Annotated in this window: 80 protein-coding genes and 5 pseudogenes; 44 read left to right on the top strand and 41 right to left on the bottom strand. The window is 66.4% G+C overall.

Going from position 1 to position 93,391, the window contains the following annotated elements:
* The first annotated feature begins 69 nt into the window (after positions 1 to 69).
* The 3 genes from ACGLHR_RS03700 to ACGLHR_RS03690 all read left to right on the top strand — a co-directional run bounded on the left by ACGLHR_RS03700 (position 70) and on the right by ACGLHR_RS03690 (position 2,448).
* On the top strand, positions 70 to 693 hold the full coding sequence (locus ACGLHR_RS03700; protein ID WP_400091978.1) for a rhodanese-like domain-containing protein: 624 nt from the start codon (positions 70 to 72) through the stop codon (positions 691 to 693).
* 160 nt (positions 694 to 853) lie between these two features.
* Positions 854 to 1,147, top strand: coding sequence for a helix-turn-helix domain-containing protein (locus ACGLHR_RS03695; RefSeq protein ID WP_400091977.1), 294 nt, complete (start codon positions 854 to 856; stop codon positions 1,145 to 1,147).
* Positions 1,144 to 2,448, top strand: a complete 1,305-nt coding sequence (locus ACGLHR_RS03690) for a type II toxin-antitoxin system HipA family toxin (protein WP_400091975.1) — start codon at positions 1,144 to 1,146, stop codon at positions 2,446 to 2,448. The genes ACGLHR_RS03695 and ACGLHR_RS03690 overlap by 4 nt, the downstream gene beginning before the upstream one ends.
* A 24-nt stretch (positions 2,449 to 2,472) precedes the next feature.
* On the opposite strand, the gene ACGLHR_RS03685 is transcribed toward ACGLHR_RS03690, so the two are convergent.
* Complete coding sequence (locus ACGLHR_RS03685; RefSeq protein ID WP_400091973.1) at positions 2,473 to 3,189, bottom strand: SDR family NAD(P)-dependent oxidoreductase; 717 nt, start codon at positions 3,187 to 3,189, stop codon at positions 2,473 to 2,475.
* Positions 3,190 to 3,415: 226 nt separating this feature from the next.
* On the opposite strand from ACGLHR_RS03685, the gene ACGLHR_RS03680 reads away from it, so the two are divergent.
* Complete coding sequence (locus tag ACGLHR_RS03680) at positions 3,416 to 5,515, top strand: TonB-dependent siderophore receptor (RefSeq protein WP_400091971.1); 2,100 nt, start codon at positions 3,416 to 3,418, stop codon at positions 5,513 to 5,515.
* A 1-nt stretch (position 5,516) separates the two neighbouring features.
* Here ACGLHR_RS03680 and ACGLHR_RS03675 read toward each other — a convergent pair whose 3' ends face one another.
* Positions 5,517 to 6,413, bottom strand: a complete 897-nt coding sequence (locus ACGLHR_RS03675) for a LysR substrate-binding domain-containing protein (RefSeq protein WP_400091970.1) — start codon at positions 6,411 to 6,413, stop codon at positions 5,517 to 5,519.
* A 98-nt stretch (positions 6,414 to 6,511) separates the two neighbouring features.
* Here ACGLHR_RS03675 and ACGLHR_RS03670 point away from each other — a divergent pair, with 98 nt between their 5' ends.
* Both ACGLHR_RS03670 and ACGLHR_RS03665 read left to right on the top strand, forming a co-directional pair.
* On the top strand, positions 6,512 to 7,048 hold the full coding sequence (locus tag ACGLHR_RS03670) for an NAD(P)H-dependent oxidoreductase (RefSeq protein ID WP_400091968.1): 537 nt from the start codon (positions 6,512 to 6,514) through the stop codon (positions 7,046 to 7,048).
* 57 nt (positions 7,049 to 7,105) lie between these two features.
* The gene (locus tag ACGLHR_RS03665; protein ID WP_318234994.1) at positions 7,106 to 7,996 is read left to right on the top strand and encodes a DMT family transporter; all 891 of its coding nucleotides are present in this window, start codon (positions 7,106 to 7,108) and stop codon (positions 7,994 to 7,996) included.
* Here the strand turns inward: ACGLHR_RS03665 and ACGLHR_RS03660 are convergent.
* The gene (locus ACGLHR_RS03660; protein ID WP_400091966.1) at positions 7,993 to 8,628 is read right to left on the bottom strand and encodes a GNAT family N-acetyltransferase; all 636 of its coding nucleotides are present in this window, start codon (positions 8,626 to 8,628) and stop codon (positions 7,993 to 7,995) included. The genes ACGLHR_RS03665 and ACGLHR_RS03660 overlap by 4 nt on opposite strands.
* An 88-nt stretch (positions 8,629 to 8,716) precedes the next feature.
* Between ACGLHR_RS03660 and ACGLHR_RS03655 the strand changes: the two genes are divergently transcribed.
* Together ACGLHR_RS03655 and ACGLHR_RS03650 are read left to right on the top strand one after the other, a co-directional pair.
* Positions 8,717 to 9,220 carry a winged helix-turn-helix transcriptional regulator gene (locus tag ACGLHR_RS03655; protein ID WP_400091965.1) on the top strand — a complete coding sequence of 168 codons (504 nt, stop codon included), beginning with the start codon at positions 8,717 to 8,719 and terminating at the stop codon, positions 9,218 to 9,220.
* Between the two features lie 181 nt (positions 9,221 to 9,401).
* A pseudogene (locus tag ACGLHR_RS03650) lies at positions 9,402 to 10,089 on the top strand (GGDEF domain-containing protein).
* Here the strand turns inward: ACGLHR_RS03650 and ACGLHR_RS03645 are convergent.
* On the bottom strand, positions 10,070 to 11,512 hold the full coding sequence (locus ACGLHR_RS03645) for an RNA-guided endonuclease InsQ/TnpB family protein (RefSeq protein ID WP_400091964.1): 1,443 nt from the start codon (positions 11,510 to 11,512) through the stop codon (positions 10,070 to 10,072). The pseudogene ACGLHR_RS03650 and the gene ACGLHR_RS03645 sit on opposite strands and share 20 nt — an antisense overlap.
* A gap of 410 nt (positions 11,513 to 11,922) precedes the next feature.
* Between ACGLHR_RS03645 and ACGLHR_RS03640 the strand changes: the two genes are divergently transcribed.
* A complete protein-coding gene (locus tag ACGLHR_RS03640) occupies positions 11,923 to 12,210 on the top strand; it encodes a hypothetical protein (RefSeq protein WP_400091963.1) in 288 nt (95 codons plus the stop codon).
* A 66-nt stretch (positions 12,211 to 12,276) separates the two neighbouring features.
* Here ACGLHR_RS03640 and ACGLHR_RS03635 read toward each other — a convergent pair.
* The 6 genes and pseudogenes from ACGLHR_RS03635 to ACGLHR_RS03610 form a co-directional block, all read right to left on the bottom strand.
* A pseudogene (locus ACGLHR_RS03635) lies at positions 12,277 to 12,409 on the bottom strand (DUF1993 family protein); the annotation flags it as partial.
* 13 nt (positions 12,410 to 12,422) lie between these two features.
* Positions 12,423 to 13,283, bottom strand: coding sequence for a class I SAM-dependent methyltransferase (locus ACGLHR_RS03630; protein WP_400091961.1), 861 nt, complete (start codon positions 13,281 to 13,283; stop codon positions 12,423 to 12,425).
* Positions 13,284 to 13,563: 280 nt separating this feature from the next.
* Complete coding sequence (locus tag ACGLHR_RS03625) at positions 13,564 to 13,812, bottom strand: hypothetical protein (protein WP_318234999.1); 249 nt, start codon at positions 13,810 to 13,812, stop codon at positions 13,564 to 13,566.
* Positions 13,813 to 14,011: 199 nt separating this feature from the next.
* Positions 14,012 to 15,268, bottom strand: a complete 1,257-nt coding sequence (locus ACGLHR_RS03620; protein WP_400091960.1) for a serine hydrolase domain-containing protein — start codon at positions 15,266 to 15,268, stop codon at positions 14,012 to 14,014.
* Between the two features lie 376 nt (positions 15,269 to 15,644).
* Positions 15,645 to 15,814 (bottom strand): annotated as a pseudogene (locus tag ACGLHR_RS03615) (ATP-dependent Clp protease proteolytic subunit); the annotation flags it as partial.
* A gap of 261 nt (positions 15,815 to 16,075) precedes the next feature.
* Entirely contained in the window at positions 16,076 to 16,663 is a 588-nt protein-coding gene (locus ACGLHR_RS03610; protein WP_400091982.1) for a YSC84-related protein, read from the bottom strand.
* A 325-nt stretch (positions 16,664 to 16,988) separates the two neighbouring features.
* Between ACGLHR_RS03610 and ACGLHR_RS03605 the strand changes: the two genes are divergently transcribed.
* Positions 16,989 to 17,477, top strand: a complete 489-nt coding sequence (locus ACGLHR_RS03605; protein WP_400091959.1) for a Spy/CpxP family protein refolding chaperone — start codon at positions 16,989 to 16,991, stop codon at positions 17,475 to 17,477.
* Positions 17,478 to 17,572: 95 nt separating this feature from the next.
* Positions 17,573 to 17,776, top strand: coding sequence for a hypothetical protein (locus ACGLHR_RS03600; protein WP_400091958.1), 204 nt, complete (start codon positions 17,573 to 17,575; stop codon positions 17,774 to 17,776).
* Between the two features lie 246 nt (positions 17,777 to 18,022).
* Here the strand turns inward: ACGLHR_RS03600 and ACGLHR_RS03595 are convergent, their stop codons facing one another.
* From ACGLHR_RS03595 to ACGLHR_RS03585, 3 genes are all read right to left on the bottom strand, one after another.
* Positions 18,023 to 18,256 (bottom strand): hypothetical protein, encoded by a 234-nt coding sequence (locus ACGLHR_RS03595; RefSeq protein WP_318235003.1) that lies wholly within the window; start codon positions 18,254 to 18,256, stop codon positions 18,023 to 18,025.
* A 503-nt stretch (positions 18,257 to 18,759) separates the two neighbouring features.
* A complete protein-coding gene (locus ACGLHR_RS03590; protein WP_400091957.1) occupies positions 18,760 to 19,020 on the bottom strand; it encodes a transcriptional regulator in 261 nt (86 codons plus the stop codon).
* Between the two features lie 713 nt (positions 19,021 to 19,733).
* Complete coding sequence (locus ACGLHR_RS03585) at positions 19,734 to 21,176, bottom strand: RNA-guided endonuclease InsQ/TnpB family protein (protein WP_400091956.1); 1,443 nt, start codon at positions 21,174 to 21,176, stop codon at positions 19,734 to 19,736.
* A 146-nt stretch (positions 21,177 to 21,322) separates the two neighbouring features.
* Between ACGLHR_RS03585 and ACGLHR_RS03580 the strand changes: the two genes are divergently transcribed.
* Together ACGLHR_RS03580 and ACGLHR_RS03575 are read left to right on the top strand one after the other, a co-directional pair.
* Positions 21,323 to 22,009 carry a VIT family protein gene (locus tag ACGLHR_RS03580; protein ID WP_400091954.1) on the top strand — a complete coding sequence of 229 codons (687 nt, stop codon included), beginning with the start codon at positions 21,323 to 21,325 and terminating at the stop codon, positions 22,007 to 22,009.
* A 243-nt stretch (positions 22,010 to 22,252) separates the two neighbouring features.
* Complete coding sequence (locus tag ACGLHR_RS03575; protein ID WP_400091952.1) at positions 22,253 to 23,245, top strand: lyase; 993 nt, start codon at positions 22,253 to 22,255, stop codon at positions 23,243 to 23,245.
* Between the two features lie 134 nt (positions 23,246 to 23,379).
* Here the strand turns inward: ACGLHR_RS03575 and ACGLHR_RS03570 are convergent, their stop codons facing one another.
* A complete protein-coding gene (locus tag ACGLHR_RS03570) occupies positions 23,380 to 24,114 on the bottom strand; it encodes a GntR family transcriptional regulator (protein WP_400091951.1) in 735 nt (244 codons plus the stop codon).
* Positions 24,115 to 24,249: 135 nt separating this feature from the next.
* Here ACGLHR_RS03570 and ACGLHR_RS03565 point away from each other — a divergent pair, with 135 nt between their 5' ends.
* The 7 genes from ACGLHR_RS03565 to ACGLHR_RS03535 all read left to right on the top strand — a co-directional run bounded on the left by ACGLHR_RS03565 (position 24,250) and on the right by ACGLHR_RS03535 (position 35,924).
* Positions 24,250 to 25,620: an adenylosuccinate lyase family protein gene (locus ACGLHR_RS03565; protein ID WP_400091949.1), complete on the top strand. Its 1,371-nt coding sequence runs from the start codon at positions 24,250 to 24,252 to the stop codon at positions 25,618 to 25,620.
* Positions 25,621 to 25,644: 24 nt separating this feature from the next.
* Complete coding sequence (locus ACGLHR_RS03560; protein ID WP_400091948.1) at positions 25,645 to 27,051, top strand: cation:dicarboxylate symporter family transporter; 1,407 nt, start codon at positions 25,645 to 25,647, stop codon at positions 27,049 to 27,051.
* 439 nt (positions 27,052 to 27,490) lie between these two features.
* Positions 27,491 to 28,813: an MFS transporter gene (locus ACGLHR_RS03555; RefSeq protein WP_400091981.1), complete on the top strand. Its 1,323-nt coding sequence runs from the start codon at positions 27,491 to 27,493 to the stop codon at positions 28,811 to 28,813.
* A gap of 67 nt (positions 28,814 to 28,880) precedes the next feature.
* Positions 28,881 to 31,430, top strand: coding sequence for a nitrite reductase large subunit NirB (gene nirB / locus ACGLHR_RS03550; RefSeq protein WP_400091947.1), 2,550 nt, complete (start codon positions 28,881 to 28,883; stop codon positions 31,428 to 31,430).
* Positions 31,431 to 31,475: 45 nt separating this feature from the next.
* Positions 31,476 to 31,856 carry a nitrite reductase small subunit NirD gene (nirD, locus tag ACGLHR_RS03545; protein WP_400091945.1) on the top strand — a complete coding sequence of 127 codons (381 nt, stop codon included), beginning with the start codon at positions 31,476 to 31,478 and terminating at the stop codon, positions 31,854 to 31,856.
* Positions 31,853 to 33,082: an NAD(P)/FAD-dependent oxidoreductase gene (locus ACGLHR_RS03540; RefSeq protein ID WP_400091943.1), complete on the top strand. Its 1,230-nt coding sequence runs from the start codon at positions 31,853 to 31,855 to the stop codon at positions 33,080 to 33,082. Before nirD ends, ACGLHR_RS03540 begins: the two co-directional genes overlap by 4 nt.
* A 49-nt stretch (positions 33,083 to 33,131) precedes the next feature.
* Positions 33,132 to 35,924: a molybdopterin-dependent oxidoreductase gene (locus ACGLHR_RS03535; protein WP_400091941.1), complete on the top strand. Its 2,793-nt coding sequence runs from the start codon at positions 33,132 to 33,134 to the stop codon at positions 35,922 to 35,924.
* A gap of 43 nt (positions 35,925 to 35,967) precedes the next feature.
* On the opposite strand, the gene ACGLHR_RS03530 is transcribed toward ACGLHR_RS03535, so the two are convergent.
* The 4 genes and pseudogenes from ACGLHR_RS03530 to ACGLHR_RS03515 form a co-directional block, all read right to left on the bottom strand.
* Complete coding sequence (locus ACGLHR_RS03530; RefSeq protein WP_400091940.1) at positions 35,968 to 36,231, bottom strand: hypothetical protein; 264 nt, start codon at positions 36,229 to 36,231, stop codon at positions 35,968 to 35,970.
* Between the two features lie 227 nt (positions 36,232 to 36,458).
* Positions 36,459 to 37,022 (bottom strand): TetR family transcriptional regulator, encoded by a 564-nt coding sequence (locus tag ACGLHR_RS03525; protein WP_400091937.1) that lies wholly within the window; start codon positions 37,020 to 37,022, stop codon positions 36,459 to 36,461.
* A gap of 30 nt (positions 37,023 to 37,052) precedes the next feature.
* Positions 37,053 to 37,436 (bottom strand): nuclear transport factor 2 family protein, encoded by a 384-nt coding sequence (locus tag ACGLHR_RS03520; protein ID WP_400091935.1) that lies wholly within the window; start codon positions 37,434 to 37,436, stop codon positions 37,053 to 37,055.
* A 69-nt stretch (positions 37,437 to 37,505) separates the two neighbouring features.
* Positions 37,506 to 37,610 (bottom strand): annotated as a pseudogene (locus ACGLHR_RS03515) (SDR family oxidoreductase); the annotation flags it as partial.
* Positions 37,611 to 37,620: 10 nt separating this feature from the next.
* Here ACGLHR_RS03515 and ACGLHR_RS03510 point away from each other — a divergent pair.
* The 3 genes and pseudogenes from ACGLHR_RS03510 (at position 37,621) to ACGLHR_RS03500 (ending at position 40,245) form a co-directional block, all read left to right on the top strand.
* Positions 37,621 to 38,127: an SDR family NAD(P)-dependent oxidoreductase gene (locus ACGLHR_RS03510; RefSeq protein ID WP_400091934.1), complete on the top strand. Its 507-nt coding sequence runs from the start codon at positions 37,621 to 37,623 to the stop codon at positions 38,125 to 38,127.
* Between the two features lie 55 nt (positions 38,128 to 38,182).
* Positions 38,183 to 39,136 (top strand): annotated as a pseudogene (locus ACGLHR_RS03505) (alpha/beta hydrolase).
* Positions 39,133 to 40,245 (top strand): 3,4-dihydroxy-2-butanone-4-phosphate synthase, encoded by a 1,113-nt coding sequence (locus ACGLHR_RS03500; RefSeq protein WP_400091931.1) that lies wholly within the window; start codon positions 39,133 to 39,135, stop codon positions 40,243 to 40,245. Before ACGLHR_RS03505 ends, ACGLHR_RS03500 begins: the two are co-directional and overlap by 4 nt.
* On the opposite strand, the gene ACGLHR_RS03495 is transcribed toward ACGLHR_RS03500, so the two are convergent.
* Positions 40,188 to 41,693, bottom strand: a complete 1,506-nt coding sequence (locus ACGLHR_RS03495) for a PLP-dependent aminotransferase family protein (protein WP_400091929.1) — start codon at positions 41,691 to 41,693, stop codon at positions 40,188 to 40,190. The two genes, ACGLHR_RS03500 and ACGLHR_RS03495, sit on opposite strands and share 58 nt — an antisense overlap.
* 89 nt (positions 41,694 to 41,782) lie before the next feature.
* Here ACGLHR_RS03495 and ACGLHR_RS03490 point away from each other — a divergent pair, with 89 nt between their 5' ends.
* Together ACGLHR_RS03490 and ACGLHR_RS03485 are read left to right on the top strand one after the other, a co-directional pair.
* Positions 41,783 to 42,592: a glutamate racemase gene (locus tag ACGLHR_RS03490; RefSeq protein WP_400091927.1), complete on the top strand. Its 810-nt coding sequence runs from the start codon at positions 41,783 to 41,785 to the stop codon at positions 42,590 to 42,592.
* Positions 42,589 to 43,581: a Bug family tripartite tricarboxylate transporter substrate binding protein gene (locus tag ACGLHR_RS03485; RefSeq protein ID WP_400091925.1), complete on the top strand. Its 993-nt coding sequence runs from the start codon at positions 42,589 to 42,591 to the stop codon at positions 43,579 to 43,581. Before ACGLHR_RS03490 ends, ACGLHR_RS03485 begins: the two co-directional genes overlap by 4 nt.
* Here the strand turns inward: ACGLHR_RS03485 and pcaD are convergent.
* The 4 genes from pcaD to pcaH all read right to left on the bottom strand — a co-directional run bounded on the left by pcaD (position 43,578) and on the right by pcaH (position 47,730).
* Positions 43,578 to 44,780, bottom strand: a complete 1,203-nt coding sequence (gene pcaD / locus ACGLHR_RS03480) for a 3-oxoadipate enol-lactonase (RefSeq protein WP_400091923.1) — start codon at positions 44,778 to 44,780, stop codon at positions 43,578 to 43,580. The two genes, ACGLHR_RS03485 and pcaD, sit on opposite strands and share 4 nt — an antisense overlap.
* Positions 44,781 to 44,933: 153 nt before the next feature.
* The gene (locus ACGLHR_RS03475) at positions 44,934 to 46,310 is read right to left on the bottom strand and encodes a 3-carboxy-cis,cis-muconate cycloisomerase (RefSeq protein WP_400091922.1); all 1,377 of its coding nucleotides are present in this window, start codon (positions 46,308 to 46,310) and stop codon (positions 44,934 to 44,936) included.
* A 112-nt stretch (positions 46,311 to 46,422) separates the two neighbouring features.
* A complete protein-coding gene (gene pcaG / locus ACGLHR_RS03470; RefSeq protein WP_318237025.1) occupies positions 46,423 to 47,001 on the bottom strand; it encodes a protocatechuate 3,4-dioxygenase subunit alpha in 579 nt (192 codons plus the stop codon).
* A 3-nt stretch (positions 47,002 to 47,004) separates the two neighbouring features.
* The gene (pcaH, locus tag ACGLHR_RS03465; RefSeq protein WP_400091921.1) at positions 47,005 to 47,730 is read right to left on the bottom strand and encodes a protocatechuate 3,4-dioxygenase subunit beta; all 726 of its coding nucleotides are present in this window, start codon (positions 47,728 to 47,730) and stop codon (positions 47,005 to 47,007) included.
* 95 nt (positions 47,731 to 47,825) lie between these two features.
* On the opposite strand from pcaH, the gene ACGLHR_RS03460 reads away from it, so the two are divergent.
* Positions 47,826 to 48,788: a LysR substrate-binding domain-containing protein gene (locus ACGLHR_RS03460; protein ID WP_400091920.1), complete on the top strand. Its 963-nt coding sequence runs from the start codon at positions 47,826 to 47,828 to the stop codon at positions 48,786 to 48,788.
* A gap of 103 nt (positions 48,789 to 48,891) precedes the next feature.
* Here the strand turns inward: ACGLHR_RS03460 and mdtD are convergent, their stop codons facing one another.
* From mdtD to ACGLHR_RS03425, 7 genes are all read right to left on the bottom strand, one after another.
* Positions 48,892 to 50,328, bottom strand: coding sequence for a multidrug transporter subunit MdtD (gene mdtD / locus ACGLHR_RS03455; protein ID WP_400091918.1), 1,437 nt, complete (start codon positions 50,326 to 50,328; stop codon positions 48,892 to 48,894).
* A gap of 140 nt (positions 50,329 to 50,468) precedes the next feature.
* Positions 50,469 to 52,583: a TonB-dependent receptor family protein gene (locus tag ACGLHR_RS03450; RefSeq protein WP_400091917.1), complete on the bottom strand. Its 2,115-nt coding sequence runs from the start codon at positions 52,581 to 52,583 to the stop codon at positions 50,469 to 50,471.
* A 72-nt stretch (positions 52,584 to 52,655) separates the two neighbouring features.
* Positions 52,656 to 54,857 (bottom strand): PQQ-dependent dehydrogenase, methanol/ethanol family, encoded by a 2,202-nt coding sequence (locus ACGLHR_RS03445; RefSeq protein ID WP_400091916.1) that lies wholly within the window; start codon positions 54,855 to 54,857, stop codon positions 52,656 to 52,658.
* 209 nt (positions 54,858 to 55,066) lie between these two features.
* Positions 55,067 to 56,557: a phenylacetaldehyde dehydrogenase StyD gene (gene styD, locus ACGLHR_RS03440; RefSeq protein ID WP_400091914.1), complete on the bottom strand. Its 1,491-nt coding sequence runs from the start codon at positions 56,555 to 56,557 to the stop codon at positions 55,067 to 55,069.
* Between the two features lie 616 nt (positions 56,558 to 57,173).
* The gene (locus ACGLHR_RS03435; RefSeq protein ID WP_400091912.1) at positions 57,174 to 58,193 is read right to left on the bottom strand and encodes a helix-turn-helix domain-containing protein; all 1,020 of its coding nucleotides are present in this window, start codon (positions 58,191 to 58,193) and stop codon (positions 57,174 to 57,176) included.
* Between the two features lie 199 nt (positions 58,194 to 58,392).
* Positions 58,393 to 59,448: a class I SAM-dependent methyltransferase gene (locus ACGLHR_RS03430; protein WP_318237786.1), complete on the bottom strand. Its 1,056-nt coding sequence runs from the start codon at positions 59,446 to 59,448 to the stop codon at positions 58,393 to 58,395.
* Between the two features lie 48 nt (positions 59,449 to 59,496).
* Positions 59,497 to 59,802 carry a hypothetical protein gene (locus ACGLHR_RS03425; RefSeq protein WP_318237785.1) on the bottom strand — a complete coding sequence of 102 codons (306 nt, stop codon included), beginning with the start codon at positions 59,800 to 59,802 and terminating at the stop codon, positions 59,497 to 59,499.
* A gap of 171 nt (positions 59,803 to 59,973) precedes the next feature.
* Between ACGLHR_RS03425 and ACGLHR_RS03420 the strand changes: the two genes are divergently transcribed.
* Together ACGLHR_RS03420 and ACGLHR_RS03415 are read left to right on the top strand one after the other, a co-directional pair.
* The gene (locus ACGLHR_RS03420; protein WP_400091910.1) at positions 59,974 to 63,111 is read left to right on the top strand and encodes an ATP-binding protein; all 3,138 of its coding nucleotides are present in this window, start codon (positions 59,974 to 59,976) and stop codon (positions 63,109 to 63,111) included.
* A gap of 59 nt (positions 63,112 to 63,170) precedes the next feature.
* Complete coding sequence (locus ACGLHR_RS03415; RefSeq protein WP_318237783.1) at positions 63,171 to 63,419, top strand: nickel-binding protein; 249 nt, start codon at positions 63,171 to 63,173, stop codon at positions 63,417 to 63,419.
* 25 nt (positions 63,420 to 63,444) lie between these two features.
* Here the strand turns inward: ACGLHR_RS03415 and ACGLHR_RS03410 are convergent, their stop codons facing one another.
* Positions 63,445 to 64,770, bottom strand: a complete 1,326-nt coding sequence (locus ACGLHR_RS03410) for a PLP-dependent aminotransferase family protein (RefSeq protein ID WP_400091908.1) — start codon at positions 64,768 to 64,770, stop codon at positions 63,445 to 63,447.
* Between the two features lie 102 nt (positions 64,771 to 64,872).
* Between ACGLHR_RS03410 and ACGLHR_RS03405 the strand changes: the two genes are divergently transcribed.
* Together ACGLHR_RS03405 and ACGLHR_RS03400 are read left to right on the top strand one after the other, a co-directional pair.
* The gene (locus ACGLHR_RS03405) at positions 64,873 to 65,502 is read left to right on the top strand and encodes a LysE family translocator (protein WP_400091906.1); all 630 of its coding nucleotides are present in this window, start codon (positions 64,873 to 64,875) and stop codon (positions 65,500 to 65,502) included.
* A 63-nt stretch (positions 65,503 to 65,565) separates the two neighbouring features.
* A complete protein-coding gene (locus tag ACGLHR_RS03400) occupies positions 65,566 to 65,913 on the top strand; it encodes an antibiotic biosynthesis monooxygenase family protein (protein WP_400091905.1) in 348 nt (115 codons plus the stop codon).
* Between the two features lie 106 nt (positions 65,914 to 66,019).
* On the opposite strand, the gene ACGLHR_RS03395 is transcribed toward ACGLHR_RS03400, so the two are convergent.
* A complete protein-coding gene (locus ACGLHR_RS03395) occupies positions 66,020 to 67,102 on the bottom strand; it encodes a porin (protein WP_400091902.1) in 1,083 nt (360 codons plus the stop codon).
* Between the two features lie 579 nt (positions 67,103 to 67,681).
* Between ACGLHR_RS03395 and ACGLHR_RS03390 the strand changes: the two genes are divergently transcribed.
* The 4 genes from ACGLHR_RS03390 to ACGLHR_RS03375 all read left to right on the top strand — a co-directional run bounded on the left by ACGLHR_RS03390 (position 67,682) and on the right by ACGLHR_RS03375 (position 70,546).
* Complete coding sequence (locus ACGLHR_RS03390) at positions 67,682 to 68,164, top strand: tripartite tricarboxylate transporter TctB family protein (RefSeq protein WP_400091900.1); 483 nt, start codon at positions 67,682 to 67,684, stop codon at positions 68,162 to 68,164.
* Between the two features lie 5 nt (positions 68,165 to 68,169).
* Positions 68,170 to 69,708 (top strand): tripartite tricarboxylate transporter permease, encoded by a 1,539-nt coding sequence (locus ACGLHR_RS03385; protein WP_400091897.1) that lies wholly within the window; start codon positions 68,170 to 68,172, stop codon positions 69,706 to 69,708.
* 210 nt (positions 69,709 to 69,918) lie between these two features.
* On the top strand, positions 69,919 to 70,152 hold the full coding sequence (locus ACGLHR_RS03380) for an AbrB/MazE/SpoVT family DNA-binding domain-containing protein (RefSeq protein ID WP_400091895.1): 234 nt from the start codon (positions 69,919 to 69,921) through the stop codon (positions 70,150 to 70,152).
* Complete coding sequence (locus ACGLHR_RS03375; RefSeq protein ID WP_400091893.1) at positions 70,139 to 70,546, top strand: PIN domain-containing protein; 408 nt, start codon at positions 70,139 to 70,141, stop codon at positions 70,544 to 70,546. The genes ACGLHR_RS03380 and ACGLHR_RS03375 overlap by 14 nt, the downstream gene beginning before the upstream one ends.
* A gap of 227 nt (positions 70,547 to 70,773) precedes the next feature.
* Here the strand turns inward: ACGLHR_RS03375 and ACGLHR_RS03370 are convergent, their stop codons facing one another.
* Positions 70,774 to 71,493 carry a GntR family transcriptional regulator gene (locus ACGLHR_RS03370; protein WP_400091890.1) on the bottom strand — a complete coding sequence of 240 codons (720 nt, stop codon included), beginning with the start codon at positions 71,491 to 71,493 and terminating at the stop codon, positions 70,774 to 70,776.
* Between the two features lie 149 nt (positions 71,494 to 71,642).
* Here ACGLHR_RS03370 and ACGLHR_RS03365 point away from each other — a divergent pair, with 149 nt between their 5' ends.
* Positions 71,643 to 72,488 carry a fumarylacetoacetate hydrolase family protein gene (locus tag ACGLHR_RS03365; protein ID WP_400091888.1) on the top strand — a complete coding sequence of 282 codons (846 nt, stop codon included), beginning with the start codon at positions 71,643 to 71,645 and terminating at the stop codon, positions 72,486 to 72,488.
* 81 nt (positions 72,489 to 72,569) lie between these two features.
* On the opposite strand, the gene surE is transcribed toward ACGLHR_RS03365, so the two are convergent.
* A complete protein-coding gene (gene surE / locus ACGLHR_RS03360; protein WP_400091886.1) occupies positions 72,570 to 73,340 on the bottom strand; it encodes a 5'/3'-nucleotidase SurE in 771 nt (256 codons plus the stop codon).
* Positions 73,341 to 73,569: 229 nt separating this feature from the next.
* On the opposite strand from surE, the gene ACGLHR_RS03355 reads away from it, so the two are divergent.
* The 5 genes from ACGLHR_RS03355 (at position 73,570) to ACGLHR_RS03335 (ending at position 79,307) form a co-directional block, all read left to right on the top strand.
* Complete coding sequence (locus tag ACGLHR_RS03355) at positions 73,570 to 74,505, top strand: DMT family transporter (RefSeq protein ID WP_400091885.1); 936 nt, start codon at positions 73,570 to 73,572, stop codon at positions 74,503 to 74,505.
* Complete coding sequence (locus ACGLHR_RS03350; RefSeq protein WP_400091883.1) at positions 74,489 to 75,310, top strand: AraC family transcriptional regulator; 822 nt, start codon at positions 74,489 to 74,491, stop codon at positions 75,308 to 75,310. Before ACGLHR_RS03355 ends, ACGLHR_RS03350 begins: the two co-directional genes overlap by 17 nt.
* Positions 75,311 to 75,654: 344 nt before the next feature.
* Complete coding sequence (locus ACGLHR_RS03345) at positions 75,655 to 77,034, top strand: amino acid permease (RefSeq protein WP_400091882.1); 1,380 nt, start codon at positions 75,655 to 75,657, stop codon at positions 77,032 to 77,034.
* Positions 77,035 to 77,156: 122 nt separating this feature from the next.
* Positions 77,157 to 78,125 (top strand): ferritin-like domain-containing protein, encoded by a 969-nt coding sequence (locus tag ACGLHR_RS03340; protein ID WP_400091880.1) that lies wholly within the window; start codon positions 77,157 to 77,159, stop codon positions 78,123 to 78,125.
* A gap of 42 nt (positions 78,126 to 78,167) precedes the next feature.
* Positions 78,168 to 79,307, top strand: coding sequence for a glycosyltransferase (locus ACGLHR_RS03335; RefSeq protein ID WP_400091877.1), 1,140 nt, complete (start codon positions 78,168 to 78,170; stop codon positions 79,305 to 79,307).
* A gap of 23 nt (positions 79,308 to 79,330) precedes the next feature.
* Here ACGLHR_RS03335 and hpnA read toward each other — a convergent pair whose 3' ends face one another.
* Positions 79,331 to 80,332 carry a hopanoid-associated sugar epimerase gene (hpnA, locus tag ACGLHR_RS03330; protein ID WP_400091875.1) on the bottom strand — a complete coding sequence of 334 codons (1,002 nt, stop codon included), beginning with the start codon at positions 80,330 to 80,332 and terminating at the stop codon, positions 79,331 to 79,333.
* A 158-nt stretch (positions 80,333 to 80,490) separates the two neighbouring features.
* Here hpnA and ispH point away from each other — a divergent pair, with 158 nt between their 5' ends.
* Entirely contained in the window at positions 80,491 to 81,492 is a 1,002-nt protein-coding gene (gene ispH, locus ACGLHR_RS03325) for a 4-hydroxy-3-methylbut-2-enyl diphosphate reductase (protein WP_400091874.1), read from the top strand.
* Positions 81,493 to 81,525: 33 nt separating this feature from the next.
* Positions 81,526 to 82,695, top strand: coding sequence for an adenosyl-hopene transferase HpnH (gene hpnH, locus ACGLHR_RS03320; protein WP_400091873.1), 1,170 nt, complete (start codon positions 81,526 to 81,528; stop codon positions 82,693 to 82,695).
* 116 nt (positions 82,696 to 82,811) lie between these two features.
* Here hpnH and ACGLHR_RS03315 read toward each other — a convergent pair whose 3' ends face one another.
* The gene (locus tag ACGLHR_RS03315) at positions 82,812 to 83,459 is read right to left on the bottom strand and encodes a phospholipid-binding protein MlaC (RefSeq protein ID WP_400091871.1); all 648 of its coding nucleotides are present in this window, start codon (positions 83,457 to 83,459) and stop codon (positions 82,812 to 82,814) included.
* A gap of 281 nt (positions 83,460 to 83,740) precedes the next feature.
* Between ACGLHR_RS03315 and ACGLHR_RS03310 the strand changes: the two genes are divergently transcribed.
* Complete coding sequence (locus ACGLHR_RS03310; protein ID WP_400091868.1) at positions 83,741 to 86,410, top strand: MMPL family transporter; 2,670 nt, start codon at positions 83,741 to 83,743, stop codon at positions 86,408 to 86,410.
* A gap of 37 nt (positions 86,411 to 86,447) precedes the next feature.
* Positions 86,448 to 87,299 carry a VacJ family lipoprotein gene (locus ACGLHR_RS03305; RefSeq protein WP_400091866.1) on the top strand — a complete coding sequence of 284 codons (852 nt, stop codon included), beginning with the start codon at positions 86,448 to 86,450 and terminating at the stop codon, positions 87,297 to 87,299.
* 90 nt (positions 87,300 to 87,389) lie between these two features.
* Here the strand turns inward: ACGLHR_RS03305 and ACGLHR_RS03300 are convergent, their stop codons facing one another.
* From ACGLHR_RS03300 to ACGLHR_RS03280, 5 genes are all read right to left on the bottom strand, one after another.
* A complete protein-coding gene (locus ACGLHR_RS03300; RefSeq protein WP_400091864.1) occupies positions 87,390 to 88,064 on the bottom strand; it encodes a phosphorylase in 675 nt (224 codons plus the stop codon).
* 32 nt (positions 88,065 to 88,096) lie between these two features.
* The gene (shc, locus tag ACGLHR_RS03295; RefSeq protein WP_400091862.1) at positions 88,097 to 90,112 is read right to left on the bottom strand and encodes a squalene--hopene cyclase; all 2,016 of its coding nucleotides are present in this window, start codon (positions 90,110 to 90,112) and stop codon (positions 88,097 to 88,099) included.
* 93 nt (positions 90,113 to 90,205) lie between these two features.
* Positions 90,206 to 91,084 (bottom strand): presqualene diphosphate synthase HpnD, encoded by an 879-nt coding sequence (gene hpnD / locus ACGLHR_RS03290; RefSeq protein ID WP_400091861.1) that lies wholly within the window; start codon positions 91,082 to 91,084, stop codon positions 90,206 to 90,208.
* A 227-nt stretch (positions 91,085 to 91,311) separates the two neighbouring features.
* Positions 91,312 to 91,563: a hypothetical protein gene (locus ACGLHR_RS03285; protein ID WP_400091859.1), complete on the bottom strand. Its 252-nt coding sequence runs from the start codon at positions 91,561 to 91,563 to the stop codon at positions 91,312 to 91,314.
* A 146-nt stretch (positions 91,564 to 91,709) separates the two neighbouring features.
* A complete protein-coding gene (locus ACGLHR_RS03280; RefSeq protein WP_400091858.1) occupies positions 91,710 to 93,302 on the bottom strand; it encodes a gamma-glutamyltransferase family protein in 1,593 nt (530 codons plus the stop codon).
* Between the last annotated feature and the right edge of the window lie 89 nt (positions 93,303 to 93,391).

The raw sequence follows: 93,391 nt of genomic DNA, 5'->3' as shown, positions 1-93,391 counted from the left end.
GCCTGCTTCCAGCAATGGAAGAGACCAAACGAGGTACTACGACGACTATGCTGCATTATTTAAGACGTTGTGTTTAGTTGGCTGTACCAGCTGGGCTATGAGAGCGCGGTGCTCGCGCATGGCGTCAACGCCGCCGTCAAGGCGAGCGCGCCGCCGCGCACCCTGCCCGCCCACGCCCTGCCGGTGCTCGACGCCAGTCTGCTGCGCGCGCTGCACGCCGAAGCGCCCGACGCGCTGCGCATCGACCTGCGCGAAAGCGCCGAATACGCGCGCGGCCATGCGCAAGGCGCGGTCTGGTCGATCCGCCCGCGCCTGCCCGCCACGCTCGAGCGCCTCGGCGCCGCCCGCGACCAGCCGGTCATCCTGATTGCCAGCGAGCCGCACATTGCCAGCCTCGCCGGTCAGGATCTGCAGGCCGCTGGCTACCGGCATGTGTACCGGCTGGCGGAGGGCTACCGCACCTGGCAGGCCGCGGGCCTCCCCGAGGCCGCCGAGCCGGTGCGGCTGCCACCCGAGGCGCGCATCGATTACCTGTTCTTTGTGCACGACCGCCACGAGGGCAACAAGGACGCCGCGCGCGCCTACCTGGCCTGGGAAACCGGGCTGATTGCGCAGTGCGCGCCGGATGAGCTCGGCCGCTTCCGCATACTGGAATCCGCAGAGCAAGCGGCCGCCCGTAGCAAGGCGGCCTGATCGGGTCGACGGGCCCCGTGCTCGCTGGCTATCTTCCTTTGCGGCATGTCGCGCGCGATACTATGTCATGACATAATAAGTTGTTATAAATTATGTATTAACATAAGAGCACAAAGCCGTGTGCTATGCTATTTCATATCATTTGATCTGAAACTATGTCATGGCATCATTCTACGATCAGCTCCAGGCACGCCGCGCCGCGCGCAAATCCTCGCTGGGGGAAGTGGCCCGGCTGATCGGCATGGCGCCGTCCAACCTGATCACGGCGCTGAGCGGCCGCAGCGATGTGCGCGCCTCCACACTCGAAGCCGTGGGCGCCGCGCTCGATGCGGAATGGGTGCTGGTGCCACGCGAGCACCTGCTCGCCGTCAAGCGCCTGATCGAGGGCAAGGACAGCGGGCCGGACCGCGAGGCCAAGACCTCGGTGGAAATGTTCCTGGAACAGGCATCATGAGCGCCGGGCTGCGCCCCCGCTACCTGGAAGTGCACCTGCACGGCGTGCTGTGCGGCCACCTCTGCGAGGTCGAGCGCACCTGCCGCTTCGTGCCGGCAGAAGCCTTTCGCGGCGACCCGCTGCGGCCCACGCTCAGCCTGTCGCTGACTTTCCCCGGCAACGACACGCTGACCGCCGCGGTGCTGTCCAACCCCTTCCATCCCGCGCTGTACAACACCAACGCGGCGCTGCCGCCCTACTTCGCCGGACTGCTGCCCGAGAGCGAGTTGCGCAAGCGCCTGGAAGCCACTCGCCACAGCCCAGAAGACCGCGACGATTTCGGCATCCTGGCCGCTGCCGGCGACGACCTGCCGGGCGCGGTGGTGGTGCGTCCCGCGCCCATCGACGCCTTGCCCGAGCACGTGCGCACCGTCGGCGTGACGGGCGGCGCGGACAACCTGGAAATTGCCGTGATCGAAGGCGCCACCGAAGGCGCGGCCTCGGTCTCGGGCGTTCAGAACAAGCTCGCGCTGTCCACCGCGCATGCCGGCAAGCGCTACACCCTGCCCACCCACGGGCACCTCTCCGACCTGATCGCCAAGCTGCCCGCACGCAACGACGACAGCCAGGTCTTCAACGAATACGTCTCGATGCAACTGGCGCAGGCCGCCGGCGTAGCGGTGGCGCCATGCCGGCCCGTGCCGCTTGCCGCCATCGAAGTGGAAGGCCTGGCCGATGCCCTGGGCGCCGACCTGCAGTTCCTCGCCGTGGACCGCTTCGACCGCGAGCCCGGCGGGCGCGTGCATGCCGAGGACGGCTGCCAGTTGCTCACCCGCATGCCCAACCGCAAGTACGCCGGCCACAACGCCTACGTCGCCCTGGTGCAACTGCTGGAGCGCCTCAGCGTGCGCGGCATCGAAGACGTGCGGCAGTTTTTTATCCGCCAAGCCGTCAACACACTGCTGGGCAACAGCGACGCCCACCTGAAGAATTTCTCCTTCCTGTACCGCAACGGCATCGCACCCGAGCTCTCGCCCGCCTACGACATCGTCAGCGTGGCCGCCCTGCCGGGCTTTGCCGGCTTCGGCCAGAACGTGGCCATCGACCGCCAGCAGCGCGAGCAAACCCTGCAGACCTACCGCGAATTCGCGCGCGAGGCCAGGATCGCCGAGCGCATCGCCACCGCTGCCGTGAAAGACGCCGTGGCGATGGCACACGAGCGCTGGCCAGCATTGCTGGAGCAACTGCCGGCGCCAGCGGGCATGCGGGCCATCGTGCTGGAGCGGCTGGCGACGTTGCCGCTGGCGCGGCGCAAGGCATAACTCAACGCCACTCAACTCCCCCACTCAACTCAGCCCATCCAGCACCACGTGCTGCCCATGGATGGCCTGCGCCGCGTCCGAGGCCAGGAAGGCGATGGCGCGCGCCGCCGCCGAGGTCGAGACCCAGCCGGACGGATCGGCGGCCGGCATGGCCTGGCGGTTGGCATGGGTGTCGAGCGTACCCGGCGCGACGCTGTTGACGTTGATGCCAGCCCTGCGCACCTCATGCGACAGGCTCTCCACCAGACGCTGCAACGCGCTCTTTGACGCGCAGTAGGCGCCCATTGCGGCGCCGCCGCTAGCGGCGCCACGCGCGGTCACAGCCACGACCTTGCCGGCGCCCTGCGCGAGCATGGCGGGCACCAGATACTGCGTGACCGCCACCAGCGACCAGGCGTTCAGATCCATCATCCGCATCCAGGACTCGCGGCTGAGCGCATGCACGGGCTCGCCCATCTCGAAGCCGCCGGCCACGTGCACCAGCACATCCACGCCGCCGAAGGCGTCAAGGATGCTGCGCGCCGCCACGGCCATGCTGTCCGTCGAGGTCACGTCCGCTGCCAGCAACAGATGCCAGCCCGCGGCCTCGGGTATCGGCGCATGCGCGCGCAGGACTTCCACGTCCCGGTCGATCAGGGCCAGCCGTGCCCCCTCGTCCGCGAACGCCTGGGTGACGGCGCGGCCCAGCGCGCCACCGGCGCCTGTGATCACGATGCGGCGCGGGGATGCTGACGATTCCATGGTGTTCTCCGGTTCCAGTCTCCTAGTCACCATAGTCTGCCGGGCACGAGCTGGAAAGCAAGGTGGTAGGTCACGTGCTAAGTCACGTAGTAAGTCAGGTGGAAGCCGGCGCTACGCTTTCCGAGTGACCGCGCCCGAGCAGACCCTGTCGAGATTGTTGCAAAACTATCACAAACGATAATCATTATCATTTACAATCCGGCGCTTTCAGCACTCTCGCCGCGCCATGCTCACCCGCCAACTGATTGCCCCGGTCACCCTGGGCTGCCTGCTCTCCCCCGCCTTGGCCCAGACCGCCCCGGACGCCGAGACCACCTTGCCGTCCGTCACGGTCAGCGCCGCCGAAGATCCCCGCGCCGACACCGGCTTTGCCACGCGCCGCGCGGCTGGCGTGACCAAGTCCGGCACGTCCGCGGCAGACAGCGCGCAGTCCATCACCGTGATCACGCGCGACCTGATGGACAGCCAGCAGGCGCAAACCCTTGGCGACGCGCTGGCCAATTCCGCCGGCGTGGTCACCAATGTCTACGGCCGGCGCGGCTGGGACGACTTCATCATCCGCGGCCAGCGCGCCTCCGAATCCGTCTTTGTCGATGGCCTGCTGGTCGAGTCCAACAACCGCGTGGCGCAAGAGCTGTTCGGCGCGGAGCGCGTGGAAGTGCTCAAGGGCCCGGCCTCGGTGCTGTTCGGCAAGGTGCAGCCGGGCGGCATGGTGAATATCGTCAGCAAGCACCCCAAGCCGGAACTGTTTGGCGAGCTTGGGCTCACGGTGGGCAACTACGGCCTGCGCCAGGTCACGGCGGATGTCGGCACGCCGCTGTCGAAGAACGGCAAGGCGGCGCTACGCGTAAACGCCCTGGCAATGAACAGCGATGACGCGACCGACTACGTGTATTACCGCAACCGCTATATCGCGCCGTCGCTGTCTCTGGACCTGGGCGCGCGTACCGACCTGACCCTGCTGGCCAGCCACAACGAGCGGCAATACGTGCGCCAGCAAGGCCTGCCCGTGAATGGCACCCTGAGCGCCAATCGCAACGGCACCCTGCCCAACAGCCGCTTTACCGGCGAGCCGGGCCTGGCGCCGTACGACGGTGAGCAGAACCGGCTGGGCTATGCGCTGACCCACCGCTTCGATTCCGGCTGGACGCTGAACCAGAATTTCCGCTGGCAGACGCTGTCGCTGGCCGGCACGCTGATCGCGGGCGGGACCATGGCCGTCAACAGCCAGTTGCTCAACCGCAGCGGCACGCAGCAGGATTTCTCCGGCACCACCATCGGCGTGGATACCAACCTGCAGCGGCGCTTCGAGATCGCGGGGCAGCAGCATGAGATCACGCTCGGCGTGGACTACAACCGCAGCAACGAGAGCCGCCTGCAGCGCACCTGCCGCGTCGCGGCGCTGAACGTCTACAACCCGGTCTATGGCGCGACCGTGAACTGCCCCAGCGCCTACAGCCTGAGCCAGGAAGACAACGTCAGCACGCTGGGTTTCTACGCACGCGACCAGGTGCGGTTTGCCGAGCGCTGGCTGCTCACCGCCGGCCTGCGCCATGACACGGCACGCACGAGCACCACCGACCGCCTGCTTGCCGCGCGCACGGAAGACACCGCGCGGGCCGTCACCGGCAGTGCCGGCCTGATGTTCGACCTGACCAGCTGGGCACGCCCCTATGTCAGCTACGCGACCTCGTTCCTGCCCAACAGCGGCACCGACGTCAACGGGGGCACCTTCAAGCCCGAGACGGGGCGCCAGGCTGAGGTTGGCATCAAGTTCGACCTGCCCAGCAAGAGCGGCCTGCTGACGCTGTCCGCCTTCGACCTGACGCGGCGTAACGTGCTGAGCTCGGACCCGGTCAATACCGGCTTCAGCATTGCCACGGGCGAACAGCGCACGCGCGGGCTGGAGGCAGAGTTGACGGCGGATCTTGGCGGCGGCTGGAGCCTGGCCGGCGCCTATGCCTATATTGCCAGCGAGGTCACGGAAGACACCGTTGCCGCCAACGTGGGCAAGCCGCTCAACAACGTGCCCCGGCACAGCGTCTCGCTGTGGGGCACCAAGCATTTCCGCGGGCCGCTGGCGGGCTGGTACGCCGGCGCCGGCATGCGCGCGGAGAGCGCCAAGCGCGGCTACACCTTCAACTACACGGTGCCCGGCTACGCGGTGGCAGACCTTGGCGTGGGCTATGTGGCATCGCACTGGAAGGCCGCGCTCAACGTCAAGAACGTGTTCGACAAGGCGTACTACGCTGGCGGCCTGAGCAACAACATCGTGCCGGTGGGCAATCCCCGCACGGTCATGCTGAACGTGGCGCTCAACTACTAAGCTACGCCGCCAGCAGGCCCTCGATCAGGCCCGCCACATGCCGCACGGCCACATCGTCGTCGCGGCGGACATGCCAGGCAAGGTGGAGGGAAAAGCCCTCCACCGCCACCGGCGGCGCGAAGGTCGCCAGGGCCTGCGCCGGATCCTCGGGCAGGCAGCGGCTGGGCAGCATGGCGATCAGGTCGGAATCGGCCAGCAGCGGCGGCACCATCATGAAGCTCGGCACCACCATACCGACGCGCCGCGCCAGGCCCAGCCCGGCCAGTGCATCGTCCAGCGGCCCTTGGATGTCGCCACGGCCGGATACCAGCACATGCGGATAATCCAGCCAACGCGCCAGCGTGAAATCCCTGGAGGCGGGATGCCCCCGCCGCATGGCCACCACATAGTGCTCGCGCAATAGCGGCCGCCGCCGGAAATCCAAGCCCGGCGCCGGGAACACCGATACCGCCAGATCGCTGTCGCCGCGCGCCAGCGCATCGAGCGCGGCGTCGGCGCCTTGCCAGGGCTGGAGCACCAGGTTCAGGCCCGGCGCGCTAGCGGCCAGTTGCCGGTGCAACTGCCGCGCCACCAGCACGGCGGGGTGATCGGCCATCCGCACCCGCACCGTCTGCGACAAGCTCGCCAGGTCCACTTCGGGCGCACCAATCACCGCCGCAACCGAGGCCAGCGCCAGCTTCAGCGGCGCGCGCAGGGCCTGCGCCTTCGGCGTGAGCTGCATGCCGCCAGGCGCGCGCTCCAGCAGGCGATCCTTGAACAGGTGGCGGCACCGCTCCAGCGCACTGGAGGCTGCCGGCTGGGACAGCCCGACGCGCTGCGCGGCCCGCGAAACGTGGGCCTCGTCGAGCAAGGCGTCCAGCACCGTCAGCAGGTTGAGGTCGATCGCACGTAAATTCATGAAATGGATAATAGAACATACAAACTATCCATTGGAGTAATTTAATGTGAAACGGCATTCTTGAGACATCACCACGGCACTACCAACTGGAGCCCATCATGTCCAAGACCCTGATCCTGCTGTTCCATCCCCGGTTCGACCAATCCAAGGCCAATCGCGCCCTGTGCCGTGCGGCCAGTGCGCTGCCCGGCGTGGAGATCGCCAACCTCTACGCCCTCTATCCGGACGGCGCCATCGATGTGGACGCCGAAGTCCGCCGGCTGCTTGGCGCGGACCGCATCGTTTTCCAGTTCCCGCTCCAGTGGTACGCCACGCCCGCCCTGCTCAAGGCCTGGCAGGACGCCGTGCTGACCCGCATGTTCTATATCGCCTATGAGACTGAAGGCCGCGCGCTGGAAGGCAAGCCCATGCTGGTAGCCGCCACCGCGGGCAATGTGCCGCAAGCCTACGGACCGGGCGGCGTCAATCTGTTCCCGCTTGCCGAGTTGCTGCGCCCCTTGCAGGCCACCGCCAACCGATGCGGCCTGCCCTGGTCCGAGCCCTTCCTGCTCTTCGAGGCGGGCAAGCTGGACGACCACGCGCTGGCTGCCGCGGGGGAACGCTACGCTGTGCGCTTGCAGCACATCGCGGCCTAGCCAGCCGGGCCAGGATCGTTCAAGATTCGGGCTCGCAGAATCGCCTGAGAGTCGCAATTGCCGCTGAATCGCCTGAAACAGAGTGCCACCCTGATTGCCGTGCTGGCATTGATCGGTTCGATGGCTTCGCTTTGCATCGGCACCTCGTTTGCCAAGAGCCTGTTTGCCGAGGTTGGCGCCCAGGGCACCACGGCGCTGCGGGTGAGCTTTTCGGCGTTGATCCTGCTGTGCGTGTGGCGGCCCTGGCGGATGCCGCTAAGCCTGGCCAACGCCCGCGTGATCGCGCTTTACGGCGCGGCGCTGGGCGCCACCAACCTGCTGTTCTATATGTCGCTGCGCACCGTCCCGCTCGGGCTGGCGATTGCCATCGAGTTCACCGGGCCGCTGGCGGTAGCCGTGTCGTCGTCACGGCGGGCCATCGACTTCCTCTGGATTGCGTTTGCGGTGGCAGGCTTGCTGTTGCTGTTGCCGCTCGGGGAGAACGTTGCCACGCTCGATCCCGTGGGCATCGGCTACGCGCTGGCGGCAGGCGTGGGCTGGGCGCTGTACATCATCTTCGGGCAGATGGCAGGCAACGCGCACGGCGGGCAAGCTACCTCGCTCGGGCTGACCATGGCATCGCTGGTGGTGCTGCCCTTCGGGCTGGCGCATGCCGGCACGGCCATGTTCAGCCCGTCGCTGCTCGTGGCGGGGCTGGCGGTTGGACTGCTTTCCAGCGCCATTCCCTATTCGCTGGAGATGGTGGCGCTCAAGCGGCTGCCGCGCCGCACCTTCGGCATCCTGCTGAGCATGGAACCCGCCATGGGCGCGCTGGCCGGGCTCGCGTTCCTGCACGAGACGCTGAATACGCAGCAATGGCTGGCGATTGCCAGCATCATCACCGCGTCGGTTGGATGCACGATGACGGCCGGATCGCGCAAGCGCGCAGCCGCCAAGGCCAAGGCCTAGGCAGCCGACAGCCGCGCCGCGACTGGCTGCGCGCGATTGCCGGCCAGCCCGCCCAACACCAGGTTCACCTCATACAGCAGGTTGTCCTCCGGGTTGCGCCGGGTGGAGAAACCGAACTCCCGCATCAGCGCCAGCATGCGGCGGTTCTCGCTCAGCACATCGCCGCGCAGCCGATGCAGCCCGGCGCCCGCCGCCGCGTCGCGCAGGCGCTGGATCAGCCTGCGGCCGATGCCCTTGCCCTGCCAGTCGTCGGCCACCGCCACGGCGAACTCGCCGACCTCACCGTCCTCGCCACGCGTCACCACGTAGTTGCCGTTGGCGACGATCATCGGCAGCCCATCCACTTCCGCCGTGACCACCAGCGCCAGGCCGGCGTCGCTCTCGATAAACAGGTCAATCACCGCGTCGGACACGCGCCCGCCAGTCAGGAAGCGGTAATAGCGGCTCTCGCGCGACAGCGCCTGGACAAACGCCCGCTCCCTTTCGGCATCGGCCGCCCGCACGGCGCGCACGACTACCCGCTCGCCACCGCTCAGTTGCCAGGTCTCGGCGCATTCCGGGCAAGCAGCACGCCAGCCACTGCCGGTCTGGCGGCCTTGGCCGGCTAGGCTGAGGTGATCCGAGGGCTGCATGTCCGACTCCTGACTTCATATTTCGTAGTCAGAAGTATAGGCTATACCCTGACTTTTGCAAATGAAGTTAGCCTGCTATGCTGAATCCATGGATCTGACCACCCAAGAACTCCGCAACTGCTCGATTGCCGCGACTCTCTCGCTGATTGGCGAGAAGTGGACGATCCTGATCCTGCGCGACGTTTTTCACGGCATCCGGCGCTTTGACGAATTCCTGGAGCGGCTGCAGTGCTCCCCCGCCGTGTTGTCGGCTCGGCTCAAGACACTGACCGAGGCCGGCATCCTGCGCAAGGTGAGCTATCGGGAACCGGGCGAGCGGGAACGTTTTGAGTACCGGCCGACGCGCGCTGCCGTGGAGCTGCTGCCCGTCGTCGTCGGCCTGATGCAATGGGGCGACCGCCACCTGGCGGCCAGCGGGAAAGGGCCGGTAGAGCTGCTCACGTGCACTGAGGGCCGCCAGGTGCGCGCCGCGCTGGTGGACGACGCGGATCAGCTCGTCCGGCCCAATGACATCGAGATTTCCCGCGTGAGCCGGTATGTGGAGCCCGCGGCGGATGGAGAATCCCCGAAGACGCCAGCCGCGCAAGTGTAGGCAGGCGCCAGGCGCCGGGAAAGTATCTCGGGCAGCCGCGCGGTCATTCGACCCCATGCGATCAGTTGCCATCCATCCGGCCGGCGGGCTGTCGCCAATCACCGATCACTGAATTCCGGTCCTTCAGGAATCGGTGCGCGCTGCCGTTGATACAACAAGTATCACTCCAGTGACCGCCAGCATAACGAGCCACGACAACCCGGATATCACACTACGGGCCGCGTTCTTGCGGCACAAAGAATCCCTCGCCCCGCCGAACCGCGTGTTCGGCGACGACGACAGCGCGGTCTACCGGACCCTGCTGGAATCGACCAAGGTCATCCCCTGGAAAATCGACTGGGCGACTATGGAATTCGCATATATCGGCCCACAGACCGAAGCGCTGCTGGGCTGAATCCGGCAAACCGCTGTCGCTGATCATGATCGATATCGATTTCTTCAAGTCGTACAACGACTACTACGGCCACCTGCAGGGCGACGAATGTCTGAAGCGGTTCGCCCGCCTGCTGGGCGAAGTGGCCGGCCCCGACAATTTTCTCGGCCGCTTCGGCGGCGAGGAATTCATGCTGGTGTTGGCCGACACCGATGCGCAAAGCGCCGTGAAAATCGCCGAACGGTGCCGCGCTCAGATTGCGGAAGAAGCGATTGCGCACGTGCGCTCGCCGTACAACCAGTGCGTGACGGCCAGCTTCGGTGGCGGCACGATCGTGCCGACCGAACGAGTGGACTCGACCGCGTTCATCAACCTGATCGACGCGCAGTTGTATCACGCCAAGGACAATGGCCGCAACCGCATCGCCGCCGTCGATCGCACCGGTATGCAGGGGGAGTCCATGAATACTCCCACCGCTAAAGCCTTCGGCTTGTAGCGGGGGTTTCCGGGTTCGGCGACTCATGCACCGTGCGGTTGCCCGCCCGGTGTCTTACTCGAGTCTCCCCCGGCGTAGAGGTCCCTTCGGACCTCGGTTCGGAGCATCCCGCCCCTACCTTGTTTCTGAGGCGCATCGTCTTCTTCTTGCCCTTGGCCGAGAGCTCGCCCGACCGGACCAGGGCCACGCCACGATCGCGAATCACCTCGCTCGCATTGTGGTCGGCGTTGGCACGGAAGTCGCAGCGTTGGCAGACAAACACGGCCTGCGACGGCCGGTTGTCCGGGTGGGTGTGGCCGCACTGGCTACACTCCTGCGAACTGTGATGCGGCGGCACGGTGACGACGAGCTTGTTTCGTCGCAGCGCCTTGTATTGTGCGAGCGTGAGCGTCCTGCCCCAGGCGCTCGCCAGAATCTTGCTGTTGAGTCCCGCCTTGGCGCGAGCCTGGTTCTTGAGCCACTTGCCCGACTCGTCCCGCTTGGCCTTTGGCAGTGCGCTCATCGCCTTGACGCGCAGATTTTCGAACACCACCAGCCGCGTTTCCTCGCCTGTTACCAGACGGTAACTGGTCTGATGCGCGAAGTCCTGCCGCACGTTCTTGGCATAGTGTTGGCACCGCGCGGCGCGGTACTTGGCCTTGCGCCATCCCGATGAGCCTTTGGTCCGGCGTGCCATCCGGCGCTGCCAGCGCTGGCGGGCGCGCGCCTGCTTTTCCATCCGTTGCTGCTGGGCGCGGCTCAGGGCGGCTGTCTGCCCGGTGCTAGCGTACACGGGCACCGTTGTGCCACGATCCACGCCTACCGCCGCGGCGCGCAGATCGGCTTCGGACCAGGTCGCCAGCTCCGCTGCGATCTCTTCCTGCGTCACCGCCGGCAGCCCATCGTCGACGCTGAAGCCGACGTACCATCGCCCGGCGTCGACCGTCAGCGTGATGCTAGCCGGCATCGTGTGAGGCCGGTGAGCGGTGTAGGGGATGCCGCCCACCGGGAACTTGCCCTTGCCGACGTGCAGGCGATAGCGTGTCTCGCCGGTCGGCGTGTCGGCAATCGGTTGGAACGAGAACAGCTCGCTCGTGAGCCAGATCGATTGTGGGCCGCTCCTGCACTGAATCGTTGGACGTCCACCCAGCTTCTGGAAGAACCGGCTGTACGCCTGCTTCCAGCGTACCGCGCCATTGCGCAGCACCTGTGATGGGACTTCGGACAGCCAGGGCGTTAGCTCCGCGTTCTTGTAACGCGCGTATTCCTGGTCAATCGGAGGATGTTGCCCCACCAAGGCCAGCGCCTTGCGCTGGAATGCCCGGTAATATCGATCCTCACCAACTTTCGCGTTGTAAACGAAGCGCTGGCAGCCAATCCAGCGCAGCAGAATGGTTTGCTGCGCTGGCGTAGGGTAACAGCGGAATCGGTAGCCGGTTTGCATGCGACAACTTTAACACCAGAAAAGCCGCCCGCAACCATAGCTTGGCGCAAAGGCAGCCTCGCGGCTGCCGCCGACTTGACCCCCTCCTGAGCCTACCGGCCCTAAGGGGAATGCGTCGGCAAAGGATTGTTCAAGTTGCATTCGCGCTGATTTTCGGCTTTCTGGCGGGACTCACGCCGGGCTTCAGTACTGATGTACGTTTGGTGTGGTCAAACGGAAAGCGCGTCGCCGGCAGCCCTGACAAAGCGTGGTTTGGTTTGGCTGGTGGTGCCCAAGGTGACGAGCACATGACGGGCATTAACAATTGATTACAACCGGGGGGATCCAGTCGCTTTATGCTCCCCGAGCCCAAAGGACTGCGGCAGACAATACAGTGGCATGCCGTACTACACGAAAAGCAGGAAAATCGCATGAACAAGATCTTCTCGTTTCCCCTGATGGCAATTGCCATGCTGGCGGCGACCTCGGGAGCCGCCCAGGCGCAGCACGTTGTCGGGGGGATGGGCGAGGAAGTCAGGATCGGCGCTTTCGGTGGCCGTGCGGATAATTACGTGGGCAGCCGCGGCCTGCCCGACAGCCATGGGCTTAATGCGGCAGGCCGGGACAGGGTACGCACGCGAGCCATCGACCGACACGGAGCGCCCGCCACTAATGCGCGCGGCAAGGTGCCTACACTTCCTGGCAGACATTTGCCATAGGCAACGGAGGCGCCATGATGTCCAGCTGATGCCCTTGAGCAGACATTCGCCAATGGCTTTATGGAATCAGCATTTCGGCATCGCTTCGGGGCGGATGTACGTGAACATGTTGCGAGATGTAGACCGCCTTGCCGAGTTCGACACCGCGGTTACGGAGAATGGCGTACGCGGTATTCACGTGAAAGTAGAACTGAGGCAGCGTGCGCGGGCAGCTATGTATTTGCCACCAGCAGTTCCTCCGCATTGTTTGGCGGGCGCAGGTCATCTGTCCTGCCCGCGAAGTAGCGTCGGGCAAGATCGGCCGCCGAGACGTGCCGTGCTTCTCCAAAGCCAGCTTCGCGGGCCAGCGCCAGGATCTCCGGCGGGGTGAAGAAACTGAGGAAAGGGGTCCCGCTTGCCCGCGCCCCCTTCTCCGCCATCTCAAGCCCGGGACGTACCTCGGGGTCCGCCAGCGCCAGCGGGAGCAGGAACGTCATGGCGAGCGTCGATCCCGGGGCGAGGGCCGCAACCTGGCGCAGCGTGGCCGCGTTCGCATCCTTGGTGAGGTACATGCTGACGCCCGTGGAGACCACGATTGCCGGCTTGCTGTCATCGAAGCCCGCAGCCACGAGCCCGTCCCGCCAGGCCCCCCTCGCCTCGAAATCGACCGGCACGAAACGCAGCCAGTCCGGCACGCCGAAGCCGAGCTCGATCAGGCGCTGACGCTTCCATGCCTGAGGACCTGACTGGTCGATCTCGAACACCCTGAGGCGGGACGCCATCTCCGGCCTGCGCTGCGCGAAGCTGTCAAGGCCGGCGCCGAGGATGACATACTGGCTAACCCCGCGGCCGGCCTGTTCCACGACCAGGTCCTCAATGAAGCGAGCACGAGCCACGATCGAGGCGCGGAAGGGACGCGTGAACTGCGGGTCCATATCCCCGCGGCGGCGCCAGTCCTTGTCCGGGGCCAGCAGCTTTAGGCCGATTTCGTCTTCCAGCACATGCGGCGGGGAGTCGGCCTCGACATGCAGAGCGCGCCACAAGGCGACTCGCGCTGCTGTGCTGTCTGGCGCTACATCTCGCTTGTCGTTCATGACTTTGAACCCTCATTGTTCGTCTTGGCCTGAAGCTGACCAAGCGCGATAGCACGATAGCGCGAAGGCTTAAACCGTTCGAAGCGCCTGGCAAGATCGTTGCCCCAAAGGCAGCGGCAGTGGTGCATCAACCAGTACCCCCGCCGAAACAGGCTTGCAGGAGAAAGGGCTTCCGACCGGCTGCCAATGGCTAAATCCATCTTTGTCACGTCTGCGTTAGGCCAGTCCTGCGACCGTTGATCGCAGGGTGGACAACGCTTGCCACGACTTTTTCCGACGCCTATTCGTGCCCTGTCACGAACTTCTTTGTCGCGTGATAGCCATGCCTTGTTTCATCAGCTACGGCATGGCCGGCCGTCTTCGCACCGCGGCCAACCGCGTGCGCGGCATCGCGCACAGCATGCCCGGTCTTCTTCCCTGCCGTCTTGACGTCGTTCTTGAACTCGTGGGCACCCGTAGCCAGGCTCGCATGTGCCAGCGAGCTGAGGGCGGCCAGCATGAACGCAATGATCAAAGTTCTCGTCTTCATCTTTCCAATTTCAGATTCTTGGTGCGCCTGGCAGGCAGTCGGCCAGTGCGTGGCGGCTTTGCTTTTGCCGCTGCACCATCAGAAAACCGATTGCATACCTTGCGCGGGGGCGCATTCTCACAAGCGTGCATTTTAAGCTTGCCCGAGACCGGACATCCGAATTCAGGCTCGACATCGTGTGTAACGGCTCGCCGGGCGCTTAGCGGGCAGCGGCGCCCGGCTCTGTGATCGCGCTGTAGACCAGCGTGCGCAGTTGGCGGCGCACCGGGTAGGCGGACGAGGGCAAGAGCTGGGTCAGGAACAGTCCGATCAGGTCCTCCTGCGGATCGACCCAGAAGAAGGTGCTGGCCGCACCGCCCCAGAAGAAGTCCCCAGCGCTGCCGGGAATCAGCGTGGTCGCCGGCGCCACCGTGGTGGCGAAGCCGAGCCCGAAGCCGACGCCATCGTAGGTGGCCTCACTGAACATCGAGCGCGACATGCGCGGCAGGTCCACCCCGCCCGGCAGATGGTTGGTGGTCATCAGCGCCAGCGTCTTCGGCCCCAGCAGGCGCACCCCGTCAAGCTCGCCGCCTTGTCGCAACATGCGCGCGAAGCGCATGTAGTCAGCAGCGGTGGACACCAGGCCGCCGCCGCCCGAGATGAAGCTGGGCGGCTTCAGGTAGGGGCTGGTGCGAGGATCGTCCTGCAGGACCGGTCCGCCCGTGGATACCACCTTCGAACCGAGCGCTCCCACGGAGTAGCAGGCACAGAAGCGCGACGCCTTCTCTTCCGGCACGTAGAAAGCGGTGTCGACCATGCCAAGCGGATCGAATATCCGTTCCTTCAGGAAGGTCTCGAAAGGGATCCCGCTGACCTTGCCGACGAGGTAGCCCAGCACGTCGGTGGAGACGGAGTAATTCCAGGCCTCGCCCGGCGAGAACTCGAGCGGCAGCTTGGCCAGCTTCTCGATCATATCGTCCAGCGTGCCGTCGGTGGCGAGCTCGCCCAGTTTCAGCTTGCGGTAAGCCGCGTCGACGTTGCTGTTCTGCTGGAAACCATAGGTCAGACCGGAGGTGTGGCGCAGCAGGTCGACCACGAGCATCGGGCGTGCAGCCGGGCGCGTCTGGAAGCTTTCCATGAAGCCCCCGGCGTAGACGCCCAGGTTTTCCCATGCCGGGATGTGCTTGCTGATCGGATCGTCCAGAGCGATCTTGCATTCCTCGACCAGCATCATGACCGCCACCGATGTGACCGGCTTTGTCATCGAGTAGATACGGAAGATCGAATCCTCGGCCAATGGAACCTGCCGCTCTCGGTCGGCCAGGCCCAGCACCGAGTTCAGGGCCAGTTCGCCGCGCCGCCACACCTGGATGAGGGCGCCGGGCAGCTTGCCGGTCGCGATATAGGTTTCGTCGACGAAACGTTCGACCCGCCCGAGCCGCTCCCGGGACATCCCCTGTGTTTCCCTGCCTTGCATATTCCTCCTCCTTGTTATTGCCTTCACGCCCGCGCCGCCGGCGCTGGCCTCGCGCTGTACCGCCCTGGTGCGCGCGGCGATCCCGGCCGCGCCCGCCGTGCCCGCGCCCAAGAGGGCCGTGGGTGGAATACGGGCTCGCCGGCCGAAAATGCCGCCTTGGCTCCGCCCGCACCCCGCCATCATGACATCTGTGGCCCCCGCTCGCCAGGGCGGCGCGATCACCAGCGTCAGGCGCCGCCGTCGCGCACGCTCCAGGCATACAGCCGACATACAACAGTGGCGTCTTGACCGTCCGCTCATCGGTGCGGGTTCAACCGGTGGATGCAACACGCCTCCTGCTCGCGCAAGGTGCCAGGGGGCCGTCACTGCGGTGCGCGGCTTCCAGGAAAAGGAGCTGCGCGCAGGCTAATGCGGATACCGTATCGTTGACCTCAACGTTCAGGAAAACGATTCGCTCGCGCAGAAGCCGCGAAAGATGTCGAAGGACCGTTCTCCCCGGCTGGATTGTTCGACGACCATAGGGACGAGTTGCATCGCTTCGCGCATGGGCGAACTCCTGTCTTCTAGTTTTGCTGTTGTTGGCTCGAGGCGTCAGGCGGCGCGCATGAGGAAGGGGCAGTTGTCGTTCGCGGCCGTCTGCGAGTGGCACTCTAGTCGTGCGTCTACCAGCCCATGGATGATTCTAAGGAGCGGGCCCGCCCTCGCCTTGCGCTCGAGCGGCCATTTTAAAATGGTGTGCCCGGGCCAGATGAATGGAAACCCGGGCACCCCACTTTTTGCTCCGTCGCGCTCTGCAACCCGCCGTGGTTAGATTGTCTTCAACTTCGTGACCTTCGTTCCCTCGAGCGTCACACCGGCCATCAACCCGTTGTTGGTGAGCACGAACGCCACCACCGGTGCGGTAGCGGTGTTGGTGTCGATACTGCCATTTGCCCCCACCTTTAGTACCGCAACGGATGCATCGCCGCCGGCCGACCAGCCTTCGCTATTCCTGAATCGTTCGAGCGCATCCTGGGTCATGAACAGAAAGACAAGGGCCTTGGATTGCGCGCCAATCTGCAGTCCGAAGGAAGCGGTCGTGGTGCTGTAGTACCCCACCGTAGCGCCGCCGACGCGCAGGGAGCCCTCTCCATACTGGCCGCCGAACCAGAATCCGGCTGCGATCACCGAGGGAAATACCAGCACGCCACGGGCCTTTCCGACCAGCTCACGCGAGCCGTTGGCGGTGCTGTACAGGCGTGCGAGGGTCGAATCGACGCCCGCATCGATGGTGTGGCGCTTGTCGGCCTGGTTGCCGCTAGTACTGGATTCTCCGGTCGTCGTGCAACCCGGAAGGGTAGCGCCAATTGCCGCGACCGTTCCGGTCGCTATCAAGATGAATCTTCGCCTTTGCATCGTCAACTCCAGTGTCTCCAGATAGTTTGAGCATATGCAAAGGGCGATGCGAATGCGGTACGAAAGCGTACGGAAATGCAGAAACAGATCCGCTGGATATGGCCGCCACTGAATCGCCGCGCTGCCGGTACGATGACGGGCGCTTGCAGATTTCCATCGCCAGTCAGCACTCGGGATCGCTGCGTAACCGATCCGAAGCCCCCGCTGCGTCAGCCCCTGATCCCTGTCCGGTGCCGGACAGACACGAGCCGGTATTCGGCGTACAAAAAGTATTTGATCGCACCGCCAACGCTGACTAGCTTCCGGCGAAGTAATGTGAATCCCAATGGAGATGAAACTCGCTGTTAATTCGCTCAAGCCGAAGACCGTATTTTTGCTGCGGGCCGCCGCGATTCTTTCCATGATGGCGCTTACCGGTCCTGCCGGAGCCATCGCGGCCACCGATGCGCAGGGGGTCGCACATGTTTTGAGGATTGCGAAGCAAGACCGCATCGAGACACGCATCAGCGATCTTCATACGAAGCTCCAGATCACCGCCTCCCAGGAGCAACTCTGGCAGAAGGTCGCGCAGGTCATGCGCGAAAATGCGAGCAGGATGGAATCGCTACGACAAGCGCGGGAAAATGATGTCAAAGACATGACCGCTGTGCGCGACCTCCAGTCCTATGGGGAGATAGCCGACGCGCATGCCGATGGCATCAGGAAGCTCACGCCCGTCTTCCAGGATCTGTACAACAGCATGTCGGCCGTCCAGAAAAAGAATGCCGACATGATCTTCCGGACCAGGGGGCACCATGCGTCAAAGGTCAACTGAACGCTGAACCAGGGCTATAGCCGCAGGTGCAAGCCGTGCGGTGGGGCTAGGGTTCCCGCTCAAACACAGGAGACTATTGTGAAAACCTCAACAGCTTGGTCAAGTCGGACGCGCTCGACAAGCGCGAGGATCGCCACGGCATTGGGCCTGACGATGACGGCATGTGGGCGACGCCGGCGTTCGGCGAATACAACCACGACCATCCCAGCCAGCAGCAGCGCGGCCAGTATCAGGGCTCTCGGCATCCTTCGATGCCATCAGGAGCATCGCGGCGACTGGCATGGCAATCAACGCTATGACCATCGCGGTGGCAATGGCTATGATAACCAGGGCTACGTCTATGCGCCGCCTCCCGTAGCCTACGTGCCGCAACCATCACCCGGCATCACCCTGGTCTTTCCTCTTCAGTTTCGCTAACCGGATGATGCTGGCAAGCCTTGCCAGCATCATCTTCGGCGTAAGCCTCGGGCAGCGCTCTGATCACCGGCCCGCCTGGTACGGGCCGGGCCCCCTGAAGCACCACCATTTCCCGACGCGACACAATCCTATTCGACGCCCAGAATGAGATCGATTGCCGCCCTGCCCGCCAATTCTGCAACCAGATGCGCCCACCGACGGGAAAACGGCCCGCCGTGTAATTTAATGCGCTCCCCGATTGCTGCGACACCGGGTGGTCGAAACGGGCCACTGATACTAAACCACGCTTCGAACATGTCCTCCGATAGGCTCACCAGGTCCACGTGAATCTCAAACCCGCGATATTCGGTAATGCGCTGCATGCCTATCTCCTGATGCTTGGAAGCCTTTCCCAGCAAATGCCTGTCCTGGCCGGCGCATGCCGTTGACGCTTCAACGTGACAGCGCCCGATCAGGTATCGTCTGCAGCGCAAATTCGCTGACATGGACGCGCCAGCTAGACTGGATACCGCTATGCGCGCGTTCTCTGGAGGAACCCATCATGCCTGCACCCGCGGTCACAACGGATTCCGCATTCTGGCAGCTCCCAGTCACGGCGCACCCAGAACAGGCTGCTACAAGCCCTGACGGAATGAGCAGTGCGTGGCCGCTGCGCGCCTGGCACAGTTCGGCCCAAACCTGATCCATGGCGAGCGGTATCTCGGCGACCAAGCTACGCCGTCCTTCAGCGCACCAGAGAAGTCATCTGCCCGGTATCACCGGCAGCATCCGTGGAACACCACCAAAGGGATCTCAGCCAAGGCAAGCTGTAAGCAACACGGCAGGAGAAGGCGTTGGCCGCTTCCGGGCAATGGCATGCAGGATCTCATTCCGACTTATCGAAGACGGCGGCTTCGAGATCTTTCCTGAAATGCTGCACCCAATCGGTTTCATAGCCGATGGGATATTCCCTTGTCACTTGTGTCGATAGTCTGGTTACAGTGACATAGCCTTGCAGACCGAAGTTCTCGTCGCCTTTTGGGTCAGTCGTATCCGTTTCCAGCAGCTCGAAATCACTTGCTGCCAGACCGTTGCGCTGCAAGGCCGCAAGAAAGTCCTGTTGTTCATCCGGTTCGATCAGTCGCATCGTGGGTCCCTCATCTGTTCAACAGAGCGCTCATGGACTCGCATCGGGACGTGAGGCGGATGACTACCGCCCATCCGCTGAAGTCACGAGCAAGGCACACATGGGGAGAGCGTCGCCATGGGCGTCCCTTGCACGGCGCCACGCTCAGGTAGTCGTGCACCTGTTCAGGCACACCCCGGAATAGAGGCTCCTGGCGAGTTCCACGACTCGGTCACGATGGTGGTGGAAGGCCGCCAGCACAGCGGATGCTCTGAACCTATCCCGGGGCTCAGATCCGATTGCTGCTCCAACGAGAACTATGTCAAATCCGCTATCTGCTTGCTTTGCGGATCACGTTGACCGAGTTGCGCAGTCTTGCGAGCCTCATCGGGCTGTTCGCCCTGCCATTCTCTTCGTGCTTTCGAGAGCTTTGTCGGGGCCAGAGGTACAGGGGCATACTTCATGAGTGCCTTGTCGTTGCTTGTAGCGTGTTGCTATGTCACTTTTTAATATTAGGCCCTCGCGGCTCTCTTCCCAACAAGTCTTGCTCAACCTCTTGGCGGAGGCGCAAGCATGGCGTCTCACTACGGTCTGTCCCGCGGTACACCATGCGTTATGTCGTGCATGACTTCTGCAGCCTGCTCCGGGGTCGAGGGAAGGCCTTGGAAGATGCTTGCGGAATTGGCCGTCGGCACTTGCGACGGTGTTCTGCTAATGAATACTCCCGCCGCTGACTAAAGCCTTCGGCTTGTAGCGGGGGTTTCCGGGTTCGGCGACTCATGCACCGTGCGGTTGCCCGCCCGGTGTCTTACTCGAGTCTCCCCTGGCGTAGAGGTCCCTTCGGACCCCGGTTCGGAGCATCCCGCCCCTACCTTGTTTCTGAGGCGCATCGTCTTCTTCTTGCCCTTGGCCGAGAACTCGCCCGACCGGACCAGTGCCACACCACGATCGCGAATCACCTCGCTCGCATTGTGGTCGGCGTTGGCACGGAAATCGCAGCCTTGGCAGACAAACACGGCCTGCGACGGCCGGTTGTCCGGGTGGGTGTGGCCGCACCGGCTACACTCCTGCGAACTGTGATGCGGCGGCACGGTGACGACGAGCTTGTTTCGTCGCAGCGCCTTGTATTGTGCGAGCGTGAGCGTCCTGCCCCAGGCGCTCACCAGAATCCTGCTGTTGAGTCCCGCCTTGGCGCGAGCCTGGTTCTTGAGCCACTTGCCCGACTCGTCCCGCTTGGCCTTTGGCCGTGCGCTCATCGCCTTGACGCGCAGATTTTCGAACACCACCAACCGCGTTTCCTCGCCTGTTACCAGGCGGTAGCTGGTCTGATGCGCGAAGTCCTGCCGCACGTTCTTGGCATAGTGTTGGCATCGCGCGGCGCGGTACTTGGCCTTGCGCCATCCCGATGAGCCTTTGGTCCGGCGCGCCATCCGGCGCTGCCAGCGCTGGCGGGCGCGCTCCTTCTTTTCCATCCGTTGCTGCTGGACGCGGCTCAGGGCGGCAGTCTGCCCGGTGCTAGCGTACACGGGCACCGCAATGCCACGATCCACGCCTACCGCCGCGGCGCGCAGATCGGCTTCGGACCAGGTCGCCAGCTCCGCTGCGATCTCTTCCTGCGTCACCGCCGGCAGCCCATCGTCCACGCTGAAGGCGACGTACCATCGCCCGGCGTCGATCGTCAGCGTGATGCTAGCCGGCATCGTGTGAGGCCGGTGAGCGGTGTAGGGGATGCCGCCCACCGGGAACTTGCTCTTGCCGACGTGCAGGCGATAGCGTGTCTCGCCGGTCGGCGTGTCGGCAATCGGTTGGAACGAGAACAGCTCGCTCGTGAGCCAGATCGATTGTGGGCCGCTCCTGCGCTGAATCGTCGGGCGTCCACCCAGCTTCTGGAAGAACCGGCTGTATGCCTGCTTCCAGCGTACCGCGCCATTGCGCAGCACCTGTGATGGGACTTCGGACAGCCAGGGCGTTAGCTCCGCGTTCTTGTAACGCGCGTATTCCTGGTCAATCGGAGGATGTTGCCCCGCCAAGGCCAACGTCTTGCGCTGGAATGACCGGTAATATCGATCCTCACCAACTTTCGCGTTGTAGATGAAGCGCTGGCAACCAATCCAGCGCAGCAGAATGGCTTGCTGCGCTGGCGTGGGGTAACAGCGGAATCGGTAGCCGGTTTGCATGCGGCAACTTTAACACCAGAAAAGCCGCCCGCAACCATAGCTTGGCGCAAAGGCAGCCTCGCGGCTGCCGCCGACTTGACCCCCTCCTGAGCCTACCGGCCCTAGGAGGGGGAATGAGTCGGCAAAGGATTGTTCATGGAGGAAACATGGCTACTCACATCCACCGCACGCATCGCGCGGGCTGGCTGCGTGCCGCGGTGCTCGGCGCAAATGACGGCCTGTTGTCTATGTCGAGTCTCATGATCGGCGTCGCTGCTGCGCAAACGCATCCACGCGGCATCCTCGCCGCGGGGGTTGCTGGTCTTGCCGCCGGGATGTTGTCGATGGGTGCGGGAGAATACGTCTCGGTCAGCGCACAGTCGGATATCGAACATGCCGATATTGAGATCGAACAATTGGCGCTTGAAACCGAGTATCCGGAGGAGGTGGCAGAACTGGCGAGAATCTATGTTCGACGCGGTCTCGATCCGGAGCTTGCGCGCCAGGTGGCCGAGAAACTGATGGCCTACGATGCGCTCGCCGCGCATATGCGCGATGACATTGGCATCTCCGACGCCTCATCGCCGCAGCCTATCATCGCTGCACTCACATCCTCCGTTAGCTTCGCGATCGGGGGAGTCGGACCGCTGCTGGCCGCGTTCGTTGCGCCCCCATCCACCCTGATTGCCACCATCGTTGCGGTTTCGCTGGCTTTCCTGATGGTCTTGGGTATTTCGGCCGCTCGCCTGAGTGGTGCCCCGATCATTCCCGGCACGTCGCGAATACTCACGTGGGGCGTGATCGCCATGGCCGGCACGGGCATTGTCGGCGCGTTGTTCGGTGCCCACATCTGAAGGCCACATCGTGACCTGCCAAGGCGCTCGGAGAATTCCGTGGCGTTTGCCCGGCCGAGGTAGTGTCCTCTGCCATCCACGCGGCCTTCCAGGCTGCGCCCTTGATTGACGGCGATAGTGGTGTATCTCAACGTGGACGCTCAAGTTCGCGTTGACCATCCTTTCAGGGTTGGGAGCAGCATCATGGGCGCTTACCGGACGGTGCAAAAACTATAATAAGGCGTCATCAGGAAGGAGGCAGCAATGCGCGCACCTGCTCTCTCGTCTGTACTCGCTGCATGCGTTCTGGCTGGAGCCGCCTCACTGGCTGGCGCCCAGGGCGCCGCATCGGTGCGCATCCAAAGCTATGCAGTGCCGGCCGGCGCGCATCCCCACGACGTGGCGCCCGCCCAGGACGGTTCCGTGTGGTACACGGCCCAGCCGCTTGGCGCGCTCGGGCGGCTAGATCCGGTGACCGGCAAGACCACGCACATCCCGCTCGGTCGCGATGCCGCGCCGCACGGTGTCATCGTCGGGCCAGACGGAGCGGCCTGGGTCACTGACGGCGGCCAGAACGCAATCGTACGTGTCGACCCTGCCACGCGCGCCTTGAAGCGATTCCCCCTCCCACCCGGGCACCCGAATGCCAATTTGAACACCGCCGTGTTCGACGCACAGGGGCACCTTTGGTTTACCGGACAAAATGGCGTCTACGGGGAACTCGATCCCGTAGGCCGCATACGCATGTTCGATGCCCCTAATGGGGCGGGGCCATACGGCATCACCATGACCCCTGGCGGCGATGTCTATTACGCTTCACTGGCTGGCAACTATATCGCCCGCATCGACAAGGCTACGGGCGCCGCGCATGTCATCGTGCCGCCCACGCCGTACGCAGGCCCACGCCGCATCTGGTCGGACTCCAAAGGCACTCTGTGGATCAGCGAATGGACCGCCGGCAAGCTTGGCGCCTACGATCCAGCCACCGAGCGCTGGCGTGAGTGGCGCCTGCCCGGTGACGGCCCTCACGCATATGCCGTGTATGTCGACGAACGCGACAAAGTGTGGCTAAGCGACTGGGGCGCGAATGTCATCTTGCGCTTCGACCCGCAAACTGGTCGCTTTGAAAGCTTTACCCTTTCGCGGCCGCACGCCAACGTGCGGCAAATGCTCGGCCGCCCGGGCGAAGTCTGGACGGCTGAGTCGGGGACTGACCAGTTGGTCGTCTATCGTTTCAAGGCGGGGACGCAGGAGTAGTCTCGCCATTTCGCGAAGACGCCAGCAATCTCATCGCAGTCGGACTCAACGATTCCGACCTCGCGGCGTAGGCCGGTTTGATGCGGGTGACCAGGGGCGCGCGTATCCCATCTCTCAACATCTCTCAGGACAACTTATCCGGTCGAACGCTGCAGCCGCATGGATAGCGAAAAACGTTCGGCCGGATGCACCGTGACCGAAACCTCGAACACGTGGCCGCTTGCATCGAAATAGGATCGCACGATCTTGAGCGCAGCGTTTCCCGGCGTCAGCCCAAGGGTGCGTGAAATTTCGGTGTCGCCAACATTGAAGGCGCGCACATCCTGGCGGATCTCGGCAATGCAGCGGCCGTAGCGTGCCTCGATCAAGGAACTGATCAGGACACCCGGCGACGCGCGCACGATGTCGCCAATCTCCGCATAGGCTGGGTCTATATACACATCGGTCCAGGCGATGGGCGGCGTATTTGCATCACCATCCATGCGCAAGCTCGAGATGCGCAGCCAGCGCGTGCCGCTGGCGCAGCCGAGCTCCTTGGCTTGCGCACCGCTCATCGTCACTTCCTCGATCGCCTTCACCACGCGCAGATGCGCGGCGCCAAATTGCACGAGATCCTCCACGGATGCCAGCGAGGGACGAAAGCCCTTCGTAGGCGCGGCTGCCTCGACTCGGGTTCCCACATTCTTGCGCCTCGACAGCAGGCCGAGTTCCTGTAGTTCGGCGAGAGCGGCTCGCACTGTGTGGCGGCTCGTGCCGTAGTGCGCTACCAGCTCAAGCTCCGTCGGCAGCAAGGAGCCGACCGGGAACTGGCCGGATCGGATGCCTTCCGTCAGATCACGCGCAATGGCCGAGAAGTTGGGCTTCGTCATGGTGAGGGGAGCATGCGTGTTCATGGCGCTAGGGTAAACCCATGGTTGCGAATATGTTCGAACATATTATAGTTCGACATGTCCGGACATATTAGCTTGTGTTCGCGAATCCAGCAATTTACCCCAGAGGCAGATATGTCCACTTTCTCCGTCCCAATGGCTAGCACTGTTGTTGACTCGATCCTGTTTCGCGATGCCTTTGGCACCGCCAAGATGCGCGAGATCTTCTCTGACCGGGCGCTGATCCAGCGCTACATTGACGCCGAGATCGCACTGGCGAAGGCCGAGGCGCGCATCGGCGTGATTCCGGCCGAGGCGGCGGAGGTGATTGCCCGCGAGTCGCGCATCGAGCGCATCGACTTTGACCATATGCGCGAAGAAACGGACATTGTCGGCTACCCGATCCTGCCGCTGGTGCACCAGCTCGTGGGCATGTGCGGCAACGCCGGCCGCTACGTGCACTGGGGCGCGACCACGCAGGACATCATGGACACCGCGGTGGCACTGCAGGTGCGCGACGCGCTCGACAGCATCGACGCCGATATCCGCGAACTGCGCGGCATCCTCGCCGGCCTTGCGACCAAGCATCGCGACACGCCCATGGCCGGTCGCACCCACCTGCAGCAGGCGCTGCCGGTCACTTTTGGCTACAAGGTAGCGATCTGGCTCGCCATGTTCGACCGCCACCAGCAGCGCCTGGCTGAGCTGCGCCCGCGGGTGGCCGTGGTGGAGTTTGCCGGCGCGGCGGGCACACTGGCCTCGCTAGGAGACAAGGGCTTCGACGTGCAGCGGGCGATGGCCGAAGAACTTGGGTTGGGCGTGCCGGCAACCACCTGGCATGTGGCGCGTGACGGCTTTGCCGAGGCGGTGAACCTGCTCGCGCTGATCACCGGCTCCCTCGGCAAGATCGCGCTCGACATCATGATCATGGCTTCGACCGAGTTTGCCGAGGTGTACGAGCCTTTCGTCAAGGGGCGTGGCGCATCCAGCACCATGCCGCAAAAGCGCAACCCGATCTCCAGCGAGCTGATGCTGGCCGCGTCGAAAGCGGTGCGCCAGCACGCCGGTCTGATGGTCGATGCGATGGTGCAAGACTTCGAGCGCGCCACCGGGCCGTGGCATGCCGAGTGGATCGCGATTCCCGAGAGTTTCATCTTCACTGCCGGCGCCCTGCACCAGGCGAAGTTCGCCCTTGGTGGCCTGATCGTCGATACCGACCGCATGAAGCATAACCTCGGCATCACCCGAGGCCTGATCGTAGCCGAGGCAGTGATGATGGGCCTGGCCCCCTACACCGGCCGCCAGCAGGCGCACGACATCGTCTACGACGCCTGCCGCATCGTGAACGAGAGGGGCGGCACACTGGCCGAGGCACTGATGGCGCAGCCAGAAGTCACGCAGCACTTCGATCGTGCCGCAATCGACCGATTGACCGATCCAGCCAACTACCTCGGCCTGGCGCCGCAGATGGTGGACCGCGCGGTCGCGTTGTCGACAGGCGTGTAAAAAAACATCATCGAGGAGACAGAGATGCAAAACCACTCACCCAGCGCAGATGCGCTGATCTCGCCGCCGAGAAAATTGCCCTGGTATCGCAAGCTAGGCATGCAAGTGCTCGTGTCCTTGGTGCTTGGCATCGCGGTGGGCTTCCTCTTTCCGAAGTTCGCCTCGCAGCTCAAGCTGCTGGGAGACATGTTCCTCTCGCTGATCAAGGCTGGCGTGGCGCCGCTGGTGTTCCTCACCATCGTGCACGGCATTGCTTCAGCCGGCGATGTGAAGAGCGCCGGCCGCGTCGGCTGGCGCTCCATCTTCTACTTTGAAGTGCTTTCGACCATTGCCCTGGTGCTGGGTATGCTGGCGGGGAACCTCTTGCAGATCGGCAAGGGCATGACCACGGTGGCCGCCGGCGCCGCCCCGCCGGTGGTGGCCAAGGCCGGGCCGCACGGCTTCCTGGAGTTCATGGCCCACATCGTGCCGGACAACTTTGTCGGGGCGTTTGCCAAGGGCGAACTGCTGCAGGTAGTGGTGCTTGCGGTGATGGTCGGCATCGGCATCCTCGCCATTCCGGAAGGCCGCCGCGAGAAGATCAACGAGGGACTCGACCAAATTTCCGAGGTGCTGTTCTCTTTCATCAACCTGGTGATGAAACTGGCGCCGATCGGCACATTCGGGGCGGTGGCCTATTCGGTAGGCAGCAACGGTACCGCGGTGCTGATCGCACTGGCCCAACTGGTGTTTAGCTTCTACGCGGTGGTGGCGGTCTTCATCGTGGTGGTGCTGGGCTTGGTGGCACGGCTGGCGGGCTTCAGTCTCTGGCGTTTTCTGCGCTACATCAAGGACGAGATCCTCATCGTCCTCGGCACCGCATCGTCGGAGAGTGCCCTGCCTCGCCTGCTGATCAAGCTGGAGCGGTTGGGTTGCGCGAAGCAGACCGTCGGTCTCGTGCTGCCAACCGGCTACGCATTCAATCTCGATGGCACTTCGCTCTTTATGGCAATGGGCGTGATGTTCATCTCGCATGCCTACGGCGTGCCGCTGTCGCTGGATCAGCAGATCGGCATCCTGTTGCTGATGCTGCTGACTTCCAAGGGCGCGGCAACGGTCTCCGGCGGTTCCTTCGTGGTCTTCGCCGCCACCGTGACGTCGACCGGGATGCTTCCGGTCGAAGGACTTGCCGTGATATTCGGTGTCTACCGCTTTCTGTCGATGGCGATCTCCACCTGCAATACGATCGGCAACAGCGTCGCAACCGTGGTCATTGCCAAGTGGTCCGGCACGTTTGACCACGAGGTTGCGCAGCGGCATCTCTATCCCGAGCGCTTTCCCGCTACCGCTAACGCCGATGCAGCGCTCGACGATGGCAATCTCTTGCCCGAGGACTCCAAGGAAGGCAATCCACACACTGCCGGCATCCCATTCTCCAAACATGGGGTGTGATTGGGTGGCAGAGCGCGGAAACTGAAATTGGCTTCTGCGTGTTCAGTCTTGCCTCCGCTATAGCGCAGGTGGAAGTAGCATAAACATCACTTACCCCAGCATCCACGGTCAAAGCATGGACCGCCTCGTGCCGGCTATCCCTTGCACCATAGCGCGCACCGCCCCCGCTCATTGCACTGCACCATGACCGTGCCGCCCCGCCCCACCTCGGCGCATCCCCTCCCGGCCTGACGCCCCTGCGCAGCGCAAAACCCCCTCCATCCATCACAAACAGCCCTGGCACGCCGCTTGCGTAATAAGACGCGAGCGGACCAACGGCGGCCCGCTCACCCCACACAGGGTGGTAACGGTCTTCACCGCTGCCACCAGGACAACGGCGTCCCCTGATCTGGTCTTCACGACCGGATTGCGGGACGCCATTTGTTTTTATGGAGCCATGATGACCGGCAAAGCCACCCGCATCGAACTGCTAAGCCTGCGCACCCCGCAGATGCGCGCCTTCCACCTGACGTGGATGGCTTTCTTCGTGTGCTTCTTCGCATGGTTCGCCTGCGCTCCGTTGATGCCGGTGCTCAAGGGCGAGTTCGGCCTGACTCCCGACCAGATCGCCAATATCAATATCGCCGCGGTGGCCGTGACCATTCTCGTGCGGCTGGCCATCGGCCCGCTGTGCGACCGCTTCGGTCCCCGCCGCGCCTACACCGGCCTGCTCGCGCTGGGTGCGATCCCCGTGCTGGGCGTGGCGATGGCGCAGAGCTACGAGGCGTTCCTGTTCTTCCGCCTGCTGATCGGCGCGGTGGGCGCGAGCTTCGTGATCACGCAGTACCACACCTCGGTGATGTTCGCGCCCAATGTGGTGGGCACCGCCAACGCGGCAGCCGCCGGTTGGGGCAATGCCGGCGGTGGCGCGGCGCAAGCGCTGATGCCGCTGCTGCTGGGTGGCGTGTTGATGCTGGGCGTGAGCCACACCATGGGCTGGCGCCTGGCGCTGCTGGTACCGGGCGTGCTGATGCTGATCATGGCAGTGCTGTACTGGCGCTATACACAGGACTGCCCGCAAGGCGACTTCAAGGATCTGCGCGCACGCGGCATCGCCATCGACAGCGGCAAGAAAGGCGGCTGGGCCAGCTTTGTCGCCGCTGCCACCAACTACCGCGTGTGGATGCTGTTCATTACCTATGGCGCCTGCTTCGGCGTGGAGATCTTTATCCACAACGTGGCCGCTACCTATTACGTGGATCACTTCGGCCTGTCGCTCAGCAGCGCCGGCCTGGCCGCCGCCAGCTTCGGCCTGCTCGCCTTGTTCGCCCGTGCGCTGGGTGGCTGGCTGTCGGACAAGGCTGCGCTGCGCCGCGGCCTGGATGCGCGTTCCATGCTGCTGTTCGTGCTGATCCTGGGCGAAGGCCTGGGCCTGCTGTGGTTTGCCCAGGCGCATAGCGTCGTGGCGGCCGTGGTCGCCATGCTGAGCTTCGGCCTGTTCACCCATATGGCCTGCGGCGCTACCTATGCGCTGGTGCCCTTTATCGATCGCAAGGCGCTCGGCGGCGTGGCCGGCATCATCGGCGCCGGCGGCAATGTGGGCGCCGTGGCGGCGGGCTTCCTGATGAAGGGCCTGGGGGGCAACCTGCAGCAAACGCTGACCGTGCTCGGCGCGGCGGCCATCGTCTCCGCCCTGTGCGCCATCGCCGTGCGTTTCTCGGCCGAGCACAAGGCCAGCGAGCAGGCGCTGTTCGACAACGCGCTGGCCGGCTCCGGCTCCTGAGCCCGCCCGACGCAACGACTCCACACAAGCACACGCACCAGCGGCCCCATAGAACAAGGAAATCATCATGAAACTGATCATCATCGGCCACGGCATGGTCGGCCACAAATTCCTGGAATGCCTGGCCGAGGCTGGCTCGCAAGATATCGAAGTCACGGTGCTGTGCGAGGAGCCGCGTCCCGCCTATGACCGCGTGCACCTGTCCGAATTCTTCGCGGGCAAGTCCGCCGAGGATCTCTCGCTGGTGGAAGCCGGCTTCTTCGAGCGCAGCAATATGCTGCTGCGCCTGAACGCCCGCGCCACCGGCATCGACCGCGCGGCCAGGACGGTGACGGTTTCCACCGGCGAGACGCTGTCCTATGACAAGCTGATCATGGCCACCGGCTCCTACCCCTTCGTGCCGCCGCTGCCGGGCAAGGACCGCAAGGATTGCTTCGTCTACCGCACTATCGAAGACCTGGAAGCCATGCAGGAATGCGGCGCCCGCTCCAAGACCGGCGTGGTGATCGGCGGCGGCCTGCTGGGCCTGGAATGCGCCAAGGCACTGCGCGACATGGGCCTGCAAACCCATGTGGTGGAATTTGCCCCGCGCCTGATGGCGGTGCAGGTGGACGACGGCGGCGGCGCCATGCTGCGCCGGAAGATCGAAGACCTCGGCGTGACCGCGCACACCCGCAAGAACACCGTTGAGATCGTCGACGGCGAAGACGGCACCCATCGCATGAATTTTGCCGATGGCAGCCATCTGGACACCGACATGATCGTGTTCTCCGCCGGCATCCGCCCGCGCGACGAACTGGCCCGCGCCAGCGGCCTGGCCATCGGCGAGCGCGGCGGCATCACGGTGGACAACCAATGCCTGACCTCCGACCCCAACGTGTACGCCATCGGCGAATGCGCGCTGTGGGAAGGCAAGATCTACGGCCTGGTAGCCCCCGGCTATGAAATGGCCCGCGTTGCCGCCAAGCACCTGCTGGGCCACCAGGCCGAGTTCGCCGGCGCCGACATGAGCACCAAGCTCAAGCTGATGGGCGTCGACGTGGCCAGCCTGGGCGACCCGCACGGCAACGCGCCCGGCAGCCGCTCTTTCCAGTTCACCGACGAGCGCAAGCAGGTCTACAAGAAGCTGGTGGTGTCCGAATGCGGCAAGTACCTGCTGGGTGGCGTGCTGGTGGGCGATGCCGAGGAATACGGCACCCTGCTGCAGATGATGCTCAACAAGATCGAGCTGCCCGAGTCGCCGGAATTCCTGATCCTGCCGTCCTCCGACGGCCAGGCCAAGCCGGGGCTGGGCGCCGATGCGCTGCCCGATTCCGCGCAGATCTGCTCGTGCAACAACGTCACCAAGGGCGATATCTGCGCCGCCGTGTGCAATGGCACCACCACCATCGGTGCGATGAAGAGCTGCACCAAGGCCGGCAGCACCTGCGGCGGCTGCGTGCCGCTGGTCACGCAGGTGATGAAGGCCGAGATGAAGAAGCAAGGCCTGGCGGTCAACAACCACCTGTGCGAACACTTTGCCTACTCGCGCCAGGAGCTTTACCACCTGGTGCGCGTGGGTGGCTTCAAGACCTTCGACGCACTGCTGGCGGCGCACGGCAAGGGCCTGGGCTGCGATATCTGCAAGCCGACCGTGGCGAGCATCCTGGCCTCGTGCTGGAACGAGTTCGTGCTCAAGGAAGAGCACGCCAGCCTGCAGGATTCGAACGATTACTTCCTGGGCAATATCCAGAAGGATGGCACCTACTCGGTGGTGCCGCGCATGCCGGGCGGCGAGGTCACCCCCGACGGCCTGATCGCCGTGGGCCAGGTGGCCAAGAAGTACGGCCTGTACACCAAGATCACCGGCGGCGCCCGGGTCGACATGTTTGGCGCCCGCGTGGAAGAGCTGCCGATGATCTGGGAAGAACTGATCGCGGCCGGCTTCGAGTCGGGCCATGCCTACGGCAAGTCGCTGCGCACCGTGAAGTCCTGCGTGGGCTCCACGTGGTGCCGCTACGGCGTGGACGACTCGGTCGGCCTGGCCATCGAGATCGAGAACCGCTACAAGGGCCTGCGCGCGCCGCACAAGATCAAGTTTGGTGTTTCCGGCTGCACCCGCGAGTGCGCCGAGGCACAAGGCAAGGACGTGGGCATCATCGCCACCGAGCGCGGCTGGAACCTGTACGTGTGCGGCAATGGCGGCATGAAACCCCGCCACGCCGAACTGCTGGCCAGCGACCTGGACCGCGAAACGCTGCTGCGCTATGTGGACCGCTTCCTGATGTTCTACGTGCGCACCGCCGACCGCCTGCAACGCACCAGCGTCTGGCGCGACAACATGGAAGGCGGTCTGGACTACCTCAAGGCCGTGGTGCTGGAAGACAGCCTGGGCATCGGCGCGGAACTGGAAGCGCAGATGCAACACGTGGTGGACACCTACGAAGACGAATGGAAGGCCGCCGTGACCAACCCGGAAACCCGCAAGCGCTTCCGCCATTTCGTCAACAGCGACCTGCGCGACGACAACCTGGTCTTCATGGAAGAGCGCGGCCAGATCCGCCCCGCCACGCCGGAGGAACGGAACTTGCGTCGCTCCCGGCTTGAGCAGATCCCCGTGATCGTCAAGGCAGCCTGAACCGTCCGGAACCATCGTCTCGCGCTAACGCCCAAGGAGAACATCATGAGCCACACCCACCATTCCGAAACCTGGACCGCCGTTTGCACCCTGCGCGACATCGTGCCCAATACCGGCGTGTGCGCACTGGTGGACAAGGCGCAGATCGCCGTCTTCCGGGTCGGCGCGGGCCAGAGCGACAACCTTGGCGGCCAGGGCGACCAGGGCGACCGGGTGTTCGCCGTCTCCAACTACGATCCCAATTCCAATGCCGCCGTGCTGTCGCGTGGCCTGGTGGGCAGCCTGGGCGAGCGCATCGTGGTGGCGTCGCCAATCTACAAGCACCATTTCGATCTCCAGACCGGCGAATGCCTGGAAGCGCCCGAGCACTCGATCACGGCGTACCCGGCCCGGGTCTATGACGGCAAGGTCTGGGTGGCCGCATGACCACAAACCCCAAACCCCGCCTGGTGGTGGTCGGCAACGGCATGGCCGGCATGCGCACGGTCGAGGAACTGCTCAAGCTCGCGCCGGACCTCCATGACATCACCGTGTTCGGCGCCGAGCCGCACGGCAACTACAACCGCATCCTGCTCTCGCCGGTGCTGGCGGGCGAGAAGACGGTCGCGGACATCATGCTCAACACCCGCGAGTGGTACGAGCAGAACGGCATCGAACTCCTGGCCGGCGACCCGGTGGTGGCGATCGACCGCCGGCGCCGCCTGGTGCGCTCGCAATCCGGGCGCGAAGTCGGCTATGACCGGCTGCTGCTGGCCACCGGTTCCAAGCCTTTCATCATCCCGGTGCCGGGCCACCAGCTCGACGGCGTGATTGCCTTTCGCGACATCCAGGACGTGGAAACCATGCTGTCGGCGGCCCGCAACCATCGCCACGCGGTAGTGATCGGCGGCGGCCTGCTCGGCCTGGAAGCCGCCAACGGCCTGATGCGCCAGGGCATGGATGTGAGCGTAGTGCACGTTGCCGACAGCCTGATGGAGCGCCAGCTCGACAAGCCTGCCGCCGCGCTGCTCAAGCAGGCGCTGGAACGCAAGGGCCTGCGCTTCCTGCTCAACGCCAATACCAGCGGCATCCTTGGGGAAGACCGCGTCACCGGCGTATGCTTTAAAGACGGTACCCAGATACCCGCCGACCTGGTGGTGATGACCGCCGGCGTGCGTCCCAATATCGAACTGGCCCAGCAAGCCGGGCTGCGCTGCGAGCGCGCCATCGTGGTGGACGACACCTTGCAGACTTACGACCCGCGCGTGTATGCCGTGGGCGAGTGCGTCCAGCACCGCCAGGCCACCTTCGGCCTGGTGGCGCCGATCTGGGAACAGGCGCGCGTGGCCGCCGCGCACCTGGCCGGGGCCGGCCATCGCCGTTATGTGCAGCAAGCCACCGCGACCAAGCTAAAGGTGACCGGCGTGGATTTGTATTCCGCCGGCGACTTTATCGGTGGCGAGGACAGCGAGGACCTGGTGATGCGCGATCCGCGCCGCGGCATGTACAAGCGGCTGGTGCTGCAGGACGGGCGGCTGGTCGGGGCGGTTCTGTACGGCGACGTGCAGGACGGGCCCTGGTACTTCGACCTGATCCAGAGCGGCGCCAAGGTTGGCGCCATGCGCCAGCGGCTGCTGTTTGGCAAGGCACAGTGCGAGGCCATGGCGGCTTGACCGCTCGAACTAACCAGTCCCCGATTGATCGCCAGCTTTGAGCGCTACCGTGAACCTGTCCGATATCCCAGTCATCCTCTCCTCCGGTTCGCGCACCGTGCTGTCCGTCAACGCGTCGTCCGCCGTCACCGATACCACCTGCCCCTATTGCGGCGTGGGTTGTGGCGTGCGCGCCACGCGCCATGCCGACGGCAGCGTGGAGGTGGCCGGCGACGCTAGCCACGGTTCCAACCAGGGCCGCCTGTGCGTGAAAGGCTCCGCGCTGGCGGAAACCGTCGGCCTGGAGGGCCGCCTGCTGCACCCGCAGATGCGCGACGCCGATGGCACCCTGCAGCAAGTTTCGTGGGACCGTGCGCTTGACACCGTTGCCCAAGGCTTCAAGGACATCATCGCCGAGCATGGCCCCGATGCCGTGGCGCTCTACGTGTCCGGCCAGTTGCTGACCGAGGACTACTACGTCGCCAACAAGCTGATGAAAGGCTTTATCGGCAGCGCCAATATCGACACCAATTCGCGCCTGTGCATGTCGTCGGCCGTGGCCGGCCACAAGCGCGCCTTTGGCGAGGACCTGGTGCCAGGCAACTACGAAGACCTGGAACAGGCCGACCTGGTGGTGCTGGTCGGCTCCAACACCGCCTGGTGCCACCCAATCCTGTTCCAGCGCCTGTTGAAGGCCAAGGAAGCCCGGCCGGAGATGAAGCTGGTGGTGATCGACCCGCGCCGCACCGCTACGTGCGAGCTGGCCGACCTGCATCTCCCCGTCAAGCCGGGCACCGACGTGTGGCTGTTCAACGGCTTGCTGCACTACCTGGCGCAGCACGGCGCGGTGGACCAGGCATTCATCGACGCCCACACCAGCGGCCTGGACGCCGCGCTGGCGGCCGCCGGCCCGGACTGCACCGATGTTGCCAAGGTGGCCAAGGCCTGCAAGCTCGATCCCGAAGCGTTGCGTGGCTTCTATGCACTGTTCGCGGCCACGCCGAAGGTTGTGACCGGCTTCTCGCAGGGCGTGAACCAGTCGTCGGCCGGCACCGACAAGGTCAACAGCATCATCAACTGCCACCTGATCACTGGTCGCGTTGGCCGGCCCGGCATGGGGCCCTTCTCGCTGACCGGCCAGCCCAACGCCATGGGCGGGCGCGAGGTAGGCGGCCTGGCCAATATGCTGGCGGCGCATATGGAGCTTGCCGATCCGCTGCACCGCGAGATCGTGCAATCGTTCTGGGGCTCGCCCGCCATCGCGGACAAGCCGGGCCTGAAGGCGGTGGAACTGTTCGAAGCCATCGAGCAAGGCCGCGTCAAGGCCGTGTGGGTAATCGCCACCAACCCGGTGGTGAGCCTGCCCGACGCCGACCAGGCCCGCCGCGCGCTGGCCAAATGCGAGCTGGTGGTCAGCTCCGACATCATGCTGCGCACCGACACCAATGATGCCGCGCATATCCTGCTACCGGCGCTGGGCTGGGGCGAGAAGAGCGGCACGGTCACCAGCTCCGAGCGCCGGATCTCGCGCCAGCGTGCTTTCCTGCCGGCACCCGGCGAGGCCCGTGCCGACTGGAAGATCCTGTGCGACGTCGCGACACGCATGGGCTTTAGTGGATTCGACTTTGCCGGGCCGCATGAAATCTTCGACGAGCATGCGCGACTGAGCGCATACCGGAACGCCGGCAGCAGCGATCGCGCCCACGCGCCTCGCGTGTTCGACCTGGCCGGACTGGCAGGCATGAGCCAGAAGCAATTCGACGCCCTCGCGCCGGTGCAATGGCCTGTGCTGGTCGCGCCCGCAGGGAGCCTCGCCAGCACGGCCGGCGGCACCGCTCGCCTGTTTGCCGACGGCCGCTTCGCCCATCCCGATGGCCGCGCCCGCTTTGTCGCCACGGCGCCGCGCGCCCCGTTCCACGCCACCGACGACGAATTCCCGCTGGTGCTCAACACCGGCCGCGTGCGCGACCAGTGGCACACCATGACTCGCACCGGCAAGTCGCCGAAGCTGGCCGACCATATCGCCGAGCCCTTTGTCGACATGCATCCGCAGGACGCCCTGCTATGCGGCGTGGGCGAAGGCAAGCTGGCGCGCGTGACCACGCGCTGGGGTGCCATGGTGGCACGCGTGCAGCACAGCGGCGGCATCCCGCGCGGCAGCGTGTTCGTGCCGATTCACTGGAACAGCCAGTTCAGCTCGGACGCGCGCGTGGGCGCACTGGTCAACCCAGTGGTGGATCCTGTGTCGGGCGAACCCGAGTTCAAGCACACGCCGGTACGCGTGGAAGAATTCCGCGTGTCCTGGCATGGCTTTGTGCTGAGCCGGCACGACCTCCAGGCCGACGCCCTCACCTACTGGACGCGCATCCAGGGCCGCCAGTTCCAGCGCTACGAGTTCGCGGGCCGCGAGAACGTGACGGACCGCGCCGCGTGGGCGCGCCAGTTGCTGGGCATCGACGATCCCGACGCGGACTGGATCGAATACGAGGACCGCACCGCCGGCATCTACCACGCCGGCCACGTGGTGAACGAACGCCTCGATACCTGCATCTATATCTCCACCCGCCCTGAGCTGCCCTCGCGCGCCTGGCTGTCCACGCTGTTCGCCAAGGAGCGCCTGGAAGACACCGACCGCATGGGCTTGCTGCTGGGCCAGCCGATGGAAAAAGGCGAAGATGCTGGCCCCACGGTGTGCTCCTGCTTCGGCGTGGGCCGCAATACCATCTGCGATGCCGTGCGCAAGCACGACCTCAAGACGCCGGCCGAAGTCACAGCCTGCGTCAAGGCTGGCGGCAACTGCGGGTCTTGCGTGCCGGAGTTGAAGAAACTGCTGGCGGAGATTCGCGTGGCCGAAGTGGCTTGAGGCAGCCGCCAGTGCGCCGGGCAGACCCCGGAGCGCCCTGGCACTACGGCGGCGGGCGATGACCCATCGCCGTCACGGCCGCGATGCCCCGGCTCTGCCGGCAGGCATCGTCGCAATAGGTCAGCGCGGCGTCCACTGCCGCCCGCATATCCGTCGCGGCCGTCGCGGCCGCCGCGGCGGCTGGTGCGCGTTCGCTCGCGCCGTCCTCCCGGGCGGGAGGCGAGGCCGTAATCACGCCGGCGGCGAAGCCCAGCGCCAGTACCGCGCCGGCGGCCAACAGACAAGTGATGCGATATCGAGCCTTCACGACTGTCTCCTCTATGCTCGTATCCCTTCTTTTCCCGCTGCCGTGCTCTTGTAGCGCTGCGCTGGCGCCGGCACGGTCTCATGGACTTAAAGGTAGCCACTGGAGCGAAGAATTTCCTCGTCCAAGCAGACTAGGGGCGATCCCCTACACCTGCGCGCACCGTGAGCCGAGGGACTGGATGTGCGATGGACGAGGGAAATCCGGCGAGACGCTACCGTAACAGCCGGCTATTCCCCATACAGCCGCAGCAGCGGCCCGACGCACCCCGCCAGGTCCACCGGCGCCAGCCGCAGCGAACGGGCGCATAGCAGGCCCCAGAGGTGCGCCGCCAGCAGCGCGGCCTTGTCCCGCTCGCCCAGCAGCGCGCCAAGGCCGTCGCACAGCGCCTTGCCACGGGCACGGATGCGGACCGTCAGCTGGCATAGCTCGCACGCAGGCGTGCAAGCGTGGTGCAGCAAGCCGAGGACGATGCCCGCATAGCGCAGCACGGCCTCGTCCTGCAACATCGTCGCCAGCGCGCGCTCCAGCTCCAGGCGGGCCAGGCCGCGGACGTTACCGGCGATGGGGGCGAGCCGGCCGGCAATATGCGCCTCCGCGCGCGCCATGACGGCGGCCAGCAGGTCGGCGCGGCTACGGAAGTGCCCGTAGATCGCGCCGCGTGTCATGGCTATCGCGCTGGCCACCTGCGCCAGCGTGACGGATTGCACGCCCTGGCGCTCGAACAGTAGTTCCGCGCTGGCAAGGATGCACTCGCGCGTGACGGCCGCATCACGCGGGCAACGCCTTACCATGGCCACGCGGCAGCCAGGCCAGGCCGCACCCTATTGCGGATGCACGTCATCCGGCCCCCAGTAGGCGCGCATGCCGGTAATGCGCCCGTCGGCACCGAAGGTCAGCACGTCGGTCACGTCGATGCGTACCGAGTGCCCCTGCATTTGCGCGTACACCGCGAAGCTCAAGGCCGCGGCATTGCCGTGCGAGCCCCGCGGCGGCGCCACCACTTCCAGACGCGCGCCGAGCGAGGTCGCGTGCCGGTAGAAGGCGAGGATGTTCTCTCGCCCGGCAATCGCCGGGCTGCCAACGGGGTCCTCGACGGTCGCGTTGTCGGCAAACAGCGCCGCCACGCGCTCGGCGTCCGCCGCATTGAAAGCGGCCACGTAGGCGAGCAAGGCGGCCTTCATGTCGGCGCTTTTGTTCGTGGTCATGGTCGTAGCCGTGGCCGTAGTCGCGGTCATGTCGATGGTCATTCCCTTCCTCATTGAAGATGAAGACGCTCAACGCGCCGTATAGCCGCCGTCGATCACCAGTTCCGCACCAGTCATGTAGCGGGCCGCGTCGGATACCAGGTACAGGATCCCCGCGGCGATATCGCGCGGCTCGCTGGATATCGTGATTCACAACGCTGGCGGCGCGCCTTTCGCGCTCGCCGCGGACGCTTCGCCGCGCCTGATGGAATCGATCATCCGCCTGAACCTGGCGGCGCAAGGCAACGGGCATATCGTCAACATCGCTTCCATGGCAGGGCTTTCCGTGGGTCCCTGGCTTACGCCCTATACCGTGTCCAAACAGGGCGTGGTGGCGTTGAGCGAGAGCCTGGCGATGGAGCTGCAGGCGGCGGGGCTGCCGCTCAAGGTGTCGGTGGCGTGCCCCGGCCCCGTGGCCACCGGCATCGCCCTCGACCTGCCGGCAGGCGCGCAAAGCGGCGTCGGCGTCATGAACCAGGCGCTACGCGCGACCATCGCGCAGGGCATGCCGGCGGCAACCATGGCACGGCACATCCTCGACGGCGTCGCCGCCGGAGACTTCTGGATCCTGCCGCATGCCGAAGCCGCCGCCGCCGCGCAAGCGCGCGCGAACGGCATTGCCAGCGGCAAGACGCCCGCATTCGCCTTCTAAAGCGCGCCCGCACCCACTTCCCTGCACTTCCTCCCGCCTGCACAAGGAAAAGCCAATGCCATTCGAATTCGATCCGCAAGTCCGCGCCCTGCTCGCCGCCATGGCGCAGTTCCCGCCACTCGACTTCACCACCATCACACCACAGGCCTACCGGGCAGTGTTGGCCGCGCAGCCACCGTTCGCACCGGGCGATGCGGTCGCGGAAGAACGCGAGCTGAGCGTGGCCGGTGCCGCCGGCCCCTTGCCCGCCCGCCTCTACAGGCCGCATGGCAATGGCCCCTGGCCGCTCACGGTGTTCTTCCATGGCGGTGGCTTCGTCGCCTGCGGGATCGAAACCCACCACAATATCTGCCGCTCGCTGGCGAACCGCGCGGGCACCCTGGTGCTGTCGGTCGGCTACCGGCTGGCGCCGGAGGCACGCTTTCCCGCGGCCGCCGACGATGCCTGCGCGACGCTGCGCTGGAGCGCGGCGCACGCCGCCGAACTGGGGGCGTTGCCGGACAGGCTGGCGGTCGCCGGCGACAGCGCGGGCGGCAACCTGGCCGCGGTCGCGTGCCAGCAATTGCGCGGCAGCGTGGCGCTGCGCCACCAGTTGCCGCTGTATCCCTACCTGGATTGCGCGGACGAATCCGGCAGCTGGCGCAGCTTCGCGCAGGGCTGCTTCCTGACCGAGGACATGCTGCGCTGGTATGCCCGCCACTATCTCCCCGAGCCGCCCGACCCGCGCCACGCCGCCGATGTGCGCGCCAGCCCGCTGCGCCAGCGCGAACTGGCGGGCGTGGCGCCGGCCACCATCATTACGGCCGAATAGGATCCCCTGCGCGATCAGGGCGAGGCCTACGGCGCCGCCATGCAGCGCGCTGGCGTGGCCGCCGCGGTCCATCGTTGGCCTGGGCAGATCCATGGCTTCATGAGCATGCAGGGCTTGCTCGACGCGGCCGACGCCGCGCTCGACCAGGCAGCGGCCGCCTTGCGCGCCGCCTTTGCCGATGAGCGGGAGGCGGCATGAGCCCCGCACCGATCGGCGACGTGCTGCGCGCCATCGCCACCGGCCAGCGGGTCGTGGTCACCGAGGACGACACGGCGGAGTCCAGCGGATGCGTGCTGGTCGCAGCGGACAAGATCAGCGAGGCCGACGTCAACTTCATGGCGGCGCACGCGCGCGGCCTGGTCTGCCTGGCCATCACCGAATCCAGGCGGCGGCAGTTGAGCTTGCCGATGATGGCGGGCACTGGCAGGCAGCGCGAGCCCTTCACCGTGTCGATCGAAGCTGTGGATGGCGTCTCCACCGGCATCTCCGCCGCCGACCGAGCGCTGACGATGCGCGTTGCCAGCGCCGCGCATGCCAGGGCCGGCCACCTGGTCCAGCCCGGCCATGTCTTTCCCATCGTGGCGCAACCCGACGGCGTGCTGCGCCGCGCCGGTTTCGCCGAAGCCTGCTCGGACCTGCCCAGGCTGGCGGGCCGCGAGGCCGCCGGCGCATATACGGTGTTGCTGGACGATGCCGGCGAGTTGCTGCGCGGCGCCGCGCTGCTGGCCTTCGCCCGCGAGCACGGGCTGATGGTCTGCGCGATCAGCGACCTGATCCATCATCGCCTGCTGGTGGAGGGCGCGCTGCGCCGCAGCCAGAGCAGCCGGCTGGCCACGCCCTACGGCGAGTTCGCCGTGCATGCGTACCACGACGAACCCGTCGACGCCGTGCACCTGGCGCTGGTGCTGGGCCGCCCGGAGCCGGGCAAGCCGGTGCTGACGCGCGTGCAGACGGTGGAGACCTTGCGCGATGTGCTCGCCTTCGAGTCAGCGCAAACCCAGGCGGCGCACGCGCCAGGCTGGAACCTGGCGCGCTCGCTGGCGCGCATCGGCGCGGAGGGTTGCGGCATCCTGGTCTTGCTGGCCGAGCGCGAGCCGCCGCAGCGGCTGCTCGACCAGGTCGCGCGCCTGGGCCACGCCGAAGAACAACCCAAGCCGCCATCGTTCGCGCAGCGGGCCCTGGGCGTGGGGGCGCAGATCCTGCGGGACCAGGGTGCGCGCAAGCTGCGGCTGCTGAGCCAGCCGGTGCCCTATCGCAATATCGCGGGCTTCGAACTGGAGGTCACCGAGTTCGTGCCACCGGGCTGAGCGAGTGCTGCTATTTCCTGCGCCAGCCGCATCGCCGCGTCGCGCAGCACATCGTCCTGCGCCGCGGCATAGCCGATCACCAGCGCCGGCGGCAGCACCCGCTCCCGGCAGAACTCGCTGATGCCCTGCAGCGCCAGGTTTGCGCCGGCACAGGCCTGCACCACCTGGCGCTCGCTGACGCCGTCCGGCAGCCACAGCACGAAATGAAACCCGGCATGCTCCCCGCTTACGCGCAGGTGTTCGCCAAGGACCCCGCGCAACACCGCCAGCACCATATCGCGGCGGCGCAGGTAGACGTTCCTGGAGACGCGCAGGTGGCGCGATAGCGCCCCGGAGCGGATGAAGGAGGCGAGCGCGAGTTGCTCCACCAGGCTGTTGGAGCGGCCGGTGGTGGCGCGCAACTGGCGCAAGGCCGGCCGCAACGCATCCGTCATCACCACATAGCCGATCCGCAGCGAGGCATAGAGGCTCTTGTTGAAACTGCCGCAGTGGATCACGCGATCGCCGCCATCCAGTGCCTTGAGCGCGGGCAGCGGCGCGCGGCTGTAGTTGAACTCGCTGTCGTAGTCGTCCTCCAGGATCCAGGCACCGTGCGCCTGCGCCCAGTCGAGCAGGGCCAGCCGCCGGCTCACGGACATCGTCAGGCCCAACGGCGCCTGGTGGGCGGGCGTGACGTACACCAGCGCGGCATCCGCATGCTGGCGAATACCGTCCATCGAGATGCCTTCCTCATCGACCGGCACCGGCGAGATGCGCTGCGAGGACAAGCCGAACAGCGGCACCGCCGAGAGATAGGCGGGATCCTCCAGCAGCACGCGGCCTTGCTCGCGCAGCACCACGCGCGCGGTCAGGTCGATCGCCTGCCGGATGCCGGTGACGATCATCAGCTGGCCGGCATCGCAGCGGATGCCGCGGGTCGCCCGCAGGTAGGCGGCGATTTCCCCACGCAAGGCCAGGTCGCCGCAGGGATCGTCGTCGCCAAGTTGCTGCGCGGACAACGACCGCAGCGCGCGGCTGACATGGCTGCGCCATTCGTCGAGCGGGAACAAGGCGGGATCGGCCAGGCGGGCCACGAAGGGCAGGCCCGCCACGACGCGCGTCGGCGGCGCCACGGCTGTCGGGGGAGCGATGGACTGCGCCGCGGGTTGGCTGATTTCCTGCAGCGAGAAATCTTCAGGCAGCCTGGCGCTCACGCGCGAGCCCGAGCCGACCCGGCTCGATATATACCCCTCCAGCCGCAACTGATCGAACGCCAGCTCCACGATCCCCCGCGACACCGCCCAACGCGCCGCGAGCGAACGGGTGGACGCCAGCCTGGCGCCGCGCTGCAGGCTGCCACCGAGAATGGCCTGGCGGATGTTGCGATACACCCAGGCCTGCTTGGCCTCTCCCGCATTCCTTGGCAGCACCGCCAGGTCCAGCACTTCGGCATCGCGCATCTTTGGCATAAATGGCCCAATTAAAAAATCAGTTTTCGGCACTTTTAATTGTACCAATCTGGCGCGATAGTCCAGGCGAACCCACTCACCGAAATGTCATGGATCCCTTCGCCACGCTGCATCAACCCATTGGTGTCTTCGACGCCGGCATCGGCAGCTATGCCGCCGTACGGCTCCTTCAGGAGCGCTTCCCCAGCCAGGACCTGATCTATCTCGCCGACCGCGCCAGCTTTCCCTACGGCGGCAAAAACAGGCAGGCCTTGCTGGAGGTCACGGCGCAAGCCGTGCAACGCCTGCAGGGGCTGGGCGCGAGCGCCATCCTGATGGCGTCCAATGCGCCTTCGGTCACCGTGCTGGAGGATTTGCGCCGCACCGCCAGCGTGCCGCTATTTGGCGTGGTGCCGCCGGTTGCCGAGGCCCTGGCGCTGTCGAAGTCCCGGCAAATCGGCGTCCTGGGCGTGCGCTCGATGGTGCAGAGTCCCGAGCTTGGCGCGTATATCGCCGCGGCCAGCCGGGGGCGCGGGCAAGCATTTTCGTTCAACGCCTCCGCCCTGGTCGACCTGGTGGAGTCGGGTGCGTTCCTGACCGATCCCGCGCGCACCGCCGCGCAAGTCGACGCCTTCGTGCGTGCAATTCTCGCCACGCAACCAGAGATTGATGTCTTCACGTTGTCGTCCACGCACCTGCCCTGGCTCGATGCCTACTTCCAGCGGCTGTTTCCCGGCAAGGCCTTCGTCGATCCGGTGCGCGCCTCGATCGAAGCGCTCGAGTGCCTGACGACAACCGGCACAGGCCGGGTCGTTTGTGCTGTCACGGAAAACCCAACGCATACCGCATCGGCGTTCCGTTCGATGCTGGCCGCCATGCGCATCGACCTGCAACCCGTCGTCCTTGGAGACCCTCAATGAAATCCTGTTCACCGCTTTACCATCCAATGCGCCGGGCCTTGCTCACCGTCTTGCTGGCCGCGACGAGCCTCGCGGTGCAAGCCGAGGTGTTCCCCGCCAGGCCGATCACGCTGGTGGTGCCCTTTCCCGCAGGCGGCACGACCGACTACGTGGCCAGGGTGGTCGCTGACCGGCTCGGGCAGCGGCTGGGCAAGGCCATCGTCATCGATAACAAGCCAGGCGCCGGCGGCAGCATCGGCATGGGGTTCGTGGCGCGCAGCGCTGCCGACGGCTACACGCTGGGCATGGCCACGGTCAGCACGCACGTGGTCAATCCCGCCTGCAACGCGCACCTTCCCTACGATGCGGACAAGAGCTTGCGGCCGATCACCAACCTGGCGAATACGGCGAACGTGCTGACGGTCAGGCGGGATTTCGCGGCAAGCGATGCGCGGGCGCTGCTCGACATGATCCAGCGCAGCCCGGGCAAATTGTCGTTCGCCAGCACCGGCACCTGCAGCGGCACGCACATCATGGCCGAGCAGTTCCAGGCGGCTACCGGCACCCGTCTCGTCCACGTGCCTTACAAAGGTGCCGGCCCGGCACTCAACGACCTGATGGGCGGCCAGGTCAACATGATGTTCGACAACCTGCCCTCGTCCATGCCATACATCAAGAGCGGCAAGCTGCGCGCGCTGGCGGTTGCGTGGCCCAAGCGCCTGCCCGCGCTGCCGGACGTTCCCACTTTCGCGGAACTTGGGCTGAAGGCCGTGAATGACGGCGCCTGGTACGGCCTGGTGGCACCAGCCGGCACCCCGGATGCCATCGTGCAGCGCATCCAGGCCGAAGCGGCCAAGGTACTGGCCGAGCCCGCGCTGCAGGAGCGTTTGCGCGCGGCAGGCGCGGAGCCCGCCGGCAACACGCCCGAGCGCTTCGCCGCGGACATCCAGGCCGAACGCGGCAGGATCAAGGCCCTGGTGGCGAAGCAGGGCATCGAGCTGGAGAACTAGCCCTTGGCCGCAACTTCCGCATCCACCGCGGCAAACACTTCCTCCGCCATATGGAAGGCCGAGTTGGCTGCCGGCACGCCGCAATAGATCGCGGTCTGCAGCAGCACTTCCTTGACCTCGTCGCGGCTCACGTTGTTGTTGGCCGCGGCGCGCAGGTGCAGCTTGAGTTCGTCGCTGCGGTTGAGCGCCACCATCATGGCGATGGTGATCAGGCTGCGCGAATGGCGCGGCAAGCCTTCGCGCGTCCAGATCTCGCCCCATGCATAGCGCGTGATCAGGTTCTGGAACTCTTCGGTCAGCGGATTGAGCTTGGCCAGCGAGCGATCCACGTGGGCGCTGCCCAGCACCGCGCGGCGCACGGCCAGGCCGGCCTGGTAGCGCTCGCCATCGTTGGCGGGACGGCTGGCGGGCTGTTGCGCATCGCCGCCCAGGAAGTCCAGCAACGCCTCGGTGAAGCGCGCCGGCTGCTCGCGGTTGGACAAGTGGGCCGCCTCCAGCTCCAGATACTTCGCGCCCGGAATGGCGTCGGCCAGCGCGCGCCCTTCCGCCGCCGTGGTGGACGGGTCCGCGCAGCCGGCAATCACCAGCACTGGCACGGGAATCGTCTTGACCGCCTCGCGCAGGTCTGCGTCGCGCACCGCCGCGCAGTTGGCGGCATAGCCGCGCGCGTCCAGGCCGGTCAGCACGTTGCGCAGGTCGTCCAGCTGGTTGCCGGCGGCGCTGACGAAGGCTGGCGTGAACCAGCGCTGCAACGAGCCTTCCACCAGCGGCGCCATGCCGTCGCGCAGCACGCCTTCGATACGCGTGTTCCACGCATCGGGCGTGCCGATCTTGGGCGCGGTGTTGGCCAGCACGATGCGGGTGAAGCGCTGCGGCGCGTTCACGCCCAGCCACATGCCGGTGAGGCCGCCCATCGACAAGCCGCAGAAGGCGGCCTTCTGGATCTGCAAGGCGTCCATCAACGCAATGACATCGCTGCCCAGCTCCGCCACGCTGCTCGGTCCCGGGGGCAATGCGGACTGGCCGTGGCCGCGGGTGTCATAGCGCAGGATGCGCAATGACTTGCCCAGCGCTTCGGCCTGGGGCGCCCACATCGTGTGGTCGGTGCCCAGCGAGTTGGAGAAGATGAGGACGGGCGCGGTGGCCGGGCCTTCCAGCGTGTAGAAGAGGCGGTTGCCGGCGTGGGTGATGAAAGGCAAGGTGGTCTCCAGAGAATTGGGTTCGGTGCGTTAGTTCACAACGCGCGATTGCAGCGTCTGATCGAAGCGTCTAGTCGAAGCAAATGATCGAAGCAACCAATCGCAGCGTCAGTCGACATACAGGTACGTGTCTTCTTCAGTCCTGGAACAATCTCAATGCTGTGCGGCGTCGTGCCGCCATGCCGCCAGTACGGCATCGACAAAGCCCCCGGCCTGCCCGGCATAGTTGGCGGGATCGCAAACCTGGTCCAGCGCCGCCGCATCCATCAGCCCGGCATGCGTGGGATCCTCGGCCAGGGTCGCGCCCAGCGCTTCGCGCAATGTCGTGCCTTCGGCCCCAGCCCGGCGGCAGGCGCCTTCCACCAGGTGATGCGCGGGCAGCCGGCCAATCTTGCCGCCGAGCTCCAGCATGGCGGCTTCCGCCAGGATCAGCCCGTGCGTCAAGCCCAGGTTGGCGCGCATGCGCGCGGCATCCACCTGCAATCCTCCCACCACTTCCAGCATTTGCCGCAATGCCCCTGCTGCCAGCGTGACGATTTGCGGCAAGGTATCCCATTCCGCCTGCCAGCCACCCAGCGCGCGCTCATGCTCCTGCACCATGCCGGCCAGCATGGTCGCCACCAGTGGCGGCACGCGCACGGCGGCGGTGAGCACGGCGGCGCAGCCAACCGGGTTGCGCTTGTGCGGCATGGTGCTGGAGCCGCCGCGCCCGGGGCCGGTGGGCTCCGCTACCTCGGCGACTTCCGTCTGCATCATCAGCGACACGTCGCGGGCGATCTTCCCCAGCGTGCCGGCGAGCATGCCGAGCGTGGTGGCCACCTCGACCATGCGGTCGCGGTAGGCATGCCAGGGCGTGGCGGCGACCTCCAGCGAGAGCTCGCGGCCAAGCGCCGTTGCCACCGCCGGCGCGGCGGCACCCAGGCTGGCCAGCGTGCCGGCGGCGCCGCCGAATTGCAGCGCGGCAGCCTGCGTGCGCGCGGCGCCGAGGCGGCGCAGGTCGCGGAGAAGGGCATCGAGCCAGCCGGCGGCCTTGAGGCCAAAGGTGGTGGGCAGCGCGTGCTGCAGCCAGGTGCGCGCCACCATCGGCGTGTCACGGTGCTGCGTGGCGAGCGCAGCGCAGGCATGGCCAAGCGCCTTGAGATCGGCGTCGACGGCCTGCAGCGCTTCACGCAATTGCAGCACCATGCCGGTGTCGATCGCGTCCTGGCTGGTGGCGCCCCAGTGCACGTAGCGCGCGGCTTGCGCGTCGCGCGCGGCCACGCGGGCGGTGAGCTGCTTGACGAGCGGAATGGCGAGGTTGCCGCCCGCCACGGCGGCGGCGGCCAGCGCGTCAAAGTCGATCTCGTCGGCGCGGCAAGTGGCGGCGATCACCGCGGCGGCGTCCGCGGGGATGACCCCGCAGCTGGCCTCGGCACGCGCCAGCGCAGCTTCAAAATCGAGCATGCGCTGGACCGTTGCCGTATCGGAGAAAGCGGCCAGCGTGGCGGCGCTGCCGAACATCGGGTCGGTCAGTCGGGATGAAGTCGGCATCGATTCAGGTTCGCATCGGCATGGAAAAACCCCAGCGCCGGACCATGGCAGGTCCCGCGCCGGGGCTCGTTGCAGCGCGGGGCGCTGGCAAAGGCAATGACTGCGCCCAGGATCAGATGTCGAAGAAGACGGTCTCGTCCTGGCCTTGCAGCACTACCTGCCATTGCAGCTTGCCTGCGCCTGCCTGCTGCGCCACCAGCGTATGGCGGCGCGCTGCGCTCACCTGCGACAACGCCCAGTCGCGTGCGTTGGCCTGCGCTTCGTCCGGGAAGTATAGGCGCGTGGACAAATGCTTGAGCAGGCCGCGCATGAACAGTGAGACGACGATATGCGGCGCCTGCGGCTGGCCGTCGGGGCCGGGCACGGGACCCGGCTTGACGGTGACAAAGCGGAAGCTGCCGTCGGGCCCGGTCGGCAGCCGGCCAAAGCCGGTGAAACCCGGCACCAGTGCCGTCCCGGCGCCATCGCGCGCGTCCTCGGGGTGGCGGTAGCGGCCGGCCGGGTTGGCCTGCCAGATCTCTACCATGCCATCGGGCACGGGATCGCCCTTGCCGTCGACCACGCGGCCTTCGATCACGATGCGCTCGCCCGTCAGTTCGGGGGCCTCGGCGGTCAGGTCGGCGCGGTCAAGGCCGGACAGGCCGATATGCAGGTAGGGTCCAACGGTCTGGGATGCGGTGGCGTACAACATGGCTTACTCCATCGGCGTGGCATCGCGGCCACGCAGCACGATATCGAAACGGTAGCCGAGCGCGTACTCGGGGGACGTGGTTTCCCAGTCGAAGGCGGCCACCAGGCGATCGCGGGCCTTGACGTCGGGCACGCAATTGAAGATGGGATCGAAGGCGAGCAGCGGGTCGCCCGGGAAATACATCTGCGTCACCAGCCGCGTGGCATAAGCGTTGCCGAACAGCGAGAAATGGATATGCTGCGGCCGCCAGGCGTTGTGGTGATTGCGCCAGGGATAGGCACCGGGCTTGATGGTCTTGAACTGGTAGCGGCCCTGCGCGTCGGTCACCGCGCGGCCTTCGCCGGTGAAATTGGGATCGAGCGGCGCGTCGTGCTGGTCGCGCTTGTGCACGTAGCGGCCGGCGGCATTGGCCTGCCAGACCTCGATCAGCGCGTTCGGCACGGGACGGCCGTTTTCATCGAGCACGCGGCCGCTGACCAGAATGCGTTCGCCGATGGGCTCGCCGGCGTGGCCGGCGGTCAGGTCGCTGTCGCCATTGCGCACGAACTCGGCGCCGAACAGCGGGCCGGTCACCTCGGACAGCGTCTGGTTCAGCGCCACCAGCGGCTCGTTGGGCGAGCGCAGCAGCGTGGAACCGTAGGGGTCAAAGCGGTATTCAGGCTGGGTGTCCCAGTAGTGGCGGCGATATTGCGCCAGCCCTGGCGGCAGCTTGATGGGCGAGTCGGCCATGATACGTGTCTCCGTGGGGTGGAATTTTCATTACTTTATTTGCATATAGAACGCATGTATATTGAGTTTTTCGACTATTTGCATAACTTTTCGATATGCAAGCCACCTTCCAATCCACCTTCCGCAACCGGGTTCGCCTGCGCCACCTCCATTGCTTCGTGGCCGTGGCGCAAACCCAGCACCTGGGCCAGGCCGGAGAGCAGCTTGGCCTTAGCCAGCCCGCTGTTTCCAAGACCCTGACCGAGCTGGAGGAGCTGCTTGGCGCACGTTTGCTCGCCCGCAGCCGGGCAGGCACCGACCTGACCGAGCTGGGCCAGCGTTTTCTGCGCCACGCCTTGCGCGTGCTGGAGGACCTGGACGAAGCCGCGGTTAGCATCGGTAGCTCGGCCACCGCGGGGCGTCGGCATATCCGGCTGGGCGCCCTGCCCAGCGTGGTGCCGGACTTGCTGCAGGAGGCGGTGCTGGCGTTCCGCCGCACGCATCCGGAAGTCGGCCTGGCGGTGCAGACGGGCATGAACCGCACGCTGATCGATTGGCTGAAGGCCGATCTGCTCGATATCGTGATCGGCCGCATGGACAATCCGGCGGTGATGGAGGGGCTGTGGTTTGAAATGCTGAACACCGAGCCGCTGCTGCTGGCGGTGCGCAAGGGACATCCGCTGAGCGCGATGCCGCCGTCCATGGCAGACGTCATGGCCTTCCCGCTGGTGGTGCCGGCGCAGGGCTCGGTGCCGCGCCACAGCGCGGAAAGCCTGCTGGCGCGTCACGGCTTCGTGTTGCCGCACGGCGTACTGGAGACCGCGGACGCGTACCTGGGCCTGCTCATCGCGCAGAAATCCGACGCCGTCTGGCTGGCGCCGCGCTGCGCCATGCGCCAGGCCTTGGAGGACGGGGAGCTGGTGCTGCTGCCCATCTCGGGCCAGGGCAGCGAGGAGCCGGTCGGGCTGCTACGTCAGGGCGGGCGCGACCTCGACGATGCCGCCGAGGCCTTTGTGCAGGATCTGCGCGAGCGCGCCGCCCAGCGCTCGCGCGGGCTGGCGCCCAAGGCGAAGGGGTAAACCCGTGCACGAACCCGCCGAATCGCCGCGGCCCGCTCCCACCCCTTGATTAGCCAAAGCCAGCGCGGCGGTCAGCCCCCCCAGCTGCCGCGCATCGCTCCCCTTACATCTCGGTCGCGTCTTCGATTTTCTTGCCGGCCGGACGCGCCACGTCAGGGGACAGCTGCAGGAAGATCCACGCGGAAGCCGAGGTAATCAGCCCCACGCAGATAAACGTGGCATGGAACGCCGGCAGCGCGCTGGTAGCGCCGTGGCGGCCGAAGGTCCCCTGGAAGGTCGCCAGCAACGCACCGGCCGACGTCACCGCCAGGCTCATCGACAGCATCTGCACCATCGACAGCAGGCTGTTGCCGCCGCTGGCCCCGGCCGTGCCGAGATCCTTCAGCGTGACCGTGTTCATGGCAGTGAACTGGATCGAATTGACCGCCCCGAAGATGGCCAGCTGCACCAGCACCAGCGCGAGCGGCTGGGTGGGCGAGATCAGCGCGAACGACGCCATCGCCAGTCCCACCACGAAGGTATTGGTGACCAGCACCTTGCGATAGCCATGGCGCTCGATCAGCCCGGTGGCAAGCCGCTTGGATGCCATGCCCGCCGCCGTGATCGGCAGCATCATCAGGCCCGCCTGGAACGGCGAATATCCAAGGCTGATTTGCAGTGTCAGCGGGATCAGGAACGGCATGGCGCCATTGCCGATGCGTGCAAACAGGTTGCCTAGCAGGCCCACGCTGAAGGTATGGATGCGAAACAGCCGGAGCGCAAACAGCGGGCGCCGTCGCCGCGTGGCGTGCAGGACATAAGCGGTGAGCGAAGCCATGCTGGCGATCAGCAGCATCAGCACGGTGGCATGCTCGAAGCCAAGTTCCGCCAGGCCATCCAGCGAAAACGAAATCGTCAGCATCGAGATCGCCAGCAACAGATAACCACCAAGATCGAACGGCGCCACGCCGTGCAGGCGCGCATTGGGCATATAGCGCATGGTAGCCAGCCCGCCCAGCAGCCCCACCGGCACATTGATCAGGAAGATCCAGTGCCAGGAAAAGGTCTGGGTCAGCCAGCCCCCCAGCGTCGGCCCGATCAGCGGCCCCACCATGCCGGGAATCGCCACGAAGCTCAGCGCCTGCAGGTACTGGTCCCGCGGAAACGTCCGCAGCACCGCCAGCCGGCCCACCGGCAGCAACATCGCGCCGCCCACGCCCTGCACCACCCGCGAGACCACCAGGAAGGTCAGGCTGTTGGAATATGCGCAGGCCAGCGAGCCGACGACAAACAGCACGATGGCGGTCTGGAAGATGGTGCGGGTACCAAAGCGGTCCGCCAGCCAGCCCGACGCCGGGATGATCACCGCCATGGTCAGCGAGTAGGCAATGATCACCGACTGCATCCGCAGCGGGCTCTCCCCCAGGCTTTTGGCCATTGAAGGCAATGCCGTATTGACGATGGTGGAATCCAGCGTCTGCATGAAGAAGCCGATAGCGACCACCCACAGCATGATCTGGCGAGTGCGGTCGTCGGTGGCAAGCGATGTGGTGTCTTGCATGGGATGTGGGCGTAGAGCGGCGCTGGGGCGGCGCTGGGGCGGCTGTCGGGATAGTGTAGACCAGCGGCCACGGGCCCGGTGCCGGTGCCGAGGCCGATGCCGACGACATCCGATGGCAAGGTAAGCTTGCCGCCCGCCGCTCAGATCTCCGCCCTCAACCCCACAAAAAACCGCCGCCCCGGCGCTGGCTCGAAGTACCGCCCGTTGCTCTCGTTGACGATCACCGACCCGATGTAATGCCGGTCGGCAATATTGTCGATCCGGCCATACGCGTACCAGCGCATGCGCCCCACGCGGAAGTTGTATCCAGCGCGCAGGTTGAAGGTGGTGTATCCCGGCGCATATTGCGTGTTGAGGTCGTCGGCAAAGACGCGCCCTTCCACGCGCATTTCCACGCCCAGCGTGAGGTCCGCCACCGGCTTGTACGTGGCCTCGGCGAACAGGCTGTGGCGGGAGGTGCCGGGCAGGCGCTTGCCGGAGGCTACCGTTGCGCCCTGCGCATTGCGAAAGGCGTCGCCAAAATAGGCATCGAGCCACGTATAGGCCAGGCCGGTGCCATAGCGCTCGCCGGGGCCATAGGTGCCGCGCCAGCCGAGTTCCAGCCCGCGGCGGTGTACGCCGTTGACGTTCTGGTAGACGGAGCGGCCGCTGTCGTTGGACAGTGGCACGATCTCGTTGTGGCTGCCGGCATCGAACAGCGCGGCTTCCAGCCGTTGCCCCTTGCCTTGCCATTTGACGCCGATCTCGCCCTGGCGGCTGGTGGATGGCTGCAGGCCGAGGTTGGTGCCGGTGCCACCGGGGCCGTAGGCGACTTCGGTCAGCGTCGGGGTTTCAAAGCCGCGGCCAAGGTTGGCGTAGACATTGAGCGAGTCCAGCGCTTGCCAGACCACGCCGAGCACGGGGCTGACGTTGTTGTAGGTGGCGGTGCCGCTATTGTCGGGGCTGGCCGCGGTGATGTAATGATCGTCGATGCGCAGCTTGACCTGGCTGGCGCGCACGCCGCCGACGAGCCGCCAGGACGGGTTCCAGGTCCAGTCGAACTGGGCGAAGGCGCCCAGGCTGCCGGCCTTGTCGGTCTCGTCGCGGCGCAGTGCGCCCTGCGTGCCGTTCTGGTTGACGAAGCCGGTGCGCGCGTCGCGCATGCCGTCGGCGTCCACGCCGGCGCTCCATAGCAGCGGCAGGCCGCCCACCATGGTGTTGTGGTGCCACGACATCGCACCGCCGCCGTAGGATCTGTCGATATCCACGATGCCACCCGCCGACGAGGGCGCGATGCCGCTGAAGCCCAGGTACTGGGTCAGCTCGCGGGTGCCCCCATAGAGGCGGAATTCAAGGTTGTCTTTATCGCTTAGCCGTTGCTCGACCAGCACACCGCCCTGGTTCTGCCGGACGCTCTTGCGGGTATTGAACTGCGTGGCCAGCGCCACCGCCTGGCGCGGGTTGGCGTCGGCCTGGGCGCGCGTGAGGCCAAGCGGATCCTGTGCCTGGGGCTGGTCGAACGCGTTGAACAACAACGTGACACGGGTGCCGGTGACCGGCTCCGCGACTACCTTGGCATTGAGCTGGCGGCGCCGGGCCGCGCTGTGGTCGCGGTAGCCGTCGGTCTCGAACGTCCATGCGTCCAGCACGCCGCCGATCTTATCGTTGCCGCCGCCCACCGTCACGCCGGCCATCCATTGGCCGTCGGAGCCGAATCCGGTGGCGGCGCGCGCCATCGGCGCCTTGGGCGGATCGGGCGTGAAAACCTGGACGACGCCGCCCGAAGCGTTGCCATAGAGCTGGGCAAAGGGGCCGCGCAACACCTCGATACGGCTGGCATTGGTGAGATCGGCGGTGGAGGCCTGGCCCTGCCCGTCCGGCATGGTGGCGGGAATGCCGTCCACAAACAGCCGCACGCCGCGCACGCCGAAGGTGGAGCGGCTGCCAAACCCGCGCACGGCAAGCTGCAGGTCTTGCGCGTAGTTCTGGCGCTCGCGCGCGGCAACGCCAGGCACGCCCGCCAGTAGCTCGGAGAGGTTGACCAATGGGCTCGGGGCGCTCAGCGAGTCGACGGGGACGCTGTCGATCGCGGCCGGCGCGTCAAAGCGTTTCTGCTCCGCGCGGCTGACGCTCACCACCACGTCGGGCAGCGTTTCCTCGGCCAAAGCCGCACCGGGCGCGGCGGCAAGCATCGCCGCCGCCAGGCAGCACAGGCGGTGCGAAGCCTCTTCGGAAACCCGCCTCCTTCTTCGCGCACCGCCCTTGTTGCCAGCCATATCCCTGCCCTGAGTTTGTTGATCGCTTCCTTTACTGCTGTACGGGCAGCGTGCCCGGCCGCTACTCGGCGCCTACTTGGCCATTGCCTGGCTCTTGGGCCGGATCGCGTCCGCGGTGCCCTGGATAAACGCCTTGATCTTCTCGACATCGTCCGCGCTCAGCTTGCCGGTGAAGTCTGGCATGCCGCGCGCCATGGCCGGTCCCTTGAAGATGAACTTGTCGAGATTTTGAATATAGGCGTTATCCAGATAGCCGAGGTTGGGAATATTGCCGCCGCGATCCACGCCGGGCACGCCATGGCAGAGCACGCAGTTGCTGACGTAGAGCGCCGTGCCGGCCGCGACGTTGGCCGGATCGTACTTCACGCCCGACAGCAATTCACCCGCGCGGTACTGCACGAACGCGGGCATCGGCGCCTTGCCGCCGACCGCGAAGGTGTAGACCGTGCCCGGCCCCTGCCGCTCGGTGGCGCGCTGGGCCTGCCCATAGACGCCACCCCAGCCGACCGCGACGGACACGTACTGCTTGCCGTCCACCAGATAGCTCACAGGCGCCGCGATCACGCCGGTGCCTGTGGGAGACTCCCACAGCTTGGCGCCGGTGGCGGCGTTGTAAGCGATGAAACGGCCATCGGCCGTGCCCTGGAACACGAGGTTGCCGGCGGTGGTGAGCGTGCCGCCATTCCACGGCGAGACCTGCTCCTGTGTCCACACCGCCTTTTGCTGCACCGGATCCCAGGCGATCAACCGGCCGAAGGGCTTGCCGGTGGGCGCTTCGACATTGAGGAGCTTCGCCGTGTTCCAGCCCACGTTGCCGTGCGGCTGGCCCGGCTGCTTGCCGTTGAACGTCCAGTTCTTGTCGTCCATCAGGTTGAGGGGCACGTGCTGGGCCGGCAGGTAGACCAGGCCGGTCTGCGGATTGAACGACATCGGATGCCAGTTATGCGCGCCATAAGGCCCGGGGATGGCGTCATAGGGCTTGTCGGTGGCGCGCGCCTCGGGCAGCTCGATCGGGCGGCCGTTCTGGTCGTAGCCGCTGGCCCAGTTCACATCGACGAAGTTCTTGGCCGAGATGAACTGGCCGTTGGTGCGGTCGATGACGAAGAAGAAACCGTTCTTGGGCGCATGCAGGATGACCTTGCGCGCCTTGCCGCCGATGTTCAGGTCGGCCAGGATCATCGGCTGGGTGGAGGTGTAGTCCCAGTTGTCGCCGGGGGTCTCCTGGTAGTGCCAGACGTACTTGCCGGTATCGGGATCGAGCGCGACGATGGAGGCCAGGTAGAGGTTGTCGCCGCCGGCCGGGCTGCGTTTGCTGCGCGACCAGGGCGAGCCGTTGCCGGTGCCCACATACATCAGGTTGAGCTCGGGGTCGAAGGCCAGCGTGTCCCACGCGGTGCCGCCGCCACCGGCTTCCCAGTACTTGCCGGCCGGGTCCCAGGTCTTGGCCGCCTTGGCCATCGAATCATCCTCGAACGGCTTGCTGGGGTCGCCGGGCACGGTGAACCAGCGCCATTTCTGCTCGCCGGTGCCGGCATCGTAGGCGGTGATATAGCCGCGCACGCCATACTCCGCCCCGCCGTTGCCGATGATGACCTTGCCCTTGAACACGCGCGGCGCGCCGGTGATGGTGTACGAGTGGCTGCGGTCGATGATGGTGTCCTTCTCCCACAGCTTGCGGCCGGTGCCGGCATCGAGCGCGATCAGGCGGCCATCATAGGAAGCGACAAAGACCTTGCCCTGGTACAGCGCCACGCCGCGATTGACCACATCGCAGCAGCCCTTGAAGCCGATCGACTTGTCGACCTTCGGGTCGAAGGTCCAGATGCGCTTGCCGTTGCGGGTGTCGATGGCATGCACCACGCTCCACGATGCGCTGACGTACATGATCCCGTTGACCACCAGCGGCGTGGCTTCCACCCCGCGCGTGGATTCGAGATCGTAGGACCAGGCCAGCCCGAGGTCCTTCACGTTGTCGGCATTGATCTGCGAGAGCCGGCTGAAGCGGGTTTCCGCGTAGTCCAGGCCGTAGCTGGGCCAGTCGGGTGTCTTGGCGGCGTTGGTTTCAATGAAGGCACCGTCGACGCTACGGGTGACGGTACGGATGTGATCGGCGCTGGCCACCTTGGCCGGCGGCTTGGCCTGCGCAGCCGCCAGCGAGAACGCCGCCAGCCCCGCTACCAGCATTGCCACCTTGCGTGACAGGCCCGCGTGCTTGCCGGTGCGCTGCGCAACGCGCGGCCAGCAGGAGAAAACCCGCTCGGGTTCTTGGCTCATTGTGTCTCCTCTTTTTTTGCTTCTTCTTCGGGGGAAGCCAGGCTGGTTCCATGCCAGCGGCTGGCCAATGGCGCGACGGACATCGCCCGTCGCGCCACCGGATTGCAGCAGGGCCTAAGAATGGCCGCAGGGGTAGGTTTTACACACTCGGGATTACCCGCAGAACGGTTGGCCCGAGATGCCCCCCTCGCCATGCGTGGCGATGCCGCTTAGTAAGCCATGCAGACCGACTTGATCTCGGTATAGGCCTCGATGGCGGAGCGGCCATGCTCGCGCCCGACCCCGGATGCCTTGTATCCACCAAAAGGCATGTTGGGGTCCACGATATTGTGCGTATTGACCCAGACCGTGCCGGCATCCAGGCCATCGACCAGCCGCTGCACCGCGCGCAGGTCGTTGCTCCAGATGCTGGCGCCCAGGCCGTACTCGGACCGGTTGGCCTCGGCCAGCACGGCCTCGGGATCGTCGAACGGCATGGCCACCACCACCGGCCCGAAGACTTCCTCGCGCACCAGCGTCAGGTCCTTGCACGCGGAGTTGGCCACCACGGTGGGCCGCACGAAATACCCGGGGCGGTCCAGCGCATCGCCGCCCGCGACGATCTGCGCGCCTTCGCTGCGCCCGGTGCCGATCAGCCCCATGACCTTGTCGCGGTGGCGCGCCGACACCAGCGGCCCCATCTGGCTGGCGGGATCGAGCCCGGAGCCCAGCACCGTGGCATTGGCCACCTTGCCCAGCCCCTCCACCACCTGGTCATAGTGGCGGCGCGCCACGTACAGGCGCGAGCCGGCCGTGCAGACCTGGCCCTGGTTGAGGAAGATGGCGCCGGCCGCGCCCTGGATGGCATGCGCGGGATCGCAGTCATCCAGCACGATGACCGGGCTCTTGCCTCCGAGCTCCAGCGACACGCGGCGGATATCCTGGCCGCAGCGCGCGCCGATCAGGCGCCCGACTTCGGTGGAACCGGTGAAGGTAATCTTGTTGACGCCGGGATGCGCCACCAGCGCCGCGCCGGGCACGCCGTCGCCCGTCACCACATTCAGCACGCCCGGCGGGAAGCCCGCTTCCAGCGCGAGCTCGGCCAGCCGCAGCGCGGTGAGCGGGGTTTCCTCGGCTGGCTTGAGCACCACGGTGCAGCCGCAGGCCAAGGCCGGGGCGATCTTCCAGACCGCCATCAGCAAGGGGAAATTCCACGGCACGATGGCGCCCACCACGCCCACGGGCGAGCGCCGCGTCATGGCACTATAACGCGTGCCCGGCGGGAACGGCACCGAGACGTCCAGCGTGCTGCCTTCGATCTTGGTGGCCCAGCCGGCCATATAGCGTAGCCACTGCGCGCTGCCGCCCACTTCCAGGCCTTGCGAGAACGCCAGCAGCTTGCCGTTGTTGAGGGTTTCGAGCCGGGCCAGTTCGTCGCCGTGCTGCTCGACCAGGTCGGCCAGCTTGAGCAGCAGGCGCTCGCGCTGGGCCGGCATCATGGCGCGCCACGTACCGCCGGCAAAGGCGCGCCCGGCCGCGGCCACCGCCGCATCGATATCCGCCGCGCCGCCCGCGGGCACGCGCGCAATCTCCTCGCCGGTGGCGGGATCGAACACGGCAAAGGTCTCGCCGGACTCAGCCTGGCGCCACTCGCCGTCGATCAGCATGGCATTGCGGATGGCCTGGTCCAGGCCGCTGCGGGCTTCCTTGGGTGCATTCATCTTCGTCTCCGGTTGGTCTTGGCTGGTACCTTGTAATGGAGATCGAAGTTAGCATCGCGGGCTTGCCGCCGCTTGTCTGGCCGTGCACAAAGCTTGTCGATGCGTGCAAAACGTGGGAAAGGCTGAAGCCAATGGCGCTTGGCGCCACAACGCCACAATGAGCGCCCGCCCTCTCCCCCGGCCCCTCTCCCACAAGTGGGAGAGGGGGAGTCAACCAGCGGAAGCAGAATCGACATCGTCAGACCAACGATTCGGCGTAGCCGTGTGACCCGCCCCCAGGCGGGGAACACCCAAGCGCGATGCGAAGCGAGCCGTCAAGGTGTGCAGAGGCCGTATGGGGCGCCTCGGGATTCGACGAAAAGAGCGGAAAAGAGGGACCCATGTCTGAGTATCGCCTCAAGGCGATGCGAGTTTGGGTCCCGGCCGCTCTTTTCGTGAAATCCCGAGGGGGTGTCGCCCCATCCGGCGCGCCTTTTTTGCCTACTTTTTTGGCAAGACAAAAAAGTAGGTCGCCGCCCCGCAGGGGTGGTGAAACTGCAGTTGATTTTGACGTTAAGCAGTTGAAGCTGATTTTGCAGTTGCAGTTGCAGTCACAGCTACCCCCCCATCCCCCCATCTAATGCCGCAAAGCAATACACCCGCCCCCGGCATTCTGCTGCCGCCACTGCGAAGGACTCATCCCAAACCGCTCATGAAAAACCCGACTGAAATGCGCCGCATCGGCAAACCCCAGCGCAAACGCAATCTCGGTAATGCTGCGCCCGGCATCGCCGCTGCCCGACAACCGCAACGCCGCCTGACGCAACCGGCGCGACAGGATATAGGCATGCGGCGTCTGGCCAGACTCGCGAAACAGGTTATATAAAGTGCGACGCGAGACGTTCAACACCGCCGCGAGGCGTTGTGCCGACAGCTCCGGATCGTGCAGTTGCGCATCGATGAACTCGGCAAGCCGGCGCATGCGCGCTTCGCCAAGATGCCGCGCCACGGCAGCGTCCGCGCCATCGCCAAGGGCCGCCGGCGGCGGCGTGTGGGCGCCTTGCAGCGCCGTCTCCATCAACGAGACCACGGAGTCCTGCAGCACGATCTGGCCCTGATGATCCAGCAGGTGCCCCGCGCAGGTGTCGTGCAGCATGGCGCCCAGCGCCGACAATGCGATGCGCGCCGCGCCCTCCCCGCGCAGCGCCCGGCCGCCCAGGCTGGTCGCCGCCTGCCGCCAGCCGAAGGCACGTTCCTGCGGCACCAGCAGCACCAGCACCCGGCAGCGGTCCGCCATCTCGATGCTATAGGGCTGCGCGGTATCGTAGATCGACCACATGCCTGGCTCCAGCGAGGCCTCGTTGCCGCGCTGCGCCACGCGGCTCTGCCCGCTGAGTTGCCAGAAGATCTTGAAGTACCCCGCGTCGGATGCGGCCACGTGCCGGGCCTCGCGCGCCACCCGGTGCGCGTCGACATCCATGTCCGCCACCGCGCTGGCGCCGAAACGCGCATAGCTGACATGGCAATGAAAGCCCCCGCGCGTCTGGCGCGAATAATCGAGCGGCAGGAAACTGGTATCGATGGCTTCGCGCCATTGGTCGAAGGTCACGGTGGTCAACCGCGCCGGCGTCTGCTGCAGGTGCTGCGCTGCGGGCATCAGGACATCTCCAGTAGCCGGCGGTGTACGGGGAACATGCGGGGACATGCGGAGAACACGCCGGAGGCCTCGAAGGTGGTTGCAAAGCCTAATGGAAAGCCCGCGGGCCGACAATGGGAACAATTACGCAGGCGCGCCGGCCCGCGTGGCGACAAGCGTGCGGATCCGGCATCACTTCTCGCCATGCCCCCAACCCTGGCTAAGGGCGCGCCTCGTAGATCAGGTTGAACGGCGTTTCCGTGGCGCGGCGAAAGCGCCTGAAGCCGCCGCGCGTCACCACGTCCCGGATGCGGTGCTCGCCAGCCTGCGCGCCCAGGCACATCGCGCCCTCCTGCGCGCGGGACGCCGGCGTGCAGATGAAGGTCGAGGCCGAATAGAAGATCCGCCCCACCGGGTTGAGGTTCTGCTCCAGCCGATCCTGCGCGAAGGGCTCTACGATCATCCACGTGCCGTCCGGCTTCAGGCTGTTCCACACGTGGTGCGACGCGCCGACCGGGTCGCCCATGTCGTGCAGGCAGTCGAACATGGCGGCCAGGTCGTAGTCCCCACCCGAAAACGTCTTTGCGCTCGCCACTTCGAAGCGCACCCGGTCTGCGACCCCGGCGCGCTGCGCTGCCTCGGTGGCGTAGCGGATGGACGGCTCGTGATAGTCGAAGCCGTGGAAGGTGGAGTCCGGGAAGGCCTGCGCCATGATGATGGTCGACGCGCCGTGCCCGCAACCAATGTCGGCCACGCTGGCGCCGGCTTCCAGGCGTGCCTGCACGCCGTCCAGCGCGGGGATCCAGTCGTTCACCAGATGGGCCGCGTAGCCGGGCCGGAAGAAGCGCTCGGTGCCATGGAACAGTGCCGCGTCGTGCTCGTGCCATCCCACGCCTTGCCCGGAGCGGAAGGCCTCGACAATTTTCGGGATGGCCTTGAACTGCGCCACGGCGATCTCGAAGGCGCCAGGGATAAATGCCGGGCCGCCTTCCACGGTGAGGGCAAAGGCTTGCTCCTCGCTGAGGTGGAACTGGTCGGTGGCCGGGTCGTATTCCACATAGCCGCTGGCCGCCTGGGCCGACAGCCATTCGCGCACGTAGCGCGCGTCGGTGCCGGTGTCGCTTGCCAGTGCCTCGGCCGACAGCGTTTTGCCGGCGAGCGCCTTATAGAGGCCGAGCTTGTCGCCCACCACGATCGTCGCGGCATGCATCACCGCGCCGAGGTCGTGTACGAAGTTGCCCATGAATGCGTTCAGTTTGCTGTCGTCGATTGCCATGGCGGGCTCCCTGGATGGAAAGAATCTCTTGCTGCATGCGATGCGACATCAGACCACGCGGTAGATTTCCCAGCGGGCGGTGCCGGAGACCACGAACGGTTCCAGCTCCTTGCCCCATTGCGCGTGGGCCGGAATCGCTGCGAGCCGGGCCCAGGCGCTATCCAGTTCGCCGAGATTGTTCACTTCCCAGTCGTGGACCACCGTCGCCTCCAACGCGCCGATCGACCCGGTCAGCAGGCGCCCGGTGACGAGGCCGACTTGCGGGGCAATCTCGCGCGCCCACGCCTGCAGGCGTTCGATGACTTCTTGCTTGTGCCCGAAACGGGCATCGATCTGCCATCTGGCTATCAACATGATGTGGCTCCTTGAACGTTGGATACCGGGATCCGCACCGGAATGCCGCACGGCAAGTAGCGCCTGGCCCCGGCAACACCCGTGTGCTACCTTTTTGAGGGGTCCCGCCGCGGCGTCGCCCCACCAGTTCCACTATCGACTGGCATCGTTGGAATCACGGTTGGAGAAAGCGTGGCAGCCATTGGCCAACTTGGAATCCGCCTGCTGGGTGACCTATGCGTGACCCGTAACGGCGAGCCGCTGCCGCTGCCAGCCTCAAGGCGCACCCGCGCGCTGCTGGGCTACCTGGTGTGCACCCACGCCGCGCAATCGCGGCAAGCGCTCTGCGACCTGCTCTGGGATGGCCCCGACGACCCGCGCGCGGCGTTGCGCTGGAGCCTCACCAAGCTGCGCCCCCTGCTGGACGACGCCATCGCGACACGGCTGGTCGCGGATCGGGAGCGGGTGGTCTTTGCCGCCGAGGGGGCCTGGGTGGACATCGCCCGCATCCAGGCCCTGCTCCCGCCCGGCCTTGAGGGCGCCTCGCTCGGCGCGCTGGAAGAGGCTGCCGGCCTGCTCCAGGGCGAGTTCCTCGCCGGGCTGGACCTGGCCCGCTGCTACCGCTTCTATCACTGGTGCACGGCCGAACGCGAACGGTACGACGCGCTGCGCCGCGCGGTGCTAGCGGCGCTGGTGGTGCGGCTGGAAGCCACGCCTGCGCTGGCGCTGCCCTACGGCCGGGACATGGTCGCCGCGGACCCGCTAGCCGAGTCCGCGCATGCCATGCTGGTCACGTTGCTGGCGGCAGCCGGGCGCTACCCGGACGCCGAGCAGCACTATGCCTACGCGCGAGACATGCTGCGCCGCGAGCTTTCCACCCCGCCCGGCGGCCCGCTGGACACGGCGATCCACCGCGCGCGCCGGGATATGCAGGCCATGGGCGCGGCCATCGAACCGCAGGCGCCTGGCGTCGGGCCGGCCATGGCGCCGCCTGACACCAGCGGCCAGCCCGCACCGCTGAGCCGGCCATTGGTAGGACGCCTTGCCGAGCGCGCCGCCATCGACCGGCTGGTTGGCGGCGGCAACGAGAGCGGCTCGCTGCTGCTCTTGCTCGGCGAGCCCGGCATCGGCAAGACCAGGCTGCTCGACCAGTTCGCCGAGCGGGCCAGCGCATCCGGCTTCCAGGTGCTGCGGGGACGCTGCTACGAAGCCGAGATGGTGCGGCCGTACGGCCTCTGGCTCGACACGCTGCGCGGCATCGCGACCGACGCGGTGCCGGCGGATGCGGCGCCACTGCTCGCGGGCGGCGGCCTGACGGATGCGCACCGCGATGGCAGCCGCGAGCAACTCTTCGGCGCTGCCGCCAACCTGCTGCGTGGCCTTGCCGCAAGCCAGCCACTGGCACTCGCGCTGGACGACCTCCAATGGCTGGATGAAGGCTCCGCCGCCCTGCTCCACTTCCTATGCCGCACGCTGGAGCCAGCCTCGCGGATGCTGTTCGCCGGCGCCGCGCGGGCAGGCGAGATCGACGACAACCCATGGGCCAAGGGCCTGCTGCACTCGCTCGCGCGCGAAGGCCGCCTGCTGCGGCTGCCCCTGGCGCCGCTGGACGTGCCCGAGGTCGCGGCCCTGCTCGGCCCCGCGCTTGCCGCGATGGATCCCCAGGCCGTTGCGCGCGACAGCGGCGGCAACCCGCTGTTCGTGCTTGAGCTGGCAAGCGCCCGCGACCGGGCGAGCGGCGACGCCGGCCCGCACCGCACGCTTGACGCCCTGATCTCGGAGCGCCTGGACGCGCTGGAACCCGGATCGCGCGAGCTGCTGATCCGAGCCTCGGCGATGGGCCGCGAGCTGCGGCCACAGTGGCTGGCCGAAGTCTCGGGCATGCCCCTGGCGCCATTGCTGACGACGCTCGGACAGCTGGAGCGGCGCGGATTGCTCAAGCCGACCGGCGAGGGCCACTTCGACTTCAGCCATGACGTGGTGCGCCAGGCCGCCTGTCGCGCCATCTCCCCGCCCCGGCGCCGCATGCTGCACCGCCTGATCGCGCAGCAACTGCTGGCGGCGTGCACGGACGACCCCAGGCTATATGGCGAACTGGTGCACCACGCAAGCCTCGCCGACGACGCGCCGATGACCGCGCTAGCCTGCCTGTCCGCCGGTGAGCATTGCCTGCGCGTCTACGCCAACGGCGAAGCCGCCACGGTCGCCGAGCGCGGCCTGGCGCAGCTGGAGCGGTTGCCGCACGGCGCCGAGCGCGCGCGGCTGGCCATTGGCTTGCTCAAGCTGCGCGCGGTTGCGGCAACCAGCGCCGGCGCCCGGCAATTGCCCGCGCTGATCGATGCGCTGGAGAATGCGATCAGCGCCGCGCAAGACCTCTCGCTGCACGAGCAAGCCGCCACCGGCCTGCACATGCTGTCGTGGCTGCACCAGCAGGGCAACGACACCGAGGCCGCGCGCCGCGCCATACTGGAAGCCGAGCGCATGACGCGCAAGGCCGATGCCACCACGCGCTGCCAGCAACTCGCCAATACCGCCCGCTGCCTGCTGGAGGTGGAGGCCGACCTGCCCCGGGCGCGCTCCATGATCGCCGAGGCCGACACCCTTGCCGAATCACTCGACCTCAAGGTGATCGAGCTGAAGTGGGGTCATGGCTTGCTGGCCCGTGTCGACGGCGACCTGGCGGCCGGCCACGGGCATGTCGCACGCGCGGTCGCGGTCGCCCGGCAGCGGCAGGATCACTGGCGAGAGTACGAATGCCTGGTCTGGCTGGCAACGATTGCGTTCGAGCTTGAGCGGTTCGATGAAGTCGTCGCGCACAGCGCGGACATCGAGCAGGCTGCGCGGCGCATGGGCGGCATGGGTGGAACAGGTGGAACAAGCGGAGCAGGCGAAACCGGCGCGCCGTTTGCCAACGCCCTGGGCGCGCTGGCCAGGCTCCGGCTCGGGCAGCCCGCCGCGCAAGCCGAACTGGCGGCGGCACAAGCGGCCATGCGCAGCCTGGACGACAAGGCGCACCTCGCCTACGCGCTCAACGCCACCGCGGCGATGGCGCTCGACCAGCGCCACAGTCACGCGGCAAGCGCTTGCGCCAGCGAGGCGCTTGAAGCGGCGCGGGCCGTGCGCCGCCTGACGGAAATGACAGTGGCGGCTTCATGCCTCGTGCAGGCCGCCGCCTGCGCCGGCGATGCGCCCCGCGCGGCCGAGCTGCTAGCGGAGCTGCGCTGGCTGGTAGCCGGGCAGCGATCCAGCGCGCGGGCGGCGGCGGCGCTGGACCGCGCCGAGCTGGCATGCCGCGGGATTCCAACGCTTACGCCAACGCCGGGGCACTAGGCTTGCCTTCATGCACTTCCCCGAGATTGCAGTCCCCACCGCCCCGAAGGAGGCCCGCCATGTCACACATCGTCGTTGAACGCAGCTTTGCCACCCCGCAATCGGATGACGACATGAAGATCGTCGCCGACCGCGAGCGCCCCTGCCTCGCCCTCTACAACGTCACCTGGAAGCGCAGCCTGATCGCGGCCGACCGCAAGCGCATGGTCTGCGAATACGAAGCCCCGGATGCGGAAACGGTACGCAAGATCCAGCACGAGGCGGCGGCAAGCTTCGACCGCGTATGGGTAGGCGACGTCATCGAATGAGTGTGAAGCCAGAGTGCGAAGCCCGCTAGCCGAGCACCGCCCGGCGCACTTTCACCAGCGCGTCCTCCAGCGCTTCATGCGAAATGGAGCCAATCGCCAGGCGCAGCGCATGCGGCACGCTTGGCGTGGCGGCAAACGGCTGGGCCGTCGTGACCAGAACGCCCTCCCGCTCCAGGCCGGCGGCGACGCGGTCCGCGCGCAGTTCCTCCGGCAAGGTCAGCCAGAGATAGTAGGAAGAGCGATGCGCCTCGAAATCGCAACCGCGCAGCACGCGGCGCGCCAGGCTTTGCCGCAGCCGCGCATCCTTGCGCTTTCGATCCTCGAGATCGTCGACCAGCCCGGCCTCGATCCAGTGGCACCCCAGCGCCACGGTCAGCGTTGGTGTATTCCAGGTCGAGACGCGGATCGCGCTCTCCAGCGCGGGCACCAGCGCAAGGGGCGCGGCGACAAAGCCCACGCGCAAGCCCGACGCGACGCTCTTGGACAGCCCCGAGACATAAACCGTGTGCTCGGGCGCGTAGGTAAAGACCGGCTTGGGCGCTGGCTCGGCGAGGAAAGCATAGGCGCCATCCTCGATGACCAGGAAACCGTGCTTCATGGCAAGCTCGGCGAGCCGGGCCCGGCAGGCGTGCGCCATCACCGTGCCGAGTGGATTGTGCATCGTCGGCATGGCGTAGACGGCACGCACCGGACGCCGCTTGCATAGCGCCGCCAGCCGCTCCAGGTCCATGCCTTCTACCGTGTGCGGCACCGCCTCCAGGTCGAGGCGGTGCGCCTGCGCAAGCCGCTTCATGCCGGGATAGGTCAGCGCATCCACGGCCAGGACATCGCCCGGCTTGAGCAGGCCCATTACCGTCACGGCGAGGCCCTGCTGCGCGCCATTGACGATGAGCACCTGCTCGCCGCCCACCCGGATGCCCCGGTTGCGCAGGTGCCTGGCCGCGGTCTGCCGCTCGTGCGCCCGCCCGCCCTGGGGCGCCGAATGCAGCAGCGCGTCGAGGTCCCCCGAGGCCGCAATGGTGCGCAGGCCATCGCGCAGCATGTCGACCTGGCCGGGCAAGGACGGATAGTTGAAGGTGAGATCGACCGCGCCGAAGCGCGCGGGGTGCTGCTCCATGCCAAGGCCGCGCGGCAGCGAGGTGTCGCGCACAAAGGTGCCCCGGCCGGTCTCGCCGACGACGAGCCCGATCGATTCCAGCTCCTTGTAGATGCGCGACGCGGTGGCCAGGGCGATGCCATGCTGCTTCATCAGGGCGCGAACGGTCGGCAATTGCGTGCCTGGCGGCAGCGCCCCTGCGCGGATGCGGCCCGCGATCTCGTCCATGATGGTCTTGTAGCGGGCCGTGATCATGCCTGGGTCTGCGCTCCGTCGTTGTATCTAGAACAATTTTTTGTTTGTATCAGACACAAAGATTACGCTACCAGCCTCGACTACGCAAAGGGGAAGGCAGGCATGATTGAATTCGCAACCCTGTCGGTGTTCGCCGCGGCCGTGATGGTGCTGCTGCTGTCACCCGGGCCAAACATGGCCTTCGTCATGGCGCACGGTGTCACCTACGGCCTCGGCGGCGGCGCGGCGGCCGCGCTCGGCATTGCCGCGGCGGACCTTGTGCTGACCGTGCTGACGGCAACCGGCATCACCGCCGTGATTGCCGCCTGGCCCCCGGCGTTTGACCTGATCCGGTATGCGGGTGCCCTGTACCTGCTGTGGATGGCCGGCAAGGCGCTGCGCCGCCCGCTGCTGCCGCTGGGCGCGGTGACCCAGCAGACCTCGCTGAAATCGGTGTTTTTCCGCTCCACGCTCAATAGCTTGCTGAACCCGAAAGCGTTGCTGTTCTTCATGGTCTTCCTGCCGCAGTTCGTGGACCCGGGCAAGGGCAACGTGGCCCGGCAGTTGATTGTCCTGGGCTGCGTGCTGACGGCGATCAGCACCGTGTTCCACGGCCTGCTGGGCGCGGCCGGCGGATCGGCACGGCGGTTCCTCAGCCGCAACCCGCGTGCCGCAGTCTTCCAGAAATACGGGCTTGCCGTGGTGCTGGTGCTGCTGGCGCTAAGGCTGATTGCAATGCCAAGGGCGTCCTAGCCGGCGCACATGGCGGGCGCTTCCATCCAGATCCATAAAAGACGACACGAAAGACCACACGAGATGTACATCGCAGCCTTTATCTACAAGCCCGGCGAGATCGACGAAAAGTTCCAGCGACTGAGCGCGGTCATCGACGACGTGGCGGCCGGCATTGCCGGCTTCCTGGGGGCCGAATCCTGGCGCTCGCCCGACGGCAAGCTGTCCAACGCCAGCTACTACTGGCGGGATCAGGAAGCCCTGCGGGCCTTCGCTACCCATCCACGCCACCTCGACGCCAAGCGCCAGTACCGCAAATGGTATGACGGCTATCACGTCGTGGTGTCAAAAGTGGAGCGCGTCTATGGCGACGGCACCCTCGCCCACTTCACGCGGTGCGGCGCAGAAGAGAAAAAAGGCCGGTCGATCTGACCGGCCAAGCGATCCTCGCGCAAAAGCAAGGTCGATATGATTGTTGGCGGCAGCCTCCATGCGAAGGATGCCGCCCAGGTGCTACTCGGTTACCGCTTGTTACCGCTTAGAAGCGGTGACGCACGCCGACGGTGGCGCCGGTCTGGTTCGCGCCCGGCAGAGCCGTGCCGCTACCGTTCAGGCCCAGGGTGGAGCCCGACTTGTTCTTCACGTAGCCGATGTTCACGTAGGCATCGGTGCGCTTGGACAGCGAGTAGTCGCCCGACAGCACGTACATCCACGAATCCGCGCCGCTGTTCTTCAGGTCGGTGTAATACGCCGCGCCGGTCAGCTGGAACGCAGGCGTGAACTTGTACTGCGCGCCTGCCCAGTACACATTGCTGCGGGTGACGGTGGCCGTGGCGCTTGCCGTGCCGTCGTCACGCAGCCAGCGGTAGCCCGCAAACACCTTGGCATCGCCGAAGGCATAGGATGCGCCGATGGCCGCGCGCTTGGCGCTGCGATCCTTCAGTGCCACCGACGAGCCCTGGAACTGGTCATACGCGGCGCCGACCGAGAAGCTGCCAACGGCGTAGGCCAGGCCCGCGCCGTAGTTGCGGCCCACCTTGCTTTCGCCCGGCACTTCGCTGCCGTTGGTCACCGTGGCATCGCGCCCGGTGCTGTAGAAGCCGGTAGCCGTCAGGCCGCCGAACTTGCCCGTGTACTTGAAGGCGTTGTCGGCGCGGCCGTTGAACAGCGAGTCGACGCTGTTGAGCGAGTAGCGCGGGCCGACGGCCATCGGATCATAGGCACCGAACAGGTCGTACAGCGCGTTTTGCTGGCGACCCAGCGTAACGGCGCCGAAATCGCCCTGCAGGCCCACGTACGACTGGCGGCCGAACAGGCGGTTGCCCTGGCCAGAGGCACCGGTATCGATATCGAAGCCGCTTTCCAGCACGAAGATACCCTTCAGGCCACCGCCCAGGTCTTCGCTGCCGCGCAGGCCCCAGCGCGAGCCCGACAGGTTGCCGGAGTTCATGCGGGTAACGGTGCCACCCGCGGAGCCAGTGGCCGGCATGTGGTTGATGACTTCGATGCCGACGTCGGCAATGCCGTACAGCGTGACGCTGGACGAGGAGGTTTGGGCGAACGCTGCGCCGGAGGCTGCGGCAGCGGCCGCGGCAGTCATTGCAAGGAGAGCTTTCTTCACTGATTTTCTCTGTCTTATGGGATGGATGAGGCAGTCTTCCGCCGGCCGCGGGCAACCATGCGATAGACGCCATGAACCGCACCCGTGGCGGCAGACCGCATTGTCTGCCCCAAATGTGAAAGCTTGATGTCGGTGTGAATCTACATGTCTGAATGACTGCAATTACGGTCATCCAGGTGCGGCCCGCGGCTGCCGTGGCATCCAGCCGTCCGCAGGATATAGCACAACGTGATGTAAACGGAATCTCGCCGGGAGCGGACCGCGCGTGAGCAGACCACCACCTGGCTGCGCCATGGCGTGGGATTCGATGCCGAAGTTCCCTGCCCCGTTAATTTTCAGCGCTAGGGATTACGCCTATCCACGAGAAAATCTCTTCAACATTGCTACCCCGAAAGCCGTTTGCAAGCCGTCGGAAAGCCGTTTGGAAGATGCCGTTCCTACAGTCTCGACACCCGCTCACGCCCGCGATGAAGTCGCGGCAAGGCAAGGGCGTAAAAACAGGAGACGGAGGAATTACCTCATGTATCAACACACCAACGCGCGCTGCCGTTCGGGCAGCCGGACCAGAGGGGGTCTGCAATGAACACCCCCTCGCGTTTCAAGAAGGACTACTACGGCGGCGGGCTGATGACGCTGATCGGGCTTGCCACGCTGGTGGCCGGGCTGCAATACCACACCGGCACCCTGAGCCACATGGGGCCCGGCTTCTTCCCGGCAGCGGTGGGCGCGCTGCTGGCGATCGTCGGCGTGATCATCGCCATCTCGGCGCGCAAGGAGCCACCGGCGCAAGCCCAGGCATCCGGGCACGGGCATGGCGCCGGCCTGCCGGATCTGCGCGGATGCGCCTGCATCATCCTGGGCGTGCTCGCCTTCCTGCTGCTAGGTGAATACGGCGGCCTGATACCCGCCACCTTCGCCATCGTGTTTATCTCGGCGCTGGGCGACCGGAGCAATACCGTGAAGCAGGCCGCCATCCTGGCGCTGGCGATGTGCGTCATCGCCACGGTCGTGTTCTGGTGGGCGCTGCAATTGCAGCTGCCGCTGTTTGCCTGGGGGGTCTGAACATCATGACCGCGAACGCTCTGCATGATCTCTGGTTCGGCTTTGGCGTTGCCTTCCAGGGCTCCAACCTGATGTGGTCCTTCTTCGGAGTGCTGATGGGCAACCTGATTGGCGTGCTGCCCGGCATGGGCGCGCTGTCGGCCATTTCCATCCTGCTGCCGCTGACCTATGCCATGCACCCGGTGCCTGCCATCCTGATGCTGGCGGGGATCTTCTATGGCTCGCAATATGGCGGCGCCATCGGCGCGATCCTGCTCAACCTGCCCTCTCACCCGCCGCACGCGGTCACCTGCCTGGACGGCTATCCGATGACGCGCGCCGGCAAGGGCGGCACGGCGCTGGGCATCACCATGATCTGCTCATTCTTCGCCGCGTCGGTGGGCATCATCGTGATGATCTTCGCCTCGCCGCTGCTCACCGAGATCTCGTTCAAGTTTGGCCCGACCGAGATCTTCTCGATCATGCTGCTGGGCTTGCTGGCAGGCTCCACCATGTCGCGCGGCTCGCCGTTGAAAGGCGTGGCGATGACGCTGTTCGGCCTGATCTGCGGCTGTGTCGGCACCGACGTGAACAGCGGTACCTTCCGCCTGGCGATGAACATCCCGGAGCTTAGCGACGGGCTGGAACTGGTCGCCATCGCCATGGGCCTGTTCGGCGTGGCGGACTTCCTGCTAAACGTCAACCGGATGAGCGTGATCGCCAGCAAGGCCAAGCTGCGCATCCGCGACATGCGGCCCAGCCTGGCCGAGCTCAAGACAGCCTTCTGGCCGATGGTGCGGGGCACCGCGGTAGGCACGGTGTTCGGTGCCATGCCCGGGACCGGCCCCACCATCACGACCTTCGTCGCCTATGCCCTGGAGCGCAAGATCTCCAAGACGCCGGAGAAGTTCGGCACGGGCATGATCGCGGGCGTCGCCGGGCCGGAAGCCTCCGCGCACTCCAAGACGCAGGTCGACTTCATCCCCACCATGAGCCTCGGCATTCCAGGCGACGCCGTGATGGCGCTGATCCTTGGCGCGCTGATGATCCAGGGCATCGCTCCGGGACCGCAGCTGATCAGCGATCACCCCGATATCTTCTGGGGCCTGATCGCCAGCTTCTGGATTGGCAACCTGCTGCTGATCGTGCTGAACGTCCCGCTGATCGGCATATGGGTCAAGCTGCTGCAGGTGCCCTACCGTTACCTGTTCCCCTCGGCCATGTTCTTTATCGTGGTCGGTGTGTTCAGCACGCAGAACAGCCTGTTCGAGATCTGGGAAGTGCTGGCCTTCGGCGTGATCGGCGCGCTGCTGATGTGGCTTGGGTTCTCGGTGGCGCCGATCCTGCTCGGCTTTGTGCTCGGGCCGATGGTGGAAGAGAACTTCCGCCGCTCCCTGCTGCTGTCGCGCGGCGACATGATGGTGTTCGTGCATCGACCGATCAGCTGCGTCTTCGTCGTGCTGTCCGCCTTGCTGTTGACCGGCGTCACTTACTCCGCGTGGCGCGCCCGCGGCGCCGGCAAGCAGGCCGCGCTTGCCGGCGGCGGGCTTGCCGTCAGCGAGTAGCCATCGCGCAAGCCTGGACCGACGCGGCTAGCCTGGGAAAGGATAGTCCGCGTCGAACGCCGCGAAACGTGCCTGCCCGCGCGGCGCCAGGCACAGGACAAACTGAGCCTGATACGCCTCAATCACCTGCCATTCTTGCTGACTCTGGCGCAATGATATACATTTCACAATGTATATCATTCCCGACTGCCATGGGAGCAGAATCAGATCATGCAAGTCAGTAAATGGGGAAACAGCCTGGCTATCCGCCTGCCCGCCTCCGTGGTGGACGCGCTGGAATTGCACGAAGGCGATGACATCGAAGTCGTGATCGCCGACGAACGGGTATTCCAGGTCCGGAAGAAACTCGGCAGCGCCGACTATCTGGCGAAACTAAGGCGGTTCCGCGGGCGCCTGCCGGCGGATTTCAAGTTTGACCGGGACGATATCAATGACCGTTCGTAAGGCATTCATCGATAGCAATGTATTGTTGTACCTGCTGTCCACCGACGCGGCAAAGGCAGATCGCGCCGAAGCCATCGTCCTGGCCGGGGGCAGGATCGGCGTGCAGGTATTGAACGAAATCACCAACATAGCGCACCGCAAGCTGGCCATGCCATGGCAAGAAGTGAACGAGCTTGTGAGCCTGATCCAGTCAATGTGTCCCGTTGAGCCCCTCACACTGGAAACACATGAAAAAGGCAGGAAGATTGCCGAACGCTACGGGTTCAGCGTCTACGATGCGATGATTGTTGCCGCGGCACTGTTGTCAGGCTGCGAGGTCCTGTACTCCGAGGATATGCAGGACGGGATGGAGATTGAAGAGGGATTGCGGATTTGCAATCCGTTTGTGGCTTGAGTGGGTCACGTAGGAACTCAATCCAAATGGCCGCCGTGCCATGCGACCAACGCTGCGGCGACCAGATCGGGCGGGAGGAACTCCTGCTCCAGGCGCGATCGACCGGCATCAATCTGGCCGCACCGGCCAAAGCGTGCGACTTCCGGCGCGCAGTCCGATAGCGGGGAGCAGCATTGCCGGTGCAGTGTCCGGCGATAGCGGACCTGCGCTGAATCAATCGCCCAAACCTAAACCGCCCCCTTCTCCCCCCCTGCAACCGCCTGAATAAACTCCGCAGTCTGCCAATAGTGCCGCGTCAGCAAAGACACTGCACGCTCCACATCCCCCGCCAGCACCGCCTGCGCCACTGCCGCATGCTCCGCATGCACATCCCGCACGCCATAGGCATTGCGGATCGAGCATTGCCGGTACCGATAAGCCTGGTCCGCTAGTTCTTCGCTGAACTGCCGGAGCCAGCGCGAGCGGCAGTTCGCGATCAGGCTGCGATGGAACTCGCGATGCAGCCGCTCCCATTCCCGGTTGGGCACGTAGGCGTCGTCCTGCGCCGAGCGCGGTGTCCGCGAGAGCCGATGCAGGGCAAGCACGATCTGCTCTTCCCACTGCGTGGAGGGATGCGCCATCGCGTCCTTCAGCGCCATCACATCGATATCGGCACGGGTGCGGGTGAGCGCTTCGAGTTCGTCGAGGTTCAGTGAAGCTGCGGTGAAGCCGCGCTGGTCGTGGCGTTCCACCAGCCCTTCCGCCGCCAGCCGGCTCAGCGCTTCGCGCACCGGCGTGTTGCCGGCGGCGTAGCGCTCGCAGATGGCTTCGATGCGCAGTTTCACGCCGGGCTCGATACCGCCATTCAGGAGGTCATCGCGCAAGCGTTTATAGACCGAACTGGCGACCGTCGCGGCCGGCGTACGTGCCGGATCGCTGGCGGCGGGCTCGGGAAGTGATGTAGGCATGACTCGCATAGGACAAATTCTATCGATTTTTGCGATGACATGATACGGATCATCCTGATGTTAACCATAATCACAGAAATATCGATATTCAATACAATGACGATTAATATCGATATTTTTGGATATCTCAACCTTGGACGGAGTGTGCGATGCGGCTGGCAAGATACGAATTCGATGGGAAAACCTGCCTCGGCGTGGTGGAAGGGACGGAGATCGTCGAGGCTGCGGCGGGGGCTGCGGACTGGAGCGAGTGGTTTGGATTTTCCGACACGGCGCGTAGTCGTCTGACCGAGGCACTCGCGGGCGCGCGGCGCCTGCCGCTGTCCGAGGTGCGGTTGCTGACCCCGCTGGCGAAGCCGGGCAAGATCGTCTGCCTTGGCCTGAATTATTACGATCACGCTGCGGAAGGCGGCAATGCCAAGCCGGAATACCCAGCGTTCTTCTTCCGGGGCGCAACGTCGCTGCTGGCGGCCCAGGCACCGATCCAGCGCCCGCGCTGTTCGGACAAGCTCGACTATGAGGCGGAGCTCGCGGTGATCATTGGCAAGCGGGTGCGGCATGCCAGCCGTGCCGGCGCGCTGGACTGCGTGGCCGGCTACGCATGCTTCAACGATGCGTCTGTGCGCGACTACCAGCGCAAGACCGCGCAATGGACGATCGGCAAGAACTTCGATGCTACCGGGGCGTTCGGGCCCTGGATCGTCACACCGGATGCTCTGCCGGCAGGCGCCGCGGGCTTGCGCATCCAGTCCCGCCTGAACGGGCAGGTCATGCAGGACTCCAACACGAAGCACATGATCTGGGACGTGGCGGAAACCATCGCCCTGCTGACCGAATGCCTGACCCTGGAGCCGGGCGACGTGATCGCCATGGGCACGCCGGCCGGCGTGGGCTATCCGCGTACGCCGCCGGTGTTCATGAAGCCGGGTGACACGATCGAAATCGATATCGAAGGCGTTGGCGTGCTGTCCAACCCTGTGGTGGACGAACCCTGAAGCGCGCGCCGCGACCAGCCAGGATCTGGCCGTCGGAGTAGCACCTTGCGTTCGAAACCCTCCTGCGCGCTGATCGTCACTTCAAAGCCGCCCCGCCAGCTCCGCGGCCGCCTCCTCGTCGGTGCGCTCGAAGCGCAGCGGCGTCACCGAAATAGCGCCCCGGCCGACCACCACCGCCTCGCTGTCGTCGGTGTCCGGCTGCGGGCCGCGCGAGAACTGCAGCCAGTGATATGCGATGCCGCGCGGGTCGACATGCGCCCTGACGGCCAGATCCTTGACGAGGCCCACGCCCTGCCGGGTGACGGTGAGCAGGCCGGCGGACTCGGGCTCCACATCGGGGAAATTGACGTTCAGGCAAGCCTGCTGGTTCCAGCCGGCAGCAAGCAGGCGGCGGATCACGCCGGGGGCCAGCGCGCGCGCCGTCTCCCAGCGCACCGCGTTGCGATCGGTGAAGGCCTGGCTCAGCGCGATCGCCGGGATGCCTAGCAACACGCCGGTCATGGCGGCGCCGACGGTGCCTGAGAACACGGTTTCAAGGCCAAGGTTGGCGCCGCGGTTGATGCCCGACAGGACCAGGCTGGGCGGGGCGTCGGCCATCAGGTGCCGGGCGGCCATGACGACGCAGTCGCCCGGGGTGCCGCTTACGCCGAAGCGGCGCTCGCCTTGCTGGCTGACGCGCAGCGGCGCGTGCAGGCTCAGGGAGTGCGAGGTGCCGCTCTGGTCATGCTCGGGCGCGACCACCCAGACCTCGCGCGCCAGCGTTGCCGCCACGGCTTCAAGCACGGCCAGGCCAGGGGCGTCGATGCCGTCATCGTTGGTGAGGAGTACGCGTTCCAAAAGGGGTTCGGACATGGATATTGGGAGGCTCTAGGTTGACGAATTCCGGGCTGCCTTGCGCGGCACGCGGCGTGGCAGCCAAGGCTAGCGCCAAACTATAAACCGAAGCCGTGACGATCCGCCCACGCACCAGCCACGCGCCGGCCGCGCATTGCCGGATTTGCCAAGACGGCACGGCATCGGGCGACTAAGCTGCAGCCCATTGTTGCCGCCCTCGCTCGCGCCGCCGGCGCGCTGAAACACCATGCCGTCATCCCGCCTCACCGTCCCCGCCACGGCCGCCTGGCTGTCCAGCCTGGCCTTTGTCCTGATCTGGTCCACCGGATTTATCGTGGGCCGGGCCATCGTGCCGGTGGCCCAGCCCAGCCTGTTCCTGCTGGCCCGCTTCTGCCTGGCGGCCGTGTTGTTCGCGGCCGTGGCCGTTGTCGGCGGAGCGCGCTGGCCGGCGCTGCGCGAAGTGCCACGGCACTTGCTGGCGGGCGCGCTCTTGCACGGAAGCTACCTGGGAGGCGGTTACTGGGCGATTGCACATGGCCTGGCGCCGTCGGCCATGGCCTTGCTCGGTGCCTTGCAACCGGTGCTGACCGCGCTGCTGGCGATCCCGCTGCTGGGAGAGTTCCCTTCCCGGCAGGGCTGGGGCGGGCTTGCGCTGGGCTCCCTGGGCGTAGTATTGGTGGTGGCACCCGCCACCCTGGCCAGCGCGCCCAGCCCCGTTTCGCCATGGGTGGTGCTGGTGGCGATCATTTCCATCCTCTCCATCACCATGGGCACGATCCTGCAGAAAACCTCGATTGCCGCTGCCGACCTGCGCACCAGCATGGCCTGGCAGAACGTGGGCGGCGCCCTGGTAGCCGGCGCGCTGGCATGGATGCTGGGCGAGTCGCACTGGCAGCCGGGCGTGGCGCTATGGGCGGCGCTGGCCTGGGCCACGCTGGTGCTGTCGGGCCTGGGCACCTATCTGCTGGTGCGCATCGTCCGGCGCGGGCAGGCTGCTACCGCCGCGTCGCTGATGTTCCTGGCGCCGCCGCTGGCGGCGCTGCAGGCCTGGCTGTTGTTTGGCGACAAGCTCGGGGCCCTTCAGCTGCTGGGCCTGCTCGTTGCCGGCGTTGGGGTCTGGCTGTGCCAGACCGGCCAGGGTGCCGGAGTCCCTCGAAGAACCAGCCATGCCACTGCGCGATGACGATTCCGTTGCGGTAGCGCAGGCGAGCCGGCCGGCTCCGCTGGTGGAGACCCGCGTCTACCAGCCGGAGCGGGAGTGGCATCGCCATGACTATCATCAGGTCCTGTTCGGCCTGGATGGTGCCTGCGAGCTGGAAATCGGCGGCCACCTGCACCGGCTCGATCCCTGCTGCGGGCTGATCGTGCCCGCCGGTGAGCGTCACGACTTCCAGGGGCTGGCCGACAACCGGCAACTGGTACTGGACATGCCGCCGGGCTCGCTCGCGTTGCCGGCCGCGCTGATCGACCGGCCCACGGCGTTTGCAATCACCGGCGGCTGGGGTGAGCGCGTGCGGCGCCTGGCTGCGCTGCCTCAGGGAGCCAGCTCCCGGCAACATCACTGGCAACTGGCCGCTACCCTTGCCGCCGACCTGGCGCAGGCGCTGGGCGTGGGCGGCCGCGCCCAGCCAGCGCGTTTTCCGCTGGCGGAAATAGACGCCTACCTGCGCCAGCACCTGGACGCGCCGCTGCGGGCCGACCAGCTCGCGGCACAGTTCGGCTGGAGCGTGCGGCGCTTCCACACCCTGTTCTGCGACGCCTTTGGCGATACGCCGCATCGTTACCAGACGCGCCTGCGGCTGGACCAGGCCGCGCGCCTGCTGGCGGACCGGGCCCAGCCGCTGGCGGATATCTCGCTGGCGCTCGGCTTTCCCGACCAGACCACCTTTACGCGCAGCTTCACCCAGCGCTTCGGCATGCCGCCGGGCGCGTGGCGTGCTGGCCTCGGGCTGGCGGACATCGCCTTGCCGGCATCGCGCCGACGCTAGCGCGCAGCGGCGATCGCCGCGGGAACCTGGCAGTAACTATTACTGCCAGATGTCGATATTTCGCAAACAAATGCTGATCGATTGTCTTTAACCTGCACGCCACTTCCGTTCAATGATGCCGCACCTGGCTGCCTGCCTGATTTCCTGCCTTTGTATTTAAAGGCACGCAATTGCGCTGGCAGCCAGATTTTCAGTAGAACATGCCCATCCGGCATTCCCTGCAAACCTGCGGCACCGGCCTTCGTCGCGCATCATCTGCGCGGCGTGGCCACGGAAGCAGGAAGAGCACCCGGGCCGCCCCCAAAAGGGGCGCTTCCGGACAATTACCGATCGGAGACAAGAAGATGAAAGAAAACGCGGAAGCGTTGCACCGCGGCCTGGGTGAGCGCCAGATCCGGCTGATGGCGCTGGGCTCGGCCATTGGCGTGGGCCTGTTCCTGGGCTCGGCCACCGCCATCAAGATGGCAGGCCCGGCCATCATGCTGGCCTACATCATCGGCGGCGCCATGATCTTCCTGATCATGCGCGCGCTCGGCGAAATGGCCGTGCACAACCCGGTGGCAGGCTCGTTTTGCCGCTACGCGCAGGACTACATGGGGCCGCTCGCCGGCTACCTGACCGGCTGGAACTACTGGTTCCTGTGGCTGGTGACCTGCATCGCCGAAATCACCGCCGTTGCCATCTACATGGGCATCTGGTTCCCGGACGTGCCGCGCTGGATCTGGGCGCTTGCGGCGCTGGCGGCGATGGGCTCGATCAACCTGATGACGGTCAAGGCCTATGGCGAATTCGAGTTCTGGTTCGCCATGATCAAGGTCGTCACCATCGTGCTGATGCTGGTGGGCGGCACCGGCATGATCGTGGCCGGCTTCGGCAACGGCGGCGTGGCTGTCGGCATTTCCAACCTGTGGCAGCACGGCGGCTTCATGCCCAACGGCGCTTCCGGCGTGCTGATGTCGCTGCAGATGGTGATGTTCGCCTACCTCGGCGTGGAGATGATCGGCCTGACCGCCGGCGAAGCCAAGAACCCGCAGAAATCGATCCCCGGCGCCATCAACTCGGTGTTCTGGCGCATCCTGATCTTCTATGTGGGCGCGCTGTTCGTGATCCTCGCCATCTACCCCTGGAACGAGATTGGCACCCAGGGGAGCCCCTTCGTCATGACCTTTGAGCGCCTGGGCATCAAGACCGCCGCCGGCATCATCAACTTCGTGGTGCTGACCGCCGCGCTGTCGTCGTGCAACGGCGGCATCTTCAGCACGGGCCGCATGCTCTACAACCTGGCCCAGCAAGGCCAGGCGCCGCGCGCCTTTGCCGTGGTGGACCGCAATGGCGTGCCGCGCCGGGCCCTGCTGGTCTCGATCGCGGCGCTGCTGTGCGGCGTGTTGCTCAACTACCTGGTGCCCGAGAAGGTGTTCGTGTGGGTGACCTCGATCTCCACCTTCGGCGCGGTCTGGACGTGGGCCGTGATCCTGGTCACGCAGATGAACTTCCGCCGCGGCCTGTCCCCGGCCCAGCGCAGCAAGCTGGCCTTTCGCATGCCTTTCTGGCCTTATGGCTCGTGGGTAGCGCTGGCCTTCCTGGGCCTGGTGGTCGCGCTGATGGCGTACTTCCCGGATACGCGCATCGCGCTGTATGTGGGCCCGGCCTGGCTGATCCTGCTGACGGTGCTGTATTACAAGCTGGGCATGCAGTCCCGCTCGCCGGTGCAGTACCAGGGCTAAGTCCCGGCCTGCCTTGCCTTTCCATGCAGTACCCTGCGCGTGCCGGGACACTTGTCCGGCACGCGCATGCGCGCCGGCCACGCTAGAATTACCCCCGGACCATCAACCGCCAGGGGAGCAGGATGTCAGACGCGCTTGCCACACCCAGCAGAACCAGCGAGCCGAGCACCGAGGCCAAGGCCGCCGCCGTGGTCGCGGCCCTCGCAAAGGCCGAGATCGACCAGGCCGACCATGCCATGCGCAACTGGACCGACCCCGGGCCCGGGCCGGTCCGCATCGGCTCGCCGCAGCATTTGCGCATGTTCTGCAATATGCTGCTGCAGACCCACAACCCCTACAAACCCGCTGTCATCGACTGGCCCAGGCTTGACCCGGATGCCCTGCACCGGGTGACCTCGCTGCCGATCTGGGATATCGCGGTACAGACCGAAGGCCGTGCCTCCGTGCGAGTGCAGGCCTTTGCCGATACCATGACCGATCCCCTGCTGCGCAGTGCGCTGGAGATGGATGGTGGCGAGGAGGCGCGCCACAAGGTGGTGCTGTCGAAACTGGTGGAAGCCTACGGCGTCGCCCTGGCGCCCGAACCCGAGTACCGCCCGACCGCTGACGTGGAGTGGGGCTGGCTGGTCACCGGCTACAGCGAGTGCATCGATAGTTTTTTTGCCTTTGGCCTGTTTGCCGCGGCCAAGCGCTCGGGCTTCTTCCCCGCTGAACTGGTGGAAACCTTCGAGCCGGTCATCCAGGAGGAAGGCCGCCACATCCTGTTCTTCGTCAACTGGGCGGCCTGGTATCGCCGCAACCTGCCCTGGTGGAAGCGTCCGCTATACACACTCAAGGTGATGCGGGTGTGGGCCTTCCTGATCTGGGAGCGCGTTGGCATTGCACGCGGCATCGATGCCGACGGCGTGGCCAAGGACGCCAATTTCTCCATCAACAGCACGTCCTCGGTCGCCGAAGCCCTGTCTCCGCGGGCGATGATCGAGCTTTGCCTGGCGGAGAACGAGCGCCGCATGGCCGGCTACGATCCGCGCCTGCTGCGCCCCGAAACCGTGCCCAAGCTGGCCCGCCTTGCCCGGCGACTGTTGCGATGATGCCGTCGCTGCCCTACCCATCCTGTCCTGGAGTTTTTTGAGATGTTTGTGTTGTCCCTGATCTCGCTCGCCATCTGGTGCGTGCTGCTGGCCGGCCGTGCCGGCTTCTGGCGGGTGCGCAAGCCCGGCCCCGCGCCCGCTCCGGCGCAATGGCCGGAGGTGGTTGCCATCATCCCGGCCCGCAATGAGGCGGACGTGATCGGCGGCGCCGTGGCCAGCGTGCTGGGCCAGGCTTATCCGGCGGCGCTGCGGCTGGTGGTGGTGGACGACCACAGCACCGACGGCACCGCCGACATGGCGCGCAGCGCCGCGGCGGCGCTGGGCAAGGCGGATGCGCTCACCGTGATCACGGCGCGCGACTTGCCGGCAGGCTGGAGCGGCAAGGTCTGGGCGCAGTCGGAAGGCCTGGAAGCCGCCGACAAGGCAGCGCCTGGCGCCAGCTGGGTGTGGCTCACGGATGCCGACATCCACCACGGCAATGGCGTGCTGGCCCAGTTGGTAGCGCGCGCCGAGCAGGAACAGCGGGACCTGGTGTCATTGATGGTGCGGCTGCGCTGCGCATCGTGGTGGGAGCGCCTGATCGTCCCGGCCTTTGTGTTCTTCTTTGCCAAGCTCTACCCGTTTGCGCGGGTGAACAATCCGCGCAGCGGCGTGGCGGCGGCCGCCGGGGGCTGCATGCTGGCACGCCGTACCGCACTGGCGCGTATTGGTGGATTTGCTGCGATCCGGGGCGAGCTGATCGATGACTGCAGCCTGGCCGCCTGCATCAAGCAAGGCGGCTCGATCCGCCTCGACCTGGCCGACGACAGCCTCTCCGTGCGCCCCTACGATGACTGGCGCAGCCTGTGGGACATGATTGCCCGCAGCGCCTACACCCAATTGCATTATTCGCCGCTGCTGCTGGCCGGCGCGGTGGCGGGCATGGTCCTCACGTACCTGGCGCCGCCCCTGCTGGCGCTCGGCGGCGGCCTGCGGCTGTGGCCGGCATGGGCCGCCTGGCTGGCCATGGCGCTGGCCTACGTGCCCATGCTGCGCGAGTACCGCCAGCCGCTCTGGCTGGCGCCGCTGCTGCCGGTGACGGCGTTGTTCTATCTCGGCGCCACGGTCGACTCCGCGCGCCGCTACTGGCTGCGCAAAGGCGGCCAGTGGAAGGGACGCGCGCAGGCGCCCCAGCGGGGCTGATCATGGCTGCCAACGCCCGGCGCTCAGCGCAGGTAGCCGGCGCTGCGGAACCAGTCGAGTGCCTCGCTCAGCCCTTGCTGGTAAGGCCGCGCTTGGTAGCCAAGCGCCAGGCGGGCCTTCTCCGAGCTGAAGAACATCCGGTATTTCGACATCGACAGGCCATCCGCCGTCAGGAACGGCTCCTTCCCGGTCATGCGCGCCACCGCCTCCGCCGCGTAAGCGAGCGGGTAAAGCGGCCAGCGCGGCAAGCGGATAGTGGGGGCGCGCCGCCCCGTCATGGCGGCAATATCGGCCAGCATCTGCTGCAAGCCCACATCCTGCCCGCCGAGGATGTAGCGTTCGCCGGTCACGCCGCGCTCGAGCGCCAGCATATGGCCTTCGGCCACGTCGTCCACATGCACCAGGTTGAGGCCGGTATCGACAAAGGCGGGAATCTTGCCGCTGGCGGCCTCGACGATGATGCGCCCGGTGGGCGTGGGCCGCACGTCGCGCGGGCCGATCGGCGTGGAAGGATTGACGATCACGGCCGGAAGCCCGTCGCGGGCCACCATGTGCTCCACCACGCGCTCGGCCAGCACCTTGCTGCGCTTGTAGGCGCCTATGGCCTCATGGCCGCCCATGGCAGCCTCCTCCGTCACCGGCGCGGTGGCGCCCGCCACGCGCAAGGTCGCCACGCTGCTGGTGTAGACGATGCGCTCGACGCCGCAGCTGAGTGCCGCGCCCATCACCGTCTCGGTGCCGGCCACATTGGTGCGCACGATTTCCTCGGGATCCGGCGCCCACAGCCGGTAATCCGCCGCCACGTGGAAGAGATAGCGCACGCCTTGCAGCGCGCTTTGCATGGCGCGCGCGTCGCGCATGTCGCCCTCTTTGATCTCCACGGGCAGCCCCTCCAGGTTGCGGAGCGGGCTGCCGGCGCGTACCATCGCCCGCACCCGAAAACCGCGCGCCAGTGCCTGCCGCGCTACTGCCGAGCCGAGAAAGCCGGATGCGCCCGTAACCAGGACGTAGTCCCCTGAACTCATATCACCCACCGGAAAAACCCTCAAAGTGTTGCTGGCTGTCGCCAGGTGCCAGGCAAAGGTTGCGGCACGGGTATATAGTAACCATCGTATGACGGGAAAGTGATTCCGGAATATCAACTCATGCTGAACCCGTTGACAGGGTCGGGGGGCCTATCTTTATGCAGGTGATTCTTGCTCAACCCCGTGGTTTTTGTGCTGGCGTCGTGCGCGCGATCGAGATTGTAGACCGCGCCCTCGTCAAACACGGAGCCCCGGTGTTCGTGCGACACGAAATCGTGCACAACAAGCACGTGGTCGAAGGGTTGAGACGCAAGGGTGCGCAATTTGTGGAAGAACTGGACGAAGTGCCGACCGGCGCCGTCACCATCTTCAGCGCGCATGGCGTCTCCAAGGATGTCGAGAATGATGCCAGGACCCGCCAGTTGCACTCGATCGACGCGACCTGCCCGCTGGTGATCAAGGTCCACACCCAGGGCCGCCAGTACGCCGCCAGCGGCCGCACCGTGATCCTGATCGGCCATGCCGGCCATCCGGAGGTCGAGGGCACGATGGGGCAGATCCCGGGCAAGGTGATCCTGGTGCAGAGCGAAGCGGAAGTCGCGCTGCTCGACCTGCCTACCGACACCCCGGTTGCCTACGTGACCCAGACCACGCTCAGCGTGGACGACACACGTAATATAATTGCCGCCCTGAGCCGGCGTTTCGCCAATTTGGTCGGGCCGGATACGCGTGATATCTGCTACGCCACGCAAAACCGCCAAACCGCCGTGCGCGAGCTCTCCAAGCAGGTGGAAGTGATCCTTGTGATCGGCGCCACCAATAGTTCCAACTCCAACCGCCTGCGCGAAATCGGCACGGAGAGCGGTGTGCCCAGCTATTTGATTGCCGATGGCAGCGAACTGAACCCCGAGTGGGTGCGCGGCGTCGAAATCGTGGGGATCACGGCCGGCGCTTCCGCCCCCGAGGAAATGGTCAAGGACGTGATCGCCACGTTGCGCCAGCTCGGGCCGGTGGACGTGTCGGTCATGGATGGCCGCGAGGAACACGCCGAATTCCGTTTGCCAGCCGAGCTGGCCGATCCGTCGCCGCGCAAGCAGGCAGCCGGCACGGCCACCGCCGAAGCCGCGCCGCAGCCGGACCCGCAAACCGCCGCTGGCTAACGCCCGGCCGCCCCTATAACAAGGAAGTACATTTTGGCCATTCCCTTTCTGCAGGTTGCCCGCGTGGGCGCCTATGTCGTCAAGCAGCATCTCTCGGGCAACAAGCGCTATCCGCTCGCGCTGATGCTCGAGCCGCTGTTCCGCTGCAACCTGGCCTGTAACGGCTGCGGCAAGATCGACTATCCGGACCCCATCCTGAACCAGCGCCTGTCGATCGAGCAGTGCCTGGGCGCGGTCGACGAATGCGGCGCGCCGGTGGTGTCCATTGCCGGTGGCGAGCCGCTGCTGCACAAGGACATGCCCACCATCGTCAAGGGCATCATTGCGCGCCGCAAGTTTGTGTACCTGTGCACCAATGCTCTGCTGATGGAAAAGAAACTGGACCAGTACGAGCCGAGCCCGTACTTCGTCTGGTCGGTGCACCTGGACGGCGACCGCGAGATGCATGACCGCTCGGTGAGCCAGGAAGGCGTGTACGACCGGTGCGTCGAGGCCATCGCCGCGGCCAAGAAGCGCGGCTTCCGCGTCAACATCAACTGCACGCTGTTCAACGACGCCGAGCCGGAAAAAGTGGCCCGCTTCTTCGACTCCGTGAAGGCCATGGGCGTGGACGGCATCACCGTCTCGCCGGGCTACGCCTACGAGCGCGCGCCCGACCAGCAGCACTTCCTGAACCGCGGCAAGACCCGCCAGCTGTTCCGCGACATCCTGGAGCGCGGGCGCGCCGGCAAGAACTGGGCGTTCAGCCAGTCCACGCTGTTCCTGGACTTCCTGGCCGGCAACCAGACCTACAAGTGCACGCCCTGGGGCAACCCGGCGCGCACCGTGTTCGGCTGGCAGCGTCCGTGCTACCTGCTCGGCGAAGGCTATGTCGACACCTTCAAGGAACTGATGGAAGGCACCGACTGGGACGCCTACGGCGTGGGCAACTACGAGAAGTGCGCCGACTGCATGGTCCATAGCGGCTTCGAGGCAACGGCGGTAGCCGACACCATCGCCCATCCGCTCAAGGCGCTGGGTGTGAGCCTGCGCGGCGTGCGCACCTCGGGCCCGATGGCAGCGGACATCGACCTGACCAAGCAGCGCCCGGCCGAGTACGTGTTCTCGAAGCACGTCGAGATCAAGCTCGAAGAGATTGGCCGCTCGAAGCCTTCCAAGGCAGCCAACGACGCCGCGGCACGCAAAGCCGCCGCCGCGCACTAAGCAAGAAAGCACGGCGGGATGCATAAAGGCTCGCTCCCGGGTACCACGCGTACCCGGGAGCGAGCCTTTTGTGTCTTATGCCGTCGCTGGCGCTGGCCCAGGCCAGGCGCGCAGGCTCAGGCGTCGGCGGTCTGGCGTGCGTTATGGTTGGCCAGGTACTTGAGCAGGCCGTCGATGCCGTTGCGCGCGACGATATCGGCGAACTGGCGGCGGTACACCTCGATCAGCCAAGCGCCCATCATGTTGATGTCGTAGATCTTCCAGCCGTTGCCGCTGCGCTGCAGGCGATAATCGATCTGCATTTCGTCGCCGTTGTTCAGCACGCGCGTCTCCACCACGACATCCGTGGCGCCGCTGGCGGCCAGCGTGGGCTTGTAGCTGAATTTCACGTTCTGCTCGCGCAGTTGCGACAGCGACACCGCGTAGCTGCGCACCAGCAAGGTCTGGAACTGCTCGTAGAGCTGCTTTTGCTGCTCGGGCGTGGCATTGCGCCAGGCGCTGCCGACGGCCAGCCGGGTGGTGCGCTCAAAATCGGCGTACGGCAGGAACTGGTGCTGCACGACCGCGGTAATCTTGGCGAGATCGCCGTTGCGGGTGTCGGGGCTGGACTTGATGGTGCCAATCACACCCTCGACCGCCGCACGTACCATGCGGTCCGGCGAGGACCTGTCGACCGTCTGGGCTTGCGCGGGGCAAACCACGGCCACTGCGGCGAACGGAACAAGGGGAACGAGGACCTGCAAAGCAATACCGTGTTTCTTCATGCGAATTTGGACCTGAGAATGCCAGTCGGTTCGCCGCCGGAAACGCCCGGCAGACTTGCCAAGAAAATCAAACAGGAAACGCGCCGCGCCGCGTTGCTGCAAGGCTGCAGCCCGGCCCGCGCGCACGTGCCGGGGCAGTATAGCGTACCGGCGCGCTCACTCCGGGCGAGCCCCACCCGCGCCGGCCCGTTATACTCGCGGCTGCCACTTTGCGTCCTGCTTTGCGCCTTTGACTACGCGCGTTGTTGCGCACCACACCGTTACTGCTTCCTATATCGCCCATGTTGACGTCGTTGGTCATCCGCATTGTCCAGTTTTCCACCCGCCGCGCGTGGCCCGTGATCGCGCTGGCGCTGCTGCTGACCATCGTCAGCGGCATCTATGTGGCCGGTCATTTCGCCATCAATACCGATATCAGCCGCCTGCTCGAGTCGGACCAGCCCTGGGCGCGCCGCGATGCCGCCGTGAGCGCCGCGTTCCCCCAGCGCGACCAGATGATCCTGGCGGTGGTGCAGGCGCCGGCGCCCGAGCTGGCGGACGCCGCCGCCAATGCGCTGGCCGACGCGCTCGCCAAGCAAGGCGAGCGCTTTCGCGCCGTCAGCCAGCCCGGCGGCGGCGAGTTCTTCGAACGCAACGGCCTGCTCTTCGTCGATACGCCCAAGCTGCGCGACGTTACGTCGCAGCTGACGCAGGCGCGGCCTCTGCTCAACGCGCTGGCGCACGACCCGACCCTGCGCGGCCTGGCCGACACGTTGTCGACCACGCTGTCGCTGCCGCTGCAACTGGGGCAGGTCAAGCTGGGTGACATGGCCAAGCTGCTCGGCAAGAGCGCGGATACGGTCGACCAGGTGCTGGCTGGCAAGCCGGGCGCCCTGTCCTGGACCGGGCTGGTCGATTCCAGCCTGGAACCGGCCCCGGGCCGCCCCGCCACGGCGTTCGTCGCGCTCAGCCCCGTGCTGGACTACGCCGGCTTGCAGGCCGGCGCGGATGCCGCCGATGCCATCCGCGCCACGGCCACCAAGCTGGGCCTGGCACAGCGCTACGGCGCCCAGGTACGCCTGACCGGCTCGCAGGCGCTGGCCGACGACGAGTTCGCCTCGGTCAAGGAAGGCGCCGCCTTCAATGGCGCGCTGACCGTGCTGGTGGTGATCCTGATCCTGTGGCTGGCGTTGCGCTCCAAGCGCCTGATCCTGGCCGTGCTGGCGAGCCTGGCCGTCGGCCTGGCCATCACCGCCGCCCTCGGGCTGGCCATGGTGGGCGCGCTCAACATGATCTCCGTGGCCTTTGCCGTGCTGTTTGTCGGCCTGGGCGTGGATTTCGGCATCCAGTTTGGCGTGCGCTACCGCGCCGAGCGCCATGTGCACACCGAAATCCCGGACGCGCTGGCCAGCACGGCGCGGGCGGTGGGCGTGCCACTGGCGCTGGCCGCGGCCGCCACCGCGGCGGCCTTCTTCTGCTTCCTGCCCACCAACTATCGCGGCGTGGCCGAGCTGGGCAAGATCGCCGGCGTGGGCATGCTGGTGGCCTTCCTCACCACCATCACGCTGTTGCCGGCGCTGATCACCGTGTTCCGCCCGAAGGATGAAGCGGGACGGGTCGAAGTGCCTGGCTTCAAATGGCTGGCGCCCGCCGACGAGTTCTTCGAGCGCAAACGCAAGGCCGTGCTGCTGGCAACCGGCGCCCTGATCCTGGCGGGGTCGCCGCTGCTGATGCACATGCGCTTCGACTTCGATCCGCTGCACCTCAAGGATCCGCATTCCGAGTCGATGGCCACCCTGCTCTCGCTCAAGGACGCGCCCCAGGCCGGCACCGACAACGTCAGCGTGCTGGCGCCCTCGCTGGCGGCCGCGCAGGCCGCCGCCGCCCGCCTGGCAGCATTGCCGGAAGTCTCGCGCGCCGTCACGCTGCAGACCTTCATCCCCGACGACCAGCCGGCGCGGCTCGCCTTGATCGCGGCCGCCTCGGCCAGCCTGATGCCGGTGCTGACGCAGGCAACGGCCACGCCTGCCAACGACGCCAGGCTCGTCAATTCGCTCAAGAACACGGCACGCCAGCTCGCGCTGGCCGCGGACGAGCACCCTGGCCCGGGCGCAGCCGAAGCGGCCCGCTTGGCGGCCTCGCTGCGCAAGCTTGCCGCAGCGGATGCGGCCACCCGCGAGCGCGCCGAGCAAGCCATCGCCCAGCCGCTGCGCCTGGCGCTGGCGCGCCTGCAGCGCGCGCTGTCGCCGCAGCCGATCACCCGCGAGACCCTGCCGCCGGCACTGGTGCGCGACTGGGTCGCCCCGGATGGCCAGGCTCTCGTCAGCGTGAGCCCCAAGCTTCCCGCCGCGGCCAAGCCGGGAGACGCCGCCAGCACCAGCGACAGCGATGCGCGCGACGCCGCGCTCACGCGCTTTATCGACGCCGTGCAGCGCGTCGAGCCCAGCGCGGTGGGCGGCCCGATCTCGATCCGCGGCTCCGCCGACACCATCTTGACGGCCTTTGCCCAGGCCGGCGCATGGGCCGTGCTGTCGATCACGCTGCTGCTGTGGATCACGCTGCGCCGCGTGGGCGATGTGCTGCGCACGCTGGTGCCGCTGCTGGTGTCCGCGCTGGTGACGCTGGAGCTGTGCGTGGTGTTCGGCATTCCGCTCAATTTCGCCAACGTGATCGCGCTGCCGCTGCTGTTTGGCATCGGAGTGGCCTTCAAGATCTACTATGTGATTGCGTGGCGCGAGGGCAAGACCCAGCTGCTGCAATCCCCGCTGACGCACGCCGTGCTGTTCAGCGCCGCCACCACCGCCACCGCCTTCGGCAGCCTGTGGCTGTCCCAGCATCCGGGCACCGCCAGCATGGGCAAGTTGCTGGCACTCGCGCTAGCATGCACGCTGGTCGGTGCCGTATTCTTTCAGCCGATCCTGATGGGGCGGCCGCGCGAGCGGTCGGCCCCCGCCACCGGTCCGGCCCATTGATCTCTCGCCTCCATAGATCTCTCGCCTCCATAAAACAATGACTCGCCCCGACTCTCGCCTCTCCCGCCTCCTGCCGGCGCTCTCGTTCTCGCTGTTGGTCACAGCCTGCGCCAGTGGCCCGCAAGCCAGCCCGGACGACCCCCTGGAGCCCCTCAACCGCGTCGTCTTCAAGGTCAACGACAAGGCTGACGAGTACGTGGCGACGCCGCTGGCCAAGGGCTACCGCGCCGTCACGCCGCAACCGGTGCGCACCGCGGTCACCAATTTCTATTCGAACCTCGCCGACGTCGGCAATACGGTCAACAACCTGCTGCAAGGCAAGGGCGTGGATGCGGCTGAAAGCTTCATGCGGGTGGCGGTCAACTCCGTGCTGGGCATCGGCGGCCTGATCGATATCGCCACGCCCGCCGGCATCGGCAAGCACTCCCAGGACTTCGGGCTGACGCTCGGCGTGTGGGGCGTGCCGGCCGGCCCGTACCTGGTCCTGCCGCTGTTCGGCCCCAGCTCGGTCCGTGACGGGGTTGGGCTGTATGTGAATTTCCAGCTCTCGCCGACCACGTGGGTCAACGATGAAGGCGTGAAGTGGGGCCTGTGGGGCCTGGGCTTCCTGGACGCGCGGACCAACGCGCTTGGCGCGACCGACCTGCTGTCGCTGGCGGCGCTGGATAAGTACAGCTTTGTGCGGGATGCGTACCGCCAGCGCAGGCAGTACCTGATCCAGGGTGGCGGAGGGAAGCTGCCGGATTATGAGGATAGCGATGCGCCTGCGCAAGGCGCGGCGCCTGCGCCTGCGCCTGGGGCGCCCGGAGCGCCCGGAGCGCCTGCGGCCACCCCCGCGCCAGCTGGCGCGCAAGACAAGAAGCCGGAAGGCGAAGCGAAGAAGCCCTGAGCCTGGCTTCACCCTGGTGCTGTGCTGCAAGCCGGATGCTTGCGGATGCAGCACCAGACAGGCTTCAGGCCGGCCGGGCCTTTAGGTTAATTAGCCTAAGCCAAACCCCATCCCGACCCTGCTCCGGGCGGCCTGCAGCGCAAGCTTGGCCAGCCTCGCATCCCTGCCCAGGCGGATCAGGTCCGGCACCTGTCCCGGCCCCGCCAGCAGCGCCTTGAGCAACGCCCGGATATCGGTGCTGCCATCGGGACCCATCCCGGCCACCGCCGCGGGCGGCACGTCCCGCTGCGCGGGATCGATCACCACCCGGCAGGCGGCAAACGGCAACCCGAATTCCTGAGCGACACGCGCCGCGATATGCGACTCCATGTCGACCGCCAGCGCACCGGTGGCCGCGTGCAATGCCGTCTTGGCCGCCACCGAGGTCACGGCCTCGTCAGCGCCGGCAAGCGCACCGGAGATAGCCTCGGGCAAGGCAAGTGAAAGCAAGCGCGACCAGCTTGCGTCAACGGGCCGCAATAGATTCCCATCATGGATTGCAGAGGCGACGATCACCCGGCCGGGCAACAGCGCCGGATCCAGCCCGCCGGCCACGCCAAAGCTGATCACGCCGGCGCAGGGATGCGCCAGGCGTTGCCGCAGGCCTTGCGCCAAGGCTTCGGCGCGCAGGCCGTGCAGGGTTTCCACACCGGGCCCGGCCGCGATGCCGGCCTCGAAGCGCATGCCGGTGACCACGAGCGTGGGACCGGCACGGCGTTGCGGCAAGGTTGGCTGCGGCGCCCACAAGCCTGGCGCGGTCACATCCCCCACGCGACGGCCCGCGTGCCGTCGCGGCGCAGGTTGCGGTAGCGCGCCAGCGCCCACAGCGGGAAGAAACGCGCGTAACCGTGGTAGCGCAGGTAGAACACGCGGGGGAAGCCCACCGCGGTGAAGCGCGCCTCGCTCCACAGGCCGTCGGCCTGCTGCATGCGCATCAGGTAGTCGACCCCACGCGCCACGGCCGGATGATCGACCTGGCCCGCGGCCATCAGGCCCAGCACCGCCCAGGCGGTCTGCGACGGCACGCTCGGCGCGATCTCGTAGCCCTGGTAGTCGAGGCGGTAGCTGCTGCCGTCCTCGCCCCAGCCGCCGTCGGCGTTCTGGATCGAGATCAGCCAGTCGGCGGCGCGGCGCATTTCCGGCGCTTCGGGCGCCATGCCGGCGGCGTTCAGCGCGCACAGCGCACTCCACGTGCCGTAGACATAGTTCGTGCCCCAGCGGCCATACCAGCTGCCGTCGGCCATCTGCTCGTCGAGCAGGTAGCGCTGGGCGCGCCGGAAGGCTTCGCTGCTGGCAGCGGTCTCGCCCAGTTGCGCCAGCATCGACAGGCAGCGCGCCGAGACGTCGGCGGTGGGCGGATCAAGCAAGGCGCCGTGGTCCGCGAACGGGATATTGTTCAGGTATTCATGCGTGTTCTCGGGCTCGAAGGCGCCCCAGCCGCCGTTGCCGCTCTGCATGCCCGCCACCCACTCGCGGGCACGGCTGACGGCCTCGTCGTAGCGAGAACGATGGCTGGCCGGGGCAACGGCCGGCGCGGCTGCGCCGGCGCGCGCCGCGCGGTCCATGGCCATCGCCACCACGGCGGTGTCGTCCACGTCCGGATAATGCGGGTTGGCGTACTGGAAAGCCCAGCCGCCGGGACGCACGTCGGGGCGCCGCACGATCCAGTCGCCGCGCACGTCCAGCACCTGCAGCGGGCGCAGCCATTGCAAGCCGCGCTCGACGGCCGCCTCGGCGCGCGGGCCGCCCACTTCCAGCAAGGCGTGGCTGGCCAGCGAGGTGTCCCATACCGGCGACAGGCACGGCTGGCAATAGGCTTCGTCGCCATGCACCACCAGCAGCTTCTCGATGGAGGCACGGGCCACCACGACATCGGGATCGGTGCGCGGCACGCCGAGCACGTCGAACATCATCACGGCATTCGCCATGGCCGGGAAGATCGCACCCAGGCCATCCTCGCCGTTCAGGCGTTCGCGCACGAACTTCTCGGCGCGGGCGATGGCGCGCGCGCGCAGGCTGCGGGGGAACAACGGCTCCGCCACGCGCAAGCCGGCGTCCAGCGCACGGAACAAGCTGAACCACACGCGCTTCTGATGCGGCGCGCGCGGGGCCAGCCGGGCCGCCTGGCAAGGACGGATGAACAGTTCGTCGATGCCCACGCCACGCGGGTTCCTGGCCTGGGGACGCAGGCTGTTGAGCACCAGCAGCGGCACGATCACCGTGCGGGCCCAGTACGCGACCTTGGACAGGTGGAACGGGAACCACAGCGGCAGCAGCATGATCTCGACCGGCATCATCGGCACCGCCTGCCACGGCATCACGCCGTACAGCGCGAGCAGCGTGCGGGTAAAGACATTGCTGGCCTCGGCGCCACCCATCGCATGGATGGCGGCGCGGGCGCGGCGCATTGGCTCCGACTCGGTGTCGTCGCCAATCATCTTGAGCGCGAAATACGCCTTCACGCTGGCGCTGATGTCCGAGCGGCCCTGGTGGAACAGCGGCCAGCCGCCATCGGCATTCTGGATGCGGCGCAGATAGCGCGCGATACGCGCTTCCAGCACGGTATCCGGGGTCTCGCCCAGATAGTGCACCAGCAGTACATATTCCGACGGGATCGTGGCGTCGGCCTCGAGCTCGAACACCCAGTGGCCGTCCGGCCGCTGGGCCGCCAGCAAGGCGTCTAGCGCGCGGTCGAGCGTGCCTTCCAGCTCGTTCTGCGCCGGCGCGCCAGGCGCTGGCTCAACCGAATTGGGGGATAGTGCAACTTGGCTCATCGGTCTCGACGTCCTCTCTTCAACAACGCATTTACGGCAATGCCGCACGCAGCCGTCAGTGGCCATATGCGGCAGTCAATCGGCGGGATCACCTCAGACGAGGCCATGCCGCAGCAAAATCCATAGCAATCGCGCGCGCGGCACCCGAACCCGCGCCCGCGGATTGGTCCAGCCGCGGGCCAGCAAACCCTGCAGGATCACGTGGTAGACCTCGCCCATGATGCGCGGCGAACGGACCGTGCGGCGCGGCGCCGCGTTCATGATGGCGAAAGCCTGGTCATAGTACGCCTGCGCCTGCTGCGCGACTTCCAGGCAGGCGCGGCCGACAGCGGGATGTCCGACGATGGCATGCGGCGTGCCGATCGGCACGCCCGCGCCCAGCAGCGCTTCGGCCGGCAGGTACACACGGCCCAGATCCGCGTCTTCGTCGATATCGCGCAGGATATTGGTCAGTTGCAACGCGCGGCCGAGGTGATGCGCCAGCGCTACGCCTGCATCAAGCTCCATGCCGAACACGCGCACGGCAAGGCGCCCTACCGCACTGGCCACGCGGTCGCAATAAAGATCCAGCGTGGCGTTGTCCGGCGCGCGGATATCGGCATGCACGTCCATGGCCATGCCATCGATGACGGCGAGGAAATCCTCCTGCAGCAATCCGAAGCGCTGTATCTGGGCGGTCAGGCCGCGCAAGGCCACCGGCGGCGTGCCGGCATAGCACGCGGCAAGATCGGCGCGCCAGGCGTCGAGCCCGGCAAGGCGCGTGGCGCGCGGGCCATCGCCATCGGCAATATCGTCCACCGCACGGCAAAAGCCATAGATCTCGAACATCGCCTCGCGTTGCGCAGCGGGCAGGATCTTGAGGGCGGTATGGAACGAGCTGCCGGACGATACGGCATGGCCCGCTTGCGGGACGGTTTGCACTGCGATTTCTGTTCCGGCCACGTAACTCCTCGTCACGCGTTGGACCGCCATGCTGCTTTGCTGCCTCGGCCTGGCTTGTCGCCACGGCCCGGCACGCAGCACCAGGCGGCATGTTTGGGGTAGTGGGCGATTATACCAACTCCGGCCATGGGCGCGGCCGCCAGCCGAAGGAGGGGGTTGGAGGGGGGTGTGCCGTGAGAGGCCACCGCCAGCGCCGCCGGGCCTTGCGCTGGCCTGTAGCGCGCGGCGCCGCGTTCAAATAATTGGCAGGCGAGCGCCTATTTGATGCGCTGGCTGGCGAGGCGGCGCTCCATCACGAATCTGCCGCGTCTTGGATCGTAGCGCGCTATTTCGATGTAGTTGGCGTCGTTTAGCGGATTGTTAGCGCATTCACCGGCACCCGCGCCAGCTGCCGCAGCCTGCGCGGCCAGGACTCGCTCGGCCTCGGCGGCGGCTCGCATGCGGCGCAGGTCGGCCAGCACGGGCGGCGAGATGCGATCGAGCAGACGGCTGGACCTTAGCTTGTTCATGGCGGCCTTCCTCGCAGGGATGGCGCCAGTGTAGGCCCGCGGTGTGGCCGTTTAATGTGCCCTGGACCACGCACCGGCATGTTTTTTTTACGCGCCATCGCTGGCGCGCCAGCACTCCGGTGCGGCGGACGAAGCAGCCAGTCTCCTCAGAACCCCAGCGGATAGCCGTCCTTGCGGTGGTCCGACGCCGCCGCATAGCCGTCCTCCAGGCGCATGGCGATTTGCGCGCCGCCGAACTCCAGGTTGCCCTGCGGCGCCACGTCCACCCTGTGGCCGCGCGCGCGCAAGCCTTCCACGGTGGCGGCCGGGCAATTCCATTCCACCGCGATGGTGGCGTTGTCGTCCAGCACGCGCCAGCGCGGCGCATCGCACGCGGCCTGCGGGTTCTGGCCAAAATCCGCCAGCCGGCTGGCCATCTGCAGGTGGCCCTGCGCCTGCATCGAGCCGCCCATCACGCCGAAGCTCGCCAGCGGCGCGCCTTTGCGCATCAGGAAACCCGGGATGATGGTGTGGAACGGCCGCTTGCCCGGGCTCACCTGGTTGGGGTGCCCCGGCTTGAGGTTGAAGCCCCAGCCGCGGTTATGCAGCGCAATGCCGGTACCGGGCACGACCACGCCGGAGCCAAAGCCTTTGAAGTTGGACTGGATGTACGACACCATCATGCCGCTCTTGTCCGCCGTGGTCAGGTACACGGTGCCGCCGCTGTGGGGCTTGCCCGGGCCGGCTGCCGCCGCGCGCTCCGGGTCGATGGCCTTGGCGCGGCTGGCCAGGTAGCCGCGATCGAGCAGGTGGGCGGCTCGCACCTCGGTCATGGCCGTGTGGTCGCCCACGTACTCGTGCAGATCGGCAAACGCCAGTTTCATGGCTTCCACCTGCACGTGGATGGCGGCGGCGGAGTCCACGCCCATGGCCGCCACGTCGAAATGCTCCAGCATGCCCAGCGCCATCAACGCGCCAATGCCCTGCCCGTTCGGGCCGATCTCGAACAACTCCAGGTCGCGATAGGACATGCTGATCGGCTCGACCCAGTCCGCGCGGTGCGCGGCCAGGTCGGCCTCGGTGATCAGGCCGCCGGTGGCGCGCGCATGCGCGGCAATGCGGCCAGCCAGCTCACCGCGATAGAAGTCGTCGCCCTTGGTCTCGGCGATGCGGGCCAGCGTCTGCGCCTGGCCCGGGCAGATGAAGCGCTCGCCCGGCAGCGGCGCGCGCCCGTTCGGCGCGAAGGCGTCGGCAAAGCCCGGCTTGTCGATCAGCACCGGCACCTGTGCCTGCCATTGGCGGTGCACGGTGTGCGAGACCAGGTAGCCGTTGCGCGCGTATTCGAGCGCCGGCTCGAACAAATCGGCGAACGGCAGGCTGCCGAATTTCTCCCACGTGGCGCGCCAGCCGGAAACGGCGCCAGGCACGGTCACGGTGTCCCAGCCGTTGACCGGCATGCTGTCGTAGCGCGAGAAATACTCCGGCGTCCACGCCGCCGGCGCCCGGCCGCTTGCGTTCAGGCCGTGCAGTTCCTTGCCGTCCCAGATCAGTGCAAAAGCATCGCCGCCGATCCCGTTCATGCACGGCTCGACCACGGTCAGCGCGATCGCCGTAGCCAGCGCCGCGTCCACGGCATTGCCGCCACGGGCCAGCATGCGCAGTCCTGCGGCGGCCGCCAGCGGCTGCGAAGTGGCCACCACGTTGTCGGCCAGCACGGGCACGCGTTGTGAGGGATAGGGGAAATTCCAGAAATTGGTCATGGCAAATCGGCTTGGCGCTAGTGGCTAGTGGTTTGGGAAATCCGGCCTGCGGCTTGCGCGGCAAAGCCCGGCCGGATGCGTTCTTCGAT

The sequence above is a fragment of the Cupriavidus sp. CuC1 genome (assembly GCF_044627735.1).
GTDB lineage: Bacteria > Pseudomonadota > Gammaproteobacteria > Burkholderiales > Burkholderiaceae > Cupriavidus > Cupriavidus ulmosensis.
The sequence above is the reverse complement of the archived record's forward strand: the minus strand, read 5'-3'. Positions and strand labels throughout refer to the sequence as shown.

Excerpts from the sequence above, each read along its gene's own strand:
- ACGLHR_RS03335 (WP_400091877.1), top strand. The coding sequence starts at position 78,168 with ATGTTTGTGTTGTCCCTGATCTCGCTCGCCATCTGGTGCGTGCTGCTG.
- ACGLHR_RS03340 (WP_400091880.1), top strand. The coding sequence starts at position 77,157 with ATGTCAGACGCGCTTGCCACACCCAGCAGAACCAGCGAGCCGAGCACC.
- ACGLHR_RS03450 (WP_400091917.1), bottom strand. The coding sequence starts at position 52,583 with ATGGCTGGCAACAAGGGCGGTGCGCGAAGAAGGAGGCGGGTTTCCGAA.
- ACGLHR_RS03525 (WP_400091937.1), bottom strand. The coding sequence starts at position 37,022 with ATGGTAAGGCGTTGCCCGCGTGATGCGGCCGTCACGCGCGAGTGCATC.
- ACGLHR_RS03640 (WP_400091963.1), top strand. The coding sequence starts at position 11,923 with ATGAACAAGATCTTCTCGTTTCCCCTGATGGCAATTGCCATGCTGGCG.
- ACGLHR_RS03285 (WP_400091859.1), bottom strand. The coding sequence starts at position 91,563 with ATGAACAAGCTAAGGTCCAGCCGTCTGCTCGATCGCATCTCGCCGCCC.
- ACGLHR_RS03690 (WP_400091975.1), top strand. The coding sequence starts at position 1,144 with ATGAGCGCCGGGCTGCGCCCCCGCTACCTGGAAGTGCACCTGCACGGC.
- shc (WP_400091862.1), bottom strand. The coding sequence starts at position 90,112 with ATGAGCCAAGTTGCACTATCCCCCAATTCGGTTGAGCCAGCGCCTGGC.
- ACGLHR_RS03660 (WP_400091966.1), bottom strand. The coding sequence starts at position 8,628 with ATGCAGCCCTCGGATCACCTCAGCCTAGCCGGCCAAGGCCGCCAGACC.
- ACGLHR_RS03375 (WP_400091893.1), top strand. The coding sequence starts at position 70,139 with ATGACCGTTCGTAAGGCATTCATCGATAGCAATGTATTGTTGTACCTG.
- ACGLHR_RS03355 (WP_400091885.1), top strand. The coding sequence starts at position 73,570 with ATGCCGTCATCCCGCCTCACCGTCCCCGCCACGGCCGCCTGGCTGTCC.
- ACGLHR_RS03345 (WP_400091882.1), top strand. The coding sequence starts at position 75,655 with ATGAAAGAAAACGCGGAAGCGTTGCACCGCGGCCTGGGTGAGCGCCAG.
- ACGLHR_RS03575 (WP_400091952.1), top strand. The coding sequence starts at position 22,253 with ATGCGCGCACCTGCTCTCTCGTCTGTACTCGCTGCATGCGTTCTGGCT.
- styD (WP_400091914.1), bottom strand. The coding sequence starts at position 56,557 with ATGAATGCACCCAAGGAAGCCCGCAGCGGCCTGGACCAGGCCATCCGC.
- ACGLHR_RS03390 (WP_400091900.1), top strand. The coding sequence starts at position 67,682 with ATGAACACCCCCTCGCGTTTCAAGAAGGACTACTACGGCGGCGGGCTG.
- ispH (WP_400091874.1), top strand. The coding sequence starts at position 80,491 with ATGCAGGTGATTCTTGCTCAACCCCGTGGTTTTTGTGCTGGCGTCGTG.
- ACGLHR_RS03670 (WP_400091968.1), top strand. The coding sequence starts at position 6,512 with ATGTCCAAGACCCTGATCCTGCTGTTCCATCCCCGGTTCGACCAATCC.
- ACGLHR_RS03490 (WP_400091927.1), top strand. The coding sequence starts at position 41,783 with ATGGATCCCTTCGCCACGCTGCATCAACCCATTGGTGTCTTCGACGCC.
- ACGLHR_RS03590 (WP_400091957.1), bottom strand. The coding sequence starts at position 19,020 with ATGCGACTGATCGAACCGGATGAACAACAGGACTTTCTTGCGGCCTTG.
- ACGLHR_RS03695 (WP_400091977.1), top strand. The coding sequence starts at position 854 with ATGGCATCATTCTACGATCAGCTCCAGGCACGCCGCGCCGCGCGCAAA.
- ACGLHR_RS03475 (WP_400091922.1), bottom strand. The coding sequence starts at position 46,310 with ATGCCGACTTCATCCCGACTGACCGACCCGATGTTCGGCAGCGCCGCC.
- ACGLHR_RS03435 (WP_400091912.1), bottom strand. The coding sequence starts at position 58,193 with ATGCCCGCAGCGCAGCACCTGCAGCAGACGCCGGCGCGGTTGACCACC.
- ACGLHR_RS03485 (WP_400091925.1), top strand. The coding sequence starts at position 42,589 with ATGAAATCCTGTTCACCGCTTTACCATCCAATGCGCCGGGCCTTGCTC.
- mdtD (WP_400091918.1), bottom strand. The coding sequence starts at position 50,328 with ATGCAAGACACCACATCGCTTGCCACCGACGACCGCACTCGCCAGATC.
- ACGLHR_RS03630 (WP_400091961.1), bottom strand. The coding sequence starts at position 13,283 with ATGAACGACAAGCGAGATGTAGCGCCAGACAGCACAGCAGCGCGAGTC.
- ACGLHR_RS03365 (WP_400091888.1), top strand. The coding sequence starts at position 71,643 with ATGCGGCTGGCAAGATACGAATTCGATGGGAAAACCTGCCTCGGCGTG.
- ACGLHR_RS03460 (WP_400091920.1), top strand. The coding sequence starts at position 47,826 with ATGCAAGCCACCTTCCAATCCACCTTCCGCAACCGGGTTCGCCTGCGC.
- ACGLHR_RS03315 (WP_400091871.1), bottom strand. The coding sequence starts at position 83,459 with ATGAAGAAACACGGTATTGCTTTGCAGGTCCTCGTTCCCCTTGTTCCG.
- surE (WP_400091886.1), bottom strand. The coding sequence starts at position 73,340 with ATGTCCGAACCCCTTTTGGAACGCGTACTCCTCACCAACGATGACGGC.
- ACGLHR_RS03605 (WP_400091959.1), top strand. The coding sequence starts at position 16,989 with ATGGAGATGAAACTCGCTGTTAATTCGCTCAAGCCGAAGACCGTATTT.
- ACGLHR_RS03685 (WP_400091973.1), bottom strand. The coding sequence starts at position 3,189 with ATGGAATCGTCAGCATCCCCGCGCCGCATCGTGATCACAGGCGCCGGT.
- ACGLHR_RS03380 (WP_400091895.1), top strand. The coding sequence starts at position 69,919 with ATGCAAGTCAGTAAATGGGGAAACAGCCTGGCTATCCGCCTGCCCGCC.
- ACGLHR_RS03405 (WP_400091906.1), top strand. The coding sequence starts at position 64,873 with ATGATTGAATTCGCAACCCTGTCGGTGTTCGCCGCGGCCGTGATGGTG.
- ACGLHR_RS03385 (WP_400091897.1), top strand. The coding sequence starts at position 68,170 with ATGACCGCGAACGCTCTGCATGATCTCTGGTTCGGCTTTGGCGTTGCC.
- ACGLHR_RS03500 (WP_400091931.1), top strand. The coding sequence starts at position 39,133 with ATGAGCCCCGCACCGATCGGCGACGTGCTGCGCGCCATCGCCACCGGC.
- ACGLHR_RS03580 (WP_400091954.1), top strand. The coding sequence starts at position 21,323 with ATGGCTACTCACATCCACCGCACGCATCGCGCGGGCTGGCTGCGTGCC.
- ACGLHR_RS03560 (WP_400091948.1), top strand. The coding sequence starts at position 25,645 with ATGCAAAACCACTCACCCAGCGCAGATGCGCTGATCTCGCCGCCGAGA.
- ACGLHR_RS03310 (WP_400091868.1), top strand. The coding sequence starts at position 83,741 with ATGTTGACGTCGTTGGTCATCCGCATTGTCCAGTTTTCCACCCGCCGC.
- ACGLHR_RS03415 (WP_318237783.1), top strand. The coding sequence starts at position 63,171 with ATGTCACACATCGTCGTTGAACGCAGCTTTGCCACCCCGCAATCGGAT.
- ACGLHR_RS03445 (WP_400091916.1), bottom strand. The coding sequence starts at position 54,857 with ATGAGCCAAGAACCCGAGCGGGTTTTCTCCTGCTGGCCGCGCGTTGCG.
- ACGLHR_RS03625 (WP_318234999.1), bottom strand. The coding sequence starts at position 13,812 with ATGAAGACGAGAACTTTGATCATTGCGTTCATGCTGGCCGCCCTCAGC.
- ACGLHR_RS03495 (WP_400091929.1), bottom strand. The coding sequence starts at position 41,693 with ATGCCAAAGATGCGCGATGCCGAAGTGCTGGACCTGGCGGTGCTGCCA.
- pcaH (WP_400091921.1), bottom strand. The coding sequence starts at position 47,730 with ATGGCCGACTCGCCCATCAAGCTGCCGCCAGGGCTGGCGCAATATCGC.
- ACGLHR_RS03400 (WP_400091905.1), top strand. The coding sequence starts at position 65,566 with ATGTACATCGCAGCCTTTATCTACAAGCCCGGCGAGATCGACGAAAAG.
- ACGLHR_RS03610 (WP_400091982.1), bottom strand. The coding sequence starts at position 16,663 with ATGCAAAGGCGAAGATTCATCTTGATAGCGACCGGAACGGTCGCGGCA.
- ACGLHR_RS03305 (WP_400091866.1), top strand. The coding sequence starts at position 86,448 with ATGACTCGCCCCGACTCTCGCCTCTCCCGCCTCCTGCCGGCGCTCTCG.
- ACGLHR_RS03570 (WP_400091951.1), bottom strand. The coding sequence starts at position 24,114 with ATGACGAAGCCCAACTTCTCGGCCATTGCGCGTGATCTGACGGAAGGC.
- ACGLHR_RS03280 (WP_400091858.1), bottom strand. The coding sequence starts at position 93,302 with ATGACCAATTTCTGGAATTTCCCCTATCCCTCACAACGCGTGCCCGTG.
- ACGLHR_RS03680 (WP_400091971.1), top strand. The coding sequence starts at position 3,416 with ATGCTCACCCGCCAACTGATTGCCCCGGTCACCCTGGGCTGCCTGCTC.
- hpnD (WP_400091861.1), bottom strand. The coding sequence starts at position 91,084 with ATGGCGGTCCAACGCGTGACGAGGAGTTACGTGGCCGGAACAGAAATC.
- nirD (WP_400091945.1), top strand. The coding sequence starts at position 31,476 with ATGAGCCACACCCACCATTCCGAAACCTGGACCGCCGTTTGCACCCTG.
- ACGLHR_RS03555 (WP_400091981.1), top strand. The coding sequence starts at position 27,491 with ATGACCGGCAAAGCCACCCGCATCGAACTGCTAAGCCTGCGCACCCCG.
- hpnA (WP_400091875.1), bottom strand. The coding sequence starts at position 80,332 with ATGAGTTCAGGGGACTACGTCCTGGTTACGGGCGCATCCGGCTTTCTC.
- ACGLHR_RS03655 (WP_400091965.1), top strand. The coding sequence starts at position 8,717 with ATGGATCTGACCACCCAAGAACTCCGCAACTGCTCGATTGCCGCGACT.
- pcaG (WP_318237025.1), bottom strand. The coding sequence starts at position 47,001 with ATGTTGTACGCCACCGCATCCCAGACCGTTGGACCCTACCTGCATATC.
- ACGLHR_RS03645 (WP_400091964.1), bottom strand. The coding sequence starts at position 11,512 with ATGCAAACCGGCTACCGATTCCGCTGTTACCCTACGCCAGCGCAGCAA.
- ACGLHR_RS03430 (WP_318237786.1), bottom strand. The coding sequence starts at position 59,448 with ATGGCAATCGACGACAGCAAACTGAACGCATTCATGGGCAACTTCGTA.
- nirB (WP_400091947.1), top strand. The coding sequence starts at position 28,881 with ATGAAACTGATCATCATCGGCCACGGCATGGTCGGCCACAAATTCCTG.
- ACGLHR_RS03410 (WP_400091908.1), bottom strand. The coding sequence starts at position 64,770 with ATGATCACGGCCCGCTACAAGACCATCATGGACGAGATCGCGGGCCGC.
- ACGLHR_RS03370 (WP_400091890.1), bottom strand. The coding sequence starts at position 71,493 with ATGCCTACATCACTTCCCGAGCCCGCCGCCAGCGATCCGGCACGTACG.
- ACGLHR_RS03540 (WP_400091943.1), top strand. The coding sequence starts at position 31,853 with ATGACCACAAACCCCAAACCCCGCCTGGTGGTGGTCGGCAACGGCATG.
- ACGLHR_RS03585 (WP_400091956.1), bottom strand. The coding sequence starts at position 21,176 with ATGCAAACCGGCTACCGATTCCGCTGTTACCCCACGCCAGCGCAGCAA.
- ACGLHR_RS03520 (WP_400091935.1), bottom strand. The coding sequence starts at position 37,436 with ATGACCACGAACAAAAGCGCCGACATGAAGGCCGCCTTGCTCGCCTAC.
- ACGLHR_RS03350 (WP_400091883.1), top strand. The coding sequence starts at position 74,489 with ATGCCACTGCGCGATGACGATTCCGTTGCGGTAGCGCAGGCGAGCCGG.
- ACGLHR_RS03675 (WP_400091970.1), bottom strand. The coding sequence starts at position 6,413 with ATGAATTTACGTGCGATCGACCTCAACCTGCTGACGGTGCTGGACGCC.
- ACGLHR_RS03425 (WP_318237785.1), bottom strand. The coding sequence starts at position 59,802 with ATGTTGATAGCCAGATGGCAGATCGATGCCCGTTTCGGGCACAAGCAA.
- ACGLHR_RS03595 (WP_318235003.1), bottom strand. The coding sequence starts at position 18,256 with ATGCAGCGCATTACCGAATATCGCGGGTTTGAGATTCACGTGGACCTG.
- ACGLHR_RS03565 (WP_400091949.1), top strand. The coding sequence starts at position 24,250 with ATGTCCACTTTCTCCGTCCCAATGGCTAGCACTGTTGTTGACTCGATC.
- ACGLHR_RS03620 (WP_400091960.1), bottom strand. The coding sequence starts at position 15,268 with ATGCAAGGCAGGGAAACACAGGGGATGTCCCGGGAGCGGCTCGGGCGG.